The 115,343-nt window shown below is 31.0% G+C and carries 105 protein-coding genes, 9 tRNA genes, 1 pseudogene, 1 riboswitch and 1 other annotated feature (1 of these 117 cut by a window edge); of the genes and pseudogenes, 79 read left to right on the top strand and 36 right to left on the bottom strand.

Annotated features, from left to right (window positions below; translation table 11 throughout):
- Positions 1–214 precede the first annotated feature (214 nt).
- The 9 genes from BN1865_RS10580 (at position 215) to BN1865_RS10620 (ending at position 11,381) form a co-directional block, all read left to right on the top strand.
- Entirely contained in the window at positions 215–1,423 is a 1,209-nt protein-coding gene (locus BN1865_RS10580; RefSeq protein ID WP_050637219.1) for a hypothetical protein, read from the top strand.
- A 108-nt stretch (positions 1,424–1,531) separates the two neighbouring features.
- Positions 1,532–1,738, top strand: a binding site (T-box leader).
- 114 nt (positions 1,739–1,852) lie between these two features.
- Positions 1,853–3,073, top strand: coding sequence for an argininosuccinate synthase (locus BN1865_RS10585; RefSeq protein WP_050637220.1), 1,221 nt, complete (start codon positions 1,853–1,855; stop codon positions 3,071–3,073).
- An 11-nt stretch (positions 3,074–3,084) separates the two neighbouring features.
- Complete coding sequence (gene argH / locus BN1865_RS10590) at positions 3,085–4,461, top strand: argininosuccinate lyase (RefSeq protein ID WP_198527274.1); 1,377 nt, start codon at positions 3,085–3,087, stop codon at positions 4,459–4,461.
- Complete coding sequence (gene argC / locus BN1865_RS10595) at positions 4,458–5,492, top strand: N-acetyl-gamma-glutamyl-phosphate reductase (protein WP_050637221.1); 1,035 nt, start codon at positions 4,458–4,460, stop codon at positions 5,490–5,492. Before argH ends, argC begins: the two co-directional genes overlap by 4 nt.
- Before the next feature lie 11 nt (positions 5,493–5,503).
- Complete coding sequence (gene argJ, locus BN1865_RS10600) at positions 5,504–6,718, top strand: bifunctional glutamate N-acetyltransferase/amino-acid acetyltransferase ArgJ (RefSeq protein WP_050637222.1); 1,215 nt, start codon at positions 5,504–5,506, stop codon at positions 6,716–6,718.
- Between the two features lie 12 nt (positions 6,719–6,730).
- A complete protein-coding gene (gene argB, locus BN1865_RS10605) occupies positions 6,731–7,591 on the top strand; it encodes an acetylglutamate kinase (protein ID WP_050637223.1) in 861 nt (286 codons plus the stop codon).
- A gap of 12 nt (positions 7,592–7,603) precedes the next feature.
- On the top strand, positions 7,604–8,605 hold the full coding sequence (gene argF, locus BN1865_RS10610; protein WP_050637224.1) for an ornithine carbamoyltransferase: 1,002 nt from the start codon (positions 7,604–7,606) through the stop codon (positions 8,603–8,605).
- A gap of 116 nt (positions 8,606–8,721) precedes the next feature.
- A complete protein-coding gene (locus BN1865_RS10615; protein WP_050637225.1) occupies positions 8,722–9,204 on the top strand; it encodes a DUF3284 domain-containing protein in 483 nt (160 codons plus the stop codon).
- 116 nt (positions 9,205–9,320) lie between these two features.
- Entirely contained in the window at positions 9,321–11,381 is a 2,061-nt protein-coding gene (locus BN1865_RS10620) for a helix-turn-helix domain-containing protein (RefSeq protein ID WP_050637226.1), read from the top strand.
- A 478-nt stretch (positions 11,382–11,859) separates the two neighbouring features.
- Here BN1865_RS10620 and BN1865_RS10625 read toward each other — a convergent pair whose 3' ends face one another.
- Genes BN1865_RS10625 through BN1865_RS10635 form a run of 3 tightly spaced genes read right to left on the bottom strand, consistent with a single transcriptional unit; the run spans position 11,860 to position 14,844 of the window.
- The gene (locus BN1865_RS10625) at positions 11,860–12,954 is read right to left on the bottom strand and encodes an SIS domain-containing protein (protein ID WP_050637227.1); all 1,095 of its coding nucleotides are present in this window, start codon (positions 12,952–12,954) and stop codon (positions 11,860–11,862) included.
- Positions 12,944–13,777: a Cof-type HAD-IIB family hydrolase gene (locus BN1865_RS10630; RefSeq protein ID WP_050637228.1), complete on the bottom strand. Its 834-nt coding sequence runs from the start codon at positions 13,775–13,777 to the stop codon at positions 12,944–12,946. Before BN1865_RS10630 ends, BN1865_RS10625 begins: the two co-directional genes overlap by 11 nt.
- Entirely contained in the window at positions 13,774–14,844 is a 1,071-nt protein-coding gene (locus tag BN1865_RS10635) for a LacI family DNA-binding transcriptional regulator (RefSeq protein WP_050637229.1), read from the bottom strand. Before BN1865_RS10635 ends, BN1865_RS10630 begins: the two co-directional genes overlap by 4 nt.
- A gap of 275 nt (positions 14,845–15,119) precedes the next feature.
- Here BN1865_RS10635 and BN1865_RS10640 point away from each other — a divergent pair, with 275 nt between their 5' ends.
- Genes BN1865_RS10640 through BN1865_RS10650 form a run of 3 tightly spaced genes read left to right on the top strand, consistent with a single transcriptional unit; the run spans position 15,120 to position 19,773 of the window.
- On the top strand, positions 15,120–16,085 hold the full coding sequence (locus BN1865_RS10640) for an ROK family protein (RefSeq protein ID WP_050637230.1): 966 nt from the start codon (positions 15,120–15,122) through the stop codon (positions 16,083–16,085).
- Positions 16,078–18,453, top strand: coding sequence for a glycoside hydrolase family 9 protein (locus BN1865_RS10645; RefSeq protein ID WP_050637231.1), 2,376 nt, complete (start codon positions 16,078–16,080; stop codon positions 18,451–18,453). Before BN1865_RS10640 ends, BN1865_RS10645 begins: the two co-directional genes overlap by 8 nt.
- 18 nt (positions 18,454–18,471) lie before the next feature.
- Entirely contained in the window at positions 18,472–19,773 is a 1,302-nt protein-coding gene (locus BN1865_RS10650; protein ID WP_050637232.1) for a PTS sugar transporter subunit IIC, read from the top strand.
- 47 nt (positions 19,774–19,820) lie between these two features.
- Here the strand turns inward: BN1865_RS10650 and BN1865_RS10655 are convergent, their stop codons facing one another.
- Complete coding sequence (locus BN1865_RS10655; protein WP_050637233.1) at positions 19,821–20,924, bottom strand: DUF362 domain-containing protein; 1,104 nt, start codon at positions 20,922–20,924, stop codon at positions 19,821–19,823.
- A 170-nt stretch (positions 20,925–21,094) separates the two neighbouring features.
- Positions 21,095–21,925 (bottom strand): prepilin-type N-terminal cleavage/methylation domain-containing protein, encoded by an 831-nt coding sequence (locus BN1865_RS10660; protein WP_050637234.1) that lies wholly within the window; start codon positions 21,923–21,925, stop codon positions 21,095–21,097.
- A 146-nt stretch (positions 21,926–22,071) separates the two neighbouring features.
- Here BN1865_RS10660 and BN1865_RS10665 point away from each other — a divergent pair, with 146 nt between their 5' ends.
- From BN1865_RS10665 to BN1865_RS10675, 3 genes are all read left to right on the top strand, one after another.
- A complete protein-coding gene (locus BN1865_RS10665; RefSeq protein ID WP_050637235.1) occupies positions 22,072–23,187 on the top strand; it encodes an aldo/keto reductase in 1,116 nt (371 codons plus the stop codon).
- A gap of 81 nt (positions 23,188–23,268) precedes the next feature.
- Positions 23,269–24,507: an N-acetylmuramoyl-L-alanine amidase family protein gene (locus tag BN1865_RS10670; protein WP_050637236.1), complete on the top strand. Its 1,239-nt coding sequence runs from the start codon at positions 23,269–23,271 to the stop codon at positions 24,505–24,507.
- A gap of 158 nt (positions 24,508–24,665) precedes the next feature.
- Positions 24,666–26,075, top strand: coding sequence for an amidophosphoribosyltransferase (locus tag BN1865_RS10675; protein WP_050637237.1), 1,410 nt, complete (start codon positions 24,666–24,668; stop codon positions 26,073–26,075).
- A 98-nt stretch (positions 26,076–26,173) separates the two neighbouring features.
- Here BN1865_RS10675 and BN1865_RS10680 read toward each other — a convergent pair whose 3' ends face one another.
- The 3 genes from BN1865_RS10680 to BN1865_RS10690 all read right to left on the bottom strand — a co-directional run bounded on the left by BN1865_RS10680 (position 26,174) and on the right by BN1865_RS10690 (position 28,979).
- Entirely contained in the window at positions 26,174–26,986 is an 813-nt protein-coding gene (locus BN1865_RS10680; RefSeq protein WP_050637238.1) for a hypothetical protein, read from the bottom strand.
- 173 nt (positions 26,987–27,159) lie between these two features.
- On the bottom strand, positions 27,160–27,924 hold the full coding sequence (locus BN1865_RS10685) for a spore germination YkwD domain-containing protein (protein ID WP_050637239.1): 765 nt from the start codon (positions 27,922–27,924) through the stop codon (positions 27,160–27,162).
- A gap of 86 nt (positions 27,925–28,010) precedes the next feature.
- A complete protein-coding gene (locus tag BN1865_RS10690) occupies positions 28,011–28,979 on the bottom strand; it encodes a Gfo/Idh/MocA family protein (protein WP_050637240.1) in 969 nt (322 codons plus the stop codon).
- 92 nt (positions 28,980–29,071) lie between these two features.
- Here BN1865_RS10690 and BN1865_RS10695 point away from each other — a divergent pair, with 92 nt between their 5' ends.
- The 5 genes from BN1865_RS10695 to BN1865_RS10715 all read left to right on the top strand — a co-directional run bounded on the left by BN1865_RS10695 (position 29,072) and on the right by BN1865_RS10715 (position 33,659).
- Entirely contained in the window at positions 29,072–29,911 is an 840-nt protein-coding gene (locus BN1865_RS10695; RefSeq protein WP_050637241.1) for a tRNA 2-thiocytidine biosynthesis TtcA family protein, read from the top strand.
- Position 29,912: 1 nt separating this feature from the next.
- Positions 29,913–30,611 carry a tRNA threonylcarbamoyladenosine dehydratase gene (locus BN1865_RS10700; RefSeq protein WP_050637242.1) on the top strand — a complete coding sequence of 233 codons (699 nt, stop codon included), beginning with the start codon at positions 29,913–29,915 and terminating at the stop codon, positions 30,609–30,611.
- Positions 30,612–30,664: 53 nt separating this feature from the next.
- Positions 30,665–31,060: a hypothetical protein gene (locus BN1865_RS10705; protein ID WP_050637243.1), complete on the top strand. Its 396-nt coding sequence runs from the start codon at positions 30,665–30,667 to the stop codon at positions 31,058–31,060.
- 53 nt (positions 31,061–31,113) lie between these two features.
- Entirely contained in the window at positions 31,114–31,527 is a 414-nt protein-coding gene (locus BN1865_RS10710) for a hypothetical protein (protein WP_050637244.1), read from the top strand.
- 134 nt (positions 31,528–31,661) lie between these two features.
- A complete protein-coding gene (locus BN1865_RS10715; RefSeq protein WP_050637245.1) occupies positions 31,662–33,659 on the top strand; it encodes a penicillin-binding transpeptidase domain-containing protein in 1,998 nt (665 codons plus the stop codon).
- A gap of 65 nt (positions 33,660–33,724) precedes the next feature.
- Here BN1865_RS10715 and BN1865_RS10720 read toward each other — a convergent pair.
- From BN1865_RS10720 to BN1865_RS10765, 10 genes are all read right to left on the bottom strand, one after another.
- Positions 33,725–33,800, bottom strand: a tRNA-Glu gene (locus tag BN1865_RS10720).
- A gap of 7 nt (positions 33,801–33,807) precedes the next feature.
- Positions 33,808–33,883 (bottom strand) — tRNA-Asn (locus BN1865_RS10725).
- Between the two features lie 7 nt (positions 33,884–33,890).
- Positions 33,891–33,964, bottom strand: a tRNA-Gly gene (locus BN1865_RS10730).
- Positions 33,965–33,971: 7 nt separating this feature from the next.
- A tRNA-Leu gene (locus BN1865_RS10735) sits at positions 33,972–34,060 on the bottom strand.
- A 14-nt stretch (positions 34,061–34,074) separates the two neighbouring features.
- Positions 34,075–34,150 (bottom strand) — tRNA-Lys (locus BN1865_RS10740).
- A 7-nt stretch (positions 34,151–34,157) separates the two neighbouring features.
- Positions 34,158–34,241 (bottom strand) — tRNA-Tyr (locus tag BN1865_RS10745).
- 6 nt (positions 34,242–34,247) lie between these two features.
- Positions 34,248–34,323, bottom strand: a tRNA-Thr gene (locus BN1865_RS10750).
- A gap of 2 nt (positions 34,324–34,325) precedes the next feature.
- Positions 34,326–34,401: transfer RNA gene (locus tag BN1865_RS10755), tRNA-Val, on the bottom strand.
- A 5-nt stretch (positions 34,402–34,406) separates the two neighbouring features.
- Positions 34,407–34,482, bottom strand: a tRNA-Gln gene (locus tag BN1865_RS10760).
- A gap of 661 nt (positions 34,483–35,143) precedes the next feature.
- Complete coding sequence (locus tag BN1865_RS10765; protein ID WP_050637246.1) at positions 35,144–36,430, bottom strand: aspartate aminotransferase type Ic; 1,287 nt, start codon at positions 36,428–36,430, stop codon at positions 35,144–35,146.
- 163 nt (positions 36,431–36,593) lie between these two features.
- On the opposite strand from BN1865_RS10765, the gene BN1865_RS10770 reads away from it, so the two are divergent.
- From BN1865_RS10770 to rbr, 4 genes and pseudogenes are all read left to right on the top strand, one after another.
- On the top strand, positions 36,594–37,217 hold the full coding sequence (locus BN1865_RS10770; protein ID WP_050637247.1) for a flavin reductase: 624 nt from the start codon (positions 36,594–36,596) through the stop codon (positions 37,215–37,217).
- 74 nt (positions 37,218–37,291) lie between these two features.
- Entirely contained in the window at positions 37,292–37,930 is a 639-nt protein-coding gene (locus BN1865_RS10775) for a rubredoxin-like domain-containing protein (protein WP_050637248.1), read from the top strand.
- A gap of 5 nt (positions 37,931–37,935) precedes the next feature.
- Positions 37,936–38,085 (top strand): annotated as a pseudogene (locus BN1865_RS18745) (4Fe-4S binding protein); the annotation flags it as partial.
- A gap of 312 nt (positions 38,086–38,397) precedes the next feature.
- The gene (rbr, locus tag BN1865_RS18750) at positions 38,398–38,970 is read left to right on the top strand and encodes a rubrerythrin (RefSeq protein ID WP_050637578.1); all 573 of its coding nucleotides are present in this window, start codon (positions 38,398–38,400) and stop codon (positions 38,968–38,970) included.
- A 40-nt stretch (positions 38,971–39,010) separates the two neighbouring features.
- Here rbr and BN1865_RS10785 read toward each other — a convergent pair whose 3' ends face one another.
- Together BN1865_RS10785 and BN1865_RS10790 are read right to left on the bottom strand one after the other, a co-directional pair.
- Positions 39,011–40,108, bottom strand: coding sequence for a HAMP domain-containing sensor histidine kinase (locus BN1865_RS10785; RefSeq protein WP_232780373.1), 1,098 nt, complete (start codon positions 40,106–40,108; stop codon positions 39,011–39,013).
- A gap of 23 nt (positions 40,109–40,131) precedes the next feature.
- Positions 40,132–40,827, bottom strand: coding sequence for a response regulator transcription factor (locus BN1865_RS10790; protein ID WP_050637250.1), 696 nt, complete (start codon positions 40,825–40,827; stop codon positions 40,132–40,134).
- A gap of 203 nt (positions 40,828–41,030) precedes the next feature.
- On the opposite strand from BN1865_RS10790, the gene BN1865_RS10795 reads away from it, so the two are divergent.
- From BN1865_RS10795 to BN1865_RS10855, 12 genes are all read left to right on the top strand, one after another.
- A complete protein-coding gene (locus BN1865_RS10795; RefSeq protein WP_050637251.1) occupies positions 41,031–42,629 on the top strand; it encodes a CTP synthase in 1,599 nt (532 codons plus the stop codon).
- Between the two features lie 147 nt (positions 42,630–42,776).
- Positions 42,777–43,433: a response regulator transcription factor gene (locus BN1865_RS10800; protein ID WP_050637252.1), complete on the top strand. Its 657-nt coding sequence runs from the start codon at positions 42,777–42,779 to the stop codon at positions 43,431–43,433.
- A 5-nt stretch (positions 43,434–43,438) separates the two neighbouring features.
- Positions 43,439–44,905: a sensor histidine kinase gene (locus BN1865_RS10805; RefSeq protein ID WP_050637253.1), complete on the top strand. Its 1,467-nt coding sequence runs from the start codon at positions 43,439–43,441 to the stop codon at positions 44,903–44,905.
- Entirely contained in the window at positions 44,892–45,707 is an 816-nt protein-coding gene (locus BN1865_RS10810; protein ID WP_157844118.1) for a hypothetical protein, read from the top strand. Before BN1865_RS10805 ends, BN1865_RS10810 begins: the two co-directional genes overlap by 14 nt.
- Positions 45,708–45,786: 79 nt before the next feature.
- A complete protein-coding gene (locus BN1865_RS10815; RefSeq protein ID WP_050637255.1) occupies positions 45,787–46,557 on the top strand; it encodes a C39 family peptidase in 771 nt (256 codons plus the stop codon).
- A gap of 270 nt (positions 46,558–46,827) precedes the next feature.
- A complete protein-coding gene (locus BN1865_RS18755; RefSeq protein WP_232780374.1) occupies positions 46,828–47,703 on the top strand; it encodes a GNAT family N-acetyltransferase in 876 nt (291 codons plus the stop codon).
- An 86-nt stretch (positions 47,704–47,789) separates the two neighbouring features.
- Entirely contained in the window at positions 47,790–48,110 is a 321-nt protein-coding gene (locus tag BN1865_RS18630; protein ID WP_232780375.1) for an ArsR/SmtB family transcription factor, read from the top strand.
- Between the two features lie 48 nt (positions 48,111–48,158).
- The gene (locus BN1865_RS10835; protein WP_050637580.1) at positions 48,159–48,905 is read left to right on the top strand and encodes an EFR1 family ferrodoxin; all 747 of its coding nucleotides are present in this window, start codon (positions 48,159–48,161) and stop codon (positions 48,903–48,905) included.
- 11 nt (positions 48,906–48,916) lie between these two features.
- Positions 48,917–49,570, top strand: a complete 654-nt coding sequence (locus BN1865_RS10840; RefSeq protein WP_050637256.1) for an HAD family hydrolase — start codon at positions 48,917–48,919, stop codon at positions 49,568–49,570.
- A 92-nt stretch (positions 49,571–49,662) separates the two neighbouring features.
- Positions 49,663–50,502, top strand: a complete 840-nt coding sequence (locus BN1865_RS10845) for a Cof-type HAD-IIB family hydrolase (protein ID WP_050637257.1) — start codon at positions 49,663–49,665, stop codon at positions 50,500–50,502.
- A 126-nt stretch (positions 50,503–50,628) separates the two neighbouring features.
- Positions 50,629–51,627, top strand: coding sequence for a Gfo/Idh/MocA family protein (locus BN1865_RS10850; protein ID WP_050637258.1), 999 nt, complete (start codon positions 50,629–50,631; stop codon positions 51,625–51,627).
- Positions 51,628–51,698: 71 nt separating this feature from the next.
- A complete protein-coding gene (locus BN1865_RS10855; protein WP_050637259.1) occupies positions 51,699–52,733 on the top strand; it encodes a MerR family transcriptional regulator in 1,035 nt (344 codons plus the stop codon).
- Here BN1865_RS10855 and BN1865_RS10860 read toward each other — a convergent pair.
- Positions 52,708–53,418: a hypothetical protein gene (locus BN1865_RS10860; protein ID WP_050637260.1), complete on the bottom strand. Its 711-nt coding sequence runs from the start codon at positions 53,416–53,418 to the stop codon at positions 52,708–52,710. The genes BN1865_RS10855 and BN1865_RS10860 overlap by 26 nt on opposite strands.
- Positions 53,419–53,634: 216 nt before the next feature.
- On the opposite strand from BN1865_RS10860, the gene BN1865_RS10865 reads away from it, so the two are divergent.
- From BN1865_RS10865 to BN1865_RS10900, 8 genes are all read left to right on the top strand, one after another.
- Positions 53,635–54,258: a GTP pyrophosphokinase gene (locus BN1865_RS10865; RefSeq protein WP_050637261.1), complete on the top strand. Its 624-nt coding sequence runs from the start codon at positions 53,635–53,637 to the stop codon at positions 54,256–54,258.
- An 84-nt stretch (positions 54,259–54,342) separates the two neighbouring features.
- Positions 54,343–55,338 carry a C45 family autoproteolytic acyltransferase/hydolase gene (locus BN1865_RS10870; RefSeq protein ID WP_050637262.1) on the top strand — a complete coding sequence of 332 codons (996 nt, stop codon included), beginning with the start codon at positions 54,343–54,345 and terminating at the stop codon, positions 55,336–55,338.
- 71 nt (positions 55,339–55,409) lie between these two features.
- Positions 55,410–55,889 (top strand): 2-C-methyl-D-erythritol 2,4-cyclodiphosphate synthase, encoded by a 480-nt coding sequence (gene ispF / locus BN1865_RS10875; protein WP_050637263.1) that lies wholly within the window; start codon positions 55,410–55,412, stop codon positions 55,887–55,889.
- A 3-nt stretch (positions 55,890–55,892) separates the two neighbouring features.
- The gene (gene gltX / locus BN1865_RS10880; RefSeq protein WP_050637264.1) at positions 55,893–57,329 is read left to right on the top strand and encodes a glutamate--tRNA ligase; all 1,437 of its coding nucleotides are present in this window, start codon (positions 55,893–55,895) and stop codon (positions 57,327–57,329) included.
- A 218-nt stretch (positions 57,330–57,547) separates the two neighbouring features.
- Positions 57,548–58,339, top strand: coding sequence for an immunoglobulin-like domain-containing protein (locus BN1865_RS10885; RefSeq protein WP_050637265.1), 792 nt, complete (start codon positions 57,548–57,550; stop codon positions 58,337–58,339).
- Entirely contained in the window at positions 58,329–58,898 is a 570-nt protein-coding gene (locus tag BN1865_RS10890; RefSeq protein ID WP_050637266.1) for a rhomboid family intramembrane serine protease, read from the top strand. The genes BN1865_RS10885 and BN1865_RS10890 overlap by 11 nt, the downstream gene beginning before the upstream one ends.
- Positions 58,895–59,347: a YaiI/YqxD family protein gene (locus BN1865_RS10895; RefSeq protein WP_050637267.1), complete on the top strand. Its 453-nt coding sequence runs from the start codon at positions 58,895–58,897 to the stop codon at positions 59,345–59,347. The genes BN1865_RS10890 and BN1865_RS10895 overlap by 4 nt, the downstream gene beginning before the upstream one ends.
- A 61-nt stretch (positions 59,348–59,408) precedes the next feature.
- Positions 59,409–59,487: riboswitch (cyclic di-GMP riboswitch) on the top strand.
- Between the two features lie 104 nt (positions 59,488–59,591).
- A complete protein-coding gene (locus tag BN1865_RS10900) occupies positions 59,592–62,042 on the top strand; it encodes a transporter substrate-binding domain-containing diguanylate cyclase (RefSeq protein ID WP_050637268.1) in 2,451 nt (816 codons plus the stop codon).
- A gap of 9 nt (positions 62,043–62,051) precedes the next feature.
- On the opposite strand, the gene asnB is transcribed toward BN1865_RS10900, so the two are convergent.
- From asnB to BN1865_RS10915, 3 genes are all read right to left on the bottom strand, one after another.
- Entirely contained in the window at positions 62,052–63,638 is a 1,587-nt protein-coding gene (gene asnB, locus BN1865_RS10905; protein ID WP_050637269.1) for an asparagine synthase B, read from the bottom strand.
- Between the two features lie 331 nt (positions 63,639–63,969).
- Positions 63,970–65,049: a hypothetical protein gene (locus BN1865_RS10910; RefSeq protein WP_050637270.1), complete on the bottom strand. Its 1,080-nt coding sequence runs from the start codon at positions 65,047–65,049 to the stop codon at positions 63,970–63,972.
- A 128-nt stretch (positions 65,050–65,177) separates the two neighbouring features.
- The gene (locus tag BN1865_RS10915) at positions 65,178–66,500 is read right to left on the bottom strand and encodes an MATE family efflux transporter (protein ID WP_050637271.1); all 1,323 of its coding nucleotides are present in this window, start codon (positions 66,498–66,500) and stop codon (positions 65,178–65,180) included.
- A 60-nt stretch (positions 66,501–66,560) separates the two neighbouring features.
- On the opposite strand from BN1865_RS10915, the gene BN1865_RS10920 reads away from it, so the two are divergent.
- From BN1865_RS10920 to carB (BN1865_RS10945), 6 genes are all read left to right on the top strand, one after another.
- Positions 66,561–67,388 (top strand): MerR family transcriptional regulator, encoded by an 828-nt coding sequence (locus BN1865_RS10920; RefSeq protein WP_050637272.1) that lies wholly within the window; start codon positions 66,561–66,563, stop codon positions 67,386–67,388.
- A gap of 48 nt (positions 67,389–67,436) precedes the next feature.
- Positions 67,437–68,255, top strand: coding sequence for a Cof-type HAD-IIB family hydrolase (locus tag BN1865_RS10925; RefSeq protein ID WP_050637273.1), 819 nt, complete (start codon positions 67,437–67,439; stop codon positions 68,253–68,255).
- Positions 68,255–68,428 carry a DUF4250 domain-containing protein gene (locus BN1865_RS10930; RefSeq protein WP_050637274.1) on the top strand — a complete coding sequence of 58 codons (174 nt, stop codon included), beginning with the start codon at positions 68,255–68,257 and terminating at the stop codon, positions 68,426–68,428. Before BN1865_RS10925 ends, BN1865_RS10930 begins: the two co-directional genes overlap by 1 nt.
- A gap of 47 nt (positions 68,429–68,475) precedes the next feature.
- The gene (gene ilvA / locus BN1865_RS10935) at positions 68,476–69,678 is read left to right on the top strand and encodes a threonine ammonia-lyase (protein WP_050637275.1); all 1,203 of its coding nucleotides are present in this window, start codon (positions 68,476–68,478) and stop codon (positions 69,676–69,678) included.
- Between the two features lie 550 nt (positions 69,679–70,228).
- Positions 70,229–70,708 (top strand): FliH/SctL family protein, encoded by a 480-nt coding sequence (locus BN1865_RS18760; protein WP_232780376.1) that lies wholly within the window; start codon positions 70,229–70,231, stop codon positions 70,706–70,708.
- 308 nt (positions 70,709–71,016) lie between these two features.
- On the top strand, positions 71,017–74,235 hold the full coding sequence (gene carB, locus BN1865_RS10945; protein ID WP_050637276.1) for a carbamoyl-phosphate synthase large subunit: 3,219 nt from the start codon (positions 71,017–71,019) through the stop codon (positions 74,233–74,235).
- An 81-nt stretch (positions 74,236–74,316) separates the two neighbouring features.
- On the opposite strand, the gene BN1865_RS10950 is transcribed toward carB (BN1865_RS10945), so the two are convergent.
- The 4 genes from BN1865_RS10950 to BN1865_RS10965 are packed head-to-tail and all read right to left on the bottom strand — an operon-like array spanning position 74,317 to position 76,008.
- Positions 74,317–75,078: an HAD-IIB family hydrolase gene (locus tag BN1865_RS10950; RefSeq protein WP_050637277.1), complete on the bottom strand. Its 762-nt coding sequence runs from the start codon at positions 75,076–75,078 to the stop codon at positions 74,317–74,319.
- Positions 75,079–75,125: 47 nt separating this feature from the next.
- Positions 75,126–75,335, bottom strand: a complete 210-nt coding sequence (locus BN1865_RS10955) for a helix-turn-helix transcriptional regulator (RefSeq protein WP_050637278.1) — start codon at positions 75,333–75,335, stop codon at positions 75,126–75,128.
- A gap of 25 nt (positions 75,336–75,360) precedes the next feature.
- Entirely contained in the window at positions 75,361–75,675 is a 315-nt protein-coding gene (locus BN1865_RS10960) for a DUF6442 family protein (protein ID WP_050637279.1), read from the bottom strand.
- Between the two features lie 12 nt (positions 75,676–75,687).
- Positions 75,688–76,008 carry a DUF6442 family protein gene (locus tag BN1865_RS10965; RefSeq protein WP_050637280.1) on the bottom strand — a complete coding sequence of 107 codons (321 nt, stop codon included), beginning with the start codon at positions 76,006–76,008 and terminating at the stop codon, positions 75,688–75,690.
- Positions 76,009–76,326: 318 nt separating this feature from the next.
- Here BN1865_RS10965 and BN1865_RS10970 point away from each other — a divergent pair, with 318 nt between their 5' ends.
- The 4 genes from BN1865_RS10970 (at position 76,327) to BN1865_RS10985 (ending at position 81,815) form a co-directional block, all read left to right on the top strand.
- The gene (locus BN1865_RS10970; RefSeq protein WP_050637281.1) at positions 76,327–77,406 is read left to right on the top strand and encodes a carbamoyl phosphate synthase small subunit; all 1,080 of its coding nucleotides are present in this window, start codon (positions 76,327–76,329) and stop codon (positions 77,404–77,406) included.
- Complete coding sequence (gene carB, locus BN1865_RS10975) at positions 77,399–80,593, top strand: carbamoyl-phosphate synthase large subunit (RefSeq protein ID WP_050637282.1); 3,195 nt, start codon at positions 77,399–77,401, stop codon at positions 80,591–80,593. The genes BN1865_RS10970 and carB (BN1865_RS10975) overlap by 8 nt, the downstream gene beginning before the upstream one ends.
- A 387-nt stretch (positions 80,594–80,980) precedes the next feature.
- Positions 80,981–81,526 (top strand): PBECR4 domain-containing protein, encoded by a 546-nt coding sequence (locus BN1865_RS10980; protein WP_050637283.1) that lies wholly within the window; start codon positions 80,981–80,983, stop codon positions 81,524–81,526.
- A 73-nt stretch (positions 81,527–81,599) separates the two neighbouring features.
- Positions 81,600–81,815: a hypothetical protein gene (locus BN1865_RS10985; protein ID WP_050637284.1), complete on the top strand. Its 216-nt coding sequence runs from the start codon at positions 81,600–81,602 to the stop codon at positions 81,813–81,815.
- A gap of 52 nt (positions 81,816–81,867) precedes the next feature.
- Here BN1865_RS10985 and bilS read toward each other — a convergent pair whose 3' ends face one another.
- Together bilS and bilQ are read right to left on the bottom strand one after the other, a co-directional pair.
- Positions 81,868–82,365 carry a flavodoxin family protein BilS gene (bilS, locus tag BN1865_RS10990; protein WP_050637285.1) on the bottom strand — a complete coding sequence of 166 codons (498 nt, stop codon included), beginning with the start codon at positions 82,363–82,365 and terminating at the stop codon, positions 81,868–81,870.
- Between the two features lie 12 nt (positions 82,366–82,377).
- Positions 82,378–82,788, bottom strand: coding sequence for a bilirubin utilization transcriptional regulator BilQ (gene bilQ, locus BN1865_RS10995; protein WP_050637286.1), 411 nt, complete (start codon positions 82,786–82,788; stop codon positions 82,378–82,380).
- Positions 82,789–82,939: 151 nt separating this feature from the next.
- Here bilQ and BN1865_RS11000 point away from each other — a divergent pair, with 151 nt between their 5' ends.
- The 10 genes from BN1865_RS11000 to BN1865_RS11045 all read left to right on the top strand — a co-directional run bounded on the left by BN1865_RS11000 (position 82,940) and on the right by BN1865_RS11045 (position 92,539).
- Positions 82,940–83,485: a LemA family protein gene (locus BN1865_RS11000; protein WP_050637287.1), complete on the top strand. Its 546-nt coding sequence runs from the start codon at positions 82,940–82,942 to the stop codon at positions 83,483–83,485.
- 1 nt (position 83,486) lies between these two features.
- On the top strand, positions 83,487–85,259 hold the full coding sequence (locus BN1865_RS11005; protein WP_232780377.1) for a DUF2207 family protein: 1,773 nt from the start codon (positions 83,487–83,489) through the stop codon (positions 85,257–85,259).
- 12 nt (positions 85,260–85,271) lie between these two features.
- Positions 85,272–86,177 carry a D-alanyl-D-alanine carboxypeptidase family protein gene (locus BN1865_RS11010; protein WP_050637288.1) on the top strand — a complete coding sequence of 302 codons (906 nt, stop codon included), beginning with the start codon at positions 85,272–85,274 and terminating at the stop codon, positions 86,175–86,177.
- 8 nt (positions 86,178–86,185) lie between these two features.
- A complete protein-coding gene (locus BN1865_RS11015; protein WP_050637289.1) occupies positions 86,186–86,695 on the top strand; it encodes a dUTP diphosphatase in 510 nt (169 codons plus the stop codon).
- A gap of 9 nt (positions 86,696–86,704) precedes the next feature.
- Positions 86,705–87,835, top strand: a complete 1,131-nt coding sequence (locus tag BN1865_RS11020) for a CapA family protein (RefSeq protein WP_050637290.1) — start codon at positions 86,705–86,707, stop codon at positions 87,833–87,835.
- 137 nt (positions 87,836–87,972) lie between these two features.
- Positions 87,973–88,590, top strand: a complete 618-nt coding sequence (locus BN1865_RS11025; RefSeq protein ID WP_050637291.1) for a CDP-alcohol phosphatidyltransferase family protein — start codon at positions 87,973–87,975, stop codon at positions 88,588–88,590.
- Between the two features lie 146 nt (positions 88,591–88,736).
- Positions 88,737–89,453, top strand: coding sequence for a phosphatidylserine decarboxylase (locus tag BN1865_RS11030; RefSeq protein WP_232780378.1), 717 nt, complete (start codon positions 88,737–88,739; stop codon positions 89,451–89,453).
- A 46-nt stretch (positions 89,454–89,499) separates the two neighbouring features.
- Positions 89,500–90,273: a ParA family protein gene (locus BN1865_RS11035; protein WP_050637293.1), complete on the top strand. Its 774-nt coding sequence runs from the start codon at positions 89,500–89,502 to the stop codon at positions 90,271–90,273.
- Positions 90,260–91,156 (top strand): ParB/RepB/Spo0J family partition protein, encoded by an 897-nt coding sequence (locus tag BN1865_RS11040; protein WP_050637294.1) that lies wholly within the window; start codon positions 90,260–90,262, stop codon positions 91,154–91,156. Before BN1865_RS11035 ends, BN1865_RS11040 begins: the two co-directional genes overlap by 14 nt.
- Before the next feature lie 30 nt (positions 91,157–91,186).
- Positions 91,187–92,539 carry an MATE family efflux transporter gene (locus tag BN1865_RS11045; RefSeq protein WP_050637295.1) on the top strand — a complete coding sequence of 451 codons (1,353 nt, stop codon included), beginning with the start codon at positions 91,187–91,189 and terminating at the stop codon, positions 92,537–92,539.
- Here BN1865_RS11045 and BN1865_RS11050 read toward each other — a convergent pair.
- Positions 92,528–93,418, bottom strand: a complete 891-nt coding sequence (locus tag BN1865_RS11050) for a MurR/RpiR family transcriptional regulator (RefSeq protein ID WP_050637296.1) — start codon at positions 93,416–93,418, stop codon at positions 92,528–92,530. The two genes, BN1865_RS11045 and BN1865_RS11050, sit on opposite strands and share 12 nt — an antisense overlap.
- A gap of 196 nt (positions 93,419–93,614) precedes the next feature.
- Here BN1865_RS11050 and BN1865_RS11055 point away from each other — a divergent pair, with 196 nt between their 5' ends.
- The 3 genes from BN1865_RS11055 to BN1865_RS11065 all read left to right on the top strand — a co-directional run bounded on the left by BN1865_RS11055 (position 93,615) and on the right by BN1865_RS11065 (position 97,512).
- A complete protein-coding gene (locus tag BN1865_RS11055; RefSeq protein ID WP_050637297.1) occupies positions 93,615–95,012 on the top strand; it encodes a PTS sugar transporter subunit IIC in 1,398 nt (465 codons plus the stop codon).
- 186 nt (positions 95,013–95,198) lie between these two features.
- Positions 95,199–96,596 carry a 6-phospho-beta-glucosidase gene (locus tag BN1865_RS11060; protein WP_050637298.1) on the top strand — a complete coding sequence of 466 codons (1,398 nt, stop codon included), beginning with the start codon at positions 95,199–95,201 and terminating at the stop codon, positions 96,594–96,596.
- Positions 96,597–96,618: 22 nt separating this feature from the next.
- On the top strand, positions 96,619–97,512 hold the full coding sequence (locus BN1865_RS11065; RefSeq protein ID WP_050637299.1) for an ROK family protein: 894 nt from the start codon (positions 96,619–96,621) through the stop codon (positions 97,510–97,512).
- A gap of 43 nt (positions 97,513–97,555) precedes the next feature.
- Here the strand turns inward: BN1865_RS11065 and BN1865_RS11070 are convergent, their stop codons facing one another.
- Both BN1865_RS11070 and BN1865_RS11075 read right to left on the bottom strand, forming a co-directional pair.
- Positions 97,556–98,905: an ABC transporter ATP-binding protein gene (locus BN1865_RS11070; protein ID WP_050637300.1), complete on the bottom strand. Its 1,350-nt coding sequence runs from the start codon at positions 98,903–98,905 to the stop codon at positions 97,556–97,558.
- Positions 98,877–100,202 carry an FtsX-like permease family protein gene (locus BN1865_RS11075; RefSeq protein WP_050637301.1) on the bottom strand — a complete coding sequence of 442 codons (1,326 nt, stop codon included), beginning with the start codon at positions 100,200–100,202 and terminating at the stop codon, positions 98,877–98,879. The genes BN1865_RS11070 and BN1865_RS11075 overlap by 29 nt, the downstream gene beginning before the upstream one ends.
- Before the next feature lie 365 nt (positions 100,203–100,567).
- Here BN1865_RS11075 and BN1865_RS11080 point away from each other — a divergent pair, with 365 nt between their 5' ends.
- The 3 genes from BN1865_RS11080 to BN1865_RS11090 all read left to right on the top strand — a co-directional run bounded on the left by BN1865_RS11080 (position 100,568) and on the right by BN1865_RS11090 (position 103,573).
- A complete protein-coding gene (locus BN1865_RS11080) occupies positions 100,568–101,401 on the top strand; it encodes a DegV family protein (protein ID WP_050637302.1) in 834 nt (277 codons plus the stop codon).
- A 133-nt stretch (positions 101,402–101,534) separates the two neighbouring features.
- Positions 101,535–102,542, top strand: a complete 1,008-nt coding sequence (locus BN1865_RS11085; protein WP_050637303.1) for a hypothetical protein — start codon at positions 101,535–101,537, stop codon at positions 102,540–102,542.
- 11 nt (positions 102,543–102,553) lie between these two features.
- Positions 102,554–103,573 carry a hypothetical protein gene (locus BN1865_RS11090; RefSeq protein ID WP_050637304.1) on the top strand — a complete coding sequence of 340 codons (1,020 nt, stop codon included), beginning with the start codon at positions 102,554–102,556 and terminating at the stop codon, positions 103,571–103,573.
- A 341-nt stretch (positions 103,574–103,914) separates the two neighbouring features.
- On the opposite strand, the gene BN1865_RS11095 is transcribed toward BN1865_RS11090, so the two are convergent.
- On the bottom strand, positions 103,915–105,072 hold the full coding sequence (locus BN1865_RS11095) for a CapA family protein (RefSeq protein ID WP_050637305.1): 1,158 nt from the start codon (positions 105,070–105,072) through the stop codon (positions 103,915–103,917).
- Positions 105,073–105,219: 147 nt separating this feature from the next.
- Here BN1865_RS11095 and BN1865_RS11100 point away from each other — a divergent pair, with 147 nt between their 5' ends.
- A complete protein-coding gene (locus BN1865_RS11100; RefSeq protein ID WP_050637306.1) occupies positions 105,220–106,662 on the top strand; it encodes a glycoside hydrolase family 1 protein in 1,443 nt (480 codons plus the stop codon).
- Positions 106,663–106,747: 85 nt separating this feature from the next.
- Positions 106,748–107,170, top strand: coding sequence for a GNAT family N-acetyltransferase (locus BN1865_RS11105; protein WP_050637307.1), 423 nt, complete (start codon positions 106,748–106,750; stop codon positions 107,168–107,170).
- Here BN1865_RS11105 and BN1865_RS11110 read toward each other — a convergent pair.
- Both BN1865_RS11110 and BN1865_RS11115 read right to left on the bottom strand, forming a co-directional pair.
- On the bottom strand, positions 107,167–107,826 hold the full coding sequence (locus BN1865_RS11110) for a SanA/YdcF family protein (protein WP_050637308.1): 660 nt from the start codon (positions 107,824–107,826) through the stop codon (positions 107,167–107,169). The two genes, BN1865_RS11105 and BN1865_RS11110, sit on opposite strands and share 4 nt — an antisense overlap.
- A 57-nt stretch (positions 107,827–107,883) precedes the next feature.
- Entirely contained in the window at positions 107,884–108,537 is a 654-nt protein-coding gene (locus BN1865_RS11115; protein ID WP_050637309.1) for an HAD family hydrolase, read from the bottom strand.
- 138 nt (positions 108,538–108,675) lie between these two features.
- On the opposite strand from BN1865_RS11115, the gene prfA reads away from it, so the two are divergent.
- The 7 genes from prfA to BN1865_RS11150 all read left to right on the top strand — a co-directional run.
- Positions 108,676–109,752 carry a peptide chain release factor 1 gene (gene prfA, locus BN1865_RS11120; RefSeq protein ID WP_050637310.1) on the top strand — a complete coding sequence of 359 codons (1,077 nt, stop codon included), beginning with the start codon at positions 108,676–108,678 and terminating at the stop codon, positions 109,750–109,752.
- Positions 109,752–110,609, top strand: a complete 858-nt coding sequence (gene prmC, locus BN1865_RS11125) for a peptide chain release factor N(5)-glutamine methyltransferase (protein WP_050637311.1) — start codon at positions 109,752–109,754, stop codon at positions 110,607–110,609. The genes prfA and prmC overlap by 1 nt, the downstream gene beginning before the upstream one ends.
- Before the next feature lie 3 nt (positions 110,610–110,612).
- On the top strand, positions 110,613–111,110 hold the full coding sequence (locus BN1865_RS11130; protein WP_050637312.1) for a GNAT family N-acetyltransferase: 498 nt from the start codon (positions 110,613–110,615) through the stop codon (positions 111,108–111,110).
- A 77-nt stretch (positions 111,111–111,187) separates the two neighbouring features.
- On the top strand, positions 111,188–111,856 hold the full coding sequence (locus BN1865_RS11135; protein ID WP_050637313.1) for a response regulator transcription factor: 669 nt from the start codon (positions 111,188–111,190) through the stop codon (positions 111,854–111,856).
- A complete protein-coding gene (locus BN1865_RS11140) occupies positions 111,853–113,796 on the top strand; it encodes a HAMP domain-containing sensor histidine kinase (RefSeq protein ID WP_050637314.1) in 1,944 nt (647 codons plus the stop codon). Before BN1865_RS11135 ends, BN1865_RS11140 begins: the two co-directional genes overlap by 4 nt.
- Before the next feature lie 83 nt (positions 113,797–113,879).
- A complete protein-coding gene (locus tag BN1865_RS11145; RefSeq protein ID WP_050637315.1) occupies positions 113,880–114,476 on the top strand; it encodes a recombinase family protein in 597 nt (198 codons plus the stop codon).
- A gap of 140 nt (positions 114,477–114,616) precedes the next feature.
- Positions 114,617–115,343: the 5' end (the start) of a PP2C family serine/threonine-protein phosphatase gene (locus BN1865_RS11150; RefSeq protein WP_050637316.1), read on the top strand. It continues 1,460 nt past the right edge of the window; 727 of the gene's 2,187 nt are visible here — the first part of the coding sequence; the start codon lies at positions 114,617–114,619; the stop codon falls past the right edge of the window.

Raw genomic sequence — 115,343 nt, forward strand, 5'->3', positions numbered from 1 at the left:
ATAATAAAGGAATTGAAATGTTTTCACGAACTCAGATATATGGGAAGAGGAGTATATGAGTGCTGTGCTGATGGCTGTATGAATAAGCATGTTAACATTCAATTCCTCTTATACAATATGCAAAAAAAAGCATAATGTGATGAATAATGAAACAATAGAGATGAATTTAAGAAAAACTATGTTATGATAAATATAAGAGACAAGGAGGGATATAATGAGTGATTTAGGTTATCCTCAAAAAAATCAATCGTTCAATCCTATTTTAAAGATGTTAACTTATGTACAGGTAGGACTTATTTTAACAACAATTCAAATTGATTTTGGTTGGTTAAAATATATAACATCATGTATTGGAATTTTATTTATCTTTTTAGGTTTAAGAATGGTTCAAGAAGGAAATTATGATCTGAAAATAGCTTATCGATTATCATGGATGAGTATAATTATTCACCTGATTTCACTAATGATCATAGCAACACCATTTTATCAAAATGTGAAATCTATTTATGTTTTTGCAACCGCAATTACTTATCTGATGTTTTATTTTGTTTATTTGGGATTGAAACCATTTGTCAATGATAAGGATTTAATGAGTCAGTTAATCAAAACATATATTCTGTTACAGGCAAGTCTTATGTTAGGAAATATCTGTCAGAATCAACTTGTTTATCTTTGTCTATTGATTGCTATTATATCATTTGGATTTTTAATGTATGTCATTTCAAGTATAAAACAAGAGATTCATGAAAAGATTCCTTTATTTATTAACAAAATCAGTTTACTTCGCATTTCAATTATTTATATCTTATGTATTGCTATATGTATTCCTTTAAGTTTTATTACAACAACCTCTTTACAATATCAGATAACTCAAAGTTATTATGACGAAGGTGAAGAAACAGTTAAAAACTTGAAAGAAGAAACATATACATTTGATGATATGAAGTTAAAAATAAGGTATTCAATTACACAAAGAGAAGACAATGATAGTTTTGAACATAACATACAGTATACTTGGTTACAATTACCAAAGTATACATATATGCTTGATACAATTTGTTATTATCAATATCAAGGTTACATGTTAACGAATCAAATAACAAAAAATTATATCTGTGATCATACTGGTAGAAATTATGAATCTCAATTAACGAACAATATTACAAATGATTATTTGCAATCTTATACAACACAAAGTCTTAAAACCTATATCAACCCATTTCATCCTGATGTCAAAGGAACACTTCATTTTTTAGTGAATAGTCAATATCAAGACACGAGTCTTTCTTTTAGAATTGTTTTTGGATTAAAGAATAACTTTGATTTTCCTTATCAGGAGAAATATAATCAGGGAATTGAATTGAATATGATAGCGAAGGGAACAGAATTAAAAGAATTGAATATTATAAATGTTTATCAATAAAATTATGGTTTTAATAAAAAACAATAAAATATTTTGCTTTTTTCAAAAAATGAAAGAAAAAGTATTGACAAAAAATAGGTATCACTGTATGATAAACGCAAGTTAAAAATGAAATCGTTGATTGGGAAGAGTAATTTATTGAACGCTTCAAGCGAGGTAACATAGAGTGGAAGGTTACTAAGTGGAAATGAATGAACCGCGCCCATGAGAGTCCATTGGAACACAAGTATAATGGAACGTCACCTGCGTTAAAGGCAAGAGTGGTTAGATTATTCTGACAACGAGAGTGGTACCGCGTATATATACGTCTCTGGATTTTCCAGAGACGTTTTTGTTTTATAGAAAGGGTGATTGAAATGCGGCGATTAGGGAGATTAAATTCATAAAAAAACATCAAATAAAATAAATAAGAAAGAGGAGAAAAATATTATGGAAAAGAAACAATATAAAAAAGTCGTATTAGCATATTCTGGGGGATTAGATACATCAATTATTATTGCTTGGTTAAAAGAAAATTATGGTTGTGAAGTCATTGCTGTAGCTGGAGATGTTGGTCAAGCTGATGAATTAGAAGGATTAGAAGCCAAAGCTTTAGCAACTGGAGCTTCTAAATATTATTGTGCAGATTGTAAAGAAGAATTTGTCAATGATTTTATTTTCCCAGCAGTGAAAGCAAATGCAATGTATGAAGGAAAATATTTACTTGGAACATCACTAGCAAGACCAATTATTGCTAAAAAGTTAGTAGATATAGCAATTGCTGAAGGTGCAGATGCGATTTGTCACGGTTGTACAGGAAAAGGAAATGACCAAGTTAGATTTGAACTTACAATCAAAGCTTTTGCACCAGAAATGGATATCATTGCACCTTGGAGAACATGGGAATTAAAGAGTAGAGAAGATGAAATCGAATATGCCCAAAAGAGAAATATTCCGCTCAAAATTAATAAAGAAACAAATTATTCAAAAGATAAAAACTTATGGCATTTATCTCATGAAGGATTAGATTTAGAAGATCCACAAAATGAACCTATGTATGATAAGATTTTAGAAATGGGTGTAACACCAGAAAAAGCACCTGATACACCAACATATATCACATTAACATTTGAAAAAGGTGAACCAGTTGCATTAAATGGAGAAAAAATGAATGGTGTTGATTTGATTTTAAAATTAAATGAACTTGGTGGAAAAAATGGTATTGGTATTATTGATATGGTTGAAAATAGATTGGTTGGAATGAAATCAAGAGGAGTTTATGAAACACCGGGAGGAACAATTCTTTATAAAGCTCATGCTGATTTAGAGGAAATTACATTAGATAAAGAAACTCAACATTTTAAACAACAAGTTTCATTGAAATTAGCTGATATTTTATATAATGGACAGTGGTATACACCACTTACAAAGGCTTTATTAGCATTTATTGATGAAACACAAAAAACAGTTAATGGTGAAATTAAATTAAAATTATATAAAGGAAATATTACGAATGCTGGTATGAGTTCTCCTGATACATTATATAGTGAACAAACAGCATCATTTGGAGAAGATGAAGATTATAATCAAATGGATTCACAAGGATTCATTAATTTATATGGTTTACCAATTAAAGTAAAAGCTTTATTAGATCAAAAAAGAAATAAATAGGGGTGAAAATTATGGCGTTATGGGCAGGTAGATTTACAAAAGAAATCAATGAAAATGTGAATGCATTTAATTCATCATTATCATTTGATGCAAGAATGTATAAGCATGATATTATGGGTAGTAAGGCACATGCTAAGATGTTAGCTCAACAACACATCATTGATGAAGAGAGTTTAAATGAAATCTTAACAGGATTAAATGAAATACTTCATGAAATTGAAACAGGAGAGTTATTGTTTGATCCTACGGCTGAAGATATTCATATGTTTATTGAAAGTGAACTGACAAAGAAATATCCAGTCAGTGGAAAAAAATTACACACTGCCAGATCAAGAAATGATCAGGTGGCTTTAGATTTACGTTTATATACACGTGATGAAATGAAAGAAATCAAAGATATGCTGATCAATTTAATCAATGTGATTATTGAGCAGGCTTCCCAGCATTTAGAGACAATCATGTGTGGATATACCCATTTACAACGTGCACAGCCCATAACATTTGCTCATCATTTGATGGCTTATGCTGAGATGTTTTATCGTGATATTACAAGAATAGAAGATTGTTATGAAAGAATGAATGTTTCACCACTAGGTTCAGGAGCCCTTGCAACAACAACTTATCCAATTGATAGAATGTATGTAGCGACACTTTTAGATATGGATGGTATTACTGATAATTCATTAGATGGTGTCAGTGATAGAGATTATGCAATTGAATTTGCTTCTGCTTTGGCAACAATTATGATGCATTTATCAAGATTTAGTGAAGAAATGATTCTATGGTGTTCATGGGAATTTAAATATGTTGAATTAGATGATGCTTATGCTACAGGATCAAGTATTATGCCACAAAAGAAAAATCCTGATATTGCTGAACTTGTTAGAGGGAAAAGTGCAAGAGTCATTGGCGATGTTTCAACATTATTGACAATGATGAAAGGATTACCACTTGCTTATAATAAAGATATGCAAGAAGATAAAGAAGCCCTCTTTGATGCGATTGATACTGTCAAACTTTGTTTACCAGTTTTTACAGATATGTTAAAAACAATGAAAGTTAACAAAGATAAAATGAGAGAATTTGCAGCTAAAGGTTTCATTAATGCAACGGATTGTGCTGATTATTTAGTGAAACATGGAAAAGCGTTTAGAGATGCTTATAAGACAACGGGTCAATTGGTTGCTTATTGTATTGAACATGATTTTGTTTTAGAAACATTACCATTAGATGTTTATCAACAATTTGATACAACTTTTGAGGAATCTATTTATGATGCAATTTCTTTAGATACATGTGTTATGAATAGAAAGGTTGATGGTGGACCATCACCTGTGGCTGTACAAAAATCTATTGAGAAAATGCAAAAGAAGGTGAAGACATTATGATTAAAGCAGGAATCATTGGGGTGAGTGGTTATGCTGGTGTGGAACTTTTAAGATTATTATTAAATCATGATGAGGTAGAAATTGTTGCGATTGGTGCCAGAAGTTATATTGGAAAGCCAATTTCTGATTTATATCCTTCATTTTATGGAATATGTGATATGTTATGTGAATCTGATGAAGATGTTTTAAAGAAAGCTGATATGATTTTTGCATCATTACCACATGGATTAAGTGAAAAGTATGCTAAGTATTGTGATGAAAATCATAAAAAATTTATTGATTTAGGGGCAGACTTTAGATTAGATGAAGAAAAAGATTATCAACAATGGTATAACTTAGATTATCATGAACCAGCACTTCATCAAAAACAAGTTTATGGTTTAAGTGAAGTCAATCGTGAACAGATTAAACAAGCATCACTAATCGGAAATCCAGGATGTTATCCAACATCTATTACTTTAGGATTATATCCGTTATTAAAAAATCATTTTCATAAAAATAATGATTTGATTATTGATAGTAAATCAGGAACAACAGGAGCGGGTAAAAGTTTAACTGAAGATACCCATTTTCCAAGATGCAATGAATCATTTCATCCTTATAAACTAGCAACCCATCGTCATACACCAGAAATTGAACAAGAATTATCTAAGATGGCTTGCCAAGATATCCATGTGACATTTATACCACATTTATTACCTGTTAATCGTGGGATTGTTTCTACAATTGTTGTTCCATTAAAAGAAGAAGTTACTTTTGATATGGTTGTTCAAAAATATCATGATGTTTATGATGATGAATATTTTGTGAGAGTCTTACCTGTTGGTAAAACTGCTGATTTGAAATTTGTAAAATATTCTAATTATTGTGATATATCTTTACATTATGATCAAAGAAAACATCAGGTTATTGTTGTTTCTACTATTGATAATATGGTCAAAGGTGCAGCTGGACAAGCTATTCAGAATATGAATATTATGTATGGTCTAGAAGAAACGAAAGGATTAAAGATGGTTCCACCATCTTTCTAAGGGGAAAGAATATGAAAGAAATAACTGGTGGTGTATGTGCTCCCTTAGGCTTTAAGGCGACAGGCATACATTGTGGTATTAGAAAGAATAAATCAAAAAAAGATTTGGCATTGATTGTTAGTGATGTAATGTGTCATGCGGCAAGTACTTATACTTTAAATAAAGTCAAAGGAGCACCGATTGCGGTTACGAAACAGCATCTATTAAATGGTGAAGCAAAAGCAATCATATGTAATAGTGGGAATGCCAATACATGTAATCCTAATGGGGAAGAGATTGCTAATGAAGTTTGTGCAATATGTGCAAAAGCACTTGATATGAATGAAAATGATATTATAGTAGCATCTACAGGTGTCATTGGACAACCTCTTGATATTCAACCATTCCAGTTGCATATGGATGAGCTAGTGGCTGCTTTAAATACGAATGGAAGCAGCGATGCCTGTGAAGGAATAATGACAACTGATACAGTGAAAAAAGAGTATGCTGTTGAATTTGAATTAGATGGGAAAACATGTCATATTGGTGCCATTGCTAAAGGTAGTGGAATGATTCATCCAAATATGGCAACAATGTTAGCATTTGTTACAACGGATGTTGCTATTTCTAAAGAAATGCTTAATGAAGTGATTCATGAAGTTGTTGATGACACATTTAATATGGTAAGTGTAGATGGTGATACATCAACCAATGATATGTTAAGTGTTATGGCGAATGGATTGGCTTGTAATAATCAAATTATTGATAAAGATGAATCTTATGAAATATTCAAAGAAGCATTAATGTATATTTGTACATGTTTATCTAAAGGTATAGCCAAAGATGGTGAAGGAGCAACGAAATTGTTAACTTGTCATGTTCATCAGGCTTGTAGCATCAAAGATGCAAAGATTGTAGCTAAATCAGTGATTACAAGTTCTTTATTCAAAGCGGCTATGTTTGGAAAAGATGCAAATTGGGGACGTATCTTATGTGCTATTGGGTACTGTGGTGCTGATTATGATGTAGATAAAATTGCAGTTGCATTAAAAAGCCAGGCTGGAAGCATTTGTGTTTGCCAAAATGGTAGAGGATATCCTTTTGATGAAGATGAAGCATTAAAGATATTGAGTGAGGATGAAATCGAAATTATCATTGATTTAAATGATGGAACTTATCAAGCAACAGCATGGGGCTGTGACTTAACATATGATTATGTTAAGATCAATGGAGATTATAGAACTTAGAGGGGTTTATATATGGATAAAAATTCAATTGTAAAGGCTGAGATTTTATCTCAGGCTTTACCTTATATTCAAAAATATAATAATAAAATTGTTGTGATTAAATATGGCGGAAATGCAATGATTAATGACAAATTAAAGATGAATGTTATAGAGGATGTTGTTTTATTATCTGAAATTGGTGTAAAAGTCATTCTTGTTCATGGTGGTGGTCCGGAAATTAATGGAACACTCAAGAAAATGAATAAAGAATCACAATTTATCAATGGTTTAAGATATACAGATGATGAAACAATCGATGTAGTCCAAATGGTGTTGGCTGGAAAAACCAATAAAGATCTTGTGAAACTGATTATGCAAAAGGGTGGTAATGCAGTTGGAATTAGTGGTATTGATAATCAACTGATTGTTGCTAAAAAACATGAGTGTGAAGATGATTTAGGATATGTAGGGGATGTTGATAAGATTAATCCTCATATCATTTTTGATTTACTAGATAAAGGCTATATTCCAGTCATTGCAAGTGTTGGAACAGATGAAGAAGGTCATACCTATAATATTAATGCAGATACTGCAGCAGCAGAGATTGCTGGAGCACTTGGAGCAGAGAATATGATTCTTGTCAGTGATATACCTGGTTTATTAGCAGATAAAGATGATGAGAGTTCATTGATTCCATTTGTTCATGTCTATGAAGTGAATAGTTTAATTGATAAAGGAATTATTAGTGGTGGGATGATTCCTAAAGTTGATTGTTGTGTGAGAGCTATTCGTCAAAAAGTTAAGAAAGCATTTATTATTGATGGGAGAATTCCTCATTCAATATTAATTGAAATGCTTTCTAAGGATGGTATTGGCACAATGTTCAAAAGATAAGGAGAGCAATATATGGTTAATTTAAAGAATAGAAGTTTTTTAACACTTAAAGATTATTCTCAGGAAGAAATAAGATATTTATTAGATTTAGCACATCAATTAAAGAAAGCAAAAAAAGCTGGAAGAATTGGAAAAACATTAGAAGGAAAAAACATTGTTTTGTTATTTGAAAAAACATCTACGCGTACACGTTGTGCTTTTGAAGTGGCAGCATTAGACGAAGGTGGACATGTGACTTTTTTAAGCAATTCACAAATGGGTAAGAAAGAATCTATTGAAGATACTGCCAAAGTATTAGGAAGAATGTATGATGGTATTGAATTTAGAGGATTTAAGCAAGAAACAGTTGAAGATTTAATGAAATATTCAGGTGTTCCCGTTTGGAATGGTTTAACTGATGTTGATCATCCTACACAAACATTAGCTGATTTTATGACTATTGAAGAACATTTAGATAAGCCACTAAATCAAGTAAAATTTGTATTTACAGGTGATATTAGAAACAATGTTTGTTATGGTTTAATGTATGGTGCTGCAAAGATGGGAATGCATTTTGTTTGTTTAGGACCAAAAGAATTACAAATTGATCCAGAGGTTTTAGCTTATTGTCAAAAAGAAGCAGAAAAATCAGGTGGTAAACTTGAAGTTTTAGATAATGTTGATAAAGCAGTTCAAGATGCTGATGTCATCTATACGGATATCTGGGTAAGTATGGGAGAAGATGAAAGTTTATATAAACCTAGAGTAGAAATGTTATCTCCTTATAAAGTTACAAAAGCAATGATGAATAAAACAGGTAAAGAGTCTACTTTATTTATGCATTGTTTACCTTCATATCATGATTTTGAAACAGAAGTTGCATTATCAAAATCTCAACAAGGAATTGATATTAGAGAAGTTGAAGATGAAGTCTTTAGATCAGAACAATCAGTTGTTTTTGATGAAGCTGAAAATAGAATGCATACAATAAAAGCAGTAATGGTTGCAACTATTGGTGAAAATATTGATTTATAAGTAAACTTTAAAACAGGATTCTCCTGTTTTTTCTTTTCAACTTCAATTGATTAAAATCTATTGATATCTTATAATATATGTAAAAGATAGAGCTGTTGAAGTCAAGGGAGAAACCAATGAAAAAAGAAAAATTAGTTTTAAAATGTTCACAAGAAGAATTTTATAATGCAGTCATTCAAGATTTTAAAAATCAGTATACCAGTATTAAAGAAAAAGAATTAGCAGATGAAAAAATAGTTCCAGGTTTTTCATTTACAAAAAAATTACCTATGAAAAGAAATCAAACAAAACTTAATGTTGCTAAATATAGAGTTTTAGAATGTCTTTATCCACAGAAGTTTGTTATGGAATATCTGAGTCAAACATATCATAAAGTGATTTCAGCAGAGATAAAAGAATATGATAATGAACATGTTGAAGTCTTATTTGGTTCTTTTGATGAAAAATTAAAAGAAGGAATAAAACCAACTCGTCATTTTGGTGAAGATGTGATTGTGAGTGCAAAGTTAAAAACAAAAATGAGTATGAAGTCTATGTTAAAGAATTATAGAAAAATACAAGCTGAAGAAGATAACAAAAACGATATAAATGAGGGTTAGACCTCATTTTTTCGTTAAAAACAGTATATCTACGTAACGTAGAAACAATCAACGAGATGTATGTTGTCTTATCAAAGGCAATTTGTATAATAACAGTGAAGTAGGAGGAAAAGCGTATGGATAGTGTGAAAATAGGTAAATATATAGCCTATAAGAGAAAACAAAAGGGTATGACACAACAAGAGTTAGCAGATATCCTTATGATTACAAATAAAGCCATTTCTAAATGGGAAACTGGTGTAGGAGTTCCTGATATTTCAATATTAAAAGATCTTGCGAAGGCATTAAATGTTACAGTGGATGAATTGTTGGAAGGTGAGGATAATCAGGAACTATCATTGAAAGAAGAAAAACAATATCAAATGTTTCATATTGATAAATCATTATATAAACAATTTATTTATTATCTTTATTATCAAAAGAGAATTCTTGTAATGATAGATATTGTTTTTGGAAGTCTTTTGTTGACAGGTGGTTTTGCAGTTTATTCAATGCATCGTTATATTGGAAATCATATGGATATATTAGGATTTGTATTATCTGGTATAGGGCTTATTATTCTTTTATTACCATTCATTTTTATAAAAATACAATGTGCATTATTTCATGACATTGATGCCAGATATGTTTATGATCGATACGGTATCTTATATACAGGCAATCATGAAGAAAGTAAATATTTTTATCAAGATATTTATCAAGTGATTTTGGGAGATTCTTTTGCTGTTTTAAGGGTCGGAAAACAAAAACTTTTTATAGATATGAAAGACTATTTATTGATACAAGATTATATACAATGTACTAAGCAGCAAATCGTTTCTAAACATGAAAGATATAAATGGTGGATAGTCCTTGTGATGATTGTTGCTATTGTACAATTGGGGTGTTTAGAATTAGGATATCAAGAGGTTTTAAAAAGAATTGGTTTTGAATATATTTTTGATGCATTAGAAGTGACATTTGTGATGTCTATGATTGTATTAACAATATTAATAGTGCTTATTTGTAAAATAAAATTAAATAGAAAAAATATTATGATCTCATTTATCTCAGGACTAATCCTTATCATAGGTACATTCATAATTGGAAATACATTCACAAATTATCAAACCATATATTCATTGTCCCCTCGTTTTACATCACAGTTAGTTTTAAAACAAAATAAAGAAACCGGAAAACTACAAGATTATCATTATACATTTTTATGCTTTGGAAAAAAATCAAATGAAATGTCAGCAAATAAAGATTTAGATATTGATACTAAGTGGCTGACAGGTGATTGTAATCTTGTGACTTATCGTGATAATGATGGACAGGAAAAAACATATGTTGCGACTTATGGTGAAAGAGGGAATGGAATTTCTTATTACAATGTTATTGGAAGTATGTATGGCAATTGGCAAACATTTAATCGAGGAGATAAAAACTATACAATTGATGTAGAAAATGGTTCAATCATAATTCATGATCAAGAACAAGAAATTGTTTTTGCACCACAGGAAATTGAACAAAATGGAACCATTGCGATTACTTTATATAAAGGTTCAAAAGCTCAATATGTCATTGTCCTCAATGAAGATTGCACACTTGATGAAAATTATCTGATTCAAAAAAATGGACATATTACAATTGTTTCTTTAGATGATAAAACACCTGTAGAATTATTTTGTACAACATATAAAGAAGATTCCCAAGTACAAGCAAATATAGATAATGAAATGCGAGAAGAAGCAGTTCGTCTTGTAGAAAAGATGCAGCAAATCATTCAAGAAGATCCAACTTTAGAAAACTTTGAATCAACACAATCTATTTTTAAATTTAAAACAACATCTCAAGATTACTTTGAAATTGCAAAAGATGCATACATAACAGAACAAAATTTATACAATGATGGAAGTTTTAAAGAAGATGGTCAAATTCAAAAAATAACAGTAACGGCAGGAAGTATACAAGATTTCTTTGTTGGATTAGATGTCAGTATATACATAGAAAATGTTTCAACTGGAGAATCTGAAACATCAGGATTAATCCCAGATTATCGAATCATGAAAGCAGATGGTGCTTATTTAGCGGCTAGAATTAGTTATCGTGTTCCAGGTAACGTTGGATTGGCATCGCTATCGACACCTTTGGTGAAGGATGTCTCTCAAGACAAAGATTATCATTATAAAAAGTAAAAAAGGAAATTATTTTCAATAATTCCACCTAACTTATAGTCAATTAAGATTGTTTCTTGCCTTCTGTTTAAAACTATATCTCATTTTCTCCTATCTATCAGATAACACATTGTCTGTAAGCATGATGAGAATCTGTTTTATAGTTCTTTTTTTGCTTCAATAACCAATCCATTTCATTCACTATGACCATGTACTCTTTCTTTGATACTCATTATTGAATTATTTAAACAATTCTTCATAATACAATCTGCTATTTTCCTTATTTTCAATACATCCTTTCTTATCATAGAAACTATGTAACTTTTTGTAATCATAAAGTTCATGCGTATATTGTTTCTATCCCTGTTGCTTAGTGTCAGAATTGTGAATATTTTTACGCCATATTCCCAAATGTTTTTATTTCATGCAATTGTTAGTATTCAAATTATCAAAGTGTCTAAAAAAACATTCCTGCTTTATAGCGGGAATGTTTTGACTTCTATACATAATCTTGTACTGTTGTTTTGCTTTTGACTGCTTGTGAGAAATCTGTATAGATGCGATGAGTTAAATCAATACCTTTAGATTTAGAAACATACCAAGCAAAGATTTGAAAAGGAATGATTAATAAATAAGGAGCTTTGTATTCGTCTAAATCAATATCTAAAGCTAATATATGGTTATCAGTGGCTTGAGAGGCTGTTGACACTGTATAGACATGAGTTGAGTGTTTAGATTCATAGGCTTTTAATAAGTGTAATTTTTCTAAACATGTACTTTTTGCTTCGACAAAGAAGATGCGATGCTCTGGATTGACTTCCAAATATGGTCCGTGCATATAAGCTTCTAAGTCATATCCGGCAGTTGGAACTCGAACAGTTTCACAGAATTTTGTTTCAAATTCTTTAATTGTTCCAACGATAGATCCAAAAGCAACACCTGTAATACGATGAGCATCTTTAAAATCATCAATATGTGATTGAATGAAAGCTTCAGATTTCTTAATAATATCATTAATTTTGTGTGATTCTTTAATAAAATTCTCTATTTCATCTTTTTCTTGTTCAGGAGTTATAAGTCCTTTTTTTACACCTAAATGTAATCCCATTAACATCATTGTTAAAACAGTTGAAGTAAATCCCATAGTGACATATCCCACTTTTTCTTGACCGCATCCAATATCTAAAGTGGCTGTTGTTACTTCTGTAATTTCACTATTTGGTCTACTTGTTACAGAAATTGTTGTTAATTTTGATTGCTTTTGTATTCTTTGTAATGCTTCAATGGTTGATGTACTTTGACCACTTTGTGAAACACCTAAGACAACATCTAAGTGAGGGTTGATTGTTTCATAATTACAATAATTGTAAGGTTCTTGAATATCTATACGAACCTGAGCACATTTCTCAATATAATATTTGGCACTTCTTGCTGCATTAATACTTGAACCAGTTGCAAGGACAAGCCATTCTTCTGATTTGTCTCCGATACGTTTAACAGCATCCTCGACATTTGCTGGGTATGTGCTTAAAATCTTTAACATTGTTTCTTGTTCTTGATAAATATAAGATAACATAGTTGGTTTATTTTCCATTTTCTTTTTCCTCCATAAAATATTGATATAAAAATTGATATACACCATCATCATTGTTTGAAGAAGTCAAATATTTAGCGTGTGCTTTGACTTCATTAGTAGCATTCTCCATTGCAACACTAATTGAAGAGGCTTTAAACATATCAATGTCATTGCCACCATCACCAAATGAAATCGTATGTTGCTGATCAATTTGATAATGTTTTTGCAATTGATGAATAGCCGTTGCTTTTGAAACACCTTTTGGAACAATTTCAATATTGTTCCAAAAAGAAGATGAAACATGAATATTTGTATTTTCAGTTAATTTTTCTTTTACTATTTGAAGATTTTCAATATCATCTTCTGAAATAATAATTGCATTAATATATTCACTGGCATGTTTAATTAAATCTGCTTCATTTTTAATTTTACAGTATGATTCTTGTTTGCCGGAATCTACTCGCCCTTTATCTGTATCATTTTGAAAATAATCAGGTAAGATAGAACTGTAATAAACTGTATTTTGAGTAAAGAAGAAGAGGGGGAGATTGTATTGGATAGCGAGTCTATAAATAGAAAGAGAACTCTCAACATCCAGATTATACGTGATTATTTCATTGTTTAAAGAAAGAACCCCACCATTAGAAGCAATGACACCAGTTTTTGAGCCAATATCTTCAGCAATTTTCATAGCTGAAAGATGCATTCTACCAGTAGCAACAAAAAAGAGATGGCCTTGTTTTTGTAACTGGTGAATAAGATTACGAGTTTTCTTTGATATTGTTTGTTGACTAGTCATTAATGTTCCGTCAATATCACTACATATTAAATATCTTTTCATGACTGATCTTCCTTTAAATAAGTTCCACATGATTCTCTAATTATCAATTCTGGTTCATGGAAGAACTGACTATCATTATCCTGTGAATGAATAATATTGATTAGTTTAGAAACCGCAAATTGGCCAAGATATTCATTGTGCTGATCAATTGTTGTTAAACGTGGGACGTTGTATTCACTATTAGAAAAATAATCACAACTTACAATTTTCACATCAATAGGACAATTCAATCCTGCATCAGTTAAAGCTCTAATTGCTCCCATGGCAACATTGTCATTAATTGCAACAATTGCACTAGGTAATGGAGTATCTGCACCAATTAGCTGTCTCATTGCATTATATCCATCTTTTGTATAGTAATCAGTTAAAATAATATATTCATCTTTAATTCGAGAATAAATAGATAATGTGTTTTTAAAAGCACGTAAACGTTCTTCAGTAATAATAACGCCAGGCTCTCCACCAATAAATGCTATATCACGATGCCCAAGGGCTAATAAATGTTGAGTAAGCGCAATGACCCCTTTTTCATGATTTCTTTCAATAAAGATACATTGGCAGCCAACATGCTTTTGTCCAATAATAATGACAGGAATTTGTTTATGTAAATCATTAAGAGCTTTGATGTAATGAGGATCAACATCAACTTTATCAATCTCTCCACCTAAGATAATCACACCATCAACCTGTTTTTCTTTAATTGTTTTAAAGTTATTAATTTCATAAGTTGATGAGTTTTCATCCTTGTTTTTACCAGCTGTCATTGTATTGACAAGTAATAAAGAATAACCACGTTTTTTACTATATTGTTCAATTTCAAAAATTAAAGAAGTAAAATAAGGGTTAGTAATATCTGGAACAATAACTGCAAATGTATAAGTTTCCTTAGAAACCATACCTCTTGCTAACATACTTGGCTGAAAGCCAAGTTGATCAATAACTTCCTGAATTCTTTTTCTTTTCTCTGGAGCAACTGATGGACTATCGTTTAAGACACGAGACACTGTCGAAACCGAAACACCACTCTGTTTTGCTATCTCTTTAATTGTTACTTGTTTTTTTGCCATAACACGACCTCTTTCTTTTACAGTTATAGTTTAATATACTTGTTTATAAAAATCAAGCATTTTTTGGTAACGTTACCAAAAAATTAAAAAAGGTGTTGACAGCAGATAAAAACATTCGTATACTGTAAATGTAAGCTGATACATTTCCATAAAGCAATGATTATTCGATATTTTTATCAAATAATAGTGATAAATGGGATAAAAACATAGTTGTTTTACGTATCATTTTATTTTATATCGATTTGGTAACGTTACCATATCAGAAAGGAGGGGCAATGAGAACTGTTTTAGGAGTGGATTTAGGTGGAACAAAGATTTTGATTGGAGAGTTAACCTTAACTGGTGAAGTTCTTTCACAAAAAAGTTATACTTCTATAGTTGTTTCACAAAAAGATGCAACTCAATGCATTAAAGAATGTCTACATGATTTTTTATCAACAATTCCATTAATTGGTCAAGTTCAGGCGATTGGTATTGGCGTTGTTGGTCGAGTAGATAGAAAACGGGGAATATGGATAGAGATTCATCCAGAACTTTCACAACAAATTGATTTAGCGAAAGAAATAGAATCAGAATTCCATTGGCCTTGTTATATTGGAAATGATGTCTATTGTGCAACATTATCAGAAAAGATTTATGGAATTGGACAAGAAACTGATGATTTTATTTATTTGAATATTGGGACTGGTATTGCCGCACGTTGTGTTATTAATGGTCAAATTATAGAAGGAAAGAATTTTGATGCTGGTGAAGTTGGTCATATGGTTGTGGATATGAATAGTGATGTTGAATGTGTATGTGGGAATAAAGGCTGTGTAGAAACGCTTGCTTCTGGATTAGGACTGCATAATCGTGTGATGGAACTTATTGAACAATATCCTCATTCATGTATTCAAAAGAAAGAATCAGGCAGAATTGGAGCAATAGAACTTTTTGAAGGCTATGATCAAAATGATGAATTATGTAAGATTGTTGTTGATAGAGCATTAAAAGCAGTTGCTATAACAATTATGAATTTGATTCGTGTCAGTGATCCTGATGCTATTGTTTTAGGTGGTGGAGTTGGTAGCAGTTATTGGTTTATTGAACATTTATTAATGTTAATGAATGCCAAGACAACCCGCTTTATAACAAAAGGAATTCAAAAAACAAAACAAGAAGCGAAAACAATTGGTTTAAAAGGAGCAGCATTACTGGCAATATTAGAAATAGAAAAGGCAGGTGAAGAACATTATGCATAAAGAGTTTTTAGAAGATATATTCAAATCTGGATATATTCATAGACCATTAGAACTAGATGAGAGTCGCTCTTTTGAACAAAGACATAAAGATTCGCATGTTTCCTTAGAACAAGTCCTTTTTTCTCCCAAACATAAAGATTTAAAATGGAAACATCGTGGTCGAGGACAGAGTTTAGTCAATGATAATGAACTTCAATTAACAGCAACTCATATTTATTCTTCATGGCCAGAAGGTGCACCAGACGATGGTGATTATACAAATTATGGACAAGTTACTGCTTACTGTCATTTAGATCATGTTGATATGAATCAATATAATCGTATCTATTTTGAAGTAAAAGCAGATTGTCCAGGAATGGTTAATCCACATATGATGTTAAGTATAAAAAATGATGGACAAATCAAAGTTCCAGATATTTATAATCGTGAAGGATATCATACAATTAATCTCAAAAATAAAGAATGGAATCAATGTTTTGTTGAAATCACTGATTTACCAAGAGATGCAGTTACTGAAATAGCATTCACTGTCTTAATGAATGGAAAAGATCGAGCAACATTAGATGAAATGCATTTCTCTATTCGTTATATTGCTTTGCAACAGGTTGATTCAGCAAGTTTATCATTAGGTTGGCAACCTTTAAAAAATCAAATTATCTATAGTCATAATGGTTATCAGATGACAAGTCATAAGATAGCCATTATGAATGAAACTCAAGAAAAAACTTTTCAGTTAATATGTCAAAAAAACAATCATGTGATTTATGAAAATAAAATTCAAAATATTCAAACAGAGATTGGAACATATGCAATTTTAGACTTTAGTGAATTTGAAATTTGTGGAGATTATTATTTACAAGTTGGACATCTCAAATCAGAAGTTTTTCCTATAGATGATTATCAAGAGCGTTGGGGCGAATCGATTTATAGAAGTTTAAATTTTATCTTTTGTGAAAGATGTGGGTGTCCTGTTCCTGATATTCATGGAAGCTGTCATGAAGATATTTTAGCAACTCATAATGGACAAACTATTATCTTCAATGGTGGTTGGCATGATGCTGGTGATGTTTCTCAACAACTGGTACAGACTGCTGAAGTGACTTTGGCTTTATTTGAAATGAGTCATAAGTTAAAAGAACAGGATAAACAGCTTTATTTAAGGTTATTAGAAGAGGCTGAATGGGGATTTGATTTTATATTAAAAACAAGATTTGGTGATGGTTATCGAGCAACCAGTGCTGGAATTACGAGATGGTCTGATTGTTTGATAGGGAATATGGATGATACTGTTGCAAGAGTTCATAATAATGCATATGAAAATTTTCTATTGGCAGGTATCGAGGGGCAAATCGCTTTATTACTTGATAATAATCGTTTACAGGATAAAGCAATAGCAATTGCACAGGAAGATTATACCTTTGCATTAGAAAAATTTATGCAAGATGGATTTAAACATGAACCAATCTTTTGGGAACATACATACAATATGTCTGAAAGCCTGTTTCTTGCTACAATGGTTTGGAGTAGTTGTATTCTCTATCGATTAACAAATGAAATCAATTATGCTCAAAATGCTAAAAAGTGGGCTGATGAGTTATTAAAATGTCAGGAATGTGATGGTATAGAATTATTTGATAAAAGTGTTTTAAAAGGTTTTTTCTATCGTGATCATACACATCAGGTTATTCAACATTTTAATCATCAGGCAAGAGAACATATGTATGCAAAAGCATTAGATATGTTGGTAGAAACACATATTTGTGATGAGATGGAAGAAATCTATCTTCAAAGAATGAAAGATTATGGGGAATATTTAAAATATTTAATGAGGTTTACTTATCCTTATCCAATGATCGCAAGTGGGGTATATTTAGAAGATGAATATTTAGATGATGAGAGTTTCCATCGCCAACATTTGCTTGTCGGTGATGAGGCAAAAGAAAGTTATTTAGAGCAATTGAAAGAAGCACATCATGTTGCTAAAAACCTTTATGTGAAAAAATTCCCGGTTTGGTTCTCATTTAAAGGCAATAATGGAATTCTTCTTTCAATGGGAAAATCAGCTTCCTTAATTGGAAAAAGATTAAATGATAATGAGTTACTAGAAATAGCTGAAGGGCAATTACAATGGATGGTTGGTATGAATCCATTTGGGCAATCGCTTGTTTATGGCGAAGGTTATGATTATGCTCAACAGTATAGTGTACAGACTGGAGAAATGGTTGGCGAAATGCCAGTTGGTGTACAGACATTTGAAAACGGGGATGAACCATATTGGCCGCAGTTTACGAATGCAACTTATAAAGAAGTGTGGGTTGGATTAGCAGGTAAGTGGATGGATATATTGGTAGATTTCTATAAAAAATAAGAGGAGGAAGAAAATATAATGGAAAATAATCGTTATGTTGATAAGTTGGTTGAAGTTGCTGGAAAGATTTCAAATCAAAGACATATCAAGGCAATTCGTGATGCATTTGCTACAGCTATACCTGTGACAATTGCAGCAGCAGTATTCTTAGTTATTAATTATGTAGTTATTGGTCAAATTGATGGGTTAGCTTCAACCGCATTTGGTCAGTTTATTGGTGAAGTTGGCACACAAGTGAGTAAAGGAACTTTAGATTTCTTGGGAGTTTTAATTACTTTCCTTATTGGTTACTATTTGGCAAAAACTTATGATGCAGATGGACCATTGGAAGGAATGATTTCCGTGGTGGCATTTATTGCTTTAGCACCAAGTGTTGTTAAATTGAGTGAAGAAGCAACAACTATCAATGCTTCTGGAGTTCTCACAACTTCTATTACTGGTTCATCAGCGATGTTAATTGGTGTTGTTTCAGCACTCGTTGCATCAACATTAATGTGTAAATTATCAAGTGTAAAAGCACTTCAAATTAGAATGCCAGATAGTGTACCAACTGGTGTTGCAAAAGCATTTAATGGGTTAATTCCATCAGTTATTGTCATTTCTATATTTGCTAGTTTAGAAGTTGCTATTCGTTGGGGAACAGGAAGTACAGTACCAGATTTAATTGTAACAGTTTTACAAACACCATTAAAATCAGGATTTCAATCTTTACCAGGAATCTTATTCTATGTATTCTTATCTACTTTTGTATTTATCTTTGGTATTCATGGAGCATTTGTATTTGGAGCTATTTCAGGACCAATCTTATTACAGGCTACGGTTGAAAATAGTACGGCTATTGCTTCAAATTTAGCACCAACAAACATTGTGACTCAATCATTCTTAGATGTTTATGTTTACATGGGTGGTGGCGGAACCATGCTATGCCTAGTTATTGCATTGTTCATATTCTCTAAGCGAGATGATGAAAAAATGGTGGCTAGAATTGGTGGAGTTCCAAGTTTATTTAATATTTCAGAACCAATCATGTTTGGATTGCCAGTTGTATATAACCCAATCTATGCAATTCCATTTTGTCTAGTTCCAATATTCTCAACATTAATTGGATATTTTGCAACAGCATGGGGATTAGTTGGACATACAATTGTTCCAATTCCTTGGGTAACACCACCACTTCTTTCTGGTTTCTTATCTACTGGGGATATTAGAGGTGCAATTGTTCAACTTGTTATTTTAGTTGTTGGAATTGCAATTTATACTCCATTTGTTATTATTTCTAATAAAGCAGCTAAAAAACAAGCGACAGAAGTTATTGAATAAAGAAAAAACGTTAAATCATTATATCTATGGTTTAACGTTTTCGTTCATTATTTAACTTCGATTAATTCATATTCTCTTGTTCCAATACCGATCTTTTCAGCATGCTCTAGACAAGATTTCCAATTTGTTTCAGGTGATACATCAGTAAAATGATCGTGATGATCATGACCGTGTTTATCTAATAAACTATTTGCAATCGCAGGTTGTTTATTAACCGCATCAGCACAAGCCTGATCTAAAGCGACAGGGTCAAATGAAGCAAACATACCAACATCAGGTACAATTGCAATATCATTTTCACTATGACAATCACAATATGGTGAAACATCAATAACCAAAGAAATATGGAAACATGGTCTACCATCTATAACAGCCTTAGCATATTCAGCCATTTTACAGTTCAAAATATCATTAGCCTCATCCATACTTGCTTTAATAGCATCTTTAGGACATACACCAATACAACGACCACAACCAACGCATTTATCATGATCAATAGATGCTTTGTGATCTGTAATATGAGGAGCATCATGAGCACAAATCTTAATACATTGCCCACAACCAATACATAAATCCTGTTCAACAGAAGGTTTACCAGCACTATGCATTTCCATTTTACCAGCACGAGAACCACATCCCATACCAATATTTTTAATAGCACCACCAAATCCAGTTAATTCATGTCCTTTAAAATGACTTAAAGAAATCACAATATCAGCATCCATAATCGCTTGCCCAATTTTGGCTTCTTTCACATATTCACCATTAACAGGAACAATTGCTTCATCAGTTCCTTTTAATCCATCAGCAATAATTGTATGAACACCAGTTTGAAATGGATTATATCCATTAGTATAAGCACTATCTAAATGATCTAATGCATTCTTTCTACCACCAACATATAAAGTATTACAATCAGTTAAAAAAGCTTTTCCGCCTAATTCTTTTACATAGTCACAAACAACTTTTGCATAATTAGGTCTCAAATATGCTAAATTTCCAGGTTCACCAAAATGAATCTTAATAGCTGCATATTGATCATTAAAATCAATATCTTCAAATCCAGCTTTTTTCATCAAATACTTTAATTTTTCTGGAAGATTCATTCTACCAGTATGCATATCACAATAATAAACTTTTGACTTTTCCATAACTTGACCTCCATCTCCTATTCGCTTACATTGTAGCACCTGGAGTTAACTCTATGTCAAGAAAAAAGTGTTCTCTTTTATAAAACATTTAGGTTTTGTTTTAATTGTCATTTACTATTAATTTATCATATAATAAAAAACAATGGATAAATATATCACATTGTTTTTTATTAGTCTATTTTTTTCCATCTATCTGTTAATTCAAATTCTCCCTCACGAACATATCCATTTCCATCAGCTTTATTTGGATTATAATTATGAGTGAAATAATAATATTCACCGTTATAATAGATAAGTGGACCTTGTCCAGCGCCATAGATTTCACCACGTGAACTTTTTGTATCAGCTACAAGGACAATATTTCCAGTTTTATCATATACAGGCTTCCAACTTAATTTATCAACATCGGCATAGGATCTAGAAGTTAGCATCTCTTGTTCTTGTTGAGATAATTCTAAATATTTATTACCATGTTTTTCATAATATTCTTTTTGCAATGATCTAGTACGATTTTGATCAAGAGTAGAACCGTTTTTATTAGGTATATTACTCATGTTATTTTCGGTGGCTAAACGATTTAAATAAGCAAAATAGTCTTGAACATTATTGATAACAAGATCGCCACTTACAATTTTATATTCTTGATTTTCATATAAAACATATAAACCGTTTGATGCTTTGTAGAGAAGTCTAGCAATTTCTTTATTAGTTACAGTCACAGAACCTTGAATTTCTCCACCTTCATCAACAAAATCTTCTATCCACTTATTATCAGTAGCATTTAGAGATATGTTTTCGTCTTTTGTCTGAGAATATTTTTCAATAACCCTTTTTTGAGCAGCAGTAACAATAGCATGTGTTTCTGTTAGGGCTGGAGCTTCTTGTGCAGTATCTAAATATTTTAATAAAGAAGGCACAGCAACAGCCATAAGGACAGCTAATATAACAACAACGACAATGATTTCTATAAGTGTAAATCCTTTTTTATTATTTTTTAACATAAATCCACTTCCTTAAGATGAGTCTATCACAAATAGGATTTATAATCAATTGAAGATGATTTTAAAAATCTTTTTCAATATCAGAAAGACTATTTCTTTTTGTTTTTAATTAGCCTATACTATATTATAGATATGGAGGATGGGTTATGGAAAAAAGAAAATTTGATAAATTAGGAATTGAAACTTCTTTATTAGGGTTTGGTTGTATGAGATTTCCTTTGGATGAAAAGGGAGATATTGAAGAAGTAGAAGCTGAAAAAATGATTGATTTGGCTATTGGAAATGGTGTCACTTATATTGATACAGCTTATCCTTATCATAATGGGGATAGTGAACCATTTGTAGGAAGAGTATTGAAGAAATATAATAGAGAAAGTTTTAGATTAGCAACAAAATTACCTGTATGGAATATTCATAGTCAAGAAGAAGCAAGGGAATTGTTTGAGTCTCAATTAAAAAGATTAGATGTGGATTATGTTGATTTTTATTTATTGCATGCTTTAGATGCTGATAAATGGAAAAAAGTATTAGAATATCATATTATTGATATGTGTGAAGAGTTGAGAAGTGAAGGGAAAATTAAATATTTAGGATTTAGTTTTCATGATGAGTTTAATGTTTTTGAGGAGATTATTAAGTATCATCATTGGGATTTCTGTCAACTTCAATTAAATTATATGGATATGGGAATTCAAGCAGGTCAAAAGGGTGTTGATTTGGCTAATGAGTTAGGTGTTCCTTTGGTTGTTATGGAACCTATTAAAGGTGGATCTCTAGCAAGTTTGCCTGAAGATGTGACAAAGATGTTTAAAGACTATAATCCAGAAGATACACTTGCTTCTTGGGCACTTCGTTATGTTGGAACGTTACCAGGTGTGAAAGTGATATTAAGTGGAATGTCTACTTTAGAACAAGTTGAAGATAATTTAAAGACATTTAATCATTATCAAAATTTATCATCAGAGGAATTAGAAATTGTTAATAAGGTTGCTGAAACGTTACATTCACGTACTCAAAATGGATGTACAGGATGTGCATATTGTATGCCTTGTCCATTTGGTGTTGATATTCCAAGTAACTTTAAATATTGGAATAACTGTTTTGTATATGATGATGAAGCATTGTTTAAAGGAAAATATGAAAAGATGGCTGATAAAGCAAAAGCAAGTAATTGTAAGGAATGTGGCGCATGTGAAAAGATGTGTCCACAACAATTACCAATTAGAGAAGATTTGAAAAGAGTTGTGAAAGACTTTGAATAAGACTAAGGAGATAGAAATATCTTCTTTTTCTTTATGAGGATATAAAGTATGCTAAAATAAGGTAAAAGGGGAGTGATAGTTATGAAAAAAATTGTCATTATTATTTTAGGAATTGTAGTGATTATTGGGGGATATTTTGTTTATGATCAAACGAGATTTAAAGCAAGTGATATTGTTTTAAAATGGAATGATAAAAAGGAATTTGAATATGGGGAATCTGTTGATTCAAATTCATTAGTTAAAGAGAGTTCTGGAGAAGTAACATGTCAGGTTGCTTTGGATACAATGAGGGTAGGGAAACAGGATCTTGTTTTTGTTATGAAAGAAAATGGAAAAACAAAGGAATTTCATCTTGAGGTGGAAGTTAAGGATACAAAGGCTCCACAGATTGTTGTTACAAAAGAAAAAGATAATGTGGCATATGGTTCCACATTTGAACCACAAAAATATATAAAATCAATGAATGATCCTATTGATGGTGAATTGCCATATAAAAGAATAAATGATGTTCAAGAAAATGATGTTTATTATTATACTTATCAAAGTGATGTGAATACAAAACAACCAAAAGATTATATAGTTCACTATATTGCAGTAGATAAAAATAATAATAAGACTGAAAAATCAATCACAATTACTGTTCAAGAAGAGAAAAATCAAAACATCAATTCTTCATCATATACACCAACACCTAATAATAAGGTTATTGTCATTGATCCAGGTCATCAGGGAAAAGGGAATAGTTCTAAAGAAGCAATAGGTCCTGGTTCTTCTACAACAAAAGCCAAAGTAACGACTGGAGCAACTGGAGTATCTTCAAGAAAAGCTGAGTCACAAATGAATTTAGAAATTGCTTTGAAGTTAAGAGATGAATTAAAAGCTCGAGGATATACTGTTGTTATGACAAGAACAAGTCAAAATGTTAATATATCTAATCAACAAAGAGCTAAAGTAGGAAATCAAAACAATGCAGCGGCAGTTATTCATTTGCATTGTGATAGTTCAAATAGTTCTAGTATTAGAGGTGCTCATACGATTGCTGTTTCTAAGAAAAATCCATTTTGTCCACAACTATATAGTGCTTCATCATCGCTTGCACAAAAGGTTATTAACTCATATACATCAGCAACTGGAATAAAGAGTCGAGGGGTATCTTATCAAGATGATTTAACTGGTTTGAATTGGAGTACGGTGCCAGCTATTTATATTGAAATGGGATTTATATCAAATTCAACTGAGGATAAATTATTGTCATCTTCATCTTTTCAAAAGAAGTGTGCTCAAGGAATTGCGAATGGAATAGATCAATATTTAAAATAATTTATTTTGATAATGGATATGTTTAAGTATTAATCATTAGAGTTATTTTGATAAAGAAAGCGGTATCTTATAAAAAAGCATGATTATATGTGGACTTTCAAAATAAAATCAACTAAAATAAGTGTGTAAAATTGACGATAATAAAGGAGATTTGATATATGAGTGGTTTTTTTGGTGTGGCATCTAAAAATGATTGTGTAATGGATTTGTTTTTTGGTGTGGATTATCATTCACATTTAGGAACACGTAGAGGTGGAATGGCGGTTTATGGAAAAGATGGATTTAATAGATCTATTCATAATATTGAAAATTCACCTTTTAGAACTAAGTTTGATAAAGATGTTGATGAATTTGAAGGAAAAATAGGAATTGGGTGTATTTCTGATAATGAAGCTCAACCATTGTTGGTCAATTCACATTTAGGATCTTTTGCAATTACAACAGTAGGAAGAATTAATAATTTAGATGAATTAAAAGATAAATGTTTTGAACATGGGAAAACTCATTTCTTAGAAATGAGTGGGGGAGTTATTAATCCTACAGAAATGGTTGCGGCAATCATGAACCAAAAGGAATCTATTGTTGAAGGAATTAAACATGTTCAAGAAGTTGTCAAGGGATCAATGAGTATATTGATTATGACAAAAGATGGGATTTATTGTGCAAGAGATAAATTTGGGAGAACCCCTGTTATTATTGGCTCAAAAAATGATGCACACTGTGTAACGTTTGAAAGTTCTGCGTTCTTAAATTTAGGTTATCATCATGAAAAGGATTTAGGACCTGGAGAAATTGTTTTTATGACGCATGATTATTTAAAACAAGAACAGGCGCCATTTGAAAAAATGAAAATATGTTCATTTTTATGGGTTTATTATGGTTATCCAACATCTACATATGAAGGTGAAAATGTTGAGATGATGCGTAATCGCTGTGGTGAACTTTTAGCAAAACGCGATGATGCTCATCCTGATTATGTTGCTGGTGTTCCTGATTCTGGAATTGCTCATGCAGTAGGGTATGCAAATCAGTCTGGAATTCCTTTTGCTCGACCATTTATTAAATATACACCAACATGGCCACGTTCATTTATGCCATCAAGTCAAGGTCAAAGAAACTTAATTGCAAAAATGAAATTAATTCCTGTTCAAGAATTGATTAAAGATAAGAGTTTGTTATTGATTGATGATTCTATTGTAAGAGGAACACAGTTAAGAGAAACAACTGAATTTTTATATGAATCTGGTGCCAAAGAAGTTCATGTAAGACCTGCTTGTCCACCAATCTTATTTGGCTGTAAGTTCTTAAATTTCTCACGTTCAAGTTCAGAAATGGATTTAATCACAAGAAGGGTTATTCGTGATTTAGAAGGAAAAGAAGAAATTAGTGAAGAAGTTTTAAAGGAGTATGCGAATCCAGATAGCCAAAGATATCAATCAATGTTAGAAGAAATTCGTAGAAGATTAAAATTTACATCTTTAAGATATCATCGTTTAGATGATATGGTTGAATCTATTGGTTTAAAACCATGTGATTTATGTACATATTGTTTCAGTGGTGAAGAATAAAAAAAGCATCGGCATATAATGCTGATGCTTTTTTGTGAAATCTTTGATTGTTTGTTAATGTTCAACGATGATGTTACCAAAATATTATTATCAATTCACTATGAAGTCATTATTTCTATATATGTAGTGCGGTCCTCTTTGGGGATATCTAAGAAATCTAATGCCTCTTCTAGTGTACAACCATTTTTACTCATCAATTTTTTTATTGATACAATTATCCCTTGTTGCCTGCCAATGGCTTCGCCTTCAAGCAAGCCCTTTCTTCTAATCTCTTCCCATATCTCACACATCTCTTGTTTCCCTCCTTTACTTTCTTTGTAATAACTTACTCTCTTTCTTAAAAACTCATAATGCATCTCACTTGGATCAGTACAGAACATATCATGCATTAATCTCCCTAGTGCTGTGTCCTCCTGAATGCTTGCATTCACATAGATAATCTCTCTTCCTTCTTTAAACCATTGAGTATTTTCAGAAATTATTGAACAAATATGATAGATTGGTAATCCATATCCCAATACATCTGTCTCGGTTATAAAGATAATAATCACATTAGGTAACTCATCCCATTGTTCATTGGGAAACGATGTATTCGCATCTATCAGGCTTCCATGAAACCTCGCTCTTTTAGGATGTGCTCCTTTGGTATCTCTCTGTACTTCAATGTTGATATAGTCATCACCATCCTTAACCAGCACATCAATACTGATCGCTCTTCCCAGTATATTATTGATATCATACTGAGCATGACATTCAATGATATCAACTTTCCTTTCAAGGATAATTTCAAGAAACTGTCTGACAACATCCTCATCCTTAAAGACAATCCTCATGAAGTCATCATCCATCAGTCTCAGTCTGGCAATAGAATCAAGATAATCAGTACTGTTTTCGCAAATCAAAAAACTCATTACATAACCTCCTTATATTGATATAAGGAATCTAATAACAATATACCATAATAATTGCTTAAAGTAAATATTTATTCAAAAGATCCCTATACTTATATATACACAAAAAAAGTTCATTTTTCTTTTTTTAAATTAAAAAAGTTGAAATGACATCAGGAGATGTCATTTCAGACTTAGGCAATAAAATGTTGTGCAATACAAATAAGCAATTGTTCATCTTTTAATTGTGTACAAATGCCAATATTTACTTTTTTATATTTTACATTTGTCATTACGTGATAGTGTGTTGGACTATTGATGAGTCCTTGGTGTAATGAATGAACCATTTCAATAAGTTCATTATCAGTATAATTTGTTTTATATTTGATTGTTGCTTGAGCTAAATTTTCTCCATGGGCAACTTTTTTGATGTTTATGAGAGAAGATAGGGTTGTATCCCAATGACTACCATTAGGTCTTGTATGTGACCATTTGATAATCGCTTCTTGAGCTCTTAATGAAGTGCTATTACTAAGAGATGTAGATAATACAACAGGAGTTTCTCTCGTTTGATTAATCAATTGAATAAAAGTTGTTTTTATAAGATTGAGCTGATGTGATGTGAAGATTGTTGTGTTAGATGTTTTATCTTGAAATGATTGGGTTGGTGATGATACTTCTGATTGTGGGGGACTTTCTTTTTGTTGAGATGCTTCTTTGGATTTTGAAGAAGAAGTATCTTTTTCTTTGATATCACTCTTTTCTAGGTTTGTTTGTACTGTCTTTTGACTATCTTGTTTCACATCAATCTTTTTTTCACTGAATTGCACCATTTCTCGGTTATCTTGTGTGGCTTCTTGAAGTGGAAGTGAAACACATGATGAGGCATGAGGTAAAGACTGATAGTGAAAGAATACAATGAATATTGCACTTATAAGAATTAATAAATATGTTTTCATAAGGTTCCTTTCTGTTAAGAAAGAATTAAGGTTTGCTATAAGTATTATAACATAGTTTGCTAAAAGAAAAAAGACTTTCAAAGTCTTTATTCAAAAGGATAAACCATTCCCCACTGTGTTCTGATTTCAGTTAATAATTTCATAACATCTCTTGTGAAAGTTAGAGTCTTTTCATTACCTTCAAAAACAGCATTTTGCATATCTATGATTTCATAATCCAAACCAAGGGATGTATCACCCGCTTGAATGTGTTCTTGATGACCATCAACAGTATATGTGATAGTGGCTTGTGAAGCACGTGGATAATCATTGATTTCAATATAACCATCTTCCCCAGCGACAACTCCACGTTTTGGCTGTTTAGCACGCATTGTTAATGCCATTACAACCATTTGACCATCTTGGTTTTTCATAATAATACCAGACTGTTCGTCAACACCTGTTTCAAAGTACTGGTTTGTTGTAATCAATGTATTTGGACAAGATTGCAAGAAATATCTTGCGAAAGCTGTTGCATAAACCCCAATATCTAATAATGCTCCGCCTGCTAAATCCTTTGAGAAGAAGCGATTATGAACATCATATTCTTTACAGCTTCCAAAATTAACTTGAATCATTTTAACTTGACCAATTTTTCCACTTTCAACGATTTGACGTAATTGTTTATAAAGTGGCATATGATAAATTGTCATAGCTTCCATTAAAATTAAATTATTTTCTTTTGCTATCGAAACAGCTTCTTCTAATTGACGATCATTCACTGTAATCGCTTTTTCACATAAAACATGTTTGTGTGCCTGCAACGCTTTTATAATCATTTCATAATGTGCATTATGAGGTGTTGAGACATAAATAATATCGATATTTTCATCATTAAGTAAATCATCAAGATTTTCATAGACATGTTGCACCGGATAAGTTTGTGCAAAAGTTTGGGCTTTTTCAACATGTCGATTATAAGCTCCATATATTTCATTGTTAACTCTTAATAAAGACTGTGCAAATGAACAGGCAATTTGACCAGTTCCAATAATACCCCAATTATATTTTTTCATATAACTACCTCCATATTCACTATTATATTACAAAAAGAATTGCTTTGAAATAGAAGTTAATGTTAAAATGTATCACGCAAAGGAGTATGACTATGGACAGAACAAAAACAATTGAGCAAAGCATTATAAAAAAATATAGAAAACAAATATGGCGAAAGTTTGTCAAAGGAGTACAAACATATGATTTAATACAACCGGGAGATAAGATAGCAGTGTGTATTTCTGGTGGTAAGGATTCAATGTTAATGGCTAAACTTTTACAAGAACTTAAACGTCATGGGAAATTTGATTTTGGATTAGTGTTTTTGTCTATGGATCCTGGATATAATGAAAAAAATCGACAGAAGATAGAAGAAAATGCACGTATATTAAATATTCCAGTTGAATTTTTTGAATCAGATATCTTTCAAGTCGTTGCTAATATTGAAAAATCACCTTGCTATTTATGTGCAAGAATGAGAAGAGGTTTCTTATATGCAAAAGCCAAGGAATTAGGATGTAATAAAATTGCGTTGGGGCATCATTTTGATGATGTGATTGAAACAATATTGATGGGAATGTTTTATGGTTCTCAAGTTCAAACGATGATGCCAAAACTTCATAGTACAAATTTTGAAGGAATGGAATTAATTAGACCAATGTATTTAATTGAGGAAAAAGATATTATTCATTGGTGTCAATATAATGATCTAACTTTTATTCAATGTGCTTGTCGTTTTACTGAAGAAATGGAAGAATTAGGTGAAGTTCAACATACATCCAAAAGAGAAGAAATGAAAAACTTACTTAAATATTTAGAAACTATGAATCCAAACGTGAAAAAGAACGTTTTTAAGAGTGTTGAAAATGTTAATTTAGCAACCATTATTGCTTATAGTGATGATGAAGGTAGTCATCATTTCTTAGACCATTATGATAAGGGAGAAGAATAATATGTTTTCAAGATTTGAACTTTTAATTGGTGAAGAAAAATTAAAACAACTCCAACATCAACGTATTATTGTTTTTGGTGTAGGAGGTGTAGGTGGTTATGTGGTTGAGGCATTGGTGAGAAGTGGTATAGAGCATTTAACAATTGTAGATAATGATGAGGTTTCTTTAACTAATTTGAATCGACAGATTATTGCAACAAGTAAGACAATTGGTAAAAAGAAAGTCCAGGTTATGAAAGAAAGAATTTTATCGATAAATCCTGCTTGTCATGTTGAAACATTAGAAATGTTTTATTTGCCTAAAACAGCTGATACAATTGATTTAACACAATATGATTATGTTATTGATGCTATTGATACAATCACAGCAAAAATAGAACTTGCGCTACGTTGTGAAAATGCTCATATTCCCTTAATCAGTTCTATGGGAACAGGAAACAAAATGAATCCAGCTATGTTAGAAGTGACAGATATTTATAAAACATCTGTATGTCCTTTAGCGAAAGTTATGCGTCGAGAACTCAAGGCTCGCAAGGTCAAACATTTAAAAGTTGTTTATTCTAAAGAAATTCCTATAAAACCGAGTCTTTCTCATGAACAAACAAATAAAAGAATGGTGCCTGGAAGTAACGCATTTGTGCCTTCTAGTGCAGGTCTATTAATAGCCAGTGAAGTGATTAAAGATTTACTTTCAAAGTAAATCTTTTTTCACGTCTTGTGTATGTTTTCATAAACTATAAAGAGGTGTTTGAAATGAAAGATTTACTTCAATCGTATATATATAATGAAAAACTATTATGCCAACTCTATAAACGTGCTGCTGCTTATACAGATGAAACAGATGAAAAAGATATGTATTTTAACTTTTCTAAAAGTTGTGATGAAGCAGCGTCGCAACTTAACTATTTTTATCAAGAATATACAGGGGAAATATACAATCCAGTCATTCCTGATATAGAATTTGAAGGAAGCTATCGTGATATTCTGAATGCAATTCAAAAACAGGAATTATCATCCTTTTTAAAATATCGTCGACATACGTATTTTCCAAAAGATATGTTACTATGTGAAACAATGAGAAGTATTGCTGATTTAAAATTGACACATACAATTGCGGTTCTATCAATTGTAATTAATATGGAAAGTTGAAATAGTCATCACATATTTGATAATCGTTCATAGGATATATAGAGGTGTATGAAATGAATAGAGAACAACTTCAATCTTATATTTATACTGAGAAGTTACTGGCTCAATTATATCGACAGGCAGCAGCGAGAGCGACTATGCAGGATGAAAGACAGGTCTTACTATCATTTGCTCAAAATGCCGAACAGAATGCAAATTATTTGAATTATTTTTATAGACAGGAATTTGGAACAGGTTTTGATCCAATGATTCCTGAAGGTAATATTCAAGGAACATATAGAGATTTATTAAATGAAATTCAAAAACAGGAATTATCATCTTATTTAGAGTTAAGAAAATTAACTTACAATCAGGGTGATATAGAATTACGAGAAACAATAAGAGCAATTACAGATGATAAATTAGCACATATCTTAACATTATTAGCGATTGTTACTGATATGAATACTCCTGAGTCTGAACGATGATAATGATTTGATAAACATACATTTGTATGTTTATTTTTTTCTACGTTACGTAGAAAGAGTCTATTATGCTGATTTGTTTATTTATAATCTGCTTTAAAAATGTTATACTGTGAGCATAAAAAGGAGGGAATCATATGAATGATGTTTATACAGGTCGTCGTAATCAAAAGAAAATGATAATGATGGTAGGTGGAATTGTTGTCGTTGTTGTGATAGCAATTGTCGCATTTTTTCTGCTCACGGGTGATAGTAAGGAAAAAACATTAAAAGAATATTATAAACTTTTATCTGATCAAAAGTATGAGGAAATGTATACATATTTAGATCAAGAATCACAAAGTCAATATTCAAAAGAAGATTTTATAAATCGAAATCAAAATATATATGAAGGAATAGAAGCCAGTGATATTGAAATAAATGTAGATTCAAAAGAGGATCAAACATTAAAATATAATGTTAAGATGAAAACATTGGCTGGGGAAATAAGTTTTGATAATGTAACAACATTTTCAGATGGTAAAATTGTTTGGAATGATTCAGTTATTTTTCCAGACTTAAAAAGTGATTATAAAGTAAGAATTGTTGATGATAAAGCTTCTAGAGGACAGATTCTTGATCGTAATGGGAAAGTGCTGGCTGGCATGGGAGAAGCTTACTCAGTTGGGCTAGTTCGTGGTAAATTAAATGGTGAAGCAGATTATGCAAAAATTGGAGAATTACTAGACTTGAGTAAAGAGAGTATTCAAAAAACAATGAGTGCATCATGGATTAAAGATGATTCTTTTGTACCATTAAAAACCATTTCTAAATCTGATACAAATCTAGAAAATAATTTGTTAAAGATTGCGGGAGTGAAACTAGCGACAACACATGTCAGAAGTTATCCGTATAAAGAAGTTACATCACATTTGATTGGTTATATGCAAAAAGTAACTGCTGAAGATTTACAAAAACATAAAGGTGAAGGATATGATGAAAATTCATATATTGGACGTAGTGGAATTGAATCAGCATATGAAGCAGATTTAAAAGGAAAAGATGGAGTTTCTATTTATATTGTTGATGCTAATGGTGAACGTCAAAAAACATTAGCAAGTCAAGATAAGCAAGATGGAAAAAATATAACTTTGACAATTGATATCACTTTACAGAATAATCTATATCAGTCTTTCCAGAAAGATAAGAGTGCTTCTGTCGCTATGAATCCTAAAACAGGAGAAATTCTTGCATTGGTAAGTACACCGACATTTGATAGTAATGATTTTATTTTAGGAATGAGTGTATCAAAATGGGATGGTTTAAATAATGATAAAAACAAACCATTATCTAATCGTTTTAAATCAACTTGGGTTCCTGGTTCAACAATGAAACCAATTACAGCTGCTATTGGTTTAAATACAAAATCTTTAGATTCATCAAAAGATTTTGGGGCAGCAATGAAATGGCAAAAAGATTCAAGTTGGGGAAGTTATTATGTGACAACATTACATGCTCCACAACCCAATAATCTACAAAATGCTTTGGTGTATTCAGATAACGTATATTTTGCAAAAGCAGCATTAACTATTGGTAAAGATAATCTTGAAAAAGGTTATAAATCATTGAAAATTGGTGAAGAAATTCCTTTTGAATTATCTTTGAATAAGTCACAATATACAAGCAGTGATTTTAAAGATGAAATTCAGATTGCTGATAGTGGATATGGACAAGGTCAAATATTGATGAATCCAGTTCAAATGACGTCTATATATAGTGCATTTGTTAATGATGGGAAAATGATGAAGCCACATATCTTAAAATCAACGGAATCTCAAGTATGGTCAGAAGCTTTTTCGAAGAATGTAGCTGATGAAATAAAAAATGATTTGGTTGGTGTTATTAATGATAGTCATGGAACTGGACATAGTTTTTATCATAGTGGTATGACTTTGGCTGGTAAAACAGGAACAGGAGAAATTAAATCATCACAAGATGATAATAGTGGAACTGAAATTGGTTGGTTTACTGTTATGACAACAGATTCATCAACACCGATTGTCATATCAACAATGGTTGAGGATGTCAAAGGTCGTGGTGGAAGTGGATATGTTGTTGATCGTATGAAAGTTCCTTTTGATCAATATGTAAAATAAAAAAAGGCAGGGATTTCCTGCCTTTTAAGTATTAAAAAACGATCTTACGATCGTTTGTTTTTAAATGGTGACCTGTACGGGATTCGAACCCGTGAATGCATGCGTGAAAGGCATGTGAGTTAACCGTTTCTCCAACAGGCCATAAAAATGGCGCTTGAAGTAGGACTCGAACCTACGACCGATCGGTTAACAGCCGATTGCTCTACCAACTGAGCTATTCAAGCGAATCAATGGAGCGGGTGATGGGAATCGAACCCACGTAGTCAGCTTGGAAGGCTGAAGTTCTACCATTGAACTACACCCGCATATGAATGGTGCCCAGGGCCGGAGTCGAACCGGCACGGATTTTAAGGTCCGCAGGATTTTAAGTCCTGTGCGTCTACCAATTTCGCCACCTGGGCATATGCGATTAAAATGGTGACCCGCAGGCGACTCGAACGCCTGACCCTCTGATTAAAAGTCAGATGCTCTACCGACTGAGCTAGCGGGTCTTGTAAATGGTGGGGAGGGGCGGATTCGAACCACCGAACCGAAAGGAACTGAGTTACAGTCAGCCGCGTTTAGCCACTTCGCTACCTCCCCAAAACATGGTGCCGGCTAAAGGACTTGAACCCTCAACCTACTGATTACAAGTCAGTTGCTCTACCAATTGAGCTAAGCCGGCAATGGTGGAGGTTAACGGGCTCGAACCGCTGACCCTCTGCTTGTAAGGCAGATGCTCTCCCAACTGAGCTAAACCTCCATACATGGCTGGGATACCTGGATTCGAACCAGGGAGATGACAGAGTCAAAGTCTGTTGCCTTACCGCTTGGCTATATCCCAATAATCATGCTCATATAATATAACAAGTTTTTCCACGTTAGTCAATATCTTTTTTTAAAAATATAGAAAAAATATTTAGAAGGATTGGTCTTGCACCTAAAGTGATACTAGCATAAAGGGAAAAGAAACCTATTTTTTATAGATTTCTTTCCTGTGTCCAATATTTATAACAAGAATAATAAGTTTATCTCTATATCACAAAGAATATTGTTTTTTTAATAATATATAAGTTTGAAAAGAGTGGACTAAACGAAACAACAACCAATATCTCTTATCTTTTAAGACATAATCATAATACTTTAAATTGGTGAATAATATATCATTGGTTAGAAATAATATAATCTTTCATTTCATCAATCATATTATTCAATCTTTCTCTTTCTTCATCATGATTAAGATAGTATAAAAGATCATAAAGCATCATACTATATTTTGAAAATATACTTTTTAGCTTATTAATACCAACAATATCTTTTTGCGTTTGATAAGTAAAGAATTTGATTTCAAATTCAGATATTACTTTTTGTACATCCTCAACAGAAATATATTCTAAAGTATGGTCATAATTTAAGTGATTTTTATAGTCTAATCGTTTTATTTCAGACTTATATAGAAATTCCCCTTATTATATATTATTTGCTTTTTTTAAATAAAAAGATGATCAAATCATCTTTTTATTAACTAATAATTTCTCAATACTAACCAGTTTTACACATAAAACAAAAAGTTTAGTAGCCTTTTTTAATTCATTAAGAGTTGGATAAGAAGGGGCAATTCGAATCGTAGCATCACGAGGATCTTTTCCATATGGATAAGTTGCTCCGGCATTTGTTAAAAGCGTTCCAGCTTCTTTACATTTTTGAATAATATCTTTTGCACAGTTGTCCATTGCTTCAAAAGTAATAAAATAGCCACCACGAGGTTTTGTCCATTTTCCAATATTCAAACCACTTAATTCTTTTTCAAAAATATCTAAAACTGTTTCAAATTTTGGTCTTAATAAAGCGGCTTGTTTTTTCATATGTTCATCAAGACTTTCAATTTTTTGAAAATATTCAACATGTCTTAACTGATTGATTTTATCATATCCAATACATTGAACTGACATATGTTTTAATATATCTTCTTTATTAGCAAGTGAAGTAGCTAGTGCAGCAACACCAGCACCTGGTAATGTCACTTTAGATGTTGAACAAAATTCAAAAACAAGATCAGGATGACCAGCTTTTTCACATTCAGATAAGATATTAAGGACTTGAGGATGTTCATCATAAAGATGATGAACAATATAAGCATTATCCCAGAAGATTCTAAAATCTGAAGCTGCTGGTTTTAATTGAGCAAATCTTTTTACGACTTCATCAGAATAAGTTGTTCCTGTAGGATTAGAATATTGAGGAACACACCATATGCCTTTTACACTTTCATCATGATTCACATATTCTTCAATCATATCCATATCAGGTCCATCTTCATAAAGTGGAATATTGATCATCTCGATACCAAAATGCTCAGTAATTGCAAAATGACGATCATAACCAGGAACAGGACATAAAAACTTAACTTTTGGTAATTTACACCAAGGTGTATTTCCTAAATAGCCATGTGTATAACCACGACTAATCTGATCGAACATAATTGTTAAACTTGAATTTCCATAAATAATCATATTTTGGGGGTTTGTATCTAGCATTTTTGCAAAGAAATCTTTCGCTTCATCAATACCATCTAAAATACCATAGTTACAATAAGCTATTTTATCCCCAAAATCATAATGACTATTAATAACATCTAAAATAGGTAATGATAATTCTGTCTGCTCAAAATCTGGCTTCCCTCGAGCCATATTTAAGTTTAAATTTAATGCTTTCATACAATTATATTGTTCTAATAATTGTGTATGTAAAGAAACCAATTCTTCATGATTCATATCTTGATAAGTTTTCATGATATATCCCTCTCTTATTTTGTAATTAATCGAGGATATTTTACTCTTTCAGACTGCAAAAAGCAATCTCTAATCATGATATTTATAAAAAGTTTACTAAATAGTAATAATTACTATTTATATTTATGAAATTGTGCTATACTAGGATATAGGAGGTTATATTATGGATACAAAAGCATTTTTTAAATTATCATATGGTTTATATATTGTAACATCAAAAAATAATGATGAAGAAAGTGGCTGTGTTATCAATACAATGACACAAGTTACAGCTGAACCGGCACAGGTATGTGTAACATTAAATAAGGAGAATTATACAACACAAATTATACAAAAAAGTGGAGTATTAAATGTCAGTGTACTGCTTGATGATGTTTCAATGGATACAATTCGTCAATTTGGATTCCAATGCGGAAGAGATGTCAATAAATTTGAGGGAATCAAATGGGATGTTGATCAAAATGGAGTGAAATATTTAACTCAGGAAAGTGCTGCGATGTTTGTTTGTAAAGTGAATAAAACAGTTGATGTTGGGACACATTTGATGTTTATTTGTGAAGTTTTGGATGCGAAAACTTTGGATGAAGGAGAAGTCTTAACATATGCTGCATATCATGACAAAAAGAATGGCACAACTCCTAAAAATGCTCCTTCTTATGTAGAAGAAAAAGATAAGACAGGATGGCGTTGTGATGTATGTGGCTTTATATATGAGGGAGATGTTTTACCAGAAGGCTATATTTGTCCAGTTTGTAAGGTTGATGCAAGTCATTTTCATAAAATTTAAGAACCAGATTTGGTTCTTCATTTTTACAACATTAAGTAAGCGTTTACATAAAAATTGCTAAAGGAGGAAAGAATATGGCAAAGTATGTATGTCAAGTATGTGGATTCATCTATGATGAAGAAAAAGTGAATCCAAAAGTCCTATGGGATCAACTCGATTCAAATTGGGTTTGTCCAATATGCAAGGCACCAAAAAGTGCTTTTAAAAAGTTGGTAAGTGAACCAGAGAAGAAAATGGAAAGAAAAGAAGTGACAAAAGATTGGTCACCATTAGAATTAAGTATCTTGTTATCTAATCTTGCTAAGGGATGTGAAAAACAGTATTTAGCACATGAACAGGAATTGTTTTTACAATTGGCTGATTATTATCAGAAATGTAGTTTAGCTATTCCGTCTGAATCTGTATTAGATCTTCTCCCACTTGTTGAAGAAGATTTGAATCAAAATTATCCTTTGGCTCATCAAACGGCAGATCAAATTCATGATAGAGGAGCAAAAAGAGCACTTGTTTGGAGTGAAAAGTCAACTCACATGATAGCCTCTCTTCTTGAACAATATCAAAAAGCTGGAAATCAATTATTAAAAGACACAAAAGTATTTGTTTGTGAAATATGTGGTTTTATTTCTATTGGTCAGCAAGCACCAGAGATTTGCCCTGTCTGTAAAGTCCCACGCTTAAAAATTCATGAAGTGAAAAGGGGGTTAGAACTATGAGTAAAATGCGCGCGTTAAGAAATATTCGATTATGTACGAAAGATTGTCTTTGTTTATATGTATGTCCAACAGGAGCAAGTGATACAGAAAATGGTCAAATAGATGCATCAAAATGTATTGGATGTGGTATGTGTGTTCAATCATGTCCATCTCATGCCTTGTCACTGGTCCCTTATGAATATCCACCACAACAGCCAAAAGAAGAAATGCTGGTAGAGGATTTGCATCGTTTATTAAGCAGTAAAGCAAAACAGGAAGCAATTGCTCACTATTTAAAAGAACATCATCAAGATGCAACAATTACACAGTTAGCACAAGCATTAGAAACATCTTGTCGTGTGATGGCAGAAGATATCGCAAGAGAAGCAGGCTATATGTTACCACAAAGTCAAAATACGCATGATTTATTACAATTGATTGTAGATACAGTAAATGATAATCATATAAAAAATGTTGCAGAAGAATTGATGAGAATTTTACCTATTAATGATCAGCAAGAAAGAAAATCAAAATATGCAGGAACAAAAACAGAAAAGAATTTAATGGAAGCTTTTGCTGGAGAATCTCAAGCCAGAAATAAATATACTTATTTCGCAGAAATGGCGAGAAAAGAAGGTTTAGAACAAATTGCTGCAATCTTTGAAGAAACTGCAGATCAGGAAAAACAACATGCTAAAATGTGGTTTAGTGAATTCCATGGTATTGGTGCAACTGATGAAAACTTAGAAGTTGCTGCTGCTGGTGAAAATGAAGAATGGACAGACATGTATGCAAGAATGGCTAAGGAAGCAAGAGAAGAAGGTTTTGAAGATTTAGCAATCAAGTTTGAAAATGTAGGAAAAGTAGAAAAATCACATGAAGCAAGATATTTAAGATTATTAAAGAATTATAAAGAAGATAAAACATTCAAGGGTGATGCACCTAAAGGATGGAAATGTCGTCAATGTGGATTTATCTATGAAGGTGAGCGGGCACCAGAAAGATGTCCAACTTGTGGATATCCAAAAGCCTTTTTCGAAAGAATGAGTGAAAATTATTAATCTAAAAAGATGAACACAAATATAAAGTGCTCATCTTTTTTTAATTCTCAATGTGTAATTTTTTTAAGACAACAACAAAAGTTGTTTTTTCTTTATGACTGGTTGCAAATATTTCACCATTATGAATATGAACAATATTTTTTGCAATAGCAAGACCTAAACCAGTTCCTCCAGTTGAAGAAGAACGTGAAGAATCAGAACGATAAAATTTATCAAAAATATAAGGTAAATCTTCTGCAGCAATAGGATGACCATAATTCATAATTTTAATTGTAATATTATCATCATCATTTAAAACTTCAATTTTGATTTCATGATTATCTTCACCATATTTAATAGCATTCGATAAAAGATTATCAAAAACTCTAGCAATCAATTGACCATCACCTTTAATATAAAGATTAGGTTGACTGATTTTAACAACTGGAGTGAGATGATGTTCTTGAAAATTAGGATAGAATTCATCAATCATTTGAAGTAATAATTCAGATATATTTAATGTTGTCATATGTATCTTTACATTGGCTTGATCTAAACTCGTAAATTCAAAAAGGTCATCCATCATTGTTTGTAATCTTTTTGATTTTTCATAAGCAACAGTAGAATATTTTTGAATATCCTCAATAGAAAGCTGATCATTATTTTTAATAAGTTCAAGATATCCCACAATTGTTGTTAAAGGTGTTCTTAAATCATGAGCAACATTTGTGATTAAATCATTTTTTTGTTTTTCAGCATTACGTTCAGCATCAAATGCTAAGCGTTCATTTTCTTTTAAGATTTCACTTTCTTTTTCTTTATCGTGTAATGTTTTAGCAAGTGCATTAATATTAGCAGCCAATAAACCTAATTCATCATCATATTCAATAGGTGCTTCTACATGATAATCACCAGCAGTTACTTCTTGAATTGTATTGCTTAAAACTTTTAGATACTTTAAAGTGATATTCATAAGATCAAAGAAAATAATTAAAAAGATAATTAAAGAAATAATAAATGAAATAAAGTATTTAATTTCAATAGAAATTCCAAAAATATCAAAACTTTCTAAAACAATAATCATTGCACTATAAATCAAGAAAGTCATAATATAAGAAATAATTAAGTTAATTAATAGTCGCCAACGAAAACTACTCATAAATAGTCTTCTGATTTTACTCATCATAAATCAAATTTATAGCCAATTCCCCAAACTGTTTTAATATGTCGAGGGTTTCTAGGCTGTCTTTCTATTTTTTCTCTTAATTTTCTAATATGCACCATAATTGTATTATTAGAATTTGTTGATTTTTCATGCCATATCTTTTCAAAAATATCTTCAATAGAAAAAACTGTTCCTGGTGAACTTGCTAAGAGCACAAGAATATTATATTCGATTCTTGTGAGTGCAAGTGGGACATTATCTAAAGTGACAGATTTTTTTTGAGTATCAATAATTAAATCAGTGGCTTCAATGATGTGTGAAGAATCATTGATAGGCTGATTGTATACTTGGGCACGTCTAATTTGAGCCTTCACTCTTGTCACTAATTCCATTGCATTAAAAGGTTTACTGATATAGTCATCAGCACCTGAAATAAGACCATTAATTTTATCAGTATCTGCTGTTTTTGCAGAAACAATAATAACTGGAATATTATATTTTTCACGAATCATTTTTAAAGCTTGAATACCATCTATTTCTGGCATCATGACATCTAAAATCACCAAATCAATATGATGAGTTTCAATGTCATCAAGTAATGTTAATGCATTATATCTTTTTTCTACTTGGTAACCTTCTTGAGTTAAATAAATCTCAATCAGATCAGTAATTTCTTTTTCATCATCAACAACGAGTATATGAGGTATAGTCATAATTCATCCTCCTTCATACTTATTATAAGGAAAAATATAAAAACAACAATAAAAAAATGTATATTGTTTTGAGTTATGGAAAAAATATAAGAAAAGGCAGGTAAAAAATAATTGCATTGATAATTATTTTTTGTTAGAATGAGAAAGGGCACTCACGGCTTTCCGTTGATGTGCATTTTTTTTAGAAAGAAAGGTGAAAAATAATGACAAAATTTATATTTGTAACAGGTGGAGTTGTATCCGGACTAGGGAAAGGACTAACAGCAGCATCATTAGGTAGAATATTAAAACAACGTGGATTAAAAGTCTTTATGCAAAAACTTGATCCTTATATTAATGTAGACCCAGGAACAATGTCACCTTTTCAGCATGGTGAAGTGTTTGTAACAGCAGATGGGGCTGAAACAGATTTGGATCTTGGCCATTATGAAAGATTTATTGATGAAGAGTTAAATCGTAATTCATCTATTACAACAGGAAGAATTTACAGTGATGTGATTGCTAAAGAACGTCGTGGAGACTATTTAGGAGCAACTGTACAGGTTGTTCCACATATTACTAATGAAATTAAAGCAAAAATATATGCAGCTGCAAAAAGCAGTCAGGCTGATATCATGATTACCGAAATAGGTGGAACAGTTGGAGACATTGAGAGTTTACCTTTTATAGAAGCGATTAGACAAGTCCGTTTAGATTTAGGATATGAAAATACCTTATATATACATACAACGTTATTACCTTATATTGGTGCAAGTCATGAAGTCAAAACAAAACCAACTCAACATAGTGTGAAAGAATTAAGAGGATATGGAATTCAACCAGATTTAATTGTTTGTCGTAGTGAAAAATATATTGACCAAGAATTAAAAGATAAGATTTCATTATTTTGTAATGTTCCAACAGAAGCAGTTATTTCAAACTATGATGTTGATGTTCTCTATGAGTTACCTATAATGTTACTTGATCAACATATGGATGATTTGGTTTTGAATCATCTTCGTATTGAAGCACCTAAAGCCAATATGCAAGAATGGGAAGAGCTGATTCGTCGTGTAAAAGGATTGAATCGAGAGATGACAATTAAAATGGTAGGGAAATATGTCCAATTACCTGATGCTTATTTATCAGTTAATGAAGCTTTGAGACATGCTGGATATTATGAAAATAGTACCATTCATATTGACTGGGTCAATGCTGAAGATATCCATGACAATAATGTTGATGAGATGTTAAAGGGTGCAGATGGTATATTGGTTCCGGGTGGCTTTGGAGAACGTGGAGTTGAAGGAATGATTATGGCTATTCAATATGCTCGAGAAAATAAAATCCCATTTTTAGGAATATGTTTAGGAATGCAATTGGCATCAATAGAATTTGCTAGACATGTGTGTCATTTAGAAGATGTCAATTCAATAGAATTTAATGAATTATGTCATACACCTCTTATTCACTTAATGAGTGATCAGTCATTAGATGATATGGGTGGCACTCAGAGACTGGGAAATTATGCCTGTACTTTAAAACCAGGAACCAAAGCATATCATTTATATGGTCAAAAAGTCATTCAGCAAAGACATCGTCATCGCTATGAATTTAATAATAAATATAAAGAGATATTGGAACAAAATGGCATGATTGTTTCTGGAGAGAACACAGAAAGAAATCTTGTTGAAATCATTGAATTAAAAGATCATCCTTATTTTGTAGCATGTCAGTTCCATCCGGAATTTAGTTCACGTCCTAATCATAGTGAACCATTATTCCAAGGTTTTATTACCGCTGCAAGTCAAAATAAGTCATAAGTCAAAAGAAACTATGTAAAGAGAAAAAGACTTTATCTGTTTACATAGTTTTCTTATTGCTTTCTAAAACGGTTATGATATGATTTTGTGTAGTAAAAGAAAATGCGTTTCGAAATCTTTAAATGAAAGGGTAGGAAAAATAGAGATATGATTAAAATATTGATTGTTGAGGATGATGAGAATATTGCTAAACTTATTGTAACAACTCTTTCATTGAGTGGGTATGAGTCAAAAGTATGCCATAATGGTAAAGCTGCTATTGATTTGATTTATCAGGAAATGTTTGATTTGATCTTGCTAGATATAATGCTACCAGAAACAGATGGGTTTGAGGTTATGAAAAGAATTCAAAAGAGAAATATACCAGTTATTTTTTTGACTGCTTTACAGAATGTGGCTGACAAAGTAAAGGGATTGCGATTAGGAGCAGAAGACTACATTGTTAAACCGTTTGAATCTATTGAATTATTAGCAAGAATAGAAGTTGTTTTAAGACGGGCTCATAAATTAACGAGATGTTATCAGTATTTAGATATAAATGTGGATGTAGAACAGCATATCATCACAAAAAAAGAAGAAATGATTGCCTTGACTCCTAAAGAATTTAACGTATTTGTATTTTTTTTACAACATCCTGATATCGTTTTGACACGCGAAAGGTTATTGGCAGAGATATGGGGATATGAGTTTGAAGGTGAAACAAGAACAGTTGATATACATATTCAACAAATTAGAAAAAAATTGGGACTTGAGAAGTGTTTAGTCACAATACCTAAATTGGGTTATCGTTTAGAGAGTAGGTGAAACAGATGAAACTTTGGCAAAAAGTATTTTTGGTTTCATTAGTATTCATTGTTTTGGCAGTTGATATGACTGCTGTCATGGTTGTACAGATTAATTTTTCCACAATTATCAATCGTGAAAAACAACAGGCGATTACAAAACAGGAGTATATTGAAAAAATTCTTTCAAGTTCTATTGTTAACAAACGTTTAAATGGAGATGCATATCATGTACAGGAAAAACCACTATTCTTAAATCAAGAACAAGTGGAATCTACTCTTCGTAACATTGAATTAAAACCATATAATATTGATAATAGTGATATCATGATTTTAAATGATCAAGATGAGGTGATTAGAGGAGAGTCTCTAAATATTTTAAAACAAGCGTCAAAGTTTGTTGAAACAGTAAAAAATCAGCAGAACTATAGTTCACTTATTGAAGAGTACAATCATAAGTCTTATTTAATAACTGGCTCATCTTTAAATTTAGAATCTAAAAATTATCATTTGTATACAATCATAGATATTTCACTTCTCTATGAACAATATTATAATCAACACTTGTTAATACAAGGAGTTGCTTTTATATTTGCAAGTGTCTTATCAATTATATTGCTTATGATTACATTAAAACTTCTTAATCCTTTAAAAACTTTGAATCAATCAATATTGAAAATTGCTCATGGTCAATATTATCTCCGTTTACCAGAAGAGGGAACGGTTGAGTTTAAAGAATTAGCATCGAATATTAATATCATGGCGGAATCAATTGAAAGAGATGCAAATAAAATTCAGGAATTAGCAGATAATCGGAAAGAATTTATTCATTATTTGGCTCATGAAATGAAAACACCATTAACATCAGTTTTAGGCTTTGCTGATATTTTAAGAGTAAAAAAAGATGTTAATGAAAAAGAGCGTCGTGAATATTCAAATATTATTTTTAAAGAGGCTAAACGTTTACAGAGTTTATCTACTAAACTTTTGGAATTAGTGACGACTGATCAAACTGTATTAGAATTAGAAAATATATCCATAAAAGAATTATTTGAAGATGTTCAAAAAAGTATTTCTCCTATTCTTGATAAAAATCATATAGCACTTCTTGTCAATTATGAAGATGTTTCTCTTTGTGTAGACAAGACATTGTTCAAATCATTATTATATAACCTTGTTGATAACGCTATGAAGGCATCGAAAGAAGGACAAGAGATTCTTTTAGAAGCACATCAAAAAAAGGATGTCATTGAAATCAAGGTTTGTGATCAGGGGATAGGTATGAGCCAAGACCAAATTGAAAAAGTAGTAGAACCATTTTATATGGTTGATAAGTCTCGCTCTAGACAATCAGGGGGTGCAGGATTGGGACTTGCTTTATGTGTTGAAATTGTTAAAGTACATGGTGCAGAATTGTTGATTGAAAGTGAACTTGGTAAAGGGACATGTGTTATTATTCGAATGAAAGGAGAGAGTGTTATTGAAAACGTATAAATTTATAATCATACTTATATGTATAGTAATCGCAACATCGTTTCTTCAAAGAATAATAATGGAGTATTTGTTGCCTGATTATAAAGGAAGTATAACATCTCATGAAGCTATAACATCACAGTCATTAGCCTTAGATAAAAATATTATGGAATCATTGTGGAGTGATTATTCTGAATCCTTACCTTCATTTACATCTACTCAAGAGTATTTAGCATCTCATTATAAAGAAGGAGACAAAGATATTGTTGAAATATTAGCTGAGATAAATGAAAAAGCTAAGCCTAAAAATTTAGATGATATGTATCAGTCTATAAAGTATAATAGTCAAAATGGTAAATCAATCTTTTTAAAAGACTATGAATACCAAACTATTGATGAAAAGACTTTTATATTGAATTATATTCATTCGCATAATAATGCGAGTGAAACCATTTATTGTTATGTTCAACCAAAAACTGGATATAAGCCTAATAAGGAAGAACGAGATAAATCTATTGATTATCTTAATAGAGTTAATGAATATGGATATCAAAATTTATATCATATAGATATGAATAATCATTTAAGTAATCCATTTTTAAAAATTAATCAAGTTATAGATGATATGGTGAATTGGTCATTGTTACCTTCATCAATGAGTTATAGTAAAGATTTAATATCAGCTCATTTTTATACAATGGCAGATGAAAATGAAATCTTTATGATTTATCAGCCATCAGATGAGAACCAAGATACAAGTCTTATATTAATCTTTAATATAGAACTTCAAGATATATCAGGATTTATTTTTAGTAAAAAGTAATCTTTTACATTTCTCTTACAATTCGGTGAAGATTTCATGTTGATTTCTTCATTATACTGCCCTAAAGGGTGGTGGAATTATGAGGATAAGAAATGTATTATTTGTTATAATCATTTTTGGAATTATACTTATAGTGTTGAATGAACAAAACAAGTCAGTTGAAACAAGTACATGGGTTTATAAGACTATAGAGTCTTCTCAAGATCAAGAATCTCAGGTTGTAAAAGACAGTTGTTTACTTGATGTGCCCTTCATTAATCAACGAGAAAAGTATCCTACAGGATGTGAAAGTGTCTCAACTGTTATGGCACTTCAATACTTTGGATTCAATGTTACTCCTGAGGAATTTATTGATCAGTATTTAGAAAAAGGAATTGCACCTTATATGAAGGAAGGGCAATTATGGGGAAGTAATCCTTGGAAACAGTTTCCAGGTAATCCATATGATTTGACGGGTTATGGTTGCTATGCACCAGTTATTTACAAAGCTTTAAATGTATTGTTGCAAGATAAAGAATATAGGGTTAAAGAACTTTATGATGTTCCCATACAAGAGTTATGTGAGAAATATATTCAATATGATATTCCTGTCATTTTATGGGCATCAGTCAATATGAAACCATTAAAAAATACAAAAACATGGTTAGATGAAGAAACAAAAGAACCTATAATATGGAAATCACCAGAACATTGTTTATTATTAACTGGCTACGATCAGAATTTTTATTATTTTAATGATCCAATGCAAAAGAAAAATACGGCTTATCCAAAAGATATTGTTGAGAAAGCTTATAAAGATTTATACAGTCAATCGGTTGTTATTATTCCAACTCATAGAGAGATACGCTAAATGTATCTCTTTTATAATATAAAAAATGTTGTGATTAGAAAAAAATTTTCATGCTCTTTTCGTAGTTTCCAATGATTGTAAATAGAGATAACTGATGTATATTTTAGATGTTCTTCATAAAATAATAAAAGAGCGAGACTTGAAATGAATATTTCTTCAGTTTTCGTAACATCTTTTCTTTGTTATATTTATCATGTATACTTATTTATAGTCAATGTGAAATCAATAGAGTTATGTATGAATAATTATGTTATGTAAAGGAGTATAGAAATGGAATGCTATATAAAATCAATGTATTTATGTGTAAATGATATGGCTAGAGCAATTACTTTTTATGAAAACTTGCTTGAACAGAAAGTATTAATTAAGGATGAAATTTATAGTGTTTTTGATATTCATGGTTTCCGATTAGGATTATTTGCATATCAGAAAATGGGAGAAGAACATATTTTTGGCAGCAATTGTTTGCCTAGTTTAGAAGTTGAAAGTTTAGAAATTCTGCAATCGAAGATCGCACAATTGGAACTGTGTTTTCCATTGACACAGATTGGAGATAATTGGGTTGTAGAATTTATTGATAGTGAAGGGAATCATATTGAAATGACAACACCTATAGAGAAAATAGAGGAGAAAAAAATGTTAATAAGACAAGAAACGAAGAATGATTATGCAGAGGTTTATACCCTTATTAAACAAGCCTTTGCTTCAGCAGAGCATAGTGATGGAACTGAACATGATTTAACCAATGCACTGAGAACAAGTGATGCTTTTATACCCGAACTTTCTTTGGTAGCTGAAAGAGATGATAAGATAGTAGGTCATATCTTATTTACAAAAGGAAAAGTTGGTCATGAGACAGTATTAATCTTAGCCCCATTGTCAGTGCACCCAGAATATCAAAAACAAGGTATAGGAACTGCATTGATTAAGGAAGGACATAAAATTGCAAAAGAACGAGGTTATTCATATTCTCTCGTGCTGGGAAGTGAAACATATTATCCACGTATGGGGTATATTCCAGCTATTCAATTTGGTATTCACGTTCCTGAAGGTATGCCATCAGATAATTTTATGGCTATAAAGTTACAAGAAAATGCACCTATTTTAGATGGTTCTGTTATTTATGCAAAAGAATTTGGAATTTGATTGGTATTGATTTGCTTAACCAATGTTGATACTTTTCCATTTTATGTATATAATGGTCAATGAATATTGACGAAAGGGAAAGATGTATGGGAGAGACAAGAAAAAGTTTAGCAAAAGAATTTAATGAATGTCGTCCTATTCTTTCTGTATTGGGTGATACGACAAGACAAAGTATTATCTTATGTTTATTAGAAAATATGAAGATGGGTGGTATGAGAGTTGGTGATCTTGTAGAAGAGATTCATATTTCTAGAACCGCATTATCACATCACTTGAAGATATTAAAGAACTGTGGTGTTGTTGGAATGAGAGAAGAGGGAACAAAGAACTTTTATTACCTTAATTATCGAAGTGGGCGTGTGACAGCACTTATACGTTTATTTAGAAAAATTGAAGCAGTTCAGTAAGAAAATTGTGAAGTTTGTGAAGATCGATATTGTGAGGGAGGGGAATCAATGCATTATAATATATATTTTAGTCCAACAGGAAATACACAAAAGCTGACCACTTATGTGAGTCAACAATTAGGACAATATGAAGATATTGATCTTTCTGTTAATCATCAAGATTTGACAATTAAGATGAAACAAAAAGATATTTGTATCATTGGTGTTCCCTCTTTTGGTGGGCGTGTTCCACAAATTGCTATAGAAAGATTGAATATGATTAAAGGGGATCATACACCAGTAATTATGATTGCCAGTTATGGAAATCGAGCATATGAAGATACTTTGATAGAGTTAAAAACAAATTTAAATCAGAATGGTTTTATTTGTATAGCTGCTATGGCAATTGTATGTGAGCATTCAATCATGCATCAATTTGGAAAAGGGCGACCAGATGCCACAGATTATCATGAAATTGATTTGTTTATTCATACAATTAAAGAGCGACTGAAATCTCCTTATCGTGAGATTACTGTATCTGGCAATATCCCATATCGTGAATATCATGTAAGTGCGATGGTGCCATTTGCGACAAAAAAATGTACAGAATGTGGATTATGTGGTAAACTTTGTCCTGTAGGGGCTATTTCACTTGAACATCCTCGTGAAACAAATTCTGATATTTGTATATCATGTATGCGTTGTGTGAGTATGTGTCCAAGACAGGCTAGAGAATGTGATGCTTCTATCATTGAAGCATTAGTTGAAAAATTAAAGAAAGCATGTGCTGTAGCAAAACCAAATGATTTCTTTTAGGAGGTAGAAAAATGTTAAAAGCAATATTTATAGATCATATGGGAACATTGGTTTATGAACAAAGTGAATATTTAGAATCATTGATTCAAAAATGTGTTGATCATTCCATTGAAAAGGATCCTCAAAAAATTGCTGAGATGTGGTATCAAAAACATGATGAATTATTAAAACAATATAATGGAGAAAATTATAAAAAAGAGTATGATATTGCATTAGAAGCATTTGATGCAATTAAAGAAGAAATTCAATTAGAAGGTGACAGTCACGAATACTGTGATTTGCTTACACAGCATTGGATGCATACACCAGCCTATGATGACACATATGATTTTTTTGCACAATGTCCATTACCAATTTATATCATTACTAATAATGATACTTACTATGTTGAAGAAAGTATGAAAAATTTAGAATTAAAACCTAAGGGTATTATTTCTAGTGAAACGACTCATTATTATAAACCGGCTAAAGAAATGTTTGAAAAAGCATTAGAAATAACAAAATTAAATGCAAATGAAGCAGTTTATATAGGTGATAGTTTAAATAAAGATATGGAAGCAGCAAAATCAGTAGGAATGCGAGCTTTTCTCATCAGTAAAGAAAAAACAGATGATCCACAAGTGACAGTATTAGAATCATTATTAGATGTTTTTGAATATTTATAAGTTCCGTTAAGGAACTTATTTTCATAATCTGTTTGTTTTATTGAAAAATAATTTGAAATCTATATGATATATGAATAGAGGAGGATGGGAAAATGAGTATAAAAGTTATTATTATGGATGTTGATGGGACATTGACAAACACACAAAAAGTGATTACTCCAAAAACGAAAGAAGCTTTATTAAAGGCAGAAGAACAAGGAGCTATATTGGTTTTAGCATCAGGGAGACCAACATCAGGATTGTTAGATATTGCTAAAGAGTTAAAAATGGATCAACATCATGGGTTGTTAGTGTCATATAATGGTTCTAAGGTTATTGATTGTGAAACAATGGAAACATTATTTAATCAGGCATTAAGTGTTGAAGAAGGAAAAGCTGTACTTGAACATATGAAAAAATTTGAAAAGGTTCGTCCAATGATTGATAAAGGGGAATATATGTTTGTTAATAATGTATATGATAATATGATTCAATTCAATGGTGCACCGTTTGATGTTATTCAATATGAATCACGTGGTGGAAAGTTTAAGTTATGTGAAGTTGATGATTTGGCAGAGTTTGTTGATTTTGAATTGAATAAAATCTTAACAACAAGTGATCCAGAATATTTACAAGCTCATTATCAAGAAATGATGGAACCATTTAAAGAAACTTTAAGCTGTATGTTTACAGGACCATTTTATTTTGAATTTACTGCACAGGGAATTGATAAAGCCAAAGCATTAGATACTGTTTTGATTCCTAAAGGATACAAAAAAGAAGAAATGATTGCTTTTGGTGATGGGCATAATGATGCATCAATGGTACGTTATGCTGGTACTGGTGTGGCTATGGCTAATGCTGTACAAGATTTAAAAGATATTGCTGATGAAGTGACTTTGTCAAATGATGAGGATGGTATTGCTGTAACTTTAGCAAAATATATGAATTGATAATCTGGTATATTATGCCAGATTTTTTTAATTTATAATAAAAAGTACAGATTTCAAATAATAAATCATAAGAATAATTTTCTATATTTTCTTTGTTATGATAAAATAAGAATGAGGTGAATAAAGATGAAATTAGGAATTGTTGGCAGTGGAATGATTGTCAGAGATTTATTATCATTTATTGAAGAAGTGGAAGGCATTGAACTAATTCATATTTCTGGAACAAAACGTAGTGAAGAGATATTGAAAGAGATGTGTTCTTCGCATCATATGCAAAGATATTCTGTTCATTATGAAGAGTTATTAAATGATCAGGAAGTTGATACGATTTATATTGCTTTACCAAATCATTTACATTATTCTTATGCAAAATTGGCATTAGAAGCAAAGAAGAATGTTATTGTTGAAAAACCAATGACATCGCATGTTGAAGAAGCACAAGTATTAAAAAAATTAGCTTTAAAAAATCATTTGTTTTTATGGGAAGCCATTACTAATCAATATCTTCCTAATTATGCAAAAATAAAATCTTTGCTTCCTGATTTAGGAAATATAAAGATTGTTGAATGTAATTATTCACAGTATTCAAGTCGTTATAATGCTTTTTTACAAGGAGATATTTTACCAGCCTTTGATTATACAAAGTCTGGAGGAGCTTTAATGGATCTCAATATTTATAATATTCATTTTGTTGTTGGATTGTTTGGTAAACCTAAAGATGTTCAATATTATCCTAATATTGAACGAGGTATTGATACATCAGGAATTCTTATTTTAGATTATGAAACAATGAAATGTGTTTGTATTGGGGCTAAAGATTGTAAAGCACCATTATCAAATACAATTCAAGGTGATAAGGGATGTATTCAAATTCCTACACCAGTGAGTTATATTGGTTTTTTTCAACTTCTTATGAATGATGGAACAACTTGTAGAGTCGATGTTAATAAAGATGTTCATCGTATGTATGAAGAATTTAAAGCTTTTGAAAGAATGTATCAGCAACAGGATTATTTATCTTGTTATGAAATGTTAGAACATAGTTTAATTGTTATGGAAGTTCAAACGATTGCAAGAAGAAAAGCGGGAGTCATTTTTCCAGCAGATGAAGAACATTTCATGTAAAAAATCTTTCTAACCTCTTGACTATAGAGAGACTCTATAGTGTTTAATGATGATAGAAGGGAAGGAAGATTATGAAAACAAATGATGTTGAAAAAGAATTGGGGCTTTCAAAGCATACAATTCGTTATTATGAAAAAGAGGGTTTCGTTCATCCACATAGAGATGAAAATGGTTATCGTCATTATAGTGAAGAGGATTTACAGATTCTAAGAATCGTCAAGTTTTTAAGAAATCTTAATATTTCTATTGATGATGTGAAAGGAATTATGAATGGAGAATTAGATTTTCAAGAATGTTTAAGAATCAATCAGATTCATTTAGAGAAACATATAGAAGATCTAAAAGAAGTGAAAAAGACAGTTGATTATTATCAAGAGCGAGATATACCGCTTATTCCAGCACTGACACAAATCAAAGTCAAGCCATCAAAAAAGACATTAGGTTTCCAAAAAACAACAAATGCAGTTTCTTTAGGTCGAAAATTAACACGTTCGTGGGCTTTAAGAAAATTACTTTATGGTCTCATTCCATCTTTGTTTGGTGGAATCATAGGTACATTTATTTTTGATTTTGCTGGAATTGAACTATCTCAATCTTTCACAGTGCTTGTTTATATTGTCAGTATTGTATTGATAGAAAGTCTTTATATTGCATCAAATTTTCAAGTTTCGTCACTATATTTAGGGGATACAATTGACCATACAATGAATCAGTCGATTGAATTTTTAAGTGACGGGTTGCGTTATTATCGCTTTGATGGCTTTATTAGTAATCTTCGATATTTTTGGGCTGTCATATTTGGCAAAGATGATCAATTAATGCATTTTTATCGCTATGATGAAATTGCTGAAGTTATGATTGAACCTAAAAAACGCTATATGAAAATAGGCTCTCCGATTGCCTATGAAATCTATGTTCCAGATTTTTCATTTACATTTACAGAACAGCAAAATTTCTATTTTTACTGGCCATTAACGCTTGATGATGATATGCGTTTTATTGCAACGATTTTAGAAGACAAAGTTAAAAACATAAAGGATGAAGATCATCTTCTTTATGCTTTGAAAAATGGTATTCAACTTAATGATTATTTAAGCGAGAAATAAGTTTTAATGAACGCTCTACTTCCATAAGAATAGTAGGGTGTTTTTGATGTGCTTTGATTTCTAAAAGAAAATCTTTACTTTGAGGGAAGGCACTTAAACAAGTTGTGAGTTTCCAGATTATCAATTCATTATCTAAATATTGATAATAGAATTCTTTGATGAGGTTGAAATGCTTATCATTTGCCTGCTGACAATGATAGAAACATAAAAAACCAAAAGCATCAATGGCTTCTTGGAGTTGTTTTAAAGATAATTGAGGTAAAAGAGATACAAAATCCGAAAAATGCAGCATGTTCATGTGGGCTAAACTCCTTGCAATGATATCTCGTGGTAAAGGATAACTTGTTTTCAAAGAACTTTTTGATGGCATCTCATGATATTGATTGTGTCCTATTTCTCCTAAATACTGACACATTTGCTTAACATCTCCATATAGCGATAATTGTTCTTGAATTTCTATTTTGGTATAAAGGGCAGTTTCTTTTTGAAGCTGGGTTAGTAAAATATCTGTATAGTCCTCATCGTTATGATATTTTTCTGATAATAAACGAATACAGGCACTTCTGATAGAAGGTGAAGAATGCATCTGTTGAATCAATTCATGTTTAGAAAGACATTGTAATTGTTTCAATTCATCAATATCTATTTGTCCACGAGCTTTACGTTTGTCAGGGCTACTTTTCATATGAATGATTTCATCCTTTCTAAAGATTTGTTATTTAACAATATCATAACTGATTGATTGTTGAAAAGCAATGATGAGTGACTATCTTAATATTAAATATAAAAGATAATTTTATATTTCCAGGGAAATAAGCAGAAAATACTCCTTTCCATATTTTCACATGAATATATGATAAACATATCAAAGTATGTATTTATAATATAGCAAGGTGATGGTATGGAATTTGAAGAAATGTTAAAAGATTTGAAAATGAATTGGGAATTTATGCAGCCATATCGTAGTGCTATTCAGATTGTGAAAACGAAACTGGAAAGTATTGATGATGAATTGAAGTGTGAGAATGGGGATAGTCCAATTCATAATATTCAATCAAGAATAAAAACACCGGATAGTATTTTAGAAAAAATGGCAAGAAAAGGTTATTCTATAGATAAAAAAGGATTCTATCAATTAAATGATATTGCTGGATTGAGAGTTGTTTGTCATTATATTAATGATATTCAATATGTGTCTCAATTATTAATTATGCATGAAGATATACAACTCGTTAAAAAAGAAAATTATATTGATTATCCTAAAGAAAGTGGCTATCGTTCTCTTCATCTTGTTGTCCGTGTTCAGATTTATTTAAAAAATGGGAAAGTCAGTATTCCAGTAGAGATTCAATTACGTACAATTGCAATGGATTGTTGGGCAAGTTTAGAACATGAACTTTATTACAAAAATCATCATTGTGAAAATGAAGAGGTCAGCAGTCAACTTAAGGAATGTGCGATTGAGATTGCGAAAATAGATGAAAAAATGCAAAAAATATATCAACAACTCCATAATAAAATATAGTTGTTGACATAAAAATTTGAATGACTTATGGTAAAGATAGGTTAGCGCTAACTCTCGAAAAAAGAATAAAGGAGAGTTGTAAAAATGTATCATTCAAGATGGAAAGAAACTCATTATCAGGCTGGGTTTCAATATGGAAACAGGTTATTAAAAAATGGTGTTGTCTTGTTACAACAAATGAAAGTTTCAAAAGAAAGAGAAGAGTATGCAATTCAATGTATACCTATTTATAAGAAGCATTATCCAGAAATTCTTCAAGAGATAAAAGGGATGGCTGATGGTATGCATGTTTCTTTTATGACGATTGCAAGTTTTTTGTTAAGTATGTATGCATATACATATGATACACATTGTTCATGTATTGCTATTTCTTCACCACAATGTTTGCTGTTAGGCAGAAATAGTGATTTTCTTGTGGATATCGAAAAACTTTGTGATAGTCCTTACTATCAATTAGATGGCACATATGCATTTATAGGTCATACAACAGCATGGAGTGAAATGGAAGATGGTGTGAATGAGTGGGGATTGGCAGTAGGATTGACTTTGTTGTATCCGACGCATATCCTACCTGGAATCAATGCAGGAATGCTTGTGAGATATCTACTGGAAAAATGTCAAACAACAAAAGAAGCAATACAAGCATTAAAAAGATTACCAATTGGTTCTGCTCAAACTATTACATTAGCAGATAAAACAGGTGAAATAGCAGTTGTTGAATGTAATTGTGATTGTCTCATTGTAAGATGGCCTCAAAAAGGTATTATTTTTACGACGAATCACTATATATCTCAAGAATTACAATCATATCAGTATCAATGTGAGGACGATATTCATTCACATGAAAGATATCAGACGCTTGAATCTTTTGTGAAAATAAAAAATAATGAAAAAATCGAAAATGTGCAGGCGTTATTGTCTGGAAAGTATGGCTTTATGTGTCAGTATGATAGAAAAAAAGGAATGGATACAATATGGTCATGTGTTTATGATTTAAAGGATTTTGAAATTATGAGAGTAGAAGGAAATCCGAGTCGGAAGAAGTATCAAATTGATAAACGACTGCATTTTCAAAAATAGTGATGAGAAGATGACTTTGCTTTTGTATATTCATGAAATTTATGCTAGAATAGGTCAGGAAGGTGATAAACATGATGAGAATTGGGCAATCTATAGATATTCACCAGTTAGTAGAAGGACGTAAGTTGATTCTTGGTGGTGTGGAGATACCTTATACATTGGGATTAAAAGGTCATAGTGATGCGGATGTCTTGTTACATGCAATTATTGAAAGTATTATTGGAGCAATGGGATTAGGTGATATTGGAAAACATTTTCCGGATACTGATCCTCAATATAAAGGGATTTCTTCAATGATCCTTTTGGAACATACTTATCAATTGATGAAACAAGAAGGATATACAATTGGAAATATTGATAGCATTATCATGTGTGAAGAGCCTAAAATGGCACCTCATATTATGAAGATGCGAGAAAATGTTGCTCGTGTTTTACATTGTGATATCACACAAGTGAATATTAAAGCAACACGTGGAGAGAAACTCGGCTTTGTGGGAAGAAAAGAAGGTATTGTTTCTCAAAGTGTTGTACTATTAAATAAGGAAGGATAAATTATGGATAGAGTAAGAGTCAGATATGCACCAAGTCCAACTGGACATTTACATATTGGTGGTGCAAGAACAGCATTGTTTAATTATTTATTTGCTAAACACCATGGTGGAGATTTCATTTTCAGATTGGAAGATACTGATATTGAAAGAAATATTGAAGGTGGAGAAGCAAGTCAGTTAGAAAATTTAGAATGGTTAGGAATTATCCCTGATGAATCTCCTTTAAAACCAAATCCTCAATATGCTCCATATAGACAAATGGAAAGATTAGATATTTATAAAAAATATACCGATATCTTATTAGAAAAAGGTTATGCTTATAAATGTTTTTGTACATCAGAAGAATTAGATGCGGAACATGAAAGACAAGTAGCTGCTGGAAAAGCACCTAAATATAATCGTAAATGTTGTGATTTAACACCAGAACAAGTCAAAGCAAATGAAGAAGCTGGAATGCCTTATACAATTAGAGTGAAAGTTCCTGAAGGAAAAACTTATGAATTTGAAGATATGATTAGAGGACATGTGTCTTTTGAATCTGAAGATATTGGAGACTGGGTTTTAGTTAAAGCGAATGGGATACCAACTTATAATTATGCAGTTGTGATTGATGATCATTCTATGGATATTACACATGTCTTTAGAGGTGAGGAACATTTAAGCAATACACCAAAACAATTGATGATTTATGATATGTTAGGGTGGATTGCACCAACTTATGGACATATGACATTAATTGTTAATGAAGAAAGAAAGAAACTTTCTAAACGTGATGAATCAATTATGCAGTTTATTTCTCAATATAAAGAAGATGGTTATTTACCAGATGCTATGTTTAACTTTATGGCATTGTTAGGATGGTCTCCAGAAGGCGAACAAGAAATTTTTAATCATGATGAATTGATTAAAGAATTTAGTGAAAAACGTTTATCTAAATCACCATCTATGTTTGATAAAGATAAATTAAAATGGGTGAATAACCGATATATTAAAGAGAGATCTTTAGATGAAGTTGTTGATTTATGTTTACCATTTTTAAAAGAAGCATATGATTTATCACAACATGATGATCAATGGGTAAGAGATTTAATTGCAGTTTATCATGATCAGTTATCATATGGTAAAGAAATTGTTGAACTTGTTTCTCTTTTCTTTGAAGATGAATTACATTTGGATGATGAAGCCAAAGAATTTATGAAAGATGAATCTATTCCTCAGACATTAAAAGTATTTAAAGAAAAAATAATGGAGTTAGAAGATTTCACAAAAGAGAATATTCAAGCTTGTATCAAAGCAACTCAAAAAGAAGCAAAAGTCAAAGGGAAAATGCTTTATATGCCAATTCGTATTGCGACTACAGGTATTATGCATGGTCCAGACTTGGCAAGTTCAATTATGTTACTTGGTAAAGAAAAAGTAATCGCAAGATTAGAAGGATAGAAATATCCTTTTTACTTAGAATATGAAGTTTTGTTTTGAATTCATTTGGGGTTAATAATTCATTGATAAAATATTAACGAAAGATTTTTATGAAGCAGATAAATAACATACTTTTATTATAAAAGTATGTTATTTTTTAAAATCTATGACAAAAAAATGATAATGTGACACAAAGATTTCACATTTCGATGGTATAATAATAATCGGAGGTGAATATCATGCAAAATAAAATCATTGTTTCTGTATTAAGTTTATTTGTTTTGGTAGATGCAATATTAATTTATTTAGCCATGACAATTTCACCAATTAAATTAAAAAGAAATACCTTTGTGTATCAATATGGAGAAGAAATACCAGTGAATGTTGAAGAATATGTAACTGCAAATCCTTCAGTGTTAGAAAGTGTAAAGTTAGATTTGTCTGGAGTATCTAAAGAAGTGGGAACATATCAGGCTTCTATTGAATATTTTGGTGAAAAGCAGACATTTGAAATTCAGGTTATTGATACGATTAAACCAAAAGTTCAATTAAAGAGTGTTCAATTAAATATAGAAGTTGGAAAAACAATTTATGCCAAAGATTTGATTAAGAAGATAGAAGATCAATCACATACAACTGTTTATTTTTATGAAGAAAAAACAAAACAGAAATCTAAATCAAAAACATATACTGAACCTGGATCACATGTGGAAAAAATTATTGTTGAGGATGATCATGGAAATCAGTCTTCAGCTTTACGGGTAAAGATCGTTGTAGAAAACAATAAGGTTTTACCAATAATTACAGGGGCTAATGATATTGAAATACATGTTGGTGATGAAATTGATTTAAAGAAAGGTGTAAAGGCCACTGATGATATTGAGGGAGATATTACTTTTAGAATGATTATAAGTGGAACTGTTAATAATCAAGAACCAGGAGTTTATCAGATTACTTATTCAGTGAGTGATAATGCAGGTAATATTGGAAAAACAATAAGAAAGGTAACTGTTATAGAAAATGATAACTAATATATATTTATTAATTTGTGCTGGGCTATTTATTTATATTAATTTTATCAATCAGGAGGATAAATATGATTGTGCAATGAAGTTAGGAGCGTTTTATCCTCCTGATATTCATGAAAGAAAGCAATATTGGCGTTTTGTGACTTGTCATTTTATTCATGTAGACTTCTTTCATTTCTTAATGAATGGCTATGCTTTGTATCAATTGGGACATTTTTTTGAAAGTTTATTAGGACCAGTTGAATATTTGTATTTGATATTGATATCAATGTTTTTAAGTTCGCTATTGTGTTATAGTGCTTCGCAGATATCAGATCGTTATTACTATACAATGACGATTGGAGCAAGTGGCGTTGTCTATGGTTTCTTTGGAGCTATCATTGCTTTAGGGTTATTTGTGGGTGGACCATTCATGTCTTTGTTACAGCAATTTATGAGTGTTATTGTTATTAATTTGTTATATACATTAATGAATAGACAGATTTCTAAAACAGGACATCTTGGTGGATTAATTGGAGGAATTGTTGGGATTGTTATTTTACTGGCAATTCAGATGGTATGAGATTGCTCATTGATGGTGATGCTTGCCCTGATAAGTTGGCAATTAAAGCACTCGCAATAAAATATCAGATAGAAATGATTGTATATATTGATTATGCTCATGTTTTAGAGGATGATTATTATCAGGTTGTGGAATGTGAAATAGCAAGAGACAGTGTTGATATGCGAATTGTTAGTGATGTTCAACCAGGAGATTTAGTGATTACACAAGATTATGGATTGGCTGGTTTACTGCTAGGAAAACGTGCGATTGTGTTGCATATGAGTGGAATGCTGATTAATGATCAAAATATTGATTTGTTGTTGTCAACACGCTATATCTCAGCAAAAGAAAGAAAAAGTGGGAAACATGTGAGAGGGCCAGCAAAGAGAACTTCTCAAATACGTGAAAAGTTCTTAAATAATCTTGAAGAAATATTAAAAAAGGCTGTTCAACAAGGAAATGAATAGCTTTTTTTGTCACAAAATAATATATTCACATTGACTTTATAGGACAAATGTGAGTATGATAAGAACACAAAGGCAAAACTATCGAAAGGTAGTGACGCAAAACTATAGGGCCTGTTTTCATATGGCAGCCAGTTGCAAAAAATAGTCTTGAAAATTCATGTTTTGAATCTTTTTTCATGATGATTTTGCATACTGGTGGATTTTACGAGTATGCTTTTTTGTTGAGATAAAGGAGATGAGAAGATTGAAGAAAATATTATCTATAATAATGGTGAGTTTAATACTTTTGACAATTCATATAAGTCCTTTATCTGCTAAAACAACAGTAAAAGTTGCTTATCCCATTCAAAATGGAATGTCAGAAATTAATGATGGAAATGTTTACTCTGGATATACTTATGACTATTTAAATGAGTTGGAACGTTTTACTCATTTTAAATTTGAATATGTCGCTTTAGAAGGTGATGAAAATGAACAAATTATATCGGCCATGGAGAAAGTTCAAAATGGGGAATTAGATATGATGGGTGGTTTAATTTATGATGAGTCATTAACATCGATGTATGATTATACTTCAACCAATTATGGTATGGGAAATATGGCATTGTATGTTTTATCTAATAATGCCAATATTAATGATACAAATATTTATTCACTCAAGTCACTGGATGTTGGTATTGTCAGTTCAAAACAACAAGAGAATGTGAAATTAAAAGAATTTGGAGATATGAATGGTATTAGTATTAAACAGCATTTTTATGAAACAAGTGTTGAGTTGCTGAAAGATTTAGATGACCAAAAGATAGAGGCGGCAGCTATTTCTGAACAGGCTAATATTGTTGGAAATTATCGTGTTGTTGCGACGTTTTCACCACGACCTTTTTACTTTGTGACAACAAAAGGAAAGTCGGATATTATTTCTGAAATGAATGAAGCTATGACAGCTTTGAATAAAGAACAGCCTTCATTTATGAGTGAATTACATGATAAATACTTTTCTCTTCGTAATGATCACTTTATATTAACAGATAGTGAAAAAGAATATGTTAAAAATCATCCTGAGATAGAGGTCGCTATATTGGGTGGTAAAGCACCTTTTCAATCCAAAGATAGTCGAGGGAATATTGTTGGGATTACAATTGATTTATTAGATTATATTGGAGAATTAAGTGGGATTAAGTTTAAATATAACTATACTGAATCTTATGATGAGTATTTAACAATGTTAGAAGATCATCAAAATCTTATTGCTGGAGCTGTTACAACTCCTTATTATGAAAGTCATAATCAGTTTTCTTTATCAAAATCTTTTGTAAATTCTAATGTTGAAATTATTATGACAAAAGGATTGGATGCAAGTGAAGTTATAGGTAAGAGATTGGCGATACCAAAAGGAACAGATTTTTCAAATAAGTATCAGGGAGAAATTGTTTATTATGATACAGCACATGACTGTTTTAATGCTGTGGATAAGGGATTAGCCGATTATGCTTATTTAGCGAGTCATGTTGCAATATATTATAATAGTACATTTTCGTTTGAAAATGTAACAATGATTCCTCAGTCTGAAGGACATAATACGAAAAATTGTATTGCTGTTAGAAAAGATGATGATATTTCTTTAATGAGTATTATTAATAAAGGAATAGATACAGCTTCATTTTCAGAAATACAATCCATTGTATTTAAAAATGCAACCTATGCTAAAGAGGATCTTACTTTTGTAAATTATATTCAGAATAATCCAGCTCCATTTATAAGCATTGTTGTTGTATTAAGTGGAATTTATTTCTTTTCTAGATATTATACTAATAAAAAGAATAATGAAAAGGTTCTTAAGGAATTGAATCGTTTTCAACAAATTAGTGATTTATCAGGAGATTGTTTTATAGAATATAATGTAGCAAAAGATATGCTTACATTGAGTGGTGGAGCAGCAAAATTATTATGTAATCAAAAAAATATTGAAAATTATATTCAAAAGGAATATGCAGGCTCAGAAAAAATTAAATCGGTTTTAGAGAATAAACGCACATATAATGAAGAAGTTATGGTGAAATTGCTAGATGAAACAAGTCGTTGGCAAAGAGTGTTCTTACAACCAATATTTGATGAAAAGGATCAATTGACTTATATTATTGGAAAGATTACTGATATTCAATCACAAAAAGAAGAACAGTTACAATGGAAAGAACTTGCAAGAAAAGATAGTTTAACAAAAATTTATAATTCAGCTACATGTCGTGAACTTATTAGTGAATATTTAGAAAGTCAAACAACAAATAGAGTTGCATTTATCATATTGGATATAGATAATTTTAAAGGGATTAATGATAACTTTGGACATTTTTATGGAGATCAAATTTTACAAAACTTAGTTTCAATTATTCTTCAAATTACATCATCAACAGATGTGGTGGGAAGAGTTGGTGGAGATGAGTTTATCATTGTTCTTAAGAATCCTCAGAGTGAGGAATGGGTTATTGAATATTGTCAAAAACTCAGAAATATTGTTCATGAGAATTTGATTGGTGAAGATAGAAAACCAATGACAATAAGTATGGGAATTGCTTTTTCACAAGAACATCAAACATATGATGAAATATATCAAAATGCTGATAAAGCATTATATGCTGTTAAAAAATCTGGTCGTAATAATTATCGATTTATCAATACACTTAAAAAGAGCGATTAATTCGCTCTTTTATTGACCACTTTTACCATAATTTTTTAAAACTCTAGCACTTGGATCACTGACATTACAACCATCCCATTCCTTATTAGGCATCCAAAAGTCTTTAATCCATTTGGCTTGACCTGGATAAAATTCTTCAAATATATCACGATACAATAAAGATTCCTTTGTATATGGAGGACAATAAGCATATTTATCTTTTGCTTTTAAAACATCTTCATCAGTATATATAGTTTCAGCATATTCTTTTAAATAATCAACCATGGAATGACCTACAGCATCACTAAACGCCGCTTTTTCACGCATTAAAATATCATCAGGTAAATAATCCAGTCCTTCAAAAGCATGTCTTAAAAGATATTTTCCTTTATTATAAGTATTCATTTTCTTGTTTGGGTCAATTGCCATTGCATAATTGACAAAATCAATATCAGCAAAAGGCACACGTCCTTCTAAAGCGTTGGCTGATATACAACGATCAGCTCTTAAAACATCATACATATAGAGTTCTTGTATACGTTTTTGTGATTCTTTTTGAAAAGAGGAAGCATCAGGAGCAAAATCTGTATACTTATAACCAAAAAGTTCATCAGAAACCTCACCAGTAAGAATCACTTTTAAATTTGTATGTTCATGAATATATTGGCACAATAGAAACATACCAATGCTAGCACGAATGGTTGTAATGTCCCATGTTTCTAAAGTATAAATGACTTTTCTTAAATGATTTAATACATCTTCCTTACGCATAATAATTTCAGTGTGGTCTGTATGCAAATAGTCAGCAACCTGTCTAGCATATTTGAGATCAATCGGATCAGTTTCCATACCAATCGCAAACGTTTGAATCGGTTTTTTGGACATACGGCTAGCGATAGCACAAACTAATGATGAATCTAAGCCACCACTTAATAAAAAACCAATAGGGGCATCAGACTGTAATCTTTTTTTAACAGCTTTTTCTAATTTGCTACGTAAACAAAAAGCAATTTCCTCAATACTATCCATATGAATCATTTTGACATCACTTAAATCATTATAACAAATAAATTCTCCATTACTATAATAATGTCCAGGTGGAAATGGCATAATATCATCACATATATCAACTAAAGCCTTAGCTTCAGAAGCAAAACAAATGACATGTTCTTGATGACTATAGCCATAAAACATAGGACGAATTCCCATTGGATCACGAGCAGCTAAGATTTGTTTGGTTTGGTTATCATACATAACAAAAGCAAATTCTCCATCTAGCATTCTGACCATTGTATCTATACCATATTTTAAATAGAGTGGTAATAGAATTTCACAATCACTACCACTATGACAAATATAATCATTATAAAGATTTTCCTTTAAAGCAGGATAATTATAAATTTCCCCATTACACACCACAATATTATCCAGGTATTGAAAAGGCTGCATCCCTCGTTTTGATAAATCCATTATTGAAAGTCGATTAAATCCCCATGTCCTACCAAAAGCATAATAACTTTCAGATGCATCAGGACCACGATTACTTATCTTCTTCAATGATAAATCAAAAGCTTCTAAAGACAATTCTTGTCCATTCATAACTAAAAAACCACACATATATCATTTCTCCCTTCTTTTGACAAAAAAACTCGCCACAATGTGCGAGTATCTGTCCAGTATAATTCATAAAATCATGAAGTTACATGGTACGGAAAATACTTCTGTGAGTACTCGATACCCGTCAGCCGTAACGTAACTGAAAACGATCTAGCCTACTTCTTTCGTTTCGGTAGACAGCTCCAAGGTGTTCTTCATCATAAACTTCATCACTGGACTTGCACCATCTTCCAGTTCGCTGGGACTTCTGTTTAAGATTACTCTCCTTATCGTAGCCTTTATGAATTGTTACTAGTATATAATAATTTTTTATTAATTGCAATAATAAATTTTAATTGTTTTGATAATTTTTGAATAAATGATGATCTTTCCATTGCTCCTTGATTGCTTGACTCTGTTTATCAAGATGAAGATGACAATAAACAACATATAATTGATATTGAAGAATAGGCTTTATCATTTCATGCTGTAATTCATTTTGATGAGATTGTATATAATCGAGAAACTCCTGCCATTTTTCTTGCTGAAACAACTCTTCCATAGTTATTCTTAATAAAATAGTTTGTGTTGTCTTACTCTTTTGAATACGTGGATGAGATTCAATAATATGCAGTAATTGTGTTTTATGATAAGTCGCATCTAAATTTAAATGACTGGCATAAATAAAACAATGATAATGATACATTTGTAAAAGGGCAGGTTTTTTAATCATCTTATGACAATCAAGAAAATGTAAATAATCATAGCCTTCTTGAAAATAACCCAAATTCCCTAAAGCAGCACCAACATTCATTATATCAATCAAATTCAATGAGTTTGGTTTACCTCTTTGATATCCAGATAAAAGATAAATTAAGTATAAATAACTAACAGAATCCTTTAACACTGTTTGATTGAACTTACGATAATGATGAATAGCTATGACTATAGATTCAAAGAAGTAAATGAAAATTGCAGCAATAACATAAATAAAAATATTAATTGATTGAAAACTTTTCCATTGATGTGTATTAAAATCATAACGTACTTGAGAGACATTAAATAATAAACTGTAAATAAGAAATACAGCTAATAATATAGAAATATAAGTTAATAATCTTTCTATCAGTAAATATTTATGAAATTTATCAGTTGAAGTTTGTTTTTTTAAATCTGACAAGTCAATTGAAGGGATAATATGCTCATCTAAATAATGATGAATAAGTGTTGCTTTTTTATTTGGAAGTAAAAAGTTAATAACAAAAATAATGAGACATATAAAGATAGGGAGAATCGGGAAAAAGATATAGAAGAAACTATAAGTGACAGCATTTTTGATATGCATTGAGGTATAGAGTTGAAATAAATAACACATAAATATTATTAAGAAACATAGGATACTATAGAGTATAATAAGAGATTTGTTTTTCATATAATGGCTCCTTTTTCTTAATATTATACGTTATACATATCATAAATATAAATAAAAATAATGTGTGAAATATTCAAAAGAAAATGTTGATCATATAAGAAATTCAATGTTATATAAATCAAAAAACATCAGTTAACTGATGTTTTTTGATAAAGTGTTTTATGAGAACGATAATAAAATTGAATAGCAATGATTAAGATAAAGCATTCGCTAATAGGAAATGAAATCCAAACCCCATTTAAATGAAAGAGAATAGATAATCCAATAACGAGAGGAATAATGATAACGCCCCCTCTTAAAATTGATAATACAAATGACTTCTTCATTTGTTCTGTTGAAGCAAAGAAAGTAATCATGACCATATTGATTCCGGCAAAAAAGAATCCAGCAAAATAAAGTGGTAAACCGTTTTGAGCAATTTGCGCCATAATTATATTATTTTCACTATTAAAAATAGCAACAATAAATTGTGGGAAACAAAGCATACATACATAAATCATTGTAGAAACAATAAGTGATGTCACAATCGCATAACCAAAATAAGCATGTGTTAATTCAGTATTTCTTTGACCATGACTTTGACTCAATAATGGCTGAATTCCTTGCGCAATACCTGTATAGAGAGCAGTGACAACTAAGGCAAGATTACTGATAATGCCATAACTTGCTACAGCGATATTACCACCAATAGATAAAATGACCATATTAAATACAAATACAATAATACCACCTGATAATTCAGTGACAAATGTAGATATACCAATAGTGATTATTTTCCATATATAATATATTTTCAAACGTACATTGGTAAAATGAAAATGATTTTGTTTCCATAAGACATGTAAACTACAAATACATAAAGCAACAATAGGTGAGAATCCTGTTGCTAAAGCAGCACCAAACATTCCTAACTGACAAGGGAAAACAAGAATATAATCAAAGACAATATTAAAAAGTGTTCCAGTCAGCATAGCAAAACTTGCCAAACGAGGATTGTTGTCGTTTCTGACAAAAGTGACTATAATTTGTTGAATAATGAAAAATGGTGTAAACAGTATAAAAGTACGTAAATATGTTGAAGCTATTTCAATAACTTCAAAATCAGCTCCCATAAAATACATAATTTGTTTTGCAAAAACAAAACCTAATATTGTTATTGGAATAGAAATCAGAAATCCTAATTTCATAGCTGTTGTAAAATAAGCAGAGGCTTCTTGATCTCTTTGTTGTACTTTGAGAATTGAAAAACGTGTAGCACTTCCAACACCAATTAATAATCCTAAACCAGAAATAATTGAATAGAGTGGTAAAATAAGATTTAAAGCAGTGAGGCCTATACTTCCCACACCATTAGCGATAAACAATGTATCAGCTAATATATAACATGACAACCCCACCATACTTAACATATTAAAACTAACATATTTGATAAATACTAATTTTCTTTCCATAATCCACCTCCCTGTGATATCATAGACTATAGGGTAACACTATAGTCAAGGAGAATTTTTATGTCACAATATTATCAAACTTATTACACTACAGGAGAATTTGCTAAACTTTGTCATACAACTAAAGAAACATTATTTCATTATGATTCAATTGGTTTATTAAAACCTAAAATTGTTAAGGAAAATGGTTATCGATATTATCTTTCATCACAATATTTTGAATTTGATCTGATTAAAGTTTTGCAGGAAGTTAAAATGTCTTTAAAAGAAATTAAGGCATTTATGATTCAAAGAAATAGTGAAAATTTTGTGAATACATTAAATGAGAAATATTTACAATTAGAAGAAGAGAAAAAAAGAATTGAAGAGATGCAGTATCGTATTCAACAGGCTATTTCTATGACAAAATATGGAGTAGAGACTAAACATATGGTGCCTTTTTTACAAGAATGTTTGGAAGAGCATCTTTTAACGATCACATTACCTGATCACTATATGAGTGATCGGGAGATGATGGGATATATGAGTCAGCAGTTGGAGTACTGTGCACAACATCGTTTAACGGAAGAATTACCACTAGGAACAATTATTTATCATGATCAATTTTTAAAAAGGGACTATCATGAGAATATGTATTTTTTAAAATTAAGACAACCATTTGATGACATTCATTATGTTATGAAACCAAAAGGATTGTATGCTACTATTTTACATGCTGGTTTCTATGATACGATAGATGAATCTTTTGAAAAACTGTTTGAATTTGTGGAACAAGAAGGGTATCAAATGATAGGAAATGCTTATGAATATGAAATTCATAATTATTTTACAGTTCAAGATACAGATGAATATCTGATTTCATTGTCTATTCAGGTTGAGAAAGCGTAGACAAAAACAAGAAAATCATATAATATGGTAAAAAAGTGGAGGTAAGTTATGAAATATAAATTAGTTGCATTGGATTTAGATGGAACATTAAAAAATGCTAACAATGAGATTACTGAAAAGACAAAGAAAGCATTAATTGAAATTCAAAAACAAGGTGTGAAAATTGTTTTGGCTTCAGGACGTCCAACTCCTGGTTTGCGTCATGAAGCAGAAGAGTTAGAATTAAAAAAATATGGTGGATATATTTTATCATTTAATGGAGCAAGAGTCGTTGATGTGAAAACAGGAGAGACAGTCTATGAACAAACATTAACAATTGATGAAGCAAAAAAAGCTTATGATCGTTCAAAAGAGTTTCATCTTGCTTGTATGACATATAAGGATGATGTGATTTTAACTGAAGATATTGATGATGAATATGTTTGTGTTGAAGCGAAAATTAATGATATTCAAAAGGAAAAAGTCAATGATTTTAAGAAATGTTTAAATGATCCTATTCATAAGGTTTTATTAACTGGACAACCAGATTATGTAGGAAGTATTGAAAATGAATTTAAACAACCATTCGGAGATTCTTTAAGTATTTATCGAAGTGCACCTTTCTTTATTGAAATTATGGCTAAAGGCATTGACAAGGCAGCTTCGCTTGATAGACTTGCTCAATTGTTAGGGATTAAGCAAGAAGAGGTAATGGCATTTGGTGATGGGTATAATGACTTAAGTATGATTGAATATGCAGGTTTAGGTGTAGCAATGGAGAATGCTGTTGATGGTGTTAAAGAACGTGCTAATTGTATTACAAAATCTAATAATGATGATGGAATAGCCTATATTTTATCTCAAGAATATGAAGGAGTGGATTTTTAGTGTTGCCAAATGATCCAGCTATGTTATTGAGTTATGTGAATATGAAATTAAGAGATCAGTATCAATCACTTGAAGATATGTGTGATGATTTAGATGTTTCTATGTCTGAAATTGTGGAAAAACTAAAAAGCATAGACTATATTTACGATAATGAAAAAAATCAATTCAAATAATTTATTGTTTGTGCTATAATTGGGGAAAATAAGTGGAGGAAATGAATATGTTAAAATTAGAGCAGTTTCAAGAAGCAAAAAAGAGAGTCGATGAAGTCATTATTCCCACTCCCTTAATATATAGTGAAGCTTTTTCAAAAGAATGTAAGAACGAAGTTTATATTAAACCAGAAAATCTGCAAAGAACTGGCGCTTTTAAAATCAGAGGGGCATATAATAAGATTGTAAAAATGAATGATGAAGCAAAGAAAAAAGGTTTGATTGCTTCATCAGCTGGGAATCATGCTCAGGGGGTTGCATATGCTGCCCACAAATTAGGTGTTAAAGCAACAATTGTTATGCCTAAGCATACGCCATTAATTAAGGTTGAAGCAACCCAGTCGCATGGAGCGGAAGTTGTTTTGGCTGGTGAAGTTTATGATGATTCTTATAATGCCGCTTGTAAGTTACAAAAAGAAAATGGATATACATTTGTTCATCCTTTCAATGATGAAGATGTCATTGAAGGACAAGGAACAATTGCTTTGGAAATTTTAGAAGAATTACCAAACGCTGATATTATTTTAGTACCTGTTGGTGGAGGTGGATTGATTTCTGGAATTGCCTGTGCAGCAAAAGCTATCAAACCAACTATCAAGATTATTGGAGTAGAGCCAGAAGGTGCAGCAAGTGCTTTGGCGGCTATTAACGAAGATCAGGTTGTGGCTTTAAAAGAAGCTGTGACGATTGCTGATGGTACAGCTGTTAAACAAATTGGAGAAATTACTTTTGATTATATTAAAGAGTATGTTGATGGGATTATAACAGTCTCTGATTATGAATTGATGGATGCATTTTTATTGCTGGTAGAAAAGCATAAATTGGTTGCTGAAAATTCAGGTATTTTATCTTTGGCTGCATTGTCAAAATTAAATGAAAAAAATAAGAAAGTTGTGTCTTTAATCAGTGGTGGAAATATTGATGTGATGACAATTTCATCAATGATTAATAAGGGGCTTATTGCAAGAGGTAGAATCTTTACTTTTTCTGTCCAATTACCAGATAAGCCAGGGCAATTGGAATATGTTGCTAAAATTTTAGCACAATGTAATGCTAATGTTATTGGAGTTGATCATAATCAGTTTAAGAATTTTGCTCGTTTTTCAGAAGTGGAATTACGTGTGACTTGTGAAACGAATGGAGAAAGTCATATTCAAAAAATTATTGATACTTTTAATGATGTCGGATATACAATTACAAGAATCAATTAAGGAACGAAAGTTCCTTTTTTTTGTAAGAAAAAAAGAAAAATGAACTTTTTTTGTGTATATATAAGTATAGGGATCTTTTGAATAAATATTTACTTTAAGCAATTATTATGGTATATTGTTATTAGATTCCTTATATCAATATAAGGAGGTTATGTAATGAGTTTTTTGATTTGCGAAAACAGTACTGATTATCTTGATTCTATTGCCAGACTGAGACTGATGGATGATGACTTCATGAGGATTGTCTTTAAGGATGAGGATGTTGTCAGACAGTTTCTTGAAATTATCCTTGAAAGGAAAGTTGATATCATTGAATGTCATGCTCAGTATGATATCAATAATATACTGGGAAGAGCGATCAGTATTGATGTGCTGGTTAAGGATGGTGATGACTATATCAACATTGAAGTACAGAGAGATACCAAAGGAGCACATCCTNAAAAGAGCGAGGTTTCATGGAAGTCTGATAGATGCGAATACATCGTTTCCCAATGAACAATGGGATAAGCTGCCTAATGTCATCATTATCTTTATAACTGAGACAGATGTATTGGGATATGGATTGCCAATCTATCATAGTCATTGTAGAATTGATGAAAACAATCAGATGTTTGAAGAAGGAAGAGAAATTATCTATGTGAATGCAAGCATTCAGGAGGACACGGCACTAGGGAGATTAATGCATGATATGTTCTGTACTGATTCAAGAGATATGCACTATGAGTTTCTAAGAAAGAGAGTAAGCTATTACAAAGAAAACGAAGGAGGGAAACAAGAGATGTGTGAGATATGGGAAGAAATCAAAAATAAAGGAAAACTTGAGGGCTTACGTGAAGGCGAAACCATTGGAAAGCAAGCTGGATTGGCTGAAGGAAAAATCCTTGGTAGACAACAAGGCGTGATTGAAGAAAGGATTAATTCAATAAAGAAATTAATGAGAAAAAATGGTTATACACTAGAAGAGGCATTAGATTTCTTAGATATCCCCAAAGAGGAACGTTCTACGTACATAGGAATATTCACTTCATAATGAGAAAGGACAAATTGGTTTTGTCCTTTTCTTGAATCGTGAGATTTGAGTTCTTTATAAATATATACAAAATTCTAAATTTTACATTTTTTTCTTGAATAATATCTATATATCTACTATACTATATAGGAATAAGGAAGGAATGAGGAATAATGACAAATATTTCTATGTTTAGAGATGATGTATATAACAATGAAGTTGTAAAAGTTCCTTTTTCTAATTTTTTATATTTCTATTATTAGGCATATCATTTTATTTGATATGTTTTTTTGTGTGAAAGTGAATAGAGAGAAAGTGGAGGAAAAAATATGCCAAAAAGAGAAGACATTAATACAGTATTAGTGATTGGTTCTGGACCGATTATTATTGGACAAGCTTGTGAGTTTGATTATTCTGGAACACAAGCGTGTAAAGCTTTACGTAATTTAGGGTATAAGATTGTATTGGTTAATTCAAATCCAGCAACAATCATGACTGATCCTGAAACAGCTGATGTCACTTATATTGAACCATTAAATTTAGAAAGATTAACACAAATTATTGAAAAAGAAAGACCAGATGCCTTGTTGCCTAACTTGGGTGGACAATCTGCATTAAACTTATGTTCTGAATTAAATGAAGCAGGTATATTAGAAAAATATAATGTACAAGTTTTAGGTGTTCAAGTTGATGCAATTGAAAGAGGCGAAGACCGTTTAGAATTCAAGAAAGAAATGAATAAACTTGGCATTGAAATGGCAAGAAGTGAAATTGCACATACAGTTGACCATGCATTAGAAATTGCTGAAGAGTTAGGATATCCTGTTGTTGTAAGACCAGCTTATACAATGGGTGGTGCTGGTGGAGGACTTGTTTACAATGTTGAAGAATTGAAAACAGTTTGTTCTCGTGGTTTACAAGCCAGTATGGTTCACCAATGTTTGATTGAGGAATCTATCTTAGGTTGGGAAGAACTTGAAGTTGAAGTTGTTAGAGATGCAAAAGGAAATATGATTACTGTATGTTTCATTGAAAATATTGATCCTTTAGGAGTTCATACAGGAGATTCTTTCTGTAGTGCACCAATGTTGACAATTTCTCAAGAAGTTCAAGATCGTTTAAAAGATCAGGCATTTAGAATTGTTGAATCAGTAGGAGTTATTGGTGGAACAAATGTACAATTTGCTCATGATCCAGTTACAGATAGAATTGCAGTTATTGAAATAAATCCAAGAACTTCACGTTCTTCTGCTTTAGCATCTAAAGCAACAGGTTTCCCAATTGCCCTTGTTTCAGCAATGTTGGCAGCTGGTTTAACATTAGATGAAATTGAATGTGGAAAATATGGAACTTTGGATAAATATGTACCTGATGGAGAATATGTTGTCATTAAGTTTGCAAGATGGGCTTTTGAAAAATTCAAAGGTGCTGAAGATAAACTTGGAACACAAATGAAAGCAGTAGGAGAAGTCATGAGCATTGGTAAGACTTATAAAGAAGCTTTCCAAAAAGCTATTCGTTCTCTTGAAATTGGTCAATATGGATTAGGATATGCAAAAAACTTTAATGAATTATCTAAAGATGAATTATTAAAGATGTTGACTGTACCAACAAGTCAAAGACAATTTATTATGTATGAAGCATTAAGAAAAGGTGCAACTGTTGATGAATTGTTTGAATTAACACAAATTAAACATTATTTCATTGAACAAATGAAAGAGTTAGTTGAAGAAGAAGAAAATATCAAAACATATAAAGGAAAAGAATTACCTGTTGATGTTTTAAAACAAGCAAAACAAAATGGTTTCTCAGATAAATATTTAAGTCAAATCTTAGATGTTGAAGAAAGTGCTATTCGTCATGAAAGATTAGCTAATGGAATTAATCAAGCTTGGGAACCTGTTCATGTTAGTGGAACAAAAGACAATGCTTATTACTATTCTACATATAATGCACCAGATCATAGTGATATTCATCATGATAAACAAAAGATTATGATTTTAGGTGGAGGACCTAATAGAATTGGTCAAGGTATTGAATTTGATTATTGTTGTGTTCATGCAGCACTTGCATTAAAGAAATTAGGATTTGAAACAATTATTGTCAACTGTAATCCAGAAACAGTGTCAACTGATTATGATACTTCTGATAAATTGTATTTTGAACCATTAACATTAGAAGATGTTTTGAGTATTCATGATAAAGAAAAACCAGTTGGAGTGATTGCTCAATTTGGTGGACAAACACCATTAAATTTAGCTGCTCAATTAAAAGCAAATGGTGTGAATATTTTAGGAACAACACCTGAAACAATTGATATGGCTGAAGATAGAGATTTATTTAATGCTATGATGGAAAAATTAGAAATTCCAATGCCTGAATCTGGTATGGCAGTGAATGTTGAAGAAGCTTTAACAATAGCTAAACGTATTGGATATCCATTGATGGTAAGACCTTCTTATGTATTAGGTGGTCGTGGAATGGAAGTTGTTTATGATGATGAATCATTAGAACAATATATGAAAGCAGCAGTTGGTGTGACTCCAGATCGACCAATCTTAATTGACAGATTCTTAAATAATGCAATGGAATGTGAAGCAGATGCCATTAGTGATGGTGAAAATGTATTTGTGCCAGCAGTTATGGAACATATTGAATTAGCAGGTATTCATTCAGGTGACTCAGCATGTATCTTACCTTCACGTCATATTCCAATGAGACATTTAGAAACAATTAAAGATTATACAAAAAAAATCGCAAAAGAAATGGATGTTCGTGGTTTAATGAACATGCAATATGCTATTGCTGATGATAAAGTTTATGTTTTAGAAGCCAATCCAAGAGCTTCAAGAACAGTGCCTTTGGTATCTAAAGTATGTAATATTAACATGGTTAAGATTGCAACAGACATTGTAACAAGAGAATTAACAGGTAGACCATCTCCTGTACCTACTCTTACAGAAAAGAAAATTCCACATATTGGTGTAAAACAAGCTGTTTTCCCATTCAATATGTTTCCTGAAGTTGATCCGATTTTAGGACCAGAAATGAGATCAACAGGAGAAGTTTTAGGATTAGCAAGTTCTTATGGAGCTGCAATGTATAAAGCTGAAGAAGGAGCAAAAACAATCTTACCTACTGAAGGAAAAGTATTGTTTAGTGTTAATGATTTGGATAAACCACAAGTTGTTGATTTGGCAAGAGGATATTATGATGCTGGATTTACAATTGTTGCAACTGGTAATACATATAAATTAATTAGTGAAGCAGGTATTCCAGTTGAAAAGATTAAAAAGATTCATGAAGGACAACCAAATATTTCAGATGCTTTAATCAATGGTGAATTAGCAATGATTATTAATACACCACATGGTAAACAAAGTAGTCATGATGATAGTTATATTCGTAAGAATGCTATTAAAATGAGAATTCCATATATGACAAATATTGCTGCTGCAAAAGCATCATTAGAAGGTATTATGGAAATGAAGATTCATGGTAGTCATGAAGTTAAATCATTACAAGAGTATCATAAAGCAATTAAATAATTTATAGAGGATCAGAAAACAATGCTTTTCTGATCTTTTTGTATTGAAAAAGTATATGACTTTTTAAAGACATATACTTCTTTAGAAAATATGATAATGTTTTAAAGCTTTCATAATTCCGTCATTTTCAATCGAATCAGTAATATAAGTGGCTTTCTCTTTAAGAATATCTACAGCATTTCCCATCGCAATTCCATGACCAACTTCCCTAAACATTGCCTGATCATTATAACCATCACCAAAAGCATAAGCATCATGACGATTGATATGAAAATAATGAAGTAAATGAGCAATGCCATCTCCCTTATCATAATTTATTGTTGAACAATCACAATCACCACTACCACCATGATCATTAATAATCAAATCATCTTGAAAAGCTGTGACCATTTCATCATATTGATTTGTATAAAACAAATCAAAAGTATAATAGTTTTGATTATCACGATAACTCTCAATTCTTTCTATACCATATTCTTTTTGAACTTTTCTTATTTGTTGATCATTAAGATGATAAACAAAAGATTGATCATCAGATACAAACATAGCTCCTAAATTGAGTTTATCGATCTTCTCTTTATAAAATTCAATTTCATCCTTCGAAAAAGCTTCACCATGAAGTTTACTTCCATGATATAAGATATATCTTCCATTACAACAAATATAACCACTCACTAAATCCTTAAATAAATCTTGGGCATAAAAAGGTGCTCTACCAGTACAAATAAAAGTCAAATATCCTGCGTCTTTTAAACATTTTAAAGCTTCAAGATTACTCTTTGGGATTTTTCCTTTTATAGCCAATGTCCCATCAATATCAAAAAAGAAAATTTTATTAATCATATCTTTCCTCCAATTCTTTATTATCTTACATAAAGTTTGCATCATTATTAATCAAAATAGAATAACTCTTCAAAGGTTTTGTCTAAAGCAATACATAAAATTAAAGCTAATTTTGCAGTTGGATTAAACTGTCCAGTTTCAATCGAACTGATTGTTTGTCTGGATACACCAACCATTTGGGCAAGTTCTGTTTGGGAAATATTTTTTTCATTACGTGCATCTTTAAGATGATTTTTAAGAATTAATTTATCATTCACTTTGAATAATCACACTCTCATATATTTAAAAAAATTCTTTCATAAAATCAAAAACTCTCATAACATAAATAAAAGCCCAAACAGTACTAACAAACATATACATCTTATCTTTCTTATAATAAGCACTTATCCCATAAAAACAAAATATAAAAGGTAATAAGAGAATTAAAACAATATTCGTTATGGTATCTTCACCAGTTAATAAGAGTGACATAGTTATCAAAAACATACCCATCAATATCATGATTGTAAATCCTTTAAATATAGCTTTACTTTCGATAAAAATTTTTCCTTCATCTTTTTCTTGATGATATTTCTTTAATATTTCATCTTTTGTCATTTACAAAACCTCCTACCATATTAGTATCCATACTTTTGTTATAAAGTAACATACTAGAAGAAAAATCATTATACCAAATATTAGAGACCATATTTTTTTAGAATAATAATAATGAGTCCAACAATAAATACAAAGAAAAGTACAGAATAAAGTTGCAGTTGTATAAAATATTTCTGCTTGTTTTGAACTTTGAAAAGAAAGTATCATCATGAAAAGACAAGAAACAATAAAAATGCAAGATACATAGCGCATTGTTTTATTGTCGATATATTCATTGATTTCATCATTTTTAAATTCATGACGACTTTTTTCTAGAATTTCATCTTTTGTCATAATATCATCTCCCTTGTTGACAAGTTTTCTTTACATCTTTATTATATCATGACAAGTTTACTTGTCAATACAAATTAATTTTACCAATAATTACAATAAATTAATGACATAATAATAAAAAATTATAAATAATTCTTGCAATATACTATAAATTTGACTATACTATACAAGAAAAAGAAAGGAATGAGGAATATGGTGAAATTGCAAATGTTTGTGGCTTGTAAATGTTTAGATCGATTTCCTTTTCTCATTTTTCATATTTGTTAAAAACATATCATTTATATTGATATGTTTTTTTGTAAAATCAGGAGGTATTATATGAAAGCATATTTGATTTTAGAGAATGGTCAAATTTTTGAAGGAAAGAGTTTTGGGGCACAAAAGGAAGTCATAAGTGAATTTGTCTTTAATACATCTATGAGTGGATATGTTGAGATTTTGACGGATCCTTCATATGCGGGACAAAGTGTTGTGATGACTTATCCATTGATTGGAAATTATGGTGTTTGTTTAGATGATCAAGAATCAAAGCGACCTTATGTTAAAGGATTTGTTGTTAATGAACTGGCAAGATTAGGAAGTCATTTTAGAAAGAATATGGATTTAGAGGATTATTGTATTCAAAATGATATCTCAGGAATTCAAGGGATTGATACAAGACACCTTACAAAAATGATTCGTCAAAAAGGGTGTATGAATGGAATGTTAACAACTCATCATTATAGTGATATCAATGAAGTATTAGAGAAAATAAAGGCTTTTCAAATAAAAGATGAAGTGATGAAAACAACTTGTCAAGCACCTTACGTAATGGGAACTGGTCAAAAAAGAGTAGCACTTTATGACTTTGGTGCAAAAAAGAATATTGCTAGAGAATTGGTCAAAAGAGATTGTCAAGTTACAGTCTATCCTGCGACAACTTTAGCCGATGATATTTTAAAAGAAAATTATGATGGGATTATGTTATCAAATGGACCAGGGGATCCTAGTGAATGTGTGGATATCATTCGTCAAATGAAAGTCTTAATGGAAAGTGGAATACCTATTTTTGCAATCTGTTTAGGACATCAGCTTATGGCATTGGCTCATAATTTTGAAACAGAAAAGTTAAAATATGGACATCATGGAGCCAATCACCCAGTTAAGGATTTATCAACTGGGCGTGTCTATATATCTACTCAAAATCATAACTATGTTGTCAAGGATCAGTCAATCGACCCTAAGATTGCAAAACCATGGTTTATCAACGTTAATGATCAGACAATTGAAGGAATAGAGTATATTCATGAAAATATGAAGACAGTACAGTTTCATCCGGAAGCATGTGCTGGACCATTAGATACAGGATATTTATTTGATGAATTTATGAAAATGATGGAGGAAAATAATCATGCCTAAGAATAAAGAAATCAAAAAAGTTTTAGTCATTGGGTCAGGACCAATCATTATTGGACAGGCAGCAGAATTTGATTATGCTGGAACACAAGCTTGTCGGGCATTAAAAGAAGAAGGAGTTGAAGTTGTATTAATCAATTCAAATCCTGCAACAATTATGACAGATAAAGATATTGCTGATAAAGTCTATATAGAACCATTAACGATACCAGTTGTTAAAAATTTGATTATAAAAGAAAAACCAGATAGTATATTGCCAACATTAGGTGGTCAAAATGCTTTAAATATAGCGATGGCACTAGCAGATGAAGGCTTCTTAGAAGCGCATCATGTCAAAACAATTGGAACATCTACCAAGACAATTAAGTTGGCTGAGGATAGATTGGAATTTAAAACATTAATGGAGATAATTCATGAACCATGTGCTGCTTCTATTGTTGTGAATCATGTTGATGATGCATTGACATTTGCTGCTCAAATTGGTTATCCTGTCGTTGTGAGACCAGCTTATACATTAGGAGGAACAGGTGGTGGAATTGCTACTAATGAAAAAGAATTACATGATATTTGTTCCAATGGTTTAAGATTATCACGTGTAAGTCAATGTTTGATTGAACGCTGTATTGCTGGGTGGAAAGAAATAGAATATGAAGTTATGCGAGATAGTGCAGGGAATTGTATAACAGTGTGTAATATGGAAAACTTAGATCCTGTTGGTGTGCATACTGGTGATAGTATTGTTGTAGCACCAAGCCAAACATTAAGTGATAAAGAATATCAGATGTTAAGAAGTTCAGCTTTGAATATTATTACTGCATTAGATATTCAAGGGGGCTGCAATGTCCAATATGCATTGAATCCTGACAGTTTTGAATATTGCGTCATTGAAGTCAATCCACGTGTCTCACGTTCATCAGCTTTAGCTTCTAAAGCAACGGGCTATCCAATCGCAAAATTAGCAGCTAAAATTGCTTTAGGGTATACTTTAGATGAGATTGTCAATGCTGTGACTGGAAAAACATTTGCTTCTTATGAACCAACTTTAGATTATATTGTCTGTAAAATTCCAAAATGGCCATTTGATAAATTTGTAGGTGCATCAAGAGAATTAGGAACACAGATGAAAGCAACTGGTGAGGTTATGAGTATCTGTAATAACTTTGAAGGAGCACTGATGAAAGCGATTCGCTCACTTGAACAAAATGTTTATGATTTACATATACCTGAGCTAGAAACTCTTAGTAAAGAAGATATAATCAATAAATTAAAGGATGTTGATGATCATAGAATCTTTGTTGTTGCGAAAGCATTAAGAGAAGGTATGAGTACAAGTGATATTCATGAAATTACAAAAATTGATCTTTGGTTTATTGATAAAATTCAACATCTTATTGAAGTTGAACATGAATTAAAAACCAAAGAACTGACAATTGATTTATTAAAATTAGCCAAACGATTAGAATTTCCTGATCAAGTGATTGCTAAATACACTGGAAAAAGTGAAAAAGAGATTCACGATATGAGAAAAACTCATCAAATTGTTGCTGCTTATAAAACAGTTGATACATGTGCTGCTGAATTTGATGCATCTACACCGTATTATTATTCTATTTATGGTGGTTATAATGAAGTGAATCCACAAAAGAATAAGAAGAAAATCATGGTATTAGGGTCTGGACCTATTCGTATTGGACAAGGAATTGAATTTGATTATTGTTCAGTCCATTGTGTATGGGCATTAAAAGAAGCTGGTTATGAGACAATTATTGTCAATAACAATCCTGAAACAGTTTCAACTGACTTTGATATTGCTGATAGATTGTATTTTGAACCATTAACACCTGAAGATGTAGAAAGTATTGTGGATATTGAAAAGCCTGATGGAGCAATTGTACAATTCGGTGGACAGACAGCCATTAAATTAACCAAAGCTTTAATGGAAATGGGTGTTGAAATTTTAGGGACATCTGCAGATGATGTTGATGCTGCTGAAGATCGAGAAAGATTTGATGAAATCTTAGAAAGATGTGGAATTGATCGTCCAAAGGGATCAACTGTTTTTACAACGGAAGAAGCAATTGCAACAGCAAATCGTTTAGGCTATCCAGTGCTAGTAAGACCTTCTTATGTTTTGGGTGGGGCTGGTATGGAAATTGCTTTGAATGATGGTGATGTCAAGACATTTATGGATATTATTAATCGTCAGTATCAGGAACATCCGATTCTTATTGATAAATATTTGGCTGGTAAGGAAGTGGAAGTTGATGCGATATGTGATGAGAATGGTGTTTTGATTCCTGGGATTATGGAACATGTAGAACGTGCAGGAGTTCATAGTGGCGATAGTATTTCGGTTTATCCAACCCAGAAAATCAAACCTGAAGTAAAACAAGTTATTGTTGATTATACAAAAAAACTAGCCAAGGCATTACATGTGATTGGGTTAATTAATATTCAGTTTATTGTGTATGAAGATCAAGTTTATGTAATTGAAGTGAATCCAAGATCATCACGTACAATTCCTTATATTTCTAAGGTAACAGATATACCTGTTGTTGATGTTGCGACTCATGTTATTATGGGAAAATCAATTCAAGAGCAGGGTTATGAATATGGTCTTGCTGCGGAAAAAGAAACAATCGCTGTGAAAATGCCAGTTTTCTCATTTGAAAAAATTAAAGGTGCTGAAATTAGTCTAGGACCTGAAATGAAATCTACAGGTGAAGTTCTAGGGATTTCTAAAGACTATGATGAAGCCATCTATAAAGCTTTTATAGGAACTGGAATTCAGTTGCCTAAGAAAAAGAATATTATTTGTACAATTAAGGATAGTGCTAAAGAAGAATTCTTACCAATTGCTAAAGAATATTATCAATTTGGATATGATTTATATGCAACAGAAGGCACATATCAATTCTTAAAAGACCATGATATACCAGTTCATTTGGTCAATAGAATAAATGCTTCAGCCAATACAATGTTTGATTTAATGTTAACAGATACAGTTGATCTTGTTATTGATATTCCAACTCGAAACAATAATTTAAAAGATGGGTTCTTAATTAGAAGATTTGCTGTTGAAGCAGGAATTCCTATTTATACATCATTAGATACTGCCCAAGCCTTAATAACAAGTTTACAAAAAAGACATCAGGGTGATACATCCTTAATAGACATAACAGAGTTTTAATCATTATCTTTATCTAATTTTTACCAAGTATATGCTTTTGTAAAATCAGGTATTTGTTTAATATAATCTATTGATTTGAGAAAAACTTATGATATAATAATGAGTGTGAGAGAAGTACTATTATAGCTTATAAGGCATAGTATATAAACAGGCAGAAATGCCAACAATATGATGGGTGAGATATACCTCGTGGCTTGACACGAATCAACTTGAAATCTTAAGTGAGACGTATGAAATCACAAGTCGGCTGGCGACATAAAATTCAGAAATGATAAGTGGGACAAATGGAACCATAAGTTGGCAAGCAACAGAAAAATCAAGCAAGAGAAGGGTTTGTAGTTTCTTAGGAAATTATGAACCCTTCTTAAATTATTGTATGGAGGATTTATGTTATCATCAAAGGAAATAAATATATTGATTGAAGCAGCACAATTGTATAAAAATAATTTACTTAATATGAATGTTATGTTCATTCACTATAATAAGAAAACACATAAGTATTCCTATTCTGAGATGTTATTTGAAAAAAAGAACTTTTTACATCTTACAGGAATTCAATTTATAGAATCAGAAGAAGAAAATAAAAAATCAGTTTTATTTTATAATAAATGTATAAATAATAAATTATCAAAAAAGGATATTCTTCCTAAACAAAATGGAACGACTGTTTTAAAATTAGAAATCATACGAGTTATCATGAATTTACATACCAATACATCTATGATAGGCGAATATAATTATTCTAAGCCAAAGTTGATTGTTGATAAAATTTGCGGAGGTGTTTATGCATCATTAGGTATAGATAAAGGTGATAATGGCTATTTTTATCCTAAGAGCACTTTACAGGAAGATATAAGAAAATTAGTAACTTCATATGATATTGTTGAAGGAATAATGATTAAAAATAGAAATGAAAAAGTTTACAAAAAATAAACTAAAGGTAGCTATAAATGACCTGCCAGATGATATAAAGAAAAAAATAGATATATGAACTTCAGCTAATACAATGTTTGATTTAATGTTAACAGATACAGTTGATCTTGTTATTGATATTCCAACTCGAAACAATAACTTAAAAGATGGGTTCTTAATGAGAAGATTTGCAGTTGAAGCAGGAATTCCAATTTATACATCATTAGATACTGCCCAAGCCTTAATAACAAGTTTACAAAAAAGACATCAGGGTGATACGTCACTCATTGATATTACACAATTAAGGTAAAAGAAAAAGTTATGGAGAAATCCATAACTTTTATAATAAAAACAAATTGTGCCTATCTGGGAAGGGATTGAAGTTGATTTATCAACGATTGAATATCCTTTTCATTTGGGTGAGAGAGCGCCTGATCAAAGTTATCAATCAATGGTAAAAACTTTTGAGGGTTATCTTTAGCCAGTTTAGCATAACGTTCACGAATACTTACTGGCATTTTGCCCTGACACATATATGTTCCTATTATCTCATTAGAAGTATCTATATAAGAGAGAATATTGTGAAGAATTGTTTGAAAATATTGAGAACTGCCACCAAAACCAGCTGTTCCAAATAGGAATATTTTTTGATTCTTTATCTTCTTTAAATAATCTTGTAAAGGTCCATCACATGTTCCCTTATCAGTCCAAAAACCAATAAACAAAATATCAGCATGAATGTCATTGGAAGATGGATGACCATAATATACACATTCATCATGTTTATAAAAAGAATGAATTTGTTGTGCGAGTTGTTCTGTGTTTCCAGTATGACTTGAATAGATAATAGCGTATTTCATATGTAGACCTCCTTATTTTGAAATGACCATTTTATTTAATAATGTCATAAGTAATTCTGCTTCTTGCGATGATAAATCTTTTAAGATCATCTGATCCCATTGATAAAAGAAATCATGACTTAACTGAAAAATCTCTTGTCCTTTTTGTGTTAATGATAAGAGTCTTGCACGTTTATCACGTGGATTGACTTCTTGAACAATCCATTGATGATTTTCTAACTTTGTAAGTGCTCTTGTTGTATGTCCAGAATCTAATTGTAATTGAGTGGCTAATTCTTTCGGTGAACATTGTGGATGTTTTCCGATATAGAGTAAAAAGAATAACTGCCCCTGGGTTAAATGATGCTTTTGCAATTCTTTTTGACAGAATTGTCTAAATTGTTTTTGTAATATTGTTATATATAAGGCAAATGATGGCTTCAATTGATATACCTCCAATTAACTGACTAAGTCAATTATCTGCTTTTTTATGAAAAGTGTCAATAGATATGCATCATTGTAAAAAATTAATGAATAATTAAGGAATTTTTAGGCAATATGGTTTATAATAAGGACATACAGGAGGGTATGATATATGATATGGATTATTTTAGGTGTCGTTGTTGTTATAGCGTTATGGGTAGGTATGACATATAATGGTTTAACAAGATTGAGAAATAAGGTGAAAACAAATTGGGCACAGATTGATGTGGTTTTAAAAAGACGTGCTGATTTGATTCCTAATTTAGTAGAAACTGTAAAAGGTTATGCAAAACATGAAAAGGAAACTTTGGATGATGTGATTAAAGCAAGAAATACTTATGTGAGTGCTTCTTTGCCTGAGGATCAAATGAAAGCTTCTGGGGAGTTAACACAAGCATTAAATAAGTTGATGATGTTAAGTGAAGCTTATCCAGATTTAAAGGCGAATACAAACTTTATACAATTACAAAATGAATTGAGAGAGACAGAAGATAAAATTACTTTTGCTAGACAATTCTATAATGATTCAGTTTATGCTTATCAAAATAAGATTGAAATGTTCCCTTCAAATATAATTGCTGGATTATTTGGATTTAAACCTTTTGTTTTCTTCCAAGTTGATGAAGCTGATAAAAAAGCACCAGAGGTTAAGTTTTAATATGAAGAAAAAGAAAATATGTCTTATATTTTCTCTTTTTCTTAGTCTTTTCTTTTCAATTGGAACAGTTTTTGCAAGTTCAACTGAATTAAAAGATATGCAGATTCATGCTTATATTAATGAGGATGGAAGTGCACATATACAAGAAATATGGGATATGAATATTAATGAGGGAACAGAGGTTTATAAAGTTTTTAATAGAATGGGAGCATCAAAGATTACGAATCTCAAGGTCACTGATGAAAATGGCTTGAATTATAAAAATATTGGTGAATGGGATGTTGATGCTTCAAGAAAACAAAAGAATGGAAAATGTGGTTTAGTTACAAAATCAGATGGATATGAATTGTGTTTTGGAATCGGTGATTATGGTAAAAGAACATATACTTTTGAATATGATGTGTCTCATTTTATCAAAGGTTATGAAGATAATGAGCAGGGATTCAATTATGCATTCTTTTCAGATTTATCTTTAACACCAGATAAAGCCAAAGTGACTATTTCTTCACCTTATACATTTAATGAAGAAAATGCATCAATATGGGCATTTGGTTATGATGGTGATGTACATTTTGTAGATGGTAAAGTCGTTATGACAAGCAATGGAAGTCGTTTTCGTGGTAGTAAAATGCAGCTTTTAATGCGCATTAATGATGGGACATTTTCTGCTCCTTATGCAACAGGTCAGTATTTTAAAGATGTTTTAGCTGATGCTCAAGAAGGCAGTGATTATGATAATCTCGATAGTGATGGAAATGATGAATCAACACAAATAAGTGCTATGGATACTATTTTACCAATTGGGATTGTTGTGGGTTCAATGGCATTAGTGGGATCTATTTTTGTAGCAAGTGCTTTTTCTAGTAAAAAACGTGAGAAGATGAAATACGTATTTAGTGATGGACAACCTTTGCATAAGAATAATGTGAATATGTTTAGAGATATTCCTTGCAACAAAGATATTTTTGAATTTTATTATCTAGCAAAGAAAGCCAATTTAATTACTGATAAAGATCGTGGTGGAATGGTTGGTGCTGTTTTATTAAGATGGATTCAAAAAGGTTATATTGTTTTTAATAAAACAGAAGAGTCACGTATGGTTTTCTTTAAAAAAGATGGTTTTTCTATTGATTTAGATAAAGAAATTCCTATTACAGATCCATTAGAAATGAAATTATTAGGTTTTATTAGAAATGCTGCTGGATCAAATAAAAAGTTAGAAACAAAAGAATTTGAAAAATGGTGTGGTTCACACTATGAAGATATTGATGAATGGTTTACTCAGATTGAAAACACTGTAGAATATAAATTTAAAAATAGTGGTTTAATTAAAGTTGAGGAAACCGATACTCGATATATGGGGTTAAAAATTAAAAGAAAACGCGATGTTCTTGATGTTACTTTACGTGAAAAAATGGAACAAGTGATTGGCTTAAAGAAATTTTTACAGGAAATGAGTTTGATTGATGAAAAAGAAGTGATTGAAGTGAGAATGTGGGAAGAATATTTGATTTTTGCTTCTATTTTAGGTATTGCTGATAAAGTGAGTGAGCAATTAGGAGAATTATGTCCAACATTTAATCAACAGTCAAATTTAGATACAATTTATACAATGCAGATGGTTCATATGTTTGCTTATGATAGTATGCGTGCATCACGAAATGCTGCTATGGCTGCTCAGCAGGCTTCAAGGTCAGGAGGCTTTGGAGGCGGTGCATCATTTGGAGGCGGCGGAGGCGGCTTCTCAGGTGGCGGAGGCGGCGGTGTCCGTTAAAAGGAGAATGTTATGAAGAAATATTTATGTTTATTATTAGCTGGAATGTTTATTTTAACTGGTTGTAGTCATGAAGAAGATAAAACAGCACCAGCATTAAAATTAACCAAAACAAGAGTACAGGTTGGATTAAATTCACAAATTGATTATACTTCTTTTATTGAAAAAGCAGTAGATGAAGTGGATGGTGATTTAATATCAGCTGTTCAATATAATGAGATTGATACATCAAAACTTGGACAATCTCAAATTAAATACACTGTCAAAGATGAATCAGGAAATGAAAGTATACAAACATTAACAGTAGATGTTGTGAAATATTTTAAAAATGGTATTTATAGTCCTTTAAATGTGACACCAGATACAGTTGAAAACCCTGAAGATGTAACAGTGCTTGTGAATAAAGTTCATGCTATTCCAGAGGGGTGGGTACCTGATGATTTACAGCCTGTGATTGATAATAAAAATCAAAAGTTGAGAAAAGAAGCCAATGAGGCATATACAAAATTTTATAATGCGGCTAAAGAAAAAGGTATTGATATTTATTCAATTTCAGGATATCGTACAAATGCAACACAAAAGTTATATTGGAATAATCAGGTGAAAGTCTATGGTGAGGAATACGCATCTCAATATAGTGCCTATCCTGGTAGAAGTGAACATCAACTGGGATTAGCGATTGATATTTCTTATACGACACAAGGTGATCGTTTAAGTGAAAAAGTTGCAACAAGTCCACTAGGAAAATTTATTGTCAGTGATGCTTATAAATACGGATTTATTTTAAGATATCAAAAAGATAAAGTTGCAATTACAAATTATGGTTATGAACCATGGCATATGCGTTATGTAGGTGTGGAACTTGCGACAAAACTTCATGAAAGTGGCTTAACTTTGGAAGAGTATTATAAACAATAGGAGGAGTTATGGAGAAAGCAAAATTTTATAAAGTGTCATATCAGCAATTTGAAGAAAGTTATTTAGATTATGATCCAAAGGCATCTCAAGAATCTATTCAACAGATATATGATGAATTGGAATTGCCAAAACGTGCAACACGAGGATCAGCAGGATATGATTTTTATACACCGGTTGATGTTTATTTGAAACCGGGTGAAACAATCAAGATTCCAACAGGAATAAGATGTGAAATGAATGAAAGTTGGGTATTGATGATTTATCCTAGAAGTGGATTGGGTTTTAAATATAGATTACAGTTGAATAATACAGTAGGTGTTATTGATAGCGATTATTTTTATTCAGATAATGAAGGTCATATTTTTATTAAGATGACTAATGATTCTAATGAAGAAAAAAATGTAGATGTAAAAAAAGGTCAAGGTATTGCTCAAGGAATCTTTATGCAGTATGGGATAGTGGAAGATGATGACGCTACTCAAGTGCGTAATGGAGGATTTGGAAGCACTACGAAGTAAGGAGTACTTATGAAAAAAATTATTGTATTCGTTGTTGCGATGTTATTAATGGTTGGATGTTCAAGTCAAAAAGATGCTGATAATAAGACACCTGTTACTCAGGATAAAACAGTTTCGTTCACTGCTGTAGGTGATAATTTAATGCATCAGTTATTAATAGATAATGCGAAAAAAGGTGATGATTATGACTTTTCTTCGTATTATCAGAATATTCAATCTTATATTCAAAAAGCTGATTTGGCTTTTGTGAATCAGGAAACAATTTTAGGTGGTGGAAAACCATCAGGATATCCTAATTTTAATACACCAGATGTCATGGCTAAAAATTTACAGGATGTTGGTTTTGATATTGTTAATGGAGCAACAAATCATAGTTTAGATAAAGGTGGAGAAGCAATTCTTCATTCTATAAATGTTTTTAAGAAGTATAAAGATATGCATTATATTGGTTTGTATGAGTCACAAGAAAAAAGAGATGATATTACAGTTGTAGAAAAGAATGGTATTAAAATTGCTTTATTATCTTATAATCAGTTAACAAATGGACATAAGATGCCCAATTCCTATTGTATGAATTTGTTTGATGAAGAAACGATTCGAAAAGATGTTGAAAATGCAAAAGAAATTAGTGATTTTGTGATTGTTTCATGTCATTGGGGAAATGAATATGATACACAAGCCAATGCTTTTCAAAAAAAATATGCTAAGTTATTTGCAGATTTAGGTGTTGATGTGATTATTGGTACACATTCTCACACTTTACAACCAATAGAATGGGTAGAAGGAAAAGAAGGTCATAAAACATTAGTGGCTTATAGTCTTGGTAATTTTGTAAGTGGAATGATGGAAGAAGAAACACAATTAGAAGGTATGTTATCATTTGATTTAAAGAAAGAAGATAATCGTACATCAATTGAAAATGTTGTTTTAACACCTTTGGTTAATCATTATGAGATTACGAATCTTAAAGATGCTTATGGAACAAGAAAAGGATTTACTGTTTATCGTATGAAAGATTATACTGAGGAACTTGCTAAAAAGCATGGTTTAAATGGATATCAGGGAATTTCAATTGATTTAAATAAGATGAAGGATAAGGTTCAAAAGAGAATAACAAGTGGTATCCAAATAGATATGTAAAAACATAAAGGGCAGCAGAAATGCTGCTTTTTGTATAGATGAAAAATTTGAAATTTTTACTAATAAAGAAAAGTCCTATAAAAAATTGTAGAAGTATGCTATAATACAGACGTTAAACTAGAAAATGGGAGAAAGATATGATTGGTTATTATAATTATACGGTTATATTAACGTATTTGAGTCTAATAAGTGCACTATTTGGGACACATTTGGCTTTTAGAGGCAATACTGTAGGATCTTTAATCTGTCTGTTATTATGTGGTGCCTTTGATTCCTTTGATGGGATGGTTGCGCGTACCAAAAAAGATCGAACTGAAGAAGAAAAAAAGTTTGGAATTCAAATCGATTCATTAGCTGATATGTTTAGTTTTGGGATATTTCCTGCATTAATTGGATATACCATGGGATTGGATAGTTGGATTTGGTTTGTTATTTTTGCATTATATGCAGTATGTGCGGTCAGTAGATTAGGATATTTTAATGTAGCTGAGGAAATGCGTCAAAAAGAGACGACTGAAAAGAGAAAATATTATCAGGGGCTACCAGTGACAAGTTCGTCATTGATTTTTCCAGCTATTTATTTATTAAGATATTTTTTAACACCAATGTTAACTTATAGTATTTATGGTTGGGTTATGCTTATTGTTGCAATTGCATTTGTTGTGGATTTTGCTGTGCCTAAACCTGGTTTTAAAGGTATTTTGGGGATGGTTGGAATCGGTGTGCTTGTTTGCATAGGATTGGTATTTTTATAATGAAAATTTATGATAGAAAAGGTCAGGAAGTTATTGTTGATCAAAGTCAAAATAACTTATTAAAATTATTATATAGTCATGTATTAGGAAGATGTCTGCTAAAAGTGCTTACCCTTCCTTTTATTACCTACTTAGGGGGAATATACATGAATAGTTTTTTATCTAAGCATAAAATTCAACCATTTATTCAAAAAAATCATATTGATATGAGTCAATATATCGTTCAAGATTATCATAGTTATAATGATTTTTTTACAAGACAAATTAAAAGAGAATATCGCCCATTTTCTAAAGATAGTCATACTTTAATAGCACCAGCAGATTCTAAATTGACGTATTATCCAATTTTTCAAGATACTCATTTAAAAATAAAAGATTCTTTATATTCATTGGAGGATTTATTACAGAATCAAGAATTGGCACATAGTTATCAAGGTGGTGTCTGTTTGATTTTTAGATTGACAGTAGATGATTATCATCGTTACTGTTTTATTGATAATGGTACAAAAGAAGATGATCATTATATTCCAGGTATTTTTCATACTGTCAATCCAATAGCAAATGATTATTATCCTATTTATAAACAAAATGCACGTTCATATTCATTATTACATACAGAGAATTTTGATGATGTGATTTATATGGAAGTAGGAGCTATGATGGTTGGGAAGATAGTCAATCATTCGAAAACAAGTTTTCAAAAAGGTGAAGAAAAAGGATATTTTGAATTTGGGGGATCAACAATTGTTATGTTGTTGAAGGCCAATATTATTGATATAGATGAAGATATTATAAAGAACTCAATGACTCATGATGAGACACGTGTTCTGATGGGTGAAAAAATAGGTGTAAAAAGAGTGTAAGTTGTGTTAGAATAGTTACGCATATGTTATCAAGGAGGAAATAGAAATGTCAAAAGTTATAGCCGTTACAAATCAAAAGGGTGGTGTAGGGAAAACCACAACAAGTGTCAATTTAAGTGCGGCACTTGCATATATGGGTAAAAAAGTGCTATTGATTGATATTGATCCTCAAGCGAATGCGACTCAGGGAATAGGTGTTGATCGTGCTGAATTAGATTTAACTGTCTATGATGCAATTACTCAAAATACACCATTAAAAGAAATTATTATTCCAACTGATGTTGAACGTTTAGATATTGTTCCGGCTAATATTGATTTAGCTGGGGTAGAAATAGAACTTTCTCAAGTAAAAACAGGGAGAGAACAAAGATTAAAAAATGCTCTAGCGTCACAAAGAGATAAATATGATTATGTGATTGTAGATTGTCCCCCAGCTTTAGGGCTATTAAATACAAATGCATTAACGGCATCTGATTCAGTATTGATTCCTGTTCAGTGTGAGTATTATGCTTTAGAGGGATTGACACAATTATTAAATACTATTTTATTAACACAGAAGGTTTTTAATGAAGATTTAACAATTGAAGGTGTTTTATTAACAATGTTAGATTCTCGTACAAATTTAGGAATTGAAGTCTCACAGGAAGTGAGAAAATATTTTAGAGAAAAAGTTTATGATGTTGTTATTCCAAGAAATATTAAGTTATCAGAGGCTCCTTCAGAAGGATTGAATATTTTTGATTATGATAGTAGTTCTGAAGGTGCAAAGTCATATGCAAAATTGGCTAAGGAAGTGGTGAAACGTAATGGCAACAGCTAAGAAATCAAAGAAGTTAGGAAAAGGATTAGATGCTATTTTTGGTGATGCATCACAAGGTGGCGATTTACAGTCAGTTATTGATGCAATTGAAAAGAAAGCACCCAATTTATCACATGTTCTTATTCCATTAAAGGATATTAGACCTAATCCATATCAGCCACGAAAACATTTTGATGAAGAAAAATTAAATGAGTTGGCACAATCAATTAAAGAACATGGTATTTTTCAGCCAATCATTGTGAAAGAATCTATACAAGGTTATGAAATTGTAGCAGGTGAAAGACGTTTTAGAGCAGCATCTATTGTTGGATTAGCTGAAGTACCAGCTATTATTGTTGATTTTACTGATCAGCAAATGATGGAAATTGCCTTATTAGAAAATATTCAGCGTGAAGATCTAAATGCAATTGAAGAAGCTCAAGCATATCAGACAATGATGAAAAAATTAAAGTTAACACAAGAAGAATTAGCAAAGCGTGTAGGAAAATCAAGAGCACATATTGCTAATACTGTGAGATTGTTAAAGATGCCTAAAAAGATGCAGGATTATGTTTTAGAAGGGCAATTAACAATGGGACATATTAAGCCACTTATTACAATTGATGAAAAGAAAGCTTTGGAAGTGGCACAAAAAGCAATAGATCAACAATTGTCTGTAAGAGAAGTTGAAGATATTGTGAAAGGTATTAAATTACAGGCAGCAAGAATTGCTAAGCCTAAGGAAGCAAAACCAAAAGAATATGTATATGTAGAAGGATTACTCAGAAAGAAATATCGTACAAAGATTAAAGTTGCTGATAATTCAATTACAATTAAATATACAGATACGAAAGATTTAAATAGAATATTAGAATTAATGGGAGTTATAGAGGAAGAACTTTAAAAAGTTCTTCTTTTTGATGGGAGTTATTTTATGAAAAAATCAATGAATTTATTAGAGGGTCCAATCTTTAAAACCCTTATGACATTAGCATTGCCAATTATGGGAACATCTTTAATCCAAATGGCTTACAATCTTATCGATATGATTTGGATTGGAAGAATTGGGGCCAGTGCTGTAGCGGCTGTAGGAAGTGCAGGGATGTATATGTGGTTGTCCAATGGCATTAGTACACTTGCTAAAATGGGAGGCCAGGTTTGTGTTGGACAGGCAATTGGTTCACAACAGAAAAAGCAGGCAACTCAATATGCTTCAGCAACAATTCAACTCGGAATCTTGTTTGGAATATTATATGGAGTTATAACTCTTATTTGTTATCGACCAATGATTAGTTTCTTTCATTTAACTTCTCAAGAAGTGATTCAACAGGCTGAAATATATTTGATTGTGACTTGTGGATTTGTGGTAATTAATTTTATAAATCAAATTTTTACCAGTTTAATGACAGCGATTGGAAATAGCCATCATCCTTTTATAGCTACAACAGTAGGATTAATACTAAATATTATCCTTGACCCATTCCTTATTTTTGGATTGAATATGGGAGTATTAGGTGCTGCAATTGCTACTGTTATTTCACAATTGATTGTTTTAATGATGATGATTTATTATGCAAAAAAAGATAAGATTTTATTTGATGAAATGAAATTAAAAACACGAAATCCTCAATATATCTATGCTAAAATTATAAAGATTGGATTACCAACTGGATTACAAAGTTTATGTTTTACTTTTATTTCAATGGTTATTGCAAGATTTATAGCTGGATATGGTGATGTCGCTATTGCAGTACAAAAAGTAGGTTCACAAATAGAATCTATTTCATGGATGAGTGCTGAAGGATTTGGAAATGCATTAAATGCTTTTGTGGCTCAAAACTATGGAGCAGGTAATATTGAACGTGTTAAGAAGGGAACGTACTCTGCTTTAAAGACATGTGTTGTTTGGGGTATTTTAACAACAGCAATCCTTTATTTTTTTCCACAAATCATCTTTCAAATCTTTATAACTGAAAAAGACGTTATTCCACTAGGTGTAGATTACTTACAGATTCTTGCTTTCTCGCAATTATTTATGTGTATTGAAAGTACTTTGGCTGGAACATTAAATGGTTTAGGAAAAACATTCATACCATCTTGTGTATCAGTGACTTTAACAGCTGCTAGAATTCCTCTAGTGATGTTGTTATCAGCGACTGTACTAGCCTTAAATGGAATCTGGTGGGCAATTTCTCTATCAAGTATTGCAAAAGGATTGGTTATTGCAATTTGTTATTATTTTGTTATTAAAAAAATAAATAAAAAACAAGATGGCTTATTTAATTAAGTCATCTTTTAAAATAGGGTTATCAGATTTTCTATCAATTTCCATTTCTTGAGAGTACTTTATTTTATCAGATAAATATTTTTGATAATGGAAATGAAAACAATTTGCATAAAGAATATCAAGAATATAAAGGATAGATAAATTAATTGAAAAGTTACCAAGATTAGTAATTAATTTTTGTCTTGTAGATATATATAAACAACATTCACATAGATTTGTAACAGTATTGTGTCCGTATGATGTAATAGCAATCATCGGTATATGGCGCTCCTTGAGTTTTTGAGCCACCCTAACAGCACGAGATGTTTCGCCTGAATAAGAAATAATGATAAAACAACTTGTTTGATCTTGAAAGCAAGCTTCATAATAAATATCACTTGTATTATGATAAGAAATCACAGTTTTCCCAATTTTCAGCATATTATCTTTAAAAACTTTGGCAATATCTTTTGATGCGCCTGATGAGCAAACATAAATATTTTTGGCTTTTTCAAGCATATTAGCGGCTTGTTGAAGAGTGTCATGGTGAATTAAGGCAAGAGTATCTTTGATTGTCTCTTCATAAAGTATTCCTATTTTATTAGCAATTACAACATTTTTATCATTGGGTTGAAATGGAAAATTAGCGTCAATATCTTGAAAATGAGAAGATAAGTATTCTATTTCTTGGATATAAGCTTCTCTAAAATCAACATATCCTTCAAAGCCTAATTTTTGACAGAATCTCATTACTGATGAAGGAGATGTATAAGTGTGTTCGGCAATATGTCGGACACTTTCTTTTTTTATATTAAGATTGATGTTTAATATGTATTGAGCAATACATTTTTCTATCTCTGAAAATGTATGTGTGTCTTTTAACTTTTCTTTTATTAGCATAATAACCTCTCCTTTTTATCATATTATATAATGATTTTCTTTTTTATCTATATATTTTCTACTTTGGTACAACGTTTCTTAAAAGTGAGATGATTATTTTTGTTTTTAGATACGATGTACCTATTGAAGAGTAAAATATTGTTGAAAAATACAAACAAGTTATAATAGCATCATATCATATAAGGGAGGAAAAAATATGGATGCTTTTGCTGATAAGCTCGGTCGTGTTGGGGCATGGTGTGGACAAAATAAATATTTGTCAGCAATTAAAAATGCTTTTCAAAATTTTATGCCAGCAACGATTGCTGGAGCTATTGGTGTATTATGGACAAATGTATTGATTAATGACAATGTTGTCAATGGTGCACCACAAGGGTTGGGAAGTCTTTTACCAATTGTAATGAAGTTGGAACCATTGAATGCTATTTTTTCAGCTATACAATTTGCGACAATCTCATGTATTTCAATTGGAATAGTTATTCTCGTTGCTCAAGAAATTGGGGAAATGAATGGAGAAACTGGAGTTTTTAGTGCTGTGTTAGGATTTGTATCATGGATGGTTGTTACACCTAACACCTATAGTTTGAGTGGACAAACAGTAACTTTAGCTGATCATACAACGAAAACAGTTGCAGATTTTTTACCACAAGGAGCTAGTGTTGCAGATTTTGGTGGAATTTCATCATCTTATACAGGAGCAACAGGTTTATTTACAGCATTAATTATTGGGATTGTTGCATTAGAGATTTTTGGATTATTGAGAAAGATGGAAGTGTTAAAAATTAAAATGCCAGAACAAGTTCCACCTGGTGTTGCTAAATCGTTTGAAGTTCTTATTCCTGCTTTTTTAACGGTTGTGGCAATCGGAGGTATTGGATTTATTGTACATAGTTTAACAGGCAATTATGTCAATGACTTAATTTATACTTTAGTTCAAGAACCGTTAGGTCGAGTGATTGGTAATAATTTACTTGCTGTTTTATTACTTTTTGTTGTCATTTCACTATTTTGGCTAGTTGGTATTCATGGAAATAACATGGTAGAGGCAGTTAATCAATCTATCTTTAGACCATTATTATATGCGAATACAGCAGCTTATACATCTGCAAATTATAGTGGACAACAGGATATTCCAAATATTTTGAATTTAACAATGTTAGAAATGTTTGGGAAATGGGGTGGATCTGGATTAACGTTGTCACTGGTTATTGCTATATTTATTTTTGGAAAACGTGAAGATAATCGAGCAATTGCAACTTTATCAGTTGTACCTGGGCTATTCAACATTAATGAAACAGTGACATTTGGATTACCAATTGTTTTAAATCCTATATTAGGAATACCTTTTATCTTAGCACCATGTTTATCTATTACAATTGGTTATTTCTTAACAATGATAGGTTTCTGTCCAAAAGTTGTTTTGGAAGTACCATGGACTATGCCACCATTATTAATGGGATTCCTAGCAACTGGTGGTAATATTATGGGGGCTATTTCTCAACTAATTGTTATAGTTATTTGTGTTATTGTTTATGCTCCATTTTTAATGGCATATGAAAAATATCAAAATAAACAATCGCAAAAAGTGAGTTAATAATTCTGAAAAATATTTTTGACATCGAGTACAAAGTGTAAACTTTGTACTTTTGGTACATTGTTACGTGTATATAGAGAGATGTGCTATATAAATTGGTACATTGTACAAAGAAATATGAAAAGAATTTACTTCTTTTTAAAAAGAATTATGATATGTCTATAAATATAGAAAGGTGGTTTTTTTATGAAGAATGCAGTTAAAATTGTTACAATCGGTGGAGGAAGTAGTTATACTCCAGAATTAATGGAAGGATTTATCAAAAGATACGATGAACTTCCTATCAGAGAAATTTGGTTAGTTGATATTGAAGATGGTAAGGAAAAAATGGAAATCGTTGGTGCTATGGCTCAACGTATGTGGGATGCATCTCCTTATGATGTCAAAGTGCACATGACTTTGGATCGTAGAGAAGCATTACCAGGTGCTGACTTTGTCACAACTCAATTTAGAGTTGGTTTATTGAATGCTCGTATCAAGGATGAAAGAATTCCTTTCTCTTATGGAATGCTTGGACAAGAAACAAATGGTGCTGGAGGAATCTTCAAAGCTTTTAGAACAATTCCAGTCATCTTAGGTATTGTAGAAGACATGAAAGAATTATGTCCTGATGCTTGGCTCATCAACTTCACAAATCCAAGTGGAATGGTGACAGAAGCAGTCATGAAATATGGTCAATGGGACAAAGTTATTGGATTATGTAATGTCCCAGTTAGTGCAATGATGAAAGAACCAGAAACAATTGGAAAAACATTAGATCAATTAACTTATAAGTTCGCTGGATTAAACCATTTCCACTGGCATAAAGTTTATGATGAAAATGGAAAAGAAGTCACTCAAGATATTATTGATGCAATGTATGAAGGTAAAGATAGTGGTATTCCTGCTAACATTCACGATGTTCCTTATTTTAAGGAACAATTAGATACTATGAAAATGTTACCTTGTGGATATCATAGATATTACTATCGTCAACAAGAAATGTTGGCACATGGATTAGAAGAATATACTGATCCAAAAGTAGGAACACGTGGACAGCAAGTGAAACAAACAGAAGCAGAATTGTTTGAATTATACAAAGATCCTAACTTAGATCATAAACCAGAACAATTAGCAAAACGTGGAGGAGCACATTATAGTGATGCAGCATGTGAAACAATTGCATCAATCTATTCAAATGCCAATAGACACATTGTTGTGACAACAAGAAATAATGGAGCAGTGCCTGATTTACCAGCAGACTGTGCAGTAGAAGTTTCAGCATACATTGGAGCAACAGGAGCAAAAGCAATTGCGTTTGGAGAATTGCAACCAGCAGAAAAAGGATGGTTACAATGCATGAAAAACATGGAACACTGTGTAGAAGCAGCAGCAGTAACAGGAGATTATGGAATGGCATTACAGGCATTCATCTTAAATCCACAAATTCCATCAGGAGAAAAAGCAAAACAAGTATTAGATGAATTATTATTAGCACATAAGAAATACTTACCACAATTTGCAGAAAAGATTGCAGAATTAGAAGCAGCAGGAGTCACAATTAAAGATGATGTTGCTAGAGAATTAACTGAAAAAGGATTATAATGAAAAAAAGGAGGTTGTCATTATGAATCATTTAGGAATTGATATTGGTGGAACATATATTAAATATGCATTGGTGAATCAAGATTTTTTAATTATTGATAAATGGAAGAAACCAACTCATCAATTTCTTACGAAAGATGAGTTCTATGATTATCTCTGTCAAGATATTGATGTCAAGGATATTGATTTTGTAGGAGTAAGTACAGCTGGTATTATTGATGCTGATTCAAATGTTTTATCTAAAGCAGCAGATACAATTTGTATTATGTTTCAAACAAATATTAATCAAGAGATTCAAAAGCGCTTATTTAGACCTGTCTATGCGATGAATGATGCCAGAGCAGCAGGATTATGTGAACTGAAATTTGGAAATGCCAAGGGAAGCAAGATAAGTGCTTATTTGATTATTGGAACTGGTGTAGGTGGATGTGTTTTTCATGGTGAAAAAGATTTTACGGGTATTGATCATTTAGCAGGCGAATTTTCTTTTTTACCATTTGCGATGAAAGATGGACAGATAATAAGTTTATCACATTATGCATCGATGTCTGCTTTAATTGAAATTTATAATAGTAAGGTTTCGTCAGATTGTTATTTACAATATGGTCAAGATATTTGTCATCTTTATTTAAAAGGAAATCAAACTGCTAGTGAGGCTATGGAGGAATGGTGTAGAAATATTATTTTTGCATTAAATACAATGGTTATCTGTTATAATCCAGAAATTATATGTATTGGTGGTGGAATTTCTGAAGAAGATTGGTTTATTAAAAAAATTCAAGATATGTTTGCAAGTTCTCTGCCTAAACGAGTGAAACATCTTATTACAACAAAAGTTGAACGTTGTGCTTATCATAATGACGCCAATATTTTAGGTGCTGTTGCTAATGCTTATCAGAATATAAAAGAAATATAATAAACCCCTTCAATTCTTTAATGAGTTGAAGGGGTTGTTTTTTCTATGGTATTTTTTTACCAGTTACACCGTTAACATTATCTGCTTTGTCATACTGTGTAAGATCTTTATGAGTTCTTTGGAAAAACTTTGTTCGTTCATAATCTTTAGGATATTTTTTATAAGCTTCTTCTATTTGACGTGGATCATCTATAGGAATATTAAACTGATGGAATAATTGAATAATTTGAATGAAATCATCTTTATTTTTCGCTTTAAAAAGATAAGTTCCTTCTGATGAATCCATATCAACAATAGGGTAGAAAATAAATTGACTAAATAGACCAAAGTTAACAAATTGAGCTTTTAGATTTAAGTGAATTTGACGAATAGAAGTTAAATCAAATTCTATTTCATCATTATTCTGATTCATATAACGAATATGTGTTCCATCAATATGAAAGAGAGTATTTCTTTTCGCAATTTGTTCATCATATGGTTGTCCATCAATAACCATATAAACATTTTGTCTAGAGACAAAGGCTTTTTCTTTATTGACTATTTTTATCGCTTCTATCTCTTTGTCTTGTTCTACTTTAACTTCTTCGATCTTTTCAGAGGTATCTTCTTTATCTTCAGAAAACTCTTTTAAAATACTATCTTGAGTTGTAATTTCATTGATTTTTTTAAAGAAGTCCATCTGTGAACCATGGTGTTTATAAATAACTGATTGAATGCCACCGTCATAAAGATACATCATTTTTTTAGCATAACTTGCAATCATTGCATCATGTGTCACTAATAGGATTGTTGTTCCTTGATTGTTTAATTCTGATAATAATTTTAAGACACGATGAGAGTTCTTAGAATCAAGGTTTCCAGTAGGTTCATCACAAAATATAATTTTTGGATTATTGATTAATGCTCTTGCAATAGCAGCTCTTTGACATTCTCCACCAGAACATTCACCTGGGAATTTATCTAACAACTTATCAATATCAAGCGTTTTAGCAATTTCTAAGACTTTTTCTTTAATTTTTTTGTTATCTACATGAGCTAATAAAATAGGTGCAGCAATGTTATCAAAAAGTGATAAATAAGGAATTAAATTATGGTTCTGAAAGATAAAACCAAGATAGTCATAACGGAATTGACATAATTGTTCTTTATTAAGAGAAGTGATATCAGTATCCATGATTTTTATACTTCCTAAAGAAATTTTATCAAGAGTTGATAAACAGTTAAGCAAAGTACTTTTACCAGAACCAGAAGGCCCCATGACGCATGTAAAGTCACCTTCTTCTAATTGAAAATTAACATTATTTAAAGCATAGTAATTCTTGCCTCTTTTTAGAAAAATATCAGGATCATAAATTTTTGAAATATTACTGGCCTCTATTAAGATATTTGACATTTTGTGTAACCTCCTTTAAAGATTGACTTTCTTGTACGCAAGTATAAATAAATAATAGACTATTTACAATGAAATAAACGCTCATCATAATCATAATGACATTAAAAGATAATAAACTTTCCTGATATGCACGATAGAACAACTCACTCATAAAGAGCAATGGAATCACAAAGACAAGAATTAAAAAGAGCGTATTTTTTATAAGGGCTATATGATTTAATAGTGTTGAACGATAACCAATGGCATGAAAAGCAGCGAGTGTTGATTGCCTTTGGGAAATATAAATTGAGAATCTTAATAAGAAACATAAAGCAATCATAATAATCATCATGATAAAACATGGAACAATAATCGATTGAACAGCACTTTGAGTTGCTCCAAAGAAGATTAAGAAAACTAAAATAGGTAATATTAACATATTTAATGCTGCTAAAGTTAACATGATTGTTGAAAATTCATTAAAACTAGAAAGACCATTCATCAATATTGGATGCTTTAATAAATAATGATGAAATAAATCATAAAACAAAGGAATAACTGACATGACAAGCATAAATATTCCAGATAATGCAAAGGTAAAAGCCATTAATAACTCTGTTATAGATAAATGAAATTGAGTGAGTTTGAATAGTGAATCAACTGTTAAATAAAGAGCAACTAAACTCAATATAATACTCGCCCATGGCATTTTTCTTTTAGATGATACAGCACTTGCTTTAATAATATAAACAGGTTTATTCGAGATTGTTTTTTGTGAAAGATGTTTTGCTAAATCAGTATCAAGACTAACAAATTGATGAGCAGAAATAGCTAAGATTACAATCAACGTAAACAACATATACCAGAAAATTAAGAAACAGACATTTACAACAGAATAATTTAATAAAACATAATGACTTTGCATTTGTAAAAGCATATTAATGAGATACATAAGACCATTTCCAATAATAATTGCTAATAAATTTGCTATAAACATTAAAATAACAAACTGAATAAGCAAATACCATAGTAAATCCTTTGGCTTTCTACCAGCGAGTAATAAAATAGAAAACTCCTGTTGCTTATTTGCAATAAAATATTTTGTTGCAAACACGCACAACATCAATGCAACCAACGATGCCAAAGCTGGAATACCATGCAGTGATGAACGAACCTGCCAATGAAAATTCATTTTCGTAAAAGCATCATACATTGCCAGAAAAGTAAATTCAAATGATGCTAGAAAAGTGAGAATCACCAATAGTAAGTGATATTCTTTCTTTTGGTTTTTATAAATCCTTTGGATAAATGTTAACATAATGTTCACCTCTTCTTTAAGTATATATGCATGAATAAATTTCACAAGTCTTCTGGCATAAACAACACAAATATGACATCACTGACTTATCTTTCTTGTGAATTTTTTATCTACATATATAATAACACAGAATAAAAATAATTTAAATAATAAAGTGATATTTCAGAAAAATAATTGTCAAATATTGTTTTTCTATAAATAAGTATAAGAGTTTATTCTTACTTATTGGTGACAGTTTTATATTTTTTTGAATATTAGAAACAAGTATCTCTACTCTATGTAGTAATCAAAACCATATTAATATTGACATTATTCAACAGATTTGGTAACGTATACATAAGAGGAAGAATACGAGGAGATAGACAATGAAGATTATTACAGACACAGGTTCACTATACTCGCCTGAAGAAGGAAGAAAAATAGGTATTGATGTATTACCACTTAATGTGATGGTAGATCATAAAAATTATCAGGAATATGTAGATATTCAAAGTTCAGAATTTATTGAAATTGTTAAACAGGGACATGTACCAACATCATCTCAACCTGCTATAGGTGTGACAATGGAGACTTTTGAAAAGTATCCAGATGAAGAGATTTTGGTTATCAATATGGCTGATGGTTTATCTGGAACATATCAAAGTACATTAGGTGCAAAAGAAAGTATAGACAATAATGAGAATATACATGTTATTAATTCAATGACATTATGTGGACCAGAAAGATACCTTGTTGAAAAGGCAGTGCAATTAAAAGATGAAGGATTATCACTAGATCATATCATGAAAGAACTACATAAAAGTATTGCTGCTGAAAAATCATTTTTAATTCCACAAGATTTTGGCTTTCTAAAACGTGGTGGACGTTTAACACCTTTGGCTGCAACAGTTGGAGGTATGTTAAAAATCACACCAATTATGACTACAACCAAAGATGCAAAACGATTAGAAAAATTTGCAATGAAAAAAACATTTAAAAGTGCAATTAAAGAAATCATTAAAGCTTTTCAGGAAATGGGTGTTAATGAGGACTATAAGATTTATGTGACTCATGCTGGTGTATTGGAACAGGCTCAAGCAGCAATGGCACAAATTCAGGAAGCATTTATGAATACAGTGATTGAACTTTATGAATTATCTCCAGCTTTTATTACTCAAGGCGGACCTGGTTGTATAGCAATTCAGACAATTAGAAAATAATTATTGACCTTGTCAAAAGCAAGGTCTTTTTTTTCAAAAAATGAAATTCCTCCTCTACAGGATATGATAATTATTTTAGAAGGGTATGTTTATAATAAATATATAAACATCATATAAAGAGGAGGATAAGAAAATGGATAATGTGATGAGTGTTAAAGAACGTTTTAAGAAGTTATATCCTCAAGAAGCTCAAGCTTTTGAAAATGCCAAGAGTGATGAGGAATTAACAGCATTAAAAAATCAATTTCTTTTAGAAGCAAAGCAAAGACTTATTCAAGAAATTGAGAAAACTGATTTAAAAAACACAGTTGATCTTGAAGCTTTAAAAGGTACTGATGAAACGGTGGCAGTAGCCATTACTGAAAGTGTGTACAAAACCTTGATCAATGCCAGAGGAGATCAAATTGAAACAGAGTTGATAAAGTTCTTTGATACAGTGGAAAGATTAAAGGATATGGGAACACAAGATGCTGAGGTTTTGACTTATGCAATGGTCAATGGTGGGATTGCTGCACTTGGAATAGCAATGGTGACTGATTTGATACTTAATCTTTTACAAGGATTAGGCTTAGCTGAAGCAATCTTTACAGCTGTTGTTTCACTAGGAACTACGGTTGTTGGGGCAATTGTTGATATTATTGTTTTGTGTATTATTCCAATCTTTTATTTTATGGCTAAACCGGCTGCTTGTATTTTTATGATTATTAATGAATTAGAAACAAATCTTGTAATTGATGAAGAAAAAGTAGTTCATGGTAAGGTCAATGTCAAAACAAGAGAAATTGCAGCTTCATTGAAAATTATTCATACAACCAGATCAGGAGGAATTTGGTCTACTCAAAAAAAAGATGCGGCTCTTATTGGAACGCAATATGGTGTTGTGCTTAGACAAGCAAAAGGTATCAGTGGAGTTGAACCAGACAACACAAAATTTGCAGTAGGGGTTGAATGTCCACTTGCTTCTGGAAATAATTCATGTGCTGTAGGAATTAATAAAACAGCTTCTCAGATTGCTGATGAAGTAGATGATCACCGTCGTCAATCTGTATCTGTATCTGATGGGAAATATGGAATAGAGATGCACTGTAATAGTGGCAGTGGTTCATTAGCATATTATATTTGTCGTATTTATAAATGTTAGGAGGAATGAATATGGATAATCAACTCAATAATGATCTTCTTCAAATAAAAAAGAAGTTTGAAGAGATGTTTCCAAACTATGCTTCAAGATTAGAAGCAGCTACACAACAAATGAATAATGAAACATTGGAAGATACTTTAAAAGTAGAAGCAGATATTGAAGCTATTCAAAAAGAAATGATTGATAGAATTGTAAGTGATGTTAAGAAAGTATCCAATAATGATATAACAGAAGGTTTTGCTATACAACTAAGCCTTGATAAATATAATGATTTAATTAATGCTAAAGGTGATTCTATTGAAACCCAACTATTACGTCTTATGGATAGCTTAGAAAGATTAAAAGATATTGATAAAAGTGATTCAGAAGCTATCACAGCAACGATTTTAGGGGGTGGTCTATCAGCCATTACAGCTGCTGGGATTACTTATTTTGCACATTGTATTACAGCACAAGAAGTCTTATTACCAGCTGCTTTTGGAGCTGTTGAGTTTTGTACACCAGCTGTTATTGTTGGTGCAGTTGCCATAGCAATTGTTCTTATCATTATTCCATTGATTTATTTTGCGAATAAACCGGCAGCTTGTATCCTTTTGGTTATTAATGAGTTGCGTCAAGATTTAATTTTTAAAGATGATAAATGTGTCCATGGTAAGATAATGGAAACAACAAAACATATTCCTAAAATAACCGAAACAAACACGTTAGGAACATTTTATTCAGCAGGCTTTTTTGCCTCACAAAAAAAAGATGCTGCACTTATTGGCACACAATATGGATTAACTTTAGTACAGGCTGATATTGATAAAATTACTTTTAATTTTGGTGTTAATTGTCCACTTGCCGATGGAAAAAACAATTGTGCTGTAGGTTGCAATCAAACCTCTCAAAGCATCAGCGAAGATGCGGTTTTATATCAAAAACAAGAATATAAGCATGTTCAAGACGGATATGAGATAGATATAAAATGTAATAGTGCAAAAGGTTCTGTTGCTTATTATATTGCTAGAGTGAGATATGCTCGACAATAAAAAGACTTCTAAATAAGCCCCTCTTGTTCAATATTTGAGCAAGAAGGGGCTTTTTAATCTATTGAAAATTTGAATTATAAGATAGATAAAGAAAAAATGACTTTTGTTGATTATAAATTTTTTAGATTTATCATATACATCAGATTATAAGAGCATCCAGATATAGAGGGTTAATCATCTCTAATAAGTTGAAAAAATGATGATGTTCATAAATAGAAAATTAAGAAAGAAATAATTCCAAATATTAACTTTAATACTACAAAAATATATAATATGTAGTAGCAAAGTAAAGTAATAAAATGAAATAATGAATGAATGTACAAATCTTAGTAGGCATCATGTCATATTTTGAGAATAATTTGATTTTGTAGTTTTTGTGGAATGAGTTTTTGATATGTTTTTTCAATCCATTTTTTTGTAAAACCATTTTTATAGTGATAATGTGATTTTTCAAATTCCTCAGTATATTGGTTATAAGGAATAAGTTTAAAATTCTTTAATTTACTATCGTAATAATTGATAATAGGTACATAATCAATATTTTGAATAGATATCTGGTTATCCTCTTTAACAACATCAAGTGTAACCATCATAGAAACATTATAAGCATTTTTGAATTCCTGATTGGTACGATCAACGACATGGTCAGCAGAAATAAAATTCCCTAAAGAATACATACATAATGTTTTATTATTATTGATCCATTCCATTGTTTGTGAACAATGAGGATGATTACCGATAATAATATCTACACCTAAATCACTTATAAACTGAGAGACTTCTTTTTGTTGTTTAGAAATTTGATAAGTGAATTCAGTTCCCCAATGCATCATAGCAATCAATACATCACAGTTTTGGCGTGTTTCTTCTATTTCTTTTTTAAGAATAGCTTTATATTCAGATGTGAATTTTCTATCACTTGGTCGATTAAATAATCCCACTTTAGATTGATTTTTTTCACTCACGATTTGATTTGTTGCATATGTATAAGAAACATAGCCGAAACGAATACCATTAATTGTTTGATATTTACCTTGTTGACGTTCTTTTTGATTATGATATGTTCCAACTGCTAAAATATTTTTTTCTTGTAAGAAATCCAAAGTATTATCAATTCCTTGATTGCCTCTATCATTCGCATGATTATTAGCAGTTGATACAACTTCCAAACCCAATGATGCGACTTGTTCACCAATTTCACGTGATGCATTAAAAGAGTAACCAATACCTGATGTTTTTAATTCAGTTCCACCGATAGGTGTCTCTAAATTTGCAATTGATAAATCATCTTTTTGAAAAATAGGTCTAACAAGATCATAATATCCTTTATCTTGAGAATCTTTTTCAATCCAATCATAGTAAGGTTGTTCATATAATAAATCACCAACAAAAGTACAATGAACATTTTGAATTGCTGATTGTGATGTAACTGGCTCTTTTTTTGTCTGACAAGCAGTTAAAAACAAGAGAGTACATAAACATAATTTTATTTTTTTCATAAGTATCACCTATTTCATTGTAGAATAAAGTCGAAAAGAAAACAACATTTTTAAAATATGAAAATGACTTTCATCTTCTGAAAAATATGATATAAAAAAGAATTTTGTCTTTATAATAAGAGAGAATTAAAAAGGAGGAAGAAAAAGATGAGTTTTCCAAAAGGATTTTATTGGGGTGGCGCAACTGCTGCTAATCAATTAGAAGGTGGCTGGCAAGAAGGTGGTAAAGGTATCTCTTGTCCAGATGTTTGTACTGGTGGAACTGCTACAACAAGTAAAAGAATTACACCTGTTTTAGAAGAAGGAACTTTTTATCCATCACATGATGCAATTGATCATTATCATCGTTATAAAGAGGATATTGCTTTATTTGCTGAAATGGGATTTAAGATGTATCGTTTCTCTATTGCATGGACAAGAATTTTCCCAAATGGTGATGAAAGTGAACCTAATGAAGCAGGATTAAAATTTTATGAAGATTTAATTGATGAATGTTTAAAATATAATATTGAACCATTAATTACGATTTCTCACTATGAAGTACCTTTTAACTTAACAAAAAAATGGAATTCATGGGCTGATAGAAGAATGATTGATTGTTATTTAAACTTCTGTAAAGCTATTTTTACACGTTATAAAGGAAAAGTAAAATATTGGTTAACATTTAATGAAATTAATAGTGCAACTGCAAAAATGGGAGCATTCTTATCACAAGGAATTTTAAATGAAATTAAACCAATGGAGTTTATGGACCAAGTTGATGTTGCAAATAATCGTTTCCAAGGGTTACATCATCAATTTGTTGCAAGTGCAAAAGCTGTTAAAATGGCACATGAAATTGATCCAAATTATCAAGTAGGATGTATGCAAATTATGGCAACAAGTTATGGATTAACTTGTAATCCGGCTGATCAAATTGCTAATCAACAACAAAATCATTTAATGAATTGGTTCTGTAGTGATGTACAATGCCGTGGAAAATATCCAGCATATATGGATAGATATTTTAAAGAGAATAATATTACAGTTAATAAAGAACCAGGTGATGATGAAATTTTAGCTGCTGGTCCGGTTGATTTTTATACATGTTCTTATTATATGTCAAATTGTCAGACTGCTGATCCTGAAAAACAAAAAGCAGGAAAAGGAAATATTTTAGGTGGGGTTCCTAATCCTTATTTAAAAGCAAGTGATTGGGGATGGCAAATTGATCCAGAAGGATTACGCTATTCATTAAATGAAATTTATGATCGTTATCAACTTCCTATTTTTGTTGTGGAAAATGGATTAGGTGCTTATGATAAAATTGATGAAGATGGTAAAGTCAGAGATGATTATCGTGTTGATTATTTAAGAAGTCATATTCAACAAATGCATGAAGCAGTATTAGATGGTGTTGATTTAAGAGGATATACACCTTGGGGATGTATTGATTTAGTTTCTGCTTCTACTGGTGAAATGGCAAAACGTTATGGTTTCATTTTTGTTGAAAGATATGATGATGGTACAGGTGATTTTGCAAGAAGAAGAAAAGAATCTTTTTATTGGTATAAAAAAGTCATTGAAACAAATGGTGAAGATTTAGGGTAGATGATTCTATCCTTTTTCTTTTCAAATTTTGTTGAATAACTATCTGTTTTGAACAAAATCAGTATAATAGAAGTGAGGTGAAAATATGATTCAAGAAGCAAAGAAAGAAGATTTAGAAGCAGTTTATTCTTTAATATGTGAGTTAGAACAAGAAAAGATAAATCCAAAACATTTTCAAGAAGTCTATAATCAAGGATTAGAGAGTCCTTATGTTGAATTTTATGTTTATTGTCATGAAGGGAAAGTGATTGGTTTTATAAGTTTGTATATTCATCAATATTTACATCATCATGGCAATACAGGAGAGATTGTTGAATTGGTTGTGACACCTGAATATCGTGGCTTAAGAGTTGGTGATCGTTTATTGTGTCATGTTGAAAAAATAGCTAAAGAAAAAGGGTTAGTTGAGCTGGAACTTTCAACATCAACGTACAGAAAAAAAGCCCATCGCTTCTATGAAGCACATGGGTATTTGAAAAATCATTACAACTATACAAAAAATATTTAAAAGGCAACATCATTCGTATCGTCTCCATTTCCATTGACTGGAAATGCATCACCAAGATATGTAGGTTCGGGTTTAAAAATACATGTTAGAAAATCTTTGCAACGTGCAGCGACTTCGCGTACATCACGCATAGCCTGTCCTGAGTAATCACGTGGGTTAGAAGATACTCCCACTGCTTCAATACCCAATTGATTGGCTATGTATAAAGCTCTATAAAGGTGATAGTCCTGTGTGACAATAATCACCTTTTTTGCTTGAAAAATTTCTTTTGCTCGATAAAGACTTTCATATGTCGAAAAGCCAGCATGATCCATAAAGATATCATTAGAAGGAATACCTTTATCTATTGCAAACTGTTTCATCACACCAACTTCATTATAGTCATCTTTTCCATGATCACCACTCATAATTATTTTAGGTGCTTTTTTATCCTGGTAAAGAGATATTGCCTGTTCAAGTCTATCATTTAACATAGGTGTTGGTTTGCCATTACGAATACCTGCTCCTAGTACCAAAATACAATCAGCATCCTTGATATCACTACTGAATTGTTTTTGGGTTGAATGACACATATAAAAATTAATACCTGCAATACTTATAACTCCAATCAAGATAAGAATACCTATAATAATAAAACTTTTTTTTATAAAATTCATGATCATCACCTCTTTACTATCATAATATAATAATCATGTGTATATCTTAAGAATTTCTTAATTTGATTGTTTTAAAAAATCTATAACATTATCTAATGAATGAAATATTTGACTTGTCATTTGAACAAATGCGGGTTCTGGATATTTCATGTCAGGAATACAAATAACAGGAATTTGAGCAGTATGTGCTGCTTCAATTCCAGCTTCACTATCTTCTAAAACAATTGCCTCTGATGGAACAATATTGATCTTTTCACAAGCTTTTAAAAAGACTTCAGGATGAGGTTTACCATGTGTCACTTCATCACCACAAATAGAATTATCGAAATATTTATACACATCTGCCATAGTCAATAAACGTTCCATTCTATGTCTTGTACTAGATGTAGCAACTATTGTCTTATAATCATTGTCTTTAAGATATGTTAATAATTCAACCAATCCTTGTTTTAAAGGAACACCTTCTTTTATAAAAATATCATCCATAAGCATATGAACATCATTTAAAACCTGATCCATTGGAAAATCATTTCCATATTCATCAAACATTAATTGATAGGCAGTAGGGAGAGTCTTACCTAATAATGTTTTATAAAAATCTTCTGACATTGAAAGACCCATCTTGGCTAATATTTTGACATAACAAACATATGTCACTCTTTCACTATCAATCATTAAACCATCCATATCAAATATTACTGCTTTTATCATTTTGTTATCCTCCATTATATAAACGTAGTATAAAAAAACAATCAATTTGTGTCAATGAAAAAACAAAGAATATATCAATATTATTTTGCTTATTTTAAGAGTTTATATTATAATGGAAAAGGTTTGGAGGTTAGATATATGAATAATATGATAGAAAGATTGGAAACAATTGCAAGAAGATATGAAGAATTAAATGAAATCTTAATGGATCCTAGCATTGCTAGTGATATTAATAAGATGACAGAAGCATCTAAAGAACAGGCAACACTTGAAACTGCTTATCATTTATATCAAGAATATAAGAAAGTATTAAGTGGAATTGAAGAAGCAAAAGAATTATTAAAAGAAAGTGATCCAGAAATTCAGGAAATGGCGGAATTAGAGTTAAGTGAGTTAGAAGAAAAGAAACCTCAAATTGAAGAAAAACTCCATTTAGAATTGATTCCAAAGGATCCAAATGATAATAAGAATGTTATTGTGGAAGTGCGTGGTGCTGCTGGTGGTGATGAAGGAAATATTTTTGCAGGTGATTTATATAGAATGTATGTGAAATATGCTGAATCACAAGGCTGGAAAGTAGAAATTATGGAAGCTCAAGAATCAGATGCAGGGGGATATTCATTAATTTCTTTTATGGTTAAAGGTGAAGGGGCTTATTCAAGATTGAAATTTGAATCAGGTTCTCATCGTGTTCAACGTGTTCCTAAGACAGAAACACAAGGACGTATCCATACGTCTACAGCTACAGTTCTTGTTATGCCTGAAGCTGAAGAAGTTGATTTTCATTTAGATCCTGGTGATTTAAGAATTGATACATATCGTGCATCAGGTGCAGGTGGACAGCATATTAATAAAACAGATTCTGCTGTTCGTATTACCCATCTTCCAACAGGAACAGTGACGACTTCTCAAGATGGACGTAGCCAGCATGATAATAAAGATAAAGCGATGCGAGCAATGCGTTCAAAACTTTATGAAATGAAACTTCGCGAACAAGAAGAAGCATTAGGAAGTGAAAGACGTAGTAAAATTGGAAGTGGTGATCGTAGTGAGAAAATTAGAACTTATAATTATCCACAAAATCGTGTCACTGATCATCGCATTGGTTTAACAATTCAGCAGTTGGATCGTATTATGGAAGGTAAGTTAGATGATATTATTGAAGCTTTGATGAATGAGGAACAAAGATTAAAGCTAGCAGGAGAAAATGATTAATGACAATAAGAGAGTTAATTCGTCAAAGTGAAGCTATGCTAGATGAAAAAGATAAAGATTGCAATGTAGCAAAAGTATTATTTTATCATCTTGCTAATACAGAACCTCATCAATTATATTTAATGATGGATGAGGAAGTTGATCAAGATCTTTTAAAAGAATTTCAGGCTGGTATGAAAAGATATATGGATGGAGAACCTATTCAATATGTAAAAGGGAAAGAAACATTTTTTTCCAGAGATTTTATTGTCAATGAAAATGTTTTGATTCCGCGTTATGAAACGGAAGAACTGGTAGAAAATATTTTATATAAGATAGATGATTATTTTGATGCATATGAAAAGATTGATTTATGTGATATTGGTACTGGTTCAGGAGCAATTGCCATTTCTTTAGCTTTAGAAGAAAAGCGCTTGAATGTTGTAGCAACGGATATCAGTCATGAAGCGTTAGAAGTCGCTAAATTAAATGCTGAAGCCTTAAATGCCAATGTCCAATTTTTTCAGGGAGATATGTTAGCACCTTTAATTGAAAGAGACATGAAGGTTGATATTTTTGTATCAAATCCACCTTATATTCCATCACAGCAGGATATTGAAAGTGTTGTCAAAGATAATGAACCACATGTTGCTTTATTTGGTGGTCAAGATGGTTTGTATTTCTATCGTAAGATTTTTTCTCAGGTTAAAACAATTTTAAATAAAAGAGCTTTATTAGCTTTTGAAATGGGATTTGATCAACGTGAATTGATGCAAGAAGCAGTAGAGTCTTATTTTCCAGATACTCCTTATGAAATTATCAAAGATATCAATGGAAAAGATCGCATGTTATTTATTTACTATCATTTAAAAGGATAGATTATGATTTTAGAAACAGAAAGATTATATTTAAGACAATTACAACTTGATGATGCAAAACGAATGAGTGAATATCGTAATAAACCTGAAGTTGCTCAATATCAATCATGGGAAACATATTCACCAGATGATGCTTTAAGACGAATTGGACAATGTTTATTAATTAAATCATTGAATCAGCCTAAAACTGATTATCATATAGCTATTGTTCATAAAGCTGATGATTTATTGATTGGCGATTTATTTGTAGAGGTTTTAAATGCGAAAGTTTTTGTTTTAGGATATACTTTAGATAGTCTTTATTGGTCAAAAGGATATGCTAGTGAAATAGTAGAAGCATTTTGTCATTATATGAAAGAAGAATTTCATTTTAAAAAAGTGATTTGTTATGTTTATTATGATAATGTTCGTTCTAAAAAGTTACTTAGAAAACTTCATTTTGTAAAATTTGATGAATCATATTATTATAATGATGAAGGATATGTTAAAAAACTAAGGTGATTTCATGTGAAATCATCTTTTTTCATATCTTTTTCACAAATTTATATTATAATGAGAAATGAAATGAGGTGTGAGACATGAGAGTTTTATTGGTAGAGGACGAAAAGTTAATTCGTGTCTTTATTGTTGAATATTTTAATAAACAAAATGCTGAAGTTGTTGAGGCAAGTGATGGGTATGAAGCACTTTCTTTGTTAGATGATGCTTTTGATATTGTTTTGCTTGATATTATGATGCCAGGTATTGATGGGTATGAAGTTTGTAAATTGATTAGACAAAAAAGTGATGTACCTATTTTATTTATTAGTGCTTTAAGTGAAGATGATAATAAATTAAAAGGCTATGCTTTAGGAGCAGATGATTTTATATCAAAACCTTTTACACCTTCTTTATTATATGCTAAATGTAATGCTTTACTTAAACGGGTTAAGAAAGAGAATAATGCAATAGATGAAGGGATTATTCATATAGATGAAGATACGCATGAGGTGTTTATTAATCAAGAAAGTGTTCAATTATCTCATAAAGAATATACCATGCTTATTTATTTTATTAAAAATAAAAGAAAAATATTATCAAGAGATCAATTGTTAGATCATATTTGGGGTTATGATTATTATGGTGATCAGCGAATTGTGGATACATATGTGAAGAAACTCAGAAAGAAAATATTAGATGCTGCTCCTTATATTCAAACAGTTGTTAAAATTGGATATATGTTTGATCCTAAGGAGAGTAAGTCATGAAAAAACTGAATTTCAGTTTAATTTTAAAAATAACAGGTGTTGTTTTTATTGCATTTGCTATTGTGTTAGGAAATGAAATCCGTTTAGGGATAGATCGATATATTAAAAATACATTGGATACTGATGCTGAAGCAACAATTCGAAATCTTGATAAGTTTTCTAAATCCTATGTTGAATCAGCAGCTGTCAATAGTGTTGACTTTCAATCATCTAAGTTTCAGCGTATATACCGCAGAGCATTATCAGGTGACTCAACAAAGGTCAAATGTTTAGTAGATAAGCAAGGAAAAATATTAGATATTTCTCGTGATGGTGCGAATCGTCCAACAATTTGTCTAATTATATCTGGTTATCAAGGGACACAAAGTTGGCCAGCCTATTTTAATTTGCAGTCAATGGATGAAACAAGTTTGAATATTTTGGAAAGTGAGCTAAAGGATCATCAAAATGAACAAAATAATGTGGAATTGAAAGGTGTTGTTTCTAAAAAGAGTGATACAGATAATGAATATATTCAAGTGGATATAAAATCATTTGTTTTAAATGGTAAAGAAATTTATTCTGGTAAAGTCAAAGGAAAAGTTGAAGATATTTCTGGGTATGTGAGTTCATATATTAATAAAAATATTGAAATTGTTTTTTCTACATCTGTGAATGAAACATTAAAATCTTCATCAATTACAATTACAGCAACAGATTCATCTCAAATTCAAACACAAACATTGGTATTAGATTATCAAAATGCTATGGATGGTTTAGAACAAGAGATTGCGAATCGTTTTCAAAAATTTAAGTCATCTGGAAAACCAATCACTTCTAGTAATTATGCAAATGCTATGCTTTTAAATCCTTATGAATATAATGGAAGATATTATTCAACTGTTATGATTCGTTTGGAAGACTGGAGTTTAATTGGGGATAATGAAATAAGTATTGATTATAATGATGAAGAATCATTGAATATGGTAACTGCTGGTTATCTCTTTGTCACACAAGAGTATGAAGATTTATCAATGAAAACACTAAAACAATTTATGTATGATAATTCATCAACCTATTTTTTAGCGTTTATATTGATTATTTTGATATGTTTGTCAATTGCTTATATGATTGTTAAACCGATTCGACGCATTGAAACAACTGCAAAGCATATTGCACATAAAGAATTTGATTATCCAATTGATATGACACGGCATGATGAATTAGGCGATTTGGCAAGAAGTATTGATCAGATGAGTAAAGAACTTGAAAAAACAATCAATAGTTTACATCAGGAAATTGAACGGGTCCAGAAACTTGAAGAAGTTCGAAAAGAATTTGTTTCTAATTTTACACATGAAATTAAAACCCCACTTGGTATCATTAATGGATTTAGTGAACTGGTAGAATTAGAACAAGATGAAAAGAAACGAAATGAATACATTGGAATTATTCAAAATGAAACAAAACGTATTAATGAATTGGTTCTTGCAATGTTAGATTTATCAAAATTAGAATCACAAAATATTGCTTTAGATTTTGAAGAAATTGATTTATTAGATATTGTAGATGAATCATTAGATTCAATGATGCACTTATTTGAAAAGAAATCTATTCATGTTCATACATCATTAGATTCTTCAGTTATTACAGCTGATCGTTTTAAAATGGAAATGGTTGTTTATAATTTTATAAGTAATGCATTAAGATATACTGAACCTGGTCAAAATGTATATATTCATTTAGATGAGCATTGTTTTGAAGTAGAAAATGATGGAGATCCAATTCCAAATGAAGATATGGAAAAGATTTGGTTAACATTCCATAAGGTTGATAAAGCTAGAAATGCTGAAGGAACAGGATTAGGACTAGCCATTTGTAAAGCTATTTTAGATTTACATCACTTTGAATATGGTGTCAAAAATACTGAAAAAGGAGTTCTCTTTTACTTTAAGTACTAAGGGGTAACTCCTTTTTTCCATATTTTACCAGTAGAACTTTTGGCTTTGATTTGAGAAAATGAAAGTTTGAAAGGAGGTAAATAATGGGAAAAACATATGGATATATTAGAGTATCATCTAAAGATCAAAATATTGCAAGACAGTTAGCTGCTTTAGAACAGTTCCATTTAAAAAAACGTTGTATCTTTGTAGATAAAATGTCTGGTAAAGATTTTAATCGTCCAAGTTATTTACGATTAATGAAAAAAATTAGAGAGGGAGATTTAATTATTATTAAATCGATTGATCGTTTGGGAAGAAATTATGATGAAATTATAGAGCAATGGCGCTATATTACAAAAGAAAGGAAAGCAGATATAAGGGTTTTAGATATGCCATTATTAGATACGACATTATCAAAAGATATCTTAGGAACTTTTATTGCTGACTTGGTATTGCAGGTTTTAAGTTTTTGTGCTCATGAGGAACGCAGCAATATTAAACAAAGACAAAAAGAGGGAATTGCAGCGGCTCGAAAAAGAGGTGTTCAATTTGGACGAAGACCCATTGTTTTACCAGATGAGTTTTCAAACATTGTTCAAGCTTTTGAAAGTAAACAAATAAGTGAAGAAGAAGCAATTCATCAATTATGTATGAGTCGTACAAGTTTTTATAAATATAAAAAAGCGTTTCATCAGTAAAAACCAGTGAAAAGGGGAGTTCTGATTTTGGATTCTCCTTTTTATATATGTTAAATCATTATTCTTTTTTGATATGGTCTTTCTAATATGACAAATAATTTAAAAAGAAGAGATTATAATGGCTTGTGTGAGGTGAGAGTATGGAATTAATTATCAATCCAGGTCGTACAAAAAAAATAAAAATGCAGTTTGTCATCTATATAACACTCATATCCTTTTTAGTATCTCTCGTAAATATCTATCATACATCGCTGTTATTTGTTTTACCATTATTTTATCTGTGTTTTATGTGTGGTTATCGAGCGTTATTGAGTTATGTAGTTGGTTTACTGATTGGCATTATCTTTTTAAAGGTTCCCTATGAAATATTATTGATAAGTCTTTTTTCTTTTGTTTTATTAGAGTTTTGTTTATTGTTTCAATCGATGCGGTCTAGATATGTTCCTTATTTATTGACATTGATAGGAGGTATCTATTATGCTTATATCCAAATTGATTTATTATCAACTTTATTATTAACAGTTTTAACTTATTTTAATATTCTTATTTTTGCTTATTTAGCACCATTATTTATGCATGGTGAATCTGAACTTTTAACTCATGAAAGAGTGAAATCATTATCTGTTGTTATTTTTATTAGTCTTATGAGTATTTTACCATATTCACAATTTATGACGATGATTTTAATAAGAGTTTTTATTCTCGTTATGATATATCATGAATGTTTAGATGATCTTTTGCCAGGTTTGTTTTATGGAGCATTGTTGATGTTGCTGATGAATTTAGGATATAAAGATGATATATTGGCTTTTTTATTACCGCTCTTTTTCTTTTATATGGTGAAGTGTGAGTCAAAGTTTACAATGA

Origin of the sequence: Candidatus Stoquefichus sp. SB1 (assembly GCF_001244545.1) — a bacterium.
Taxonomy (GTDB): Bacteria; Bacillota_I; Bacilli_A; order Erysipelotrichales; family Coprobacillaceae; genus Stoquefichus.

Coding starts and splice junctions, on each gene's coding strand:
- BN1865_RS10580 (WP_050637219.1), top strand. CDS start 215: ATGAGTGATTTAGGTTATCCTCAAAAAAATCAATCGTTCAATCCTATT.
- BN1865_RS10585 (WP_050637220.1), top strand. CDS start 1,853: ATGGAAAAGAAACAATATAAAAAAGTCGTATTAGCATATTCTGGGGGA.
- argH (WP_198527274.1), top strand. CDS start 3,085: ATGGCGTTATGGGCAGGTAGATTTACAAAAGAAATCAATGAAAATGTG.
- argC (WP_050637221.1), top strand. CDS start 4,458: ATGATTAAAGCAGGAATCATTGGGGTGAGTGGTTATGCTGGTGTGGAA.
- argJ (WP_050637222.1), top strand. CDS start 5,504: ATGAAAGAAATAACTGGTGGTGTATGTGCTCCCTTAGGCTTTAAGGCG.
- argB (WP_050637223.1), top strand. CDS start 6,731: ATGGATAAAAATTCAATTGTAAAGGCTGAGATTTTATCTCAGGCTTTA.
- argF (WP_050637224.1), top strand. CDS start 7,604: ATGGTTAATTTAAAGAATAGAAGTTTTTTAACACTTAAAGATTATTCT.
- BN1865_RS10615 (WP_050637225.1), top strand. CDS start 8,722: ATGAAAAAAGAAAAATTAGTTTTAAAATGTTCACAAGAAGAATTTTAT.
- BN1865_RS10620 (WP_050637226.1), top strand. CDS start 9,321: ATGGATAGTGTGAAAATAGGTAAATATATAGCCTATAAGAGAAAACAA.
- BN1865_RS10625 (WP_050637227.1), bottom strand. CDS start 12,954: ATGGAAAATAAACCAACTATGTTATCTTATATTTATCAAGAACAAGAA.
- BN1865_RS10630 (WP_050637228.1), bottom strand. CDS start 13,777: ATGAAAAGATATTTAATATGTAGTGATATTGACGGAACATTAATGACT.
- BN1865_RS10635 (WP_050637229.1), bottom strand. CDS start 14,844: ATGGCAAAAAAACAAGTAACAATTAAAGAGATAGCAAAACAGAGTGGT.
- BN1865_RS10640 (WP_050637230.1), top strand. CDS start 15,120: ATGAGAACTGTTTTAGGAGTGGATTTAGGTGGAACAAAGATTTTGATT.
- BN1865_RS10645 (WP_050637231.1), top strand. CDS start 16,078: ATGCATAAAGAGTTTTTAGAAGATATATTCAAATCTGGATATATTCAT.
- BN1865_RS10650 (WP_050637232.1), top strand. CDS start 18,472: ATGGAAAATAATCGTTATGTTGATAAGTTGGTTGAAGTTGCTGGAAAG.
- BN1865_RS10655 (WP_050637233.1), bottom strand. CDS start 20,924: ATGGAAAAGTCAAAAGTTTATTATTGTGATATGCATACTGGTAGAATG.
- BN1865_RS10660 (WP_050637234.1), bottom strand. CDS start 21,925: ATGTTAAAAAATAATAAAAAAGGATTTACACTTATAGAAATCATTGTC.
- BN1865_RS10665 (WP_050637235.1), top strand. CDS start 22,072: ATGGAAAAAAGAAAATTTGATAAATTAGGAATTGAAACTTCTTTATTA.
- BN1865_RS10670 (WP_050637236.1), top strand. CDS start 23,269: ATGAAAAAAATTGTCATTATTATTTTAGGAATTGTAGTGATTATTGGG.
- BN1865_RS10675 (WP_050637237.1), top strand. CDS start 24,666: ATGAGTGGTTTTTTTGGTGTGGCATCTAAAAATGATTGTGTAATGGAT.
- BN1865_RS10680 (WP_050637238.1), bottom strand. CDS start 26,986: ATGAGTTTTTTGATTTGCGAAAACAGTACTGATTATCTTGATTCTATT.
- BN1865_RS10685 (WP_050637239.1), bottom strand. CDS start 27,924: ATGAAAACATATTTATTAATTCTTATAAGTGCAATATTCATTGTATTC.
- BN1865_RS10690 (WP_050637240.1), bottom strand. CDS start 28,979: ATGAAAAAATATAATTGGGGTATTATTGGAACTGGTCAAATTGCCTGT.
- BN1865_RS10695 (WP_050637241.1), top strand. CDS start 29,072: ATGGACAGAACAAAAACAATTGAGCAAAGCATTATAAAAAAATATAGA.
- BN1865_RS10700 (WP_050637242.1), top strand. CDS start 29,913: ATGTTTTCAAGATTTGAACTTTTAATTGGTGAAGAAAAATTAAAACAA.
- BN1865_RS10705 (WP_050637243.1), top strand. CDS start 30,665: ATGAAAGATTTACTTCAATCGTATATATATAATGAAAAACTATTATGC.
- BN1865_RS10710 (WP_050637244.1), top strand. CDS start 31,114: ATGAATAGAGAACAACTTCAATCTTATATTTATACTGAGAAGTTACTG.
- BN1865_RS10715 (WP_050637245.1), top strand. CDS start 31,662: ATGAATGATGTTTATACAGGTCGTCGTAATCAAAAGAAAATGATAATG.
- BN1865_RS10765 (WP_050637246.1), bottom strand. CDS start 36,430: ATGAAAACTTATCAAGATATGAATCATGAAGAATTGGTTTCTTTACAT.
- BN1865_RS10770 (WP_050637247.1), top strand. CDS start 36,594: ATGGATACAAAAGCATTTTTTAAATTATCATATGGTTTATATATTGTA.
- BN1865_RS10775 (WP_050637248.1), top strand. CDS start 37,292: ATGGCAAAGTATGTATGTCAAGTATGTGGATTCATCTATGATGAAGAA.
- rbr (WP_050637578.1), top strand. CDS start 38,398: ATGAGAATTTTACCTATTAATGATCAGCAAGAAAGAAAATCAAAATAT.
- BN1865_RS10785 (WP_232780373.1), bottom strand. CDS start 40,108: ATGAGTAGTTTTCGTTGGCGACTATTAATTAACTTAATTATTTCTTAT.
- BN1865_RS10790 (WP_050637250.1), bottom strand. CDS start 40,827: ATGACTATACCTCATATACTCGTTGTTGATGATGAAAAAGAAATTACT.
- BN1865_RS10795 (WP_050637251.1), top strand. CDS start 41,031: ATGACAAAATTTATATTTGTAACAGGTGGAGTTGTATCCGGACTAGGG.
- BN1865_RS10800 (WP_050637252.1), top strand. CDS start 42,777: ATGATTAAAATATTGATTGTTGAGGATGATGAGAATATTGCTAAACTT.
- BN1865_RS10805 (WP_050637253.1), top strand. CDS start 43,439: ATGAAACTTTGGCAAAAAGTATTTTTGGTTTCATTAGTATTCATTGTT.
- BN1865_RS10815 (WP_050637255.1), top strand. CDS start 45,787: ATGAGGATAAGAAATGTATTATTTGTTATAATCATTTTTGGAATTATA.
- BN1865_RS18755 (WP_232780374.1), top strand. CDS start 46,828: ATGGAATGCTATATAAAATCAATGTATTTATGTGTAAATGATATGGCT.
- BN1865_RS18630 (WP_232780375.1), top strand. CDS start 47,790: ATGGGAGAGACAAGAAAAAGTTTAGCAAAAGAATTTAATGAATGTCGT.
- BN1865_RS10835 (WP_050637580.1), top strand. CDS start 48,159: ATGCATTATAATATATATTTTAGTCCAACAGGAAATACACAAAAGCTG.
- BN1865_RS10840 (WP_050637256.1), top strand. CDS start 48,917: ATGTTAAAAGCAATATTTATAGATCATATGGGAACATTGGTTTATGAA.
- BN1865_RS10845 (WP_050637257.1), top strand. CDS start 49,663: ATGAGTATAAAAGTTATTATTATGGATGTTGATGGGACATTGACAAAC.
- BN1865_RS10850 (WP_050637258.1), top strand. CDS start 50,629: ATGAAATTAGGAATTGTTGGCAGTGGAATGATTGTCAGAGATTTATTA.
- BN1865_RS10855 (WP_050637259.1), top strand. CDS start 51,699: ATGAAAACAAATGATGTTGAAAAAGAATTGGGGCTTTCAAAGCATACA.
- BN1865_RS10860 (WP_050637260.1), bottom strand. CDS start 53,418: ATGAAAAGTAGCCCTGACAAACGTAAAGCTCGTGGACAAATAGATATT.
- BN1865_RS10865 (WP_050637261.1), top strand. CDS start 53,635: ATGGAATTTGAAGAAATGTTAAAAGATTTGAAAATGAATTGGGAATTT.
- BN1865_RS10870 (WP_050637262.1), top strand. CDS start 54,343: ATGTATCATTCAAGATGGAAAGAAACTCATTATCAGGCTGGGTTTCAA.
- ispF (WP_050637263.1), top strand. CDS start 55,410: ATGATGAGAATTGGGCAATCTATAGATATTCACCAGTTAGTAGAAGGA.
- gltX (WP_050637264.1), top strand. CDS start 55,893: ATGGATAGAGTAAGAGTCAGATATGCACCAAGTCCAACTGGACATTTA.
- BN1865_RS10885 (WP_050637265.1), top strand. CDS start 57,548: ATGCAAAATAAAATCATTGTTTCTGTATTAAGTTTATTTGTTTTGGTA.
- BN1865_RS10890 (WP_050637266.1), top strand. CDS start 58,329: ATGATAACTAATATATATTTATTAATTTGTGCTGGGCTATTTATTTAT.
- BN1865_RS10895 (WP_050637267.1), top strand. CDS start 58,895: ATGAGATTGCTCATTGATGGTGATGCTTGCCCTGATAAGTTGGCAATT.
- asnB (WP_050637269.1), bottom strand. CDS start 63,638: ATGTGTGGTTTTTTAGTTATGAATGGACAAGAATTGTCTTTAGAAGCT.
- BN1865_RS10910 (WP_050637270.1), bottom strand. CDS start 65,049: ATGAAAAACAAATCTCTTATTATACTCTATAGTATCCTATGTTTCTTA.
- BN1865_RS10915 (WP_050637271.1), bottom strand. CDS start 66,500: ATGGAAAGAAAATTAGTATTTATCAAATATGTTAGTTTTAATATGTTA.
- BN1865_RS10920 (WP_050637272.1), top strand. CDS start 66,561: ATGTCACAATATTATCAAACTTATTACACTACAGGAGAATTTGCTAAA.
- BN1865_RS10925 (WP_050637273.1), top strand. CDS start 67,437: ATGAAATATAAATTAGTTGCATTGGATTTAGATGGAACATTAAAAAAT.
- ilvA (WP_050637275.1), top strand. CDS start 68,476: ATGTTAAAATTAGAGCAGTTTCAAGAAGCAAAAAAGAGAGTCGATGAA.
- carB (WP_050637276.1), top strand. CDS start 71,017: ATGCCAAAAAGAGAAGACATTAATACAGTATTAGTGATTGGTTCTGGA.
- BN1865_RS10950 (WP_050637277.1), bottom strand. CDS start 75,078: ATGATTAATAAAATTTTCTTTTTTGATATTGATGGGACATTGGCTATA.
- BN1865_RS10960 (WP_050637279.1), bottom strand. CDS start 75,675: ATGACAAAAGATGAAATATTAAAGAAATATCATCAAGAAAAAGATGAA.
- BN1865_RS10965 (WP_050637280.1), bottom strand. CDS start 76,008: ATGACAAAAGATGAAATTCTAGAAAAAAGTCGTCATGAATTTAAAAAT.
- BN1865_RS10970 (WP_050637281.1), top strand. CDS start 76,327: ATGAAAGCATATTTGATTTTAGAGAATGGTCAAATTTTTGAAGGAAAG.
- carB (WP_050637282.1), top strand. CDS start 77,399: ATGCCTAAGAATAAAGAAATCAAAAAAGTTTTAGTCATTGGGTCAGGA.
- BN1865_RS10980 (WP_050637283.1), top strand. CDS start 80,981: ATGTTATCATCAAAGGAAATAAATATATTGATTGAAGCAGCACAATTG.
- BN1865_RS10985 (WP_050637284.1), top strand. CDS start 81,600: ATGTTTGATTTAATGTTAACAGATACAGTTGATCTTGTTATTGATATT.
- bilS (WP_050637285.1), bottom strand. CDS start 82,365: ATGAAATACGCTATTATCTATTCAAGTCATACTGGAAACACAGAACAA.
- BN1865_RS11000 (WP_050637287.1), top strand. CDS start 82,940: ATGATATGGATTATTTTAGGTGTCGTTGTTGTTATAGCGTTATGGGTA.
- BN1865_RS11005 (WP_232780377.1), top strand. CDS start 83,487: ATGAAGAAAAAGAAAATATGTCTTATATTTTCTCTTTTTCTTAGTCTT.
- BN1865_RS11010 (WP_050637288.1), top strand. CDS start 85,272: ATGAAGAAATATTTATGTTTATTATTAGCTGGAATGTTTATTTTAACT.
- BN1865_RS11015 (WP_050637289.1), top strand. CDS start 86,186: ATGGAGAAAGCAAAATTTTATAAAGTGTCATATCAGCAATTTGAAGAA.
- BN1865_RS11020 (WP_050637290.1), top strand. CDS start 86,705: ATGAAAAAAATTATTGTATTCGTTGTTGCGATGTTATTAATGGTTGGA.
- BN1865_RS11025 (WP_050637291.1), top strand. CDS start 87,973: ATGATTGGTTATTATAATTATACGGTTATATTAACGTATTTGAGTCTA.
- BN1865_RS11030 (WP_232780378.1), top strand. CDS start 88,737: ATGAATAGTTTTTTATCTAAGCATAAAATTCAACCATTTATTCAAAAA.
- BN1865_RS11035 (WP_050637293.1), top strand. CDS start 89,500: ATGTCAAAAGTTATAGCCGTTACAAATCAAAAGGGTGGTGTAGGGAAA.
- BN1865_RS11040 (WP_050637294.1), top strand. CDS start 90,260: ATGGCAACAGCTAAGAAATCAAAGAAGTTAGGAAAAGGATTAGATGCT.
- BN1865_RS11045 (WP_050637295.1), top strand. CDS start 91,187: ATGAAAAAATCAATGAATTTATTAGAGGGTCCAATCTTTAAAACCCTT.
- BN1865_RS11050 (WP_050637296.1), bottom strand. CDS start 93,418: ATGCTAATAAAAGAAAAGTTAAAAGACACACATACATTTTCAGAGATA.
- BN1865_RS11055 (WP_050637297.1), top strand. CDS start 93,615: ATGGATGCTTTTGCTGATAAGCTCGGTCGTGTTGGGGCATGGTGTGGA.
- BN1865_RS11060 (WP_050637298.1), top strand. CDS start 95,199: ATGAAGAATGCAGTTAAAATTGTTACAATCGGTGGAGGAAGTAGTTAT.
- BN1865_RS11065 (WP_050637299.1), top strand. CDS start 96,619: ATGAATCATTTAGGAATTGATATTGGTGGAACATATATTAAATATGCA.
- BN1865_RS11070 (WP_050637300.1), bottom strand. CDS start 98,905: ATGTCAAATATCTTAATAGAGGCCAGTAATATTTCAAAAATTTATGAT.
- BN1865_RS11075 (WP_050637301.1), bottom strand. CDS start 100,202: ATGTTAACATTTATCCAAAGGATTTATAAAAACCAAAAGAAAGAATAT.
- BN1865_RS11080 (WP_050637302.1), top strand. CDS start 100,568: ATGAAGATTATTACAGACACAGGTTCACTATACTCGCCTGAAGAAGGA.
- BN1865_RS11085 (WP_050637303.1), top strand. CDS start 101,535: ATGGATAATGTGATGAGTGTTAAAGAACGTTTTAAGAAGTTATATCCT.
- BN1865_RS11090 (WP_050637304.1), top strand. CDS start 102,554: ATGGATAATCAACTCAATAATGATCTTCTTCAAATAAAAAAGAAGTTT.
- BN1865_RS11095 (WP_050637305.1), bottom strand. CDS start 105,072: ATGAAAAAAATAAAATTATGTTTATGTACTCTCTTGTTTTTAACTGCT.
- BN1865_RS11100 (WP_050637306.1), top strand. CDS start 105,220: ATGAGTTTTCCAAAAGGATTTTATTGGGGTGGCGCAACTGCTGCTAAT.
- BN1865_RS11105 (WP_050637307.1), top strand. CDS start 106,748: ATGATTCAAGAAGCAAAGAAAGAAGATTTAGAAGCAGTTTATTCTTTA.
- BN1865_RS11110 (WP_050637308.1), bottom strand. CDS start 107,826: ATGAATTTTATAAAAAAAAGTTTTATTATTATAGGTATTCTTATCTTG.
- BN1865_RS11115 (WP_050637309.1), bottom strand. CDS start 108,537: ATGATAAAAGCAGTAATATTTGATATGGATGGTTTAATGATTGATAGT.
- prfA (WP_050637310.1), top strand. CDS start 108,676: ATGAATAATATGATAGAAAGATTGGAAACAATTGCAAGAAGATATGAA.
- prmC (WP_050637311.1), top strand. CDS start 109,752: ATGACAATAAGAGAGTTAATTCGTCAAAGTGAAGCTATGCTAGATGAA.
- BN1865_RS11130 (WP_050637312.1), top strand. CDS start 110,613: ATGATTTTAGAAACAGAAAGATTATATTTAAGACAATTACAACTTGAT.
- BN1865_RS11135 (WP_050637313.1), top strand. CDS start 111,188: ATGAGAGTTTTATTGGTAGAGGACGAAAAGTTAATTCGTGTCTTTATT.
- BN1865_RS11140 (WP_050637314.1), top strand. CDS start 111,853: ATGAAAAAACTGAATTTCAGTTTAATTTTAAAAATAACAGGTGTTGTT.
- BN1865_RS11145 (WP_050637315.1), top strand. CDS start 113,880: ATGGGAAAAACATATGGATATATTAGAGTATCATCTAAAGATCAAAAT.